Raw genomic sequence first — 115,343 nt, forward strand, 5'->3', positions numbered from 1 at the left:
TATTACACGTATAGTACACACATAAGATGTATGAACCACTTAGTACACACACTTATCATATGGAGTTGGTTGTATGACAGAAGAACAGAAATCAGGCGTCAGCTTTAATATTCGTGAGCCGGTATATATTCAAGTTGTGCGTCATTTCAAGGAACAGATCGCCACAGGGCAAATCGGAGCGGGAGACCAAATTCCTTCACGGCGTGAACTGGCATCAATAATGAAGATTAATGCGAACACGGCGCAGAAGGCATATAAGGAAATGGAGGAACAGCGTTTGATCGTAACAGAAGGAAATTCCCCAAGTCGAATTACACAGGATCAGCAAATACTAAGCTCGATTCGTGCTGAATTAATCGAAAGTGCAGTGGATATATTCATCGGTTCCATTCGGAATATCCAGATTCCAGTTGAAGAACTGGTAGACATCATAAAGACAAAATATACATCAGAGCGATCTCCAGAGGGTGGTGACACAAGATGATCCAAGTGAATCAGATGGTGAAGAATTATGGATTCAAGAAGGTACTAAATGGCGTTAGCTTCACTGCTGCCAAGGGAGAGATCACCTGCCTGATCGGAATCAATGGTGCCGGAAAGTCAACGGTGCTGAAGTCCATCATGGGACTGACACCATACAAAGGTGAAGTCTTAATCGATAATGCATCACTAACACCTGCGATGTATGAGAAAATGACTTTTATTCCAGATTCGTTAACGATGCCCTCCAAAATGCGAATTGCGGATTGCTTCAGCTTTATGGCTGACTTTTATCGGAATTGGAACGCTGAACGTGCAGTGGAATTGCTTAAGTTCTTCCAGCTGAGCTCTAAAGATCGCGTGTCTTCATTGTCGAAGGGGATGGCTGCGAAGTTAAATTTGGTGCTCGGACTTGCCTTGGATTGTGATTACATCCTAATGGACGAACCGTTCTCAGGGATTGATATATTCAGCCGCGAGCAAATTACTGCTGTGTTCACGAGTGAATTGATCGAGGATCGTGGTGTGATTATTACAACTCATGAAATTAACGATATTGAGCATTTAATTGATAAAGCGGTCTTGCTGCAGCATGGGAAGGTAGAACGTGAATTCTACTGTGAAGAAGTTCGCGAGCAGGAAGGTAAGTCCATTACGGACGTAATGAGAGAGGTGTACATGCAATGAGAGCTTTTGTGAAGCTATTGAATTTTGAAATGAACCGATTTGCCAAAATATATTTTGGACTCATGGTGCTGACAGTTGCTATGCAGCTTGCAGCAGTCACCATCGGCGCTAATCGTTGGATGGATTCTGCGAACGAGGCAATGAGAGTGAATCAATGGACCCTTGAGCAATATCACAATGTGACTGGATATATTCAGCTAAACAGTATGATGTACCCTACCTATAATGGACTTCTATATTTCGGACCCATATTTTTGAGCATCACAGTGTTGCTATTATATAGCTGCTTCATCTGGTACCGTGACTGGAGAGGTAAACATACGGTAGTATATCGCCTGCTCACGTTGCCTTCCAATCGGGCGAATTTGTATTTTGCCAAGCTGGTTACGATCTTGCTATTCGCATTTGGACTTGTCGCCCTGCAAATTATCCTTGTTCCACTGGAGCGTTTGATTGCACAGTCGATGCTTCCTGCTGAATTATATCGGAACATCTCGGTATTTGATTATTTGAAGTATTCTACTGTGCTTAAAGCTCTGGTTCCACCTTTCTTTTCTGAGTTTGTACTATACTATGGACTGGGCATTACTGGTTTGATCGTCTTGTTCACAGCGATTCTAATGGAGCGGAGCTACAGACTGAAAGGGATCGGCTTTATCGTACTATACTTAGCGCTTCTAGCTGGATTAGCCTCAATTCCCTATGTTATGGGTTATAGCAGATACGATAGCTACTTCTATCCAGGAGAAATTCTGGGCGCTTGTCTCGGATTAATAGTGATCGTTGCTGGAGGCTCGCTTTGGTATAGCTTGTATCTGTTGCGCAAGAAAATATCGGTATAATCGAAGGGCTATGGAGGTTAAGGAATGAGAAAATATATGGTTACCGCCGTTCTGGTAGTGTTCACATTTATTACAATCGGGACGTATTATGTACAGGCTTCACAAGAGTCACCACCTAATTATAAGCTGACGATGGTTCAAGGGGATGCTTCCCTCGCTGAAGGTATAACTTTATACGGAAATTACATGACTAAGGACAGCGTTTTCGGCATCAGACGAGCTTACATCACTACAAATGGTACAGAATATCCAGATGAAAAGTTAACGATAAGCCGAAGCTTAAACCGGGAACCAGTGAAAACGCAATTGGATGTATGGATAGATCAGCATCGTCAATTTATGCGCGGGAAGAATATCTTAACTGGGTTCTATGAAAATCAGGATATCCTTGCTTATGTGAATTCCACTGTAGATAAGCAGCAATCAAAGGATCCGTTAGCGAAGAAGAATGCTAAGCTCAGTATTTCTGTGCTTAACAAACAGAAGGACAATACGCAGGAAATCAGATCCGATATCCATGTAGATCATGATGTTTCAGATATCTTTGTACAAAATGTACAGCTTCTTGATCAACAGCTTGTTGCATTGGTATTTTTGAGTCACAGTGCCAAAGGTTATGTATCTGAACCGCAGATTATCCGTGTAAATCTAACAACACAGGAGATTACGAATGAACCGCTCATATTACCAGGAGCTACATCTGTAGCAGCAAATGGGGATAATCAATTCGTAAGGCTAGCCAATCAAAACCTGGAACAAACGGATCAATGGATTTTAAGTGTTAGTAAAGATAATCATAAAAAGGCATATCAAGTGGATGTGAAAACAGGACAAGTCTCGCCACTCGCATTCCAAGGACATGAAATGTTATTGAATAATATTATGAACGTCTATGGACAGAAAATTTATTTCCTGCAAAAAGCTGTATCGAGCAAGGAAAATATAGGATTCACTGTTATTTCATACGATCTCGTGAGTAAAGAATATGAGACTATTCTGAAGAATACAAATATAGATTTAAGTAAAAACATTACCTCTCAGTTTAAACAAGACCACCTCTATATTGTGGGTCATAAGAATCTCAAAGGTAATCGTCTATATGTATTCAATTTGACAAGCGGTAACCTTGAATACGAAGGAAAAGTAGTGTCAGCAGAGGCTGCAAATCAGGCTGAAGATGAAGCTAACATGGATTTGAATTTTATTAATTCCGATTAATTGTAGAAATATTCGTAGAATAAAAAAATAGAGCCTGCTTCTTAAGAACAAGAAGCGGGCTATTTGCTATGGATTCAATTGTCTCTATACTACTTAGTGACTCCAGTATTGCCTGGCAATCTCTTGCCCCTGTCTAATCTTCGCCCACTGCTCCGCCTCAACCTCATATCATGTGGATGTACAATATGAATGGCCTGTTCACGATTGGATATGGAACTTATTATCGCCTGAAGTATGATCGGGAGATGTAATTGGCAGCGGTTCCGTCTGCCGCTAGTCCGCTCAAGCCAGTAACGCCTGGGCCACCTGATCCAGAATGCAGTTGATGCCTGTCGGTCCATAACAGCCGATCCAGGTAGCAGCATCTACCGGGTATATAAGCTGCCGCTTGTCTGCACCTAGCATACCCCTCACACTGTGCTCTGTCATCGATATTCCCTCCTGCATCCTCTCATTGCTAAGCAAAAAGTAGTAGTTGGCATGCACAGACGGCAGTCTGTCAACGGAAATATGGTAAGCCGTGTCGGAGGCGGGTTCCGCCACAAATCGCGGAGCAGGCAGACCAAGGTCGCGGTACAGCACAGCGCCTGTGCGGTGAGAAGCCGTATGTACCCGGACGATGGACTCCCGCGGACGGATCAGAGCTACACTCTTACCCGCGAGTACCGGAGCCAGCTCTGCGGACAGCAATGCCGTACGGCGCAGGTAATCAGCAATAATGCGTTCCGCCTCCGCCTGCTTGCCTGTCAGCTCGCCGAATAGGCGCAGAATCGTCTGCCAGCTCTCATTGCGCTTGAACATGATCGTTGGCGCCACCCGGCTTAAGCGTTCATAGTGCGGAGCATGCACCTCAGTGCAGATAATTAGATCCGGGCGCAGCCGTTCTACAGCCAGCAGGTCCGGGTGCTCGTAGGTTCCGAGCATTTCCGTTGTCATTAATCTCTCCCGGAAATACGGAGGGAAATTCAGCGCCCCGCTTCCGAAGCCTACGCTTCCTGCGGGGGATATCCCCAGCGCATGCAAATGGTCAGCATACTGGACGTCAAGCACAGCGATCCGCTGCGGAGCAGCGGTAACTCGATATTCGCCCCCCAGATGGAAGATCACCTGACTCTGTGGTGACCCGTGCGGGGAGGCCAAGCGCTCTGACCGTCCCGAAGGAGCGGAGAGCGCAGTTGGATCTGAAGCGGCAGTACGCCTGTAGAGCTGCGGGGGAACTCCATAATGCTTCTTGAACGCCCTGCTGAAATAATACATGTCGCGGTAGCCTGTCCGCTCAGCGATCTCGCCGATGGAAGCATCCGTATAACGCAGCATCCGCTCTGCGCTCTCCATCCGCAGCCGGATTACGTATTCCATGGGCCCGAGCCGCTTCTCCTGCTTGAACCGCCGCTGGAGCTGCCGCACGCCGCATCCGGCCAGCGCGGCCAGCTCTTTAAGCCCCAGCTCCTGACGATAGTGCCCCTCGATATAGGCGGCAACAACCTCCACCATATCGGGCTCTACCCCGCCCTGACCGCGTTCATGCTCCATAATAAGCTCGTAGAGCATACCTTGCAGCAGCGCATTGGCATGGAAGCGTTCCAGCCCTTCTCCCCGGCTCCATTTGACGGCAATTCTCTCCGCCGCCATATGCAGCTCCGCCGGGGACCCGGAATGGTGAATGAACGAAGTGCGCAGCGGGTGATTGCGCTGCGGGAAGAGGACATGTGCAGCTCCCGCCACAGGAATGGCCTTGTAGCTAATAGCTGTATAATGAATGTTGTCTGATTCCGTACTCAGAGTGTAGGCTGATCCCTTGGCGGCATGACAAGCAAAAGAGGCCTGGACATGGCAGCCTTCACCATTCATCACAAGCCCTCCCTGCCCGCCGATGGCCAGCAGCAGCTGACTTGCCGCCAGTCCCGTTTCGCTAAGCACACCGCCGGGCGGCACAGTACCGCTGCGCACATCAAGCATCTTGACCGCCGTATCACTCCATAGACTTGCCTGTTCTTGTTGCGGCATTTCTCTCATCTCCTGACAACAGTATCCTTTGCTTAACGGATAGACCTGCTGTCATTTTAATTGAGATTCATTCTCATTGTCAATTTTCGGACACTTTCTGCAATATTCCCCGGACATCCGGTAGTAAAAGCAACAGGTAATGCGCTTGCTCTTCGCAACCGGAGCCTCGTCATTCCCCTCGGTGAACCGGGTGAATGGATTGCGTCTTGCGCCGAACAATGCGCCGGGAGCCGTCCGGGTCAGATACACAAAATCCTCTTGCATCCGCAGCCTCTCTTCACCGGATGAGTCTGCTCCAAGGGCATAGAGCGGGGCAATACGCACCATAATATTCTCCCACAGCACGGCCATGGAGACGGGGCCCACGGTGGCAAGCGTCTGCAGCATCGGCGCAAGCCGTGCCGCAAAATTCTCCTCAATAACAGCTTCGCGCCACACGGCCCTATCCTTCTGTGGTGAGGCTGACTGAAGCCCGTCCAGCGCCAGGAATGGGAATGTCGTCTCTTCTGTAGAAGCCGGATGATAGAGGAAGCTTCTGTTCAGCGGGAAGAAGACTTCACGATTATGAACGGTCATGGCGGTCAGTATTGGCGCGATCCACAGATAGCCGATCCGCTTGGCCAGCATGGAAGCCGCAACCTGCAGGTCCGGCGCACCGATATAATCCTTAAGCCAGCTAACATATTCGCGGCATACCGCTTCATCCTGCAGCTCACTCAGAGCGATGGTACGAACGCTGCCCGCAGGCGGCTCCCCCAGCCTCATCCGGTAATCCTCCGCCAGTTCCCTCCAGAGGGCCGACGACAGATATTGGTCCATCTCAGTTAGCTCCAAGCAGCGCTTCCGAGGCCTGATCTACAATAATATTGATCGCAAGGGGACCATAGTACGCAATCCAGAGCGTTGAATTCACATCATAGGCACGGTTATTCTTAACGGCATCAAGGGATTTCCAGATCGGACTGCTGGCCAGAGCCTCTGCCTCTTTGGCGAACAGATCATCCGAGAGCAGGAAATAGTGATCTGCCCCGATGTCAGAGACAGTCTCCATCGATATTTCAACCGAGGTATCATCTTTGATCGCCTGAACGAACGCAGGTGCATTTAATCCGAGATCCTCATACAGAATGCTTCCTGTCCGGTGCTCGGGACCATGCACCCGAATCCCTTCCGGTCTTGGACGAATCAGCGCCACCGTCTCGTCGCCCAGCTTCGCCGACAACTGCTCACGCAGTCCGGTGAGTTTGTCCTCATAGGCCTTCTTCACCACTTCAGCCTCTGCCTGCTTGCCTGTTATTGTACCGATGGTAGCCAGTGTATCCCGCCAATCCTCGTAGAAGTCCAAGACGATAGTAGGCGCAATTTTACTCACACTCTCATAAGCTTCTTCCTGAAAATCGGTCATCAAGATCAGGTCCGGGTTCAACGCCACTATCGCCTCCAGATTGGGCTCATCGCGTGTACCCAGGACCTTCACCCCGTCCATTTGAGCACTCAGATATTCCGGGAACTCGTCCTTTGTTCCGGCAACTACGCTGCCTGTCGGTTTCTCTCCAAGCGCGATCAGCTGATCGGCGAATTTCACGTCAAGCACAGCGATCACCTTCGGCTTCTCCGTAAGCGTATATTCGCCCTTGATATGTTTGAAGGTAACCGGGTAGGCTGCTGTAGCCTGTGCCTCCGGTGTTGCCTGCGTCTGTGCTTCAGGCGATGGAGACGGCTCCGCTGATGCAGACGGCTGTGCGGCTGTACCTGCATTCGTGCCTCCCCCAGAACCGCAAGCTGTAAGTACCAGTACCAGCGCCAGCATCCATACCATGAATAATCCTGATTGTCGGGCGGCGAATTTCTTCCTGCCGGCCCCTTGTTTCTGTGTTGCTCTGTTCACGCTGACTCCCCCTGTTATGTATTATGTGATAATGATTTTCATTATCATAATTGTTACAGCGAGTATAGCCGATCTGTAGCCTCTGTTTCCATGTACTTTTGCGACATTGCAGCCGGATAAATGCGACATGGGTTGCTATTAGGGTGTGTTTCCAGCCGGTTCCATAGTCGGATACAGCAGCAAGCCCGCATCCTGTTGCCAGATGCGGGCTTGCTTTTATGAACAGCTGCTACCTATTAATGAAGTTAAGCCCAGTATTGCTGGGCAATCTTTTGCCCCTGTCTGATCTTCGCCCATTGCTCCGCTTCCGTCAATTCGTTGCCGCCGTCGCAGGACGCGAAGCCGCATTGGTGGGAGAGCAGTAATCTCTCCTTCGGAATGATCGTGGACGCTTCATCCAGCATGCGGAGGACACGGGTCTCATCGTCAAGCGTACTGGTTTTGGAAGACAGCAAGCCAAGTACAATTTCCGTCTCCGGTCTATCCTTGAACACGGCAAGTGCCTCCAGCGAGCCCGCGCGTTCGTCGTCCCACTCCAGGAAGAAGCGGTCGTACTTCAGCTGCTTCAGGAACAGGTTAGCAATCTTCACATAAGAGCCGCCGCCCATATTCCGGGAATCATAATTACCGCGGCAGTTATGGGTCCACATGAGCAGCCCCAGGCTATGTCCGTAATCAATAATGGTGTTGTTAATATCGATGAACTCTGTGGCGAGACTCTGTACTTCCTCGTGGTTGATTTTCTCACCGGTAAATGGCGAATTCGGATTATCGTCCGCGAACAGCTCCCAGAGGCAGTCGTCGAATTGCAGAATCTTACCGCCAGCGGCTGCGAATTCCCCTACGAAATCCTTATACGCCGTCACCAGACCCGCCTTCAGCTCATCACGGTTCTGGTACACTGCACCCTCGCCGCCAAGGTTATCCGACCAGGACAGCTCTCCGAAGATATGGGACGGTGAAGGCACGCACAGCTTCGTCTCCCGGTCTCCCGCATGCTCCTGAAGCTGGCGGTAGGCCTGAAGGAAGTGGTGATTCTTCCCGCCGAGTTCACCTGTGATGCGCAGACCGATGTCTTTTCGCGTCTCGTATTTGGAGGTGCCGTCAATGTCTCTGAAGAAATACCCGTGAGGCGCAATATAGCGCTGAATCCCCTGGAAGCCCCACACGAAGTCCAGATGCCACATCGACTTGGAGTACTCCCCATCCGTCAGAATGCTCAGCCCATTCTCGCTCGCTTGCTCGACTACCGACTGAATCGCCTTCGCCTCACACTGCTCATAGCCCTGGAAATCCTCGTAAAAAGGATACTGGATATCGTCCCGGTGTTCGATTTGCTGCTTATATTCTAATAGCTCCGCCGGACGCAGCAGGCTGCCTACGATCTGAAATCTATCACACATGATTAGCCCTCCTCTAATTCCACTGTTCTGTCTTTGTGTATAAATTCTAGCATGGAGTGCGGCCTTAGGAGTAACACTTATAACTGATACCTGGCTATAGGGAGAAGTTATACGCTCTTTGCGCTGCCGTAATACAATCGTAAGGTTTCGCTTAGAGAATCGTAAGCTCTGCCGCTTATGCTGTTCCATGTAAACCACTAAAAAGATATGGAGCGTGATAAGCATGGGTAACAGCAAAGCAGGCAAACGGTTCATGATGGCGGCAGTATTGGTACTCTCTCTGGCGGTGTCCGGCATCGCCGGCGCAGCGGCAGGCATCAAGACGATGAAGAAAGACGGCATGGAGCTGATGAACCTAAGACAGGCCGCCATGATGTACGGCTACAGCATTGAATGGAACAGCAAGGACCGCTCCGTATCGCTGATGTACATGGACAAGATGATGGATGACGACAAGATGATGGACGACGGCAAGATGATGGACGACGGCAAGATGATGGACGACGGCAAGATGATGGATGATGGCAAGATGATGGACGATAGCAAGATGATGGATGACAGCAAGATGATGGACGACGGCAAGATGATGGACGACAGCAAGATGATGGACGACGGCATGAAGCCGATGGGCAAGATGATCAAGGTTATGATTGGGTCGAAAAAAATGATGGTCGACGGTAAAACGGTCAATCTGAGCATGGCCCCTGCCCTGTACGATGGAAGCACGTATGTAGCGGATACGGTAGTGACCATGTACATGAAGCCTGCCAAGGCCATGAAATAAGACGGGATGAGCGATGCCCTCACCCTGTGATATGATGGAATCAAATGGATTTTTTCGGATATGGGGTGGGTTAGGATGAATGAACGAGTGCTGGTCGCGGATGATGATCCGAATATTACCGATGTCTGCCGCAGGTATCTGGAACGGGAGGGGTATCTGGTCACCACCGCCAAGGACGGCTTGGAAGCGCTAGAGCTATGGCGCAGCCAGTCTCCAAGCCTGATTGTGCTCGACCTCATGATGCCGCATAAGAATGGCTGGGAGGTGTGCAGTGAGATCCGGCAGACCGAAGATCTCCCGATCATTATGCTGACGGCGCGCGGCGAGGAGCAGGACCGGCTGATGGGGCTGACGATGGGAGCGGATGATTATCTGACCAAGCCCTTCAGTCCAAGGGAACTCGTACTGCGGGTGCAGGCGATTCTGCGCAGAATGAGATATGTCCAGGTATCGCCGGTTACCGCCGCTGAGCACACGATCAAGTACGAAGGACTGACCCTCGATGTCGGGAAGCGTACCGTGGAGATCAGCGGGCAGGCGATTGACTTGACGGTGACCGAATTCGAAATGCTCTATCTGCTGGCGAGCCATCCGGGGCAGGTGTTCTCCCGGACGCAGATGCTGAGCAAGATCTGGGATTTCAGCTATGAAGGAGATACGACTACCGTTACGGTGCATATTAGGAGATTACGCGAGAAGATCGAACAGACCCCCTCCGACCCGAAATACATCAAGACGGTCTGGGGAATCGGCTATAAGTTTGCGGGTGATGGCATCTAATGAAACTGCGTACGTATTTATTGTTGTCCAGCTTCACAGGCATTGGCGTATTGCTCATCTGTTTATTTGTCAGCTATTCCAAAATGCTGCTGACCATCGATCAGCTATATTATCTGTCCGGCATCACAGCCGGGATCGGCGTGTTCTCCTTCATCCTCCAGCATCTGCTGACACGGCCGGTAGAGAAGTCCATTGCCCGGATTACGGAGCAGACGGTACGGATTGCCGAGGGGGATTTCCACACCGAAGTCCCCACGATCGGCCCGCACGAGTTCAAGCTCCTGGCCCGGCAATTCAATGAGATGAGCAGTAAGTTAAAAGAGAGCTTCGACCATCTCCACCAGTCCGAGTCCGCCCGGCGGGAGCTGATCGCGAATGTCTCCCACGATCTGCGGACCCCTCTTGCCTCCATTCAGTCATTCGTGGAAGCGCTGGAGGATGATGTGATCAAGGACGAAGAGACCTTCCAGCGGTATCTGAATACGATCCGGCTGGAGACGAAACGGCTGGCCGGGCTGATCCAGGACCTCTTTGAACTATCCAGTCTGGAGGCCAGCGGCGGAACCTTCGACCCGCAGCCCTGTCATGCAGATGAGCTGCTGATCAGCACGCTGGAGAGCTTCTCCTTCCATCTGGCGGAGAAGCGGCTGAAGGTCGAGATTGAACTGCCGGATAAGCTGCCCGCGGCCCTGATGATGCCCACGCAGATTAAGCGGGTACTGTCCAATCTTGTGCAGAATGCGATTCAACATTCTCCTGAAGAAGGCCATATCGTGCTGTCCGCCGCCGAGGAAGGCCCGTTCCTGCGGATTGCCGTAAGCGATGAGGGGCAGGGAATTGAAGCGGCGGAGACCGCACGGATCTTCGAACGGTTCTACCGGATAGATAAATCGCGCAGTAAGAATAGCGGAGGCGCCGGACTGGGTCTTGCCATCGCACAATCCATTGTGGAGCTGCATGGCGGCAAGATTGGTGTAGAGAGCAATAAGGGTTCAGGAAGCTGCTTCTGGTTCACGGTTCCCATCTACACCAGCCGGTAAGCCTTAGCGTTTAGAGAAGCAGTACTCATATAGGTGGTGACAGAGATGGCTGGTGATTTTGTATTCCTGTTCGGCGTCTTCGGCGCAGGGGTATTATCGTTTTTTGCACCCTGTATTCTGCCGCTGCTTCCGGTCTATGTCTCGTATCTGTCCGGAAGCCTGGCGGGCAATGTGAATCAGGGCGGGGTGGACACTGGCTCCTTGCGGTTCCGTTCGGTATTCATGCTGCGGACCCTAATCTTCGTGCTTGGACTGTCTGTGGTCTTCATCACCCTGGGCTTCGGCTCCGGTATTCTTGGCAATGTCATTTCAAGCTCCAGGTTCATTGCCGTCTGCGGAGCGATTGTCATCTTATTCGGAATCTACCAGACCGGACTGATCAAGATCTCCTGGCTGGAACGGGAAAAAAAGCTGTCCAGTCCCCGCGCTGCACGCGGCGGCTATATCGGGGCCTTCCTGCTCGGCCTGACGTTCAGCTTCGGGTGGACGCCGTGCATCGGCCCGGTACTCGCGGGCATTCTCAGTATCGCTGCCGGGGAAGGCTCCCCTGCTTACGGAGGATTCCTGATGCTGCTGTATACGCTGGGTCTGGCGATTCCTTTTCTCGTACTATCCGTCTTCTCGGAGGTTCTGGTGCAGCGGATTCGCCGCTTGTACCGGTTCATGGGAGGGATCAAGATCGCCTCCGGCTGTATGCTGATCGCCATGGGGCTGCTGCTAATGACAGACCAGCTGAATACGATTGTGAGCTGGATTCAATAATGAGAGGAGGAATCAGGCATGAAGAAGACATGGAAATGGATAGGATATATGCTGGTGATTGGCGGCCTGCTGTCGATCCTGGCTGCATGCGGTGCGAAGCCCGATACAGCATCCGGCAAGACGGACTCCCCGGCAGCGATGAACAAGGGGAAGCCTGCACCCGCATTCGCATTAAATGATCTGAAGGGCGACCCTATGAAGCTGGAGGATCTGAAAGGCAAGAACGTGTATGTGAAATACTGGGCCTCCTGGTGCTCCATCTGTCTTGCCGGTCTGGAGGAACTGAATACGCTGGCCGGACAGGAGAAGGATTTCCAGGTGGTATCGATTGTAACTCCGGGCTACAAAGGCGAGAAATCCGCCAAGGAGTTCACGGAATGGTTTAACAAGCAGTCGTATGACAATCTGACCGTGCTGCTCGATGAAGATGGGACATGGGCCAAGGAGTTTCAGGTACGGGCATATCCCAGCTCTTTTTATATCGATGAAGAAGGGTTGCTGGTGAAGTCCCTCCCGGGTCATGCCTCCAACGAGCAGATTCAGGACACCTTCGCGGGAATGAGCTCCGCCTCAGCCGCCACCCCGGTTCCAGCGGTCAAGACCGCAACTATAGCGGACAAGGATCTGCGTGACCTGTATCTGGCGGGCGGCTGCTTCTGGGGCGTTGAGGCGTACATGTCCCGCATTCAGGGAGTTCAGGATGTCACCTCAGGCTATGCCAACGGGAATGGCGAGGATCCTTCTTACGAGGATGTCATTCGCGGGGACCGGGGGTTCGCGGAGACGGTGCATGTGAAGTATGATCCGAAGCAGGTCACCCTGAAGCAGCTCCTGGAGGCTTATTTCAAGGTGGTTGACCCGACCAGCCTGAACAAGCAAGGCAATGACCGGGGCATTCAATACCGGACAGGAATCTACTATTCCTCCCCGGAGGATGCAGCGGTTATCCAGCAGGCCGTAGCCCAGGAGCAGACCAAGTATGACAAGAAGATTGTAACGGAAGTCCTTCCTCTGGAGAACTACTATCTGGCGGAGGAATATCATCAGGACTACTTAGAGAAGAACCCGAACGGGTATTGCCACATTGACTTAAGCATCCTTGATGAGCAAGAGCCGGTTATCGATCCGGCCCAGTACCCGCGCCCTTCCGACGCAGAACTGAAGGAGCGATTAACCGCCGACCAATACGCGGTAGCCGTCAAGAATGACACGGAGCGTGCCTTCAGCAACGAGTACTGGGATAACTATGAGCCTGGCCTGTATGTCGATATCGCCACGGGTCAGCCCCTCTTCTCCAGCAAGGATAAATACGATTCCGGCTGCGGCTGGCCCAGCTTCACGAGGCCCATTGCCCCGCAGGTCGTCACCTATGATACGGATACCAGCTTCGGCATGGAACGCACCGAGGTCCGCAGCCAAGCAGGCGACATTCACCTGGGCCACGTCTTCGACGACGGTCCCGCTGACCGCGGCGGCAAGCGCTACTGCATCAACAGCGCCTCTATCCGCTTCATCCCTCTAGACCAGATGGAGGGGGAGCATTACGGGTATTTGCTCGGGTTGGTGGAGTAGATTAGGTGAAACGTACAGACGAAGAGTGTCTCATAAAAAGATCGCCCTCCATCCGCTCAACAGAGCGGTGTGGAGGGCGATTATTTTTCTTTTATAACATTCCTCTGTTTATTATTGTTGCAATTTGTGGCAACAAGCCTCACGAACACACGGCATCTTGGGATTTAAGTTGCCTCTACCCCCTCAACCCCATCGAAACAGCACCGTTAATGCCCGGTTTGTACACATCCGGCTGAATACCGACCAGCACGGACAATACCGTCTCGTCGCCAAGCTCCACATCGTCAAGCGCAACCTCCAGGGTAGAAGGCCATGGAGAGGTCTGCTTGGCCAGCAGCCTTCCATTGACATAGATTTCGGTATCCCCGCTAAGCGCGTGGAAATACAGATATGGGCTGCTGCTCTTCTCCCGCTCTGTCAGGGCGATGGAGCTGCGGTAAATCACATAGCCGTCCGCTCCCTGGAGCAGCTGCTGCGGCCCGAAGCTGACGTCGACCTTCTCCCAGGAATTCATATCCGTAGGATGAATCTCCACATTCGGGTCCGGACGCTCCGGAGAGAGCTCCTGTGTCAGCAGCCAATTGTTGATATACCGCTCGTGAACGGATAACACATAGGGAGGCTCGTCCACCGCTTCTACCGGGATGACCTGCACCAGAGGCTGCAAGCCTTCCCCCTGAAGCGTCAGTTCAATAGCGGTATGCCCCGCATCGCTGCCAACGCTGCCAACAATCAGCTGGAGACAGCCATTGAACAGGCAGCGCTCCATGAGATGATCCGGCTCGTGGGAGTTGGGATTGCCGTTGCCCGCCCCCAGAATAATGCCGCTGCCGGTCAGCGAGAAGGCTACCCGCTGCCCCGCCGTCTCCACAAACCGCCCTTCGGCGTCGATGGCGTAGACATTGACAACTACCGCGTCCCGCCCGTCGCCAAGCAGGGCCGGCTTGCTCGTCTCCACGCGCAGCGCGCAAGCTGCCCCGGGCGTTATTTTCTCATCCACAGCGACCCGCTTGCCCTGACGATACCCCTCCAGCCTTAGCGTTCCCGGCTCGTAAGGAATTTCCCATTGGCATTGCTCATAGAGTTCGACAGCCTGTCTGTACCGCAGCTCCCCGTTGACATACAGCTCTACTTCATCGCAGTTGGTATGCGTCATGACGGTCACCGGCTGCCCTTCCTTCCCCGGCCAGTTCCAGCCGCCTGTGATATGCGCAACCGGCTCATCCAGCCAGAACGCCTGGTACAGGTAATACGAATCCTTCGGGAATCCGCAGGTATCCAGGATGCCGAAATGGGTGCTGACGCTGGGCCATTCATAAGGCGTCGGCTCGCCGCGGTAATCGAAGCCTGTCCAGACAAAGGTGCCCATCATATAGTCGCGGGTATTAATGGCTTGCCACGACTCTCTTGCGGTGTTGCCCCAATTCGCCCGTTCCCGGTCGAAGCTGTCAAAAAACTGCAGCGCGGTATCGCTGACGTAAGTCCCCCTTGTGGCAAAAGCACTGACCGTCTCGGACCCGATCATCGGCTGACCCGGATGCTTCTCGTGGAAGCGGTCATAGCCGCCATGCATATAATTGAATCCGGCGATATCCATCACATCGACCGTTCCACCGTCTTCCATAACGCCGCCGTTCATGGCCCCCAGAACCGGACGGGTATCGTCCAGACGCAGGATTGCCTGCTTCATCCGCTTGAACATTTTGCGCCCGACCGGTGTACCCTGCAGCGGCTCTTCATTGAACAGGCTGTAGAACACAACAGATGGGTGATTGCGGTCGCGCGTCACCATATTCCCGACCTGGCGCAGCCCTTCCGGCGAGCTGTCGAAATTACGGTTCTCGTCCATCACCAGCATACCGAGACGGTCGCAGGCCTCCAGCAGCTCCGGCGCAGGATTGTGATGGGCGCAGCGGTAAGCGTTACTCCCCATTTCCTTCAGCCGCTGTATCCGGTATTCATGCAGCGAGTCCGGCAACGCAACGCCAACCCCGGCGTGGTCCTGATGGTTGCAGGTGCCTTTGATCTTGAGCGGGCGTTCATTAAGATAGAATCCGGTATTGGGACAGATCCGAATACTGCGGTAACCGTAAGATGTCGTGACCGTGTCCCGCTCTTCTCCGTCCACCAGCAGGGTGGAGTGCAGCTTGTACAGGTGGGGAGCCTCCACATCCCACAGCAGCGGCGAGCTAACAGGCAGCTCCTGCTTCAGAACGGCGGCTTCCCCTGCTTCCACGCGGCCTACGGTCCGTTCCTCCGCCACCACTGCTCCGTCGGCACGCACTACCCGGGACAGGAGTTCAACCTCCGCTGCCGTCTCCCGCTCATTCGTAATCCTCGTCTCCACGTTCGTCAGCCACTGCCCTCCGTCCTGCTTCACCGGATTGACCCAGATGCCGCGATCGGCGATGGACAGCGGATCTTTCTTCGTAAGCCACACATGGCGGTAGATGCCCGCACCTTCATACCACCAGCCCTCGGACACCGAGGCATCCACCTTCACCACCAGCAGATTAGGGCGGTCGCCATAGAAGACGTTGTCCGTTATATCCACCACAAAGCTGGTATAGCCGCAGAAGTTCCGCCCCAGCACGCTGCCGTTCAAATAAATCGTCGCATAGGTGGCGATCCCGTCGAACTCCAGCAGCAGCTGTCTGCCGTTGTCGGACGGCTCCAGCTTGAACTTCTTGCGGTACCAGCCAATGCCGCGCGGCTTGTAGCCGAAGTCCGGCACCCCGCCCTCGCGGTCGAACGGCTGGCGGTAAGACCAGTCATGCGGAAGCCCCACCGTCTCCCACTCATTATCGTTCCATTCAATACTGGCTGCTCCCATAATGCCGCCTGCTTTGGCGTTGCCGTATACCGCTTTGTGGCTGTTTTCCACCGGGATAGCTATATCTCCGTGATGGAACAGCCAATCCTTGTCCATGCTTAACCGTTCTCTCATTTAGGTCAAAACCTTTCTGCGTTGTAATACTTCTATTGTAGAAAAGCGGAACGAAAGACGTTAGTACAAAGGGAGGGAACCAATCGCACAAAATGAACATTAATGCATTTTCGATTGTTCTTTTGGACGGCAGCATTCATAGTAGATCATAAATACCCATACGGCGACCGGCTTCCCGGACCCGTAAAGATCTGCCGCAGAAGGTGACAAAGCCATGATATCCAAACGAAGAAACAGCATTATGGTCAAAATGATAGTGTTCTATACCATTCCCTTTATTCTGCTCTCCGTCCTGCTCGTGTGGAACAGCACCCATACCACGCGCAACATCCAGGACAGCTTCATCACCAATATGTCCCATGCCTTCGACCAATCCTATCGGGATATTGAAGGCCGCATCCAGGTGGCATCAGACCTGACCTCCATGGTCAGCCGGAACAACAAAATGCTCGAATTCATCAATGACCCCTATCTGGGGGATCAATCGGAATTTCTGAAGGAATATCTGGACACCGTCACGCCTATTATCAAATATGCGACCGCCTTCTCGGAGAGTGACGATTATTCCATCCGTGTCTATATGGGGAATGACGCCATCCCGGAGTCGTGGCCTTATTTCTTTCATCTGAGCAACTACTCTTCTCATCCCAAGCTACAGCAATTTGTGCAAAAGGATTCGGAGACCCGGCTGTGGCTGTTGCCGGATGACCGTGAGCTGGGCCCCGCCAGCTTACAAGATGAGCGCAGGAAATATACACTGCTTACCAAGCTGTATTCGCCTGCCCGCGGCATGCTGGGACTGGCCGTGGTCACGCTGGCCGAGGACAGCCTGTTCAGCATCGAGGAGGAGCCCGCCAATCTGTCGAACGCCCAATTCCTCTATGCCGGCGGCCATATCGGTCTGTCTACTGCAGAGCTGGACGAAGCAGAGGAAGCAGCCATCCTGCAGCAGCATATCGGCGATAAGAGAGCTTATTTTATCCAGGGAGAATATTTATATTTGCATCGTAACCTCGATTCCATCGGCCAAAGCCTGGTGTACAAGGTGTCGCTGGAGCAGCTCAATGCCTCTGTCCGCAAAAATGTCTGGAATCAGATCCTGCTGATCGTATTCAGTATTCTGCTGCTGATGATCACTTGTTATTTCATGTTCAAAATGATTTTTCTGCGGCTCAACAAAATTGTGTCGGTCATGCGCCAGGTCATTACCGGCAACAATTCGATCCGCATTCCAGATAACAGGCCGGATGAACTGGGACAACTCGCGCATGATTTCAACGATCTCATCGAGCGCAATAACGAGCTGATCCACCGGGTGGTCATGAAGGAGCGGCTGCGCAAGGAAGCCCAGATCAAGGCGCTGCAATATCAGATCAACCCGCATTTCATATACAACACTCTAGACATCTTCCGGATGCAGCTGATTAAGGCCAGGATCTTCGATACGGCGGACCGGCTGGCGGATTTCGGGCAGATCCTGCGCTACAACCTGAGCGACAATACCCTGCATACGACGCTGAACGAGGAGATCGGCTTAATCCGCAAGTACGTCAGTCTGCAATCGCTGAGCAGCAGCAAGGCAATTAGGCTGGACATTGAGGTCCAGGAATCGTTAAAAACCTTTCCGGTGATCAAGTTCCTGCTCCAGCCGATCGTCGAGAACAGTATTAAATACGGGCAAACCGCCCGGCGGGAGCTGCTGCATATCCAGGTGCGGGCCTACGCCATTCGGCAGCAGGTCATCATCGATATCACCGATAACGGCTGGGGGATGCAGGAAGAACAGATTGCCGGCCTGAATGAACAGTTCCGCGCCCCGCTCCATTACGAGGACCCTGCGGCCGAGCCGCCCCGCCGCTCCATCGGCCTGCACAATATCAACTCCAGACTGCGCCTGTATTACGGCGACGCCTACCCCATTACCATGGAGGGCAAGAGCAATGACTATACGAAGGTTCAGATTAGAATTCCTTATGAATGAGAGGGCACAGGGATGTACAAGCTGTTGATCGTAGATGATGAGAAAATGGTACGCGAGGGCCTTCAGGATATTATCGAATACCTGAAGGTGCCTCATATCGGCCCGCTGCTGACTGCGCGCGATGGCGCGGATGCGCTGGAGGTGATCGCGCGGAAAGAGCCGCCGATCGTGCTGACAGATCTCAACATGCCCGGCATGGGCGGGCTGGAGATGATCCGTACGCTTAAGGGACGGCACCAGCGCCATAAGATCATCGTCATCAGCGGATACGATGATTTCCATCTGGTGAAGGAGAGCTTCAAGCTAGGCGTGCGCGACTATCTGCTGAAGCCCGTCCATTCCGGCGACCTTGCCGAGGTGCTGAACAAGACGGTGCACGAGCTTCAGCAGGAGCAGCAACAGGACCTTGAAGGCCACTCCGAGCAAAAACTAGCCCTGCTGGAGAAAGCCAGCCGGGGCATGAATCAGGTTCTGCACACTGCCCCGGATGACCATGATGCCATCCAGGCCGTACTGGATGAGCTGGGCTGCCGCTTCCCTCATCCTGTCACTGCGGCGGCCATCGTCTCTGTGAGCCAACCGGCTCCGCACGAGCCTTCCACCGGCGGCAATTGGGAGCATCTTCTGCTGGCCGCCGATTGGGAGCAGCCCCAGCTTACGCTGCTCCCCTTCTATAACCGCCATAATGACCTGGTCCTCTGGCTCAACTATAATGATCAGCTGTATGATGCTGGCGGCATACACAAGCTGCTCCAGCCGTTCTTGGCGGATGGCACCGCCGCGGTAGCTGTCGGTGCTGCGGTCTACTGCGCACCCGGCGCGGTTCATCCCGAAGCAGCCGGTGCTACTGAGTCCGGTAGCCGCACGAGCGGCTTGGCCTTTGCCTACCAGAGCGCACTGGACACGCTCCAGTACAAGCTGATCACCTCCCGCCAGAGCCTTATTGTATACGAGGACACACTGAACAAGGAAGACAATCGGATCAAGTCGGAGCATCTGAGAACGCTGGTGGAGCTGATCGATATGGGGCGCCGGGAGCAGGTGCTCCCACTGATCCAGCATTATTTTAACGAAGAGGCCCTGAAGAGCAGCAGCATGAACAGCATTCGCCATAATTACGATATCATTCTGCACACGATCGGCTGGCTGCCCGGCCAGAAGCGCGACCTCTCTACCTTCGAACGAAGCGAGGCCCTGCGGCTGTACCTCAAGTCCTGCATCCTGCACATGATCGAAGCCCGCGAGAGTCTGGTGCACAGCGGTGATGTAGTGGAGATTGCCAAGACCTATGTGCAGGAGCAGCTGCTGAACGGCATCAACATGGCTTTTATCGCTAATTATTGTAATATGAGCTATAACTATTTCAGTAAAATGTTCAAGGACAGCACCGGGGTCAACTTCCAGGATTATGTCACGATGAAGCGGATGGAATACGCCAGGCAGGCCCTCAGCGGACTCAATGTCAAAATCCACACAGTATCCGAGCAGCTCGGCTACAGCAACCCCAAGAACTTCTCCCGCGTCTTCAAAAGCTATTTCGGGGTCAGTCCGAAGGAATTCCAGAAGCAATCCCGGTGAATTCAACCTAAGCGGAGCTTCCTCCGCCCCACTCTGTCTCATGACCGCAGGCTCCCCGCTTCGCTCACGCGAAAGGAGGGGCTTTTTGTCTGTTCAGGATGAATAATGATACCTTTTCATAACCTCCAATCCTGTTATCGCTTTCTTAATCCGCTTACAATTGATGAAGCACAAGAGAAAAGAGGTTGCCAGATGACAGATTCAGAGGCTACGCTCGCGGCGCGCAAATCCCCGGGCACAGGCAGGAACTTCCGGAACAAGGATCAGCTGTCGCTTCAGACCATGATTCTTCCCGGTATTATATTCATTCTCGTCTTTACATTTATTCCGCTCTACGGTGTACTGATTGCCTTCAAGGAATATAACATCGTCACAGGGATCAGAGGCATCTTTACGGCAGAATGGGTCGGCTTGGACAATTTCAAGGAGTTCGTGAACGATATCAACTTCTGGAATATGCTGCGCAATACGCTTGGCATCAATCTATTGGGGCTGCTTATCAACTTCCCCCTGACCATCCTGTTTGCGCTGATGCTCAACGAGCTGACTTCCCAGCATTTCAAAAAGCTGACGCAGACAGTCACTTATCTGCCTCATTTTATCTCCTGGAGCATCTTCGGCGGATTGATTATCAACATTCTGTCGCCGAGCAGCGGTGTCGTTAACTATGTGCTGCTGCAGCTTGGGATCATTTCCGAGCCGATCCATTTCCTTGGGGAACAGGACTACTTCTGGCTGCTTGCCGTGCTGACGAATCTCGTGAAGGAGTTGGGCTGGGGGGCCATTCTCTATCTCGCCGCCATTGCGGGCATCGATCAGGAAATGTATGAAGCGGCCTACATGGACGGGGCCACACGCTTCCAGCGCATCTGGCACATTACACTGCCATCCATTACCGGCACGATTGTCATTTTGCTCGTATTTTCCATCAGTAATATCCTGAATAGCGGCTTCGACCAGTTCTTCGTGCTTCAGAATCCTCTGAATATTGATAGCAGCGAGGTCATTGACACTTATGTCTACAAGGTGGGGCTCAGGGAGTTCCGTATGGAATACGCTACGGCTGTGGGTCTGATGAAGACGGTCATTGCGCTCGTCCTGCTCTATCTTGCCAACCTCACGGCCAAAAAAATAACAAAAAGAGGAATCTTCTAGGGGGGTACGCTCGTGGTTAAGGATCGCTCATGGCGGGAACATCTGTTTAATGCATGCAATGTTCTGATTATGCTCATTCTGATTGTATTTACGCTCTATCCGTTCTGGTATTCCGTGATCGGCTCCTTCAACGAAGGCGCGGACTACGCCAGAGGCGGCGTGTACCTGTTCACCCGGCAGTTCACCTGGGACAACTACAGCGCTTTGTTCAGCGACAGCGCTCTGATCCGGGCCTTCGGGGTTACGGTGGCCCGGACGGTGATCGGTACGTTCACCCATATTGTGTTTACAGCTATGTTCGCTTACGCTTTCTCACGCCGGAACCTCAAATACCGGAAATTCTACTCCATGCTGGGACTCAGCAGTATGTACCTCAGCGGCGGAATGATTCCGTTCTTCATTCTGATCAACTCGCTGGGGCTCTACAATCACTTCCTGGTGTTCATTATTCCGGCCTTGTTCAGCTTCTGGAACGTGATTCTGTTCCGCTCCTATTTCGCCGAGCTGCCGGAAGCGCTGATCGAATCCGCCAAAATCGACGGGGCCGGGGAATACACCATCTTTTTCAAGTTTATTCTACCTTTATCCAAGCCCGTGATCGCCGCGGTCTCGCTCTTCACGGCTGTCGGCCACTGGAATGCTTATTATGACGCCATGATCTATACGTTCGGGGATCATCTGCAGACGGTCCAGCTCTATATCCTGAAATTGGTTCAAAGCACGGAAGCCGCTCTACTGCTGGCTAATATGTCGGGCACCGTCGGCACATCGCACAGTACCGTCACGACAACAACCCTGCAATTGGCCGCCATGGTCGCCGCATCGCTCCCGATTGTGCTGATCTATCCTTTTGTACAGAAGTATTTCATCAAGGGCATGCTCATAGGCTCTGTCAAAGGATAAATCCGCCTTAAGGTGGGATGAACATATAGCTTACGATGATAACTTGGGGGTAAAAAAATGAAGAAAACAGCAACGGCCTTATTATCCATCTGTCTCAGTCTGACACTCGTATTAACCGGCTGCTCCAAAGCGGGCAACGCCAATAACGAAACCACCCCGTCGCCTACAGCGACTGCCGGCAGCGGGGACACAGGCGCAAATATAGCAACATCCTCAGATCCCGGCTGGAAATCCAACACGGCGCCTGCCACCTTGTCCTGGTATGTAGGCGTACCGGGGTACTCCAAGAAATGGGATGCACAGAACAACTATGTAGACAAGCTTATTACCGGGGAGACCGGCGTCAGCGTAGATTATGTACTCGCAGGGAATGATGTGAACTCCGAATTCAACGTGATGATGGCAACCGGCAATCTGCCCGACATTATCACGCTGGACCGCTGGAACAGCAACTCGCTGATCCAGACCTTGATGAGCAGCGGCACGGTGGCTCCCCTTAACAAGCTGATGGAGGAGTATGATCCGTACCTGACCACCATTCTGCCGCCATCCATGGTAGACTGGTACACCCAGCCGGACGGCAATCTCTACTCCATTCCGAACTACTATGTATCTCCGGAGATGCTGGATCAGTATCCCGGGGTGAAGAAGTTCTACAATGAACGCTCCAACGGCCAGATTCTGGTCCGCCAGGACATCATGAATGATCTTGGCATTACCATGGAAGACCTGCAGCAGGAGGATTCCCTGATTGCAGCGCTGAAGAAGGTGAAGGCCGCCGGGGTGAAATATAACGGCATGGATGTCATTCCAGTCTATCTGGACGATAAGGATAAATATATCAACGACTCCCTGAGTGTGCTGAGCGGCTCCTTCGGCGCCGTTAGCGAGACAGAGGATGGCTCTTATTCGGATGTCCGCCGCACCAGCGAATTCAAGAACGTGCTGAAGTTCGTCAACCGGCTGTATTCGGAAGATCTGCTGTCACTGGAGAACTTCACAAGCGACCACAACCAGATTGCGGAGAAAATGACGCAGGGCTCGATCTTCATGAAGATCGGCAGCTACGCCGACTACAAAGACCCGGTCAACAATCTCTACCAAGCCGATAAAGAAGCGAAATATGTAACCGTTGACGCTATTCAGTCCAAGGAAGGCACGCTGCCGCAATACGGCAGATCGCTCAACAAAGGCTGGACCTTAACCTTTATTAACAAAAAGTCCAAGCAGCAGGACCGCGCGATTCAGTTCCTGGAATATCTGTACAGCGAGCATGGCCAGACCGTCAACAGCTTCGGCAAGGAAGGCGAGACCTTCACGGTAACGGCAGACGGCAAATACAAGCTGAACACCGAGATTGAGGAAGCCATCAATAAGGACTGGAACGCCGCCTCCAAGAAATGGGGCTTCGACTCCATCTGGTGGATGGTCAATGAAGTATGGCTGAAGGATGTCAAAGAAGCCGAAAAGACCGAGCAGACGGAATACATGGACAAGCTGTTCTCCGGCACAGCCAAATATATGTTCAGTAATGACGTTATGGATTCCGGCAACCTGTTCGATGCCTATGAGCCCGGCTCCAAGGAAGCCAATGCCGAAGCGAAAATCAATGTCTACTGGGCACAAGTCGTTCCCAAAATCATTTTCGCTAAAAGTGATGCCGAATTCGAATCCGTCTACACCGAAGCCCTCGCCACCCTGGACAAGCTGGGCCTGAAGGATATCGAAGCCGCGAAGAATGCCCGTGTCCAGGAACTCAAAGAAGCCACCGGCACTAAGCTGGTATCGCCGAAGTATACAGGGACTTATCAATAAGGCAACAAATAAAGACGCTGCGGGGAGACATTCCCGGGCGTCTTTTACTTATATCTTAAGTGGTCTACTTATTGCTGCCGATGAGCGAGCTTAACCGCTCCAGCAGATCGCCGCCGCCCGTAACCGAGATGGAACCGATCCGGTCGCATATTTTCTCCAGGAATTCCAGCTCCTTGAGCCGGAACAGCGTCTGATTCTCGTCCATCAGCTTCGCCGTATTCAGCAGGCTGCGTGTTGAAGCTGTCTCTTCCCGGCGGGTAAGCAGGTTCGCCTGCGCCTTCTTCTCGGCGAGCAGGACGGTGTTCAGGATGTCTTTCATTTCCCCCGGCAGAATCACATCCTTCACCCCCGCCCCGACAAAACGTACCCCGAATTCTTCTCCCTTCTCCTGGATACGGGACAGAATGAAGGTGGCAACATCCTCTTTTCGTTTCAGGAGATCGTCCAACTTCAGCGTCCCGACATATTCCCGGAGCAGGAGCTGAAGCTGGATGTGGATCTGCTCGTCAAACCCCTTCATCTCCAGAACGCGGTGCGGACTTACGATGGTGTACTGGCATACGAAGTTCAGACGCAGCGAGACCTTATCTTCAGTCATCATTTCCTGGCCCACCAGATCCATCTGCTGCTGTCTTAGATCGACCGTCTTCGTCAGCACCGAGACCGGTCCCTTCCAGAAATAATACTTACCCGGCGTAAGCTCCCGCTGAAGCGTATGGTCATAGAACAGGAATCCCTGCTCGTAGCTCGCGATTTCGTAGCACTGCACATATGGAGTAAGCTTCGGGATAATCGAGCGGTCGATCCCGACAGGCAGCTCCGGCTGCCGGATATCCGTATGCACGAAGGTGTGCTTCCTCAGGAGGTTCCAATACGCATACACCCCCGGCTTCAGCAGCTGCATGAATTGACCATCCTCATAGTGCAGCACGTTCTCATGATCCTGTACGCGCACCACATCAAGCTCCCGCAGGAGCTCATCATCCTGTAAGAACAGCTGCAAGTCCTTGCCCCCAGCGTTAAAAGGCTTGGCAATATCCAATACCACCACCGTATGCTGCGACCATGAGAAATAACGGTAGGTTCCCGGCAGCAGCCGCTTCACATAACTTCCCTTATGAAAGAGCAGACCGCGCTGGTCCGCTTGAATCGTGATTGGCTTCAACATCATATGTATTACCCCCTTCATGTTTGGCCAATGGATGACAGAATCCCGCTGCAGACCGGGCGGAATCACGTTTGAGACAGGCGGTCTGCCGGGAGGTCCGGGAGGACTGCTTGAGACCTGAGGCTAACCCAACCTTCAGCCAGCCTTCGTTCCCTTCCGTCCTTACCTAGTCCTCCCCTGCTGCCCCACCATCGGTATCCACGGATTGCAAAGCCCTGCCGCAGTTGCGCTAGACTAGCCGCCAGAGATTCTGTCCACTGGTTTCCTTACTCAGATTGTGCTTCAATTGTGGCTCGATGGAAATCGAGTACTGTAACCAACGTCGCTGTGAAGGCGATCGGGGAATCGAACCCCTTATCTGCTCTTACCGCAACGGACCGTACAGGATACCGTAACATACATGCCGGCACTGCGGGATCACCTGAGATCCCCGCCTCGTTACGCCCGCCCTGATAAGAACCGGATGTAGGATGAACGCGCTTGGCGTTTTCTTACAGGGTCTATCATCGCTGATCTGAGCGGTAACGAACATGGCGGAAGTATTACGATGGAAGAATAAATTTCCAGGGAGGATTTTAAGAGGCACAGAAAAAAGCCCAAAGGCAGGTGTTGGCCTGCTTTTGAGCTTGGGTATGGCGATTGCGTTTGTATATTAAAAATTACTACAAAAAAATAGACCGCCCTCACCAAAGGAATCGGTCTATTCTTTGACTGGTTTACCTCTTGAAGCCACCGCCCTTAAAAGTGGATATTGCCCCGAGAGTCGTGTTAGCCGCACGGCTCTCTTTTTTCATTATACTTTCTTCTGCCTATTGTACCACTCTCTTAAAATCTCTCATTAGCCTAAACCCACTCTTCCGGCGGGATCCATAGGTTGGGCCTACGCTGTTCGTATATTCAAATTTTTCCATTCATGGTATAATCGCAGAAGCAATAGAAAGGCTTATATGGGCGGTCGGCTAATCTCCCGGAAAAGCTGATGCTTACGAAGTAGCTTTCTGCGAAAGCTTTTAGGTGAAGCCAATGGAGGTTTATCAAGCATTGTCCCTGATGTTCATGTTCGGCATGTTCATTATCGCGCTGCTAAATTACCTCAAAAAGAAATAGACCGCCCTTCTGAAGGGTAGCGGTCTATTCTTTAACTGTCTTACTCATCTGAAGCCGCCGCCCTTAGAAGCGGCTATTGCTCCGAGAGTCGTGTTCGCTGCACGGCTCTCTTTGTATTCTACGTTTTTTCTGCCTTTACTATACCACAAATCAGTTCATAAAGTAAGAAAATGTATGAAGTTATCTATTGAAATACGCATCGTACTCCTTAAGAGCTTCCGGTGACTGCTTCGCTCTCCATTCCCGCAAGGCCGTCCCGAATCTCCATCAGCAGCTTCCCCAGCATATTGCCGCCCTGCCCGTCCCCGCCGTCTCCCCAATAGGCATCATTCGAGGTATGCTCAACAAGCATGCAAACCCCGGTAGATAGCAAGATGGACTTGATTACAGGATGCTGTTCTACCTTGGCTATGAGTGCTTCCCGCATCACCTCAACCTTGCACTCCTCCCAATCCGGCCGCAGCGGTCGATTCCGCTCCCGACCCATCCTGGCTGCGATCATAGGCGTACTGGCAAGCCGGATCTCCTCTTCATGCTCAGTCCCTGCGAACTTCTGCGCCTGGAAATAATGCTCTGATGTCGCCCACTCTTTGCCTTTTAACAGAATCGGATACTTGGCAAAATTAGAAAAACAGCCATAAGGCTTATCCGTCTCATAGAAACGTATTATACGCGCCTCTGGCTTAGCCGATAACCATTCCTTTCGATGTTCATCGTGGATCTTCTGGATATGTTCCGGGGTGTCCATGGCTGGCCTGGCCTCCTTGTGTATGGAGTGTTCATCATCTTTATGATTTGATCTCACTTGATTAAAGCTCAATCCTCTCCTTAAGAAGCACACTAGACTCCTTCGACTGAGGAAACCATAACGGTTTTGAAAGTGTAATTGCATCATTATCTAATGTACTTAATAGATTGGACACAAAATAATTGAAAGACTGTTCTCGGGTATTATATAATCCAAATTTAGGATTATTATGAGCTGTATTATTCCAATGTAGGCCATATATCTGCCTATTAATACATAAAGACGTTAAAGTTCTCGTCTGCAAAAATTGTAGATCCATCCCATCATAACGCTGTCTTTTATCCCGGTAGAATTCTTGGATTCTCGTAAATAACCGTTGTGCGACAAGTTCTGGTCCAATGCTTCGATAATCCTGATAGCCATATGAGAATATCCCAAAATAAACGTTGTCAGAAGCCCGCTCCATTATTGATTGTACGGTATAGAGATTTTCTAGAGCATCTTTCAACTTCGTCCCCACACTTAAGCTGGTCTTCACTTCTATTACGGCTCTAACATATTGATCTGGAACAATGACAAAGTTAGGCCCATTAAAAAGCAACGGAGAAGCTTGATCATAAATAATAATGTCCAGTTGCTTACTACAGGATTCCCCATCGTTGGAGAGAATAAATCCACTTGAAACTGAATACTTCTGAGGAATAAATCTCTTTATTACATCCTGCAAAATAGCCTCTTTGTGTGTCCCATCAGATATCCAATGAGCATTTCCGATGATATCTCTCACCCGATTTTTTGCAACGTCTAATTCCTTGCTAAAGCTCTGATAATAATTCGGCAGACTTCTCTCAACGGGCATACTTCACCTCTGTCATCAGCATTGTTCTATTCCTCTTTATGCTTACTCTCTTCTTCAAATATTCCTAACCTCCACCACTCTCCCCAAATCCACATACTCCTCATGATCCAGCTGTACCTTCACTCTACCCCTGCGGCGCTTCTCCCGCCATTCCCGCAGCTCGGTCTCCGTATCCAGCCGAAGCTCAGCAAGCTCCAGGGCCCGGTCCAGAATATATTTGCTGGTATGGAGCACTGTATAAATCCCTTGCCCGCCTAGCGCGATAGGGTCGGCCAACCTCTTCCATTCTTCAATGGTGAACCGTACATACAACTCCTCTTCTGTACCCGGCCTGCAAGGAACCTCGGTAATCTCCTTACGCCGCAGCACCTTCCAATCGGCTACCTTGCCTACCCAGTGAATGCCTGTTTTGGCCGAATGGATGAACTTCTTGCGGGATTGGCACATCGCGATGTATTCAATCTGGGTAAGCAGCTTCTGGCTGGCAAGATTCTTAAGCGGCATATGATAAAAAGCGTTCCGCAACGCCACCCCCACCTGCTCCGGCCCCCGCACCGATCCAACCAGCACATTCTTGCCCGCCAGCTTGTCGGCATAATACTCCTTCGTGCCACGCGGGCGTGTGGAGCGTTCGTAGGCCTTCTCTGGGCTGTCACGGATGATCTCCTCCAGGAATTGCTCCACCAGACCGGTGGCATTCGGCAGGAACGGAAAAGCGCCGATGTTGAGCAGCTCAATGCTCCGGTAGAACGGGTGGCTCTTGAACCGCTCCTCGTCCGGATAAGGGAATAACACATACGCCCCGAACATGCTGCGCTCATACTCCCCGGAGCTCTGCTCCTGATACACAATCGCATCCCGGTAGCGGTGCATTGTGTTAATGTCGTCCTCCTCCGGCCCGGGCTGCTTGTACCTTTTCTCATAGGGCGTGCCTGGATAGGCAGGATTCAAGCGGTACTTGGCGTCAAAAACATACTTATACTGCTTCACCTGACCCGCATCCTTCTTCTTCAAGGTGAGCACATTGTCCGGCCGCTGGCTCAGTGTCGGCGTCTGATCCGTGCCCGGAATCGCGTTATAATACAGGATGAATTGCTCGCCGTTCACCGGGTTCTCATAGACCATCTTAGCGCTCTGCGAACGGTCCAGAGTCACAAAGATCCCGCTCCGGTTCACCCGGATGATATTCTGCTTCACCAGCTTATACTTCTGCCCCAGCAGCTGATTCAGCTTCAGGAAGCACCAGTATTCATAGAGCTGCGCGACATCCTTCATGGATAGCCGGAGAAGATCGCTTTGGATCGACAGACCTTTAAGCAGCATGAGATAAAAGCGGTAGACCTCACGATACCCAGGGGCCATCTGCAGCACCAGTGTAACAGACATCTGCTTCATCACACCCGCCTCACGCACAAAATCCATCTGCAGCACCCGGTCAATCTGCTTAAGCATGGAATCCAGCCTTGCCATCAGCAAGGGGTCTGAGGTTCGGCTATTCTCTCTCCAGCGGAGCTTAAGCTCCTTCAGCTTCCCGCGAACCCGTTCCAGCATCCAGCGGACGAAGCGGTTCTCATTCGTATCATAGGCGAGGCGCCTGCGCGTCTCCATTAAATGTGTGGCCGTGTAGCTGCGGTTACCAATCGTCAGGAATCCGTGCTTCGCATCCTCCCTTAACCGTTCAGGGTGCTTGGCGAGCTCGCGGATGTTCTCCCTTCCAGCTTGCTTGACCCGGCCCGCATCCATGAGCCTCCGTTCCTGGAGTAGCGCATAGTGAGGGTTCTTGTTGATCCGTTCAACCGCATCCAGCAGTTGCCTTAAGATGTGCTGGAGGATCGTGAAGAACTCCGTCAGACTCTGATGCGGGGTCTCCCGCAGCCCGGTGAGCTGGTAGGTCCGGCGCAGGAAGTCGAAGGCCAGATTATAGATCTGCGCATTTACTTCATGCAGAATATTCTGGTAATCCAGCTTATAATCCATCTTCGAGGGGAAAATCTCCATCTCCACCCGCAACAGCATCTTCCCCGCTCCGCGAAGCTCCCATTCCGTCAGCCCGACCTCATTCCTGAAGTTCAGCACGCCGGCCAGAATAGAGTCCCCCAGCGGCTTCACCGCCTGCCGGAGCAGCACATTCTCATGATAGAACGTAAGACTCTCCACCTGCTTATGCTGAACCACCAGCTCGTAAGACTGCGTCTCATAAAAGCAAGGAAAAGCCGTCTCCCCCGGCACCCACTCCACCAGCCCATACGTTTCCGGCGAGAACACCTTAATCTGCATCTCACCCAGCCGCTCCGAGCAAGTGATGCCAAGCGTAGCCTCCACCCACTCCTGCTCTGAGGAACGATGCAGCTGCAACGTCTCCACCGTAGGATGATAGGGCTTCCCCAGGAGATACAGCGTGAACAGCTCCGTCTCCACCCGCAGCAATTCTACCGCCTGGTCACGAGAGCCAGTATGAGGTGAATCCATCTTCCTCCAGCCTCCTAAGCATGTACGCCAATTTGCGGGCACTCTGCGGATGCTTCAGCCCAGGCGGAGTTTTCCCGCCAGCCCATGCCAGATAGAGAGGCGACGCATCCTCCATGAGCAATTCCATATTGAACGTTAAGCTCGTCCCATTGCCAATGGCCTCCTTGATCAGGCTCAGCAGAACCCGGCGCACTGAGGAATGACTGCCTTGAATGCGCGGGAGAATCTTTTGCAGCAGCTGCCAGTCGAACGCCTCTTCCTCATCCATCAGGCCATACCGCTCGTTATAGATCATATAAAAGCAAACCGCATCCCGCACCCGGAACCCCACATGAGCATGAATATCCTCCAGCAGCGCGTTGATCTTCACCAGTCTCCCGGTCGTCCGCACCACGAGCTCCTGATAATTATCGTAGGCATCTGCCAGCTTCAGATAATCCGAACGGACGAACAGATGATTCAGCTCCGCAAGTAGAGCGGGAACGTCTGCATCCTGAACCGCCTCTTGCGGATACTGCTGCAGATTGATGTAATTGAACTCCAGGGTGCTGGCGCGGTCGAGGACTTTTTTGCTAAAAGGGTGCGTGGTCTCGTCCATATTCACCGTCCCGATCAGGAACACATTCTCCGGGATGCCCAGGCCGCCGTAGGTCCGCTCATCCTCAGGGTTCCCCAGCGCAGCCGGAGAGATCAGCGCCTGTGTCTGAATTTCCCCCTCCCGCCACTCCTGCGTCTCCAGCACACTTAGCAGATCACTGAAATAATGCTCCACCCGGGCCAAGTTCATCTCATCCAGGCAGATAAAATACGGCTGATGCCGGTTCTCCGGCTGCCGCGCCTCCACGAACACCTGCATCACCGGCCCCGGCTGGAACCTGCCCGACAGATCCTTATACCCCAGCAGATCCGCAGGATCACTCCAATCCGGCCGCACCGGAATCAGCCTGAACCGCCCATTATCCCTTGTCGCCCCCAGCGCCTCTGCAAACAGCTTCACCAGCCTCGTCTTCCCCGTCCCCGAGATCCCCGCCAGAATCACCAGCGGCTTCGCCTTCAGCGACAGGTAGAAGTTCTCGATCAGATGCTCCGGGAAAAAGAAGCCTTGGCGGCGGATGTGTGATTGGATGTGGTGGAGGAAGGTTGAAATACTAGTATCGGATGGCGGTAAAATAGGAATCACCTCACGTAGGCTCTCCATATTGGAAGCAGCCTCTTCTTGATCTAGAATAGCAAACTCAGGCCAGTTCACTTCTGCCGTAAGCGCCTGAAGCACTTGAAGACCTTGTCTTGAGAAGCGGAACAAATATCCTTGATTCACTCCGCCTCCAGTATGGAGTGGCCCTTGGGTGATATTCAATTGCATGATTTGCTGATTGAATTGTTGCAGCGCAATGGGCGGAATCAATTCTACATAAGTAGTGCGAATTAGCCGTCCCTCTTCCTGCCAACCTGTATTCGCCATGGAGCTTGGCTTAGGAGCTTCCACTGCCGCAGCAGTAACCTGACTCACATAACGAATAGCTTTATTCGAGTAATGAAGAACGATATCGCCTTCTTGAACTTCCTTCATCGTCTCCCAGTGATATAGTTTACGCCCTTGAGTATTCAGTAAAGGCGCCCACAGAATCCCCTCTTCCTTCTCCGCCTGAATAGAAGTCCCCTGATTAACCCACCACACACTAGGATTCGGCTGATAGGTAAGGAACTCTAGACGGTATTCAAAAGGAAAACCCGTCGCATAGAAATCTATGTATTCCGCCTGATCTTCAGGGACGACGACTTGGGGTTTCTTCACATCCACATCAGATTGTTGATTTTCTCTTTCTTGCAAGATGTAGGAGTAGGAATGGGAGAAGGTACTAACCAATAAATCCTTCAATGTTTTATTTCCGTTATAACGGAGGTGAAGCACTTCGCGGCCTGTAGACTTTTGATTAATATTAATTAATATTGCTTCATAACTTCGCTCATCATGAACTAACTTAATCGGTTGCCCTTTACCCAGGTTTGGTTGTTGACCTTGATTAGCTTCTAAGAAATCAGGATAAAACTCCACCGGAATATGAGTGCCATCACGGAATATAGAAAAGTCCACTTTTTTACGCCCGATTAAGTTAGGAATCTCTGTATCCTTCCACCAGCTTCGTAGTTGTTTGATCATTTCGGTTAACTCCAGTCATCAGGATTTACAATATGTATGGTAATTCGACAATATGGGAAGGATTCCCTTCCGAAAATAGGCATAAGAAAAGGACTGTCGCATGAACAGCCCAAACATGAGTATGCTTATATTATTATCTATTCTTATTCTGAGAGAACAGAAGGAGCATTAAAGGATTGTGCAAGCTGCATTCCATCCTTTAGTCCCTGAAGATAAAGGCGTTCGTAAATAACGGATTGCTTTACCTGCAGTTTATTTTCCCAATCCTCAAATTTCGGCATACGTGCGATGTCTAAGGAGTCAAACAACGCTTGAAACGCATCACTTTCCTCTTCAAAAGCTTGTCTAGGCTCGGACTCATATTCTATTTGTGCTGTAACCTCATTTAATCGACCCTGAATTGTTTGTATAAACCACACTGGAAAACTCACCACATCTCCCCCTGGACAGAAGTTTAAACGGAAAACCTCTGAGTATCCGTTCCTTTCTTGATACATCTGATTAATAAGTTCATCCACCTTGCGACTCTGAGCCTGAATCGTCTCATTTGTGCTTAACGGAACCCCTTCTTCCAGTAACCTCTGCCCAAGTTCATTCAGCCTGCGCTTCTCCTCCTCATACTTGTGGATAAGATTCTGCATTGCACCCTCACCTTTCTGGCAAAGCTATGGTAGTAGACGATGTATAGAAATTTTAATGCGGTTATCGGTTTATTTTATTTTAATTCGATATCCGCATTAAAACAATACTTACCTCGCATACAATTTGGTTAATATTGTGAGGTGACACGGAAATGAGACATCGCAAAGAGCCCCCAGGTGACAAAAACATCATCGGGAGCCGAGTCGTAGCAATTCGCAAAGCTAAGAAAATGAAGCAGAAGGATTTCCTTGCCCGGTTACAGACTTTTGGATTGGACATCAGTCCAACCAGTTTATCAAGATTGGAAGGCCAGCATAGGCTTGTTCAGGATTATGAGGTGGTGGCAGTTGCGAAGGCTCTGGAGGTTTCTGTTGGTGAGTTGTTGGGAGAAAGTAAGTAAGATTATCAGGTACAGCTCTTGTCACAAGATAAATAAATTAATTAAGAGGTACGTATTTCGTAAGAGGAAGAAAGCCTTAAATTAAAATACCAGCAAAAGCTCCTTTTGTTAAAAACTCATAATGGAAATCAACTTTTTTTTGTTTCGTGCTATGATCCTATACTTCCCTAGCATTCAGGACCTCTACAACGTGTATGATTGAACTACTTTCAAAAAGGGAGTCAATATCCTGTGAACACTCACTGTAAATAACCTCACATACCCTCATCGCTTTAGTCCACCCTAAAACACATCCTTCTTCGAAGATCATAATTGCACATCTCACGTTATCTTTGATAATACCGTTCGATAACAACTACTTTATATAAACCTAAATAACCAGTCACCGATTAATTATCGACGACTGGCAAAATACTAAGGTGTTTGGATCTTCTTCTCTAATCTTATCAGATTGTTCCTTTCTTTCGATATTTTGTTGCAAAGGAAAAAAAGTTCGTCTTCTTGTTTATGCTTTGTAATAGTTTATGAAATCTAACGCTATAGCTTCGGCTAACTTATCAACCTTCTTTTCCGAAGTAGTACTGAAGGTTCTAACTTCCGATATGACTTTAAAGGCTTTATCTAAGCTAGCTCGTCTCTCAAGAAGTTTTATTTGAACAAGGTATTCCACTGACTGTCTATAAGTTGAAGCAACACTTGTATAAAGCTGTTCTGAAGGAAGCAAGTAGGATAACAATGTTAGATCATCAATATTCTCTAAATCTTCATTAATACGTTCCTCAAATCTCTTTCTAAAAGTACCATACGAGCCTATATGCGCTCTAAACCTACCAATAGTACCCCGTCTATCATTTGTTTCCCCTACATAAACAGCTCTATAGGATTTTGATAATATTATATAAATATATGCTCTTTCATGACCGTTGAATATGTTGGAAATCTCAGTAATAATCATGGTTTTATTCTTGCACTAAAGCATGCTATCCTTATTTAATGGTGGAAGTTTATTTTCTTTTGTTCTAACAAAAGATGCCAAGTATTCTGAAACAATCCTTCTATATTCTAATATTGTGCCTTCTGTATCTAATCCCTCAAAGACATTAGATGTCCTAGCCTTAACTTCGGCCAAGGCAAAATTGTAAAGAAGCAAGTCATATATTACTTGTAAATCTGTATTCATACTATTATCCTCGAAAACTACTTTTGAAAAACGATGTTTCTTGTTTATCCGTACACAATGACCTTGTTCCGCGTCAAAATAAGGCTCCCACAACAAATTATCGTCAACTGAGTTCACCCTAAATATTTTCTCAACTTTTGGGTTATTTGTGCCTTTTAGTGTTGTATTTATATCCTCGTCAGATAATTCCTCCTCACTCACCTCTCGACCCTCATTCTCACTTTTCTCCTCAGCAGCTATTTGTTTCATTTTCTTTTTCATATCATTACCAAGTTCTTGTCTTTTTATTTGCTCAGATCTCTCTTCTTCTTCATTTAAAATTGGCTCAGTTGATAAGTCGGGAACCTCATAATCTAGTACAAGCTGGTTAGATGTTTCACTTGGTTCTAATCCTTCTTTTTGTTTCAGTAGCTCATTAGCGTGTTTCCAGGCCTTTTTACTTTTCCGTTTATAATCGTCGCTTAAATCACTAATCGTTTTTTGAGCTTCATCAGATAAAATTATAGACGACTTTTTCACATCAATATTGAATGCATTATCTGCAGAATCGTCAATAATTATCCTTCCTCTAAAAGAGTAATAATCCTGATCAAGTGGAATTATCCCAAACCGTTCCGCCCAAGAAATCAATCTTTTATTTCTATAGACATAAAAACCATAATTATTGGCCTCGATTTTATACTTCTGCCTAATCTTTGAGTCCTCAGGTTTGAAGGCGGGTGGGTAAGGTAATTGAGTAACCTCAATTGTTCCATGGACCCCATAATCAGGGTCTAACAATATTGCCTCTTTTGGTTTCTTAATCCACTTGACATTTAAACCATCCCAAATATCTTCATCCAAATTCCCACCATTTACTGCATCATTTGCCTCCTGAGTAAATAACACATCATAAGGTTCTATCTTAGTAACGAAATCCCCATTCAAAATAGATATTTTCAAACCATTTTCTTTAATAAAGTAATAATATATAACACCTAATTTATATTCCAATTCATCAAGAGTTGCTTTAACACTCGGGTGATTTTCAAGTCTAATATCACTGATTCTTACTATTGTCCCATGGTTGTTACTCAAGTAATTCTGTATTAAATTGATATCTTCATCACTAGGATCGACTTTTAATGAAAAGTACTTCCCACTTGCTTTTATCTCGCTTAATGAAACAATAAATTTCTTGAAATCTTTGTCTCCATTTGATGAAATCACTTCCAAAGTGTTCCCTTGTGAGAAGGCTGCCGATTTTAATCCCAATCCAAATTTAGATAAGGAATTCGAATCATAATTCGTATCCGGCGACCCTAACTTAAGTGCATCCAAAATCTCTTTCTCTGACATCCCTCTTCCATCGTCGATGATGACATATTCTTTAACATTGTTTTTTCTAGCGTCCCGGCTGGCTGGATTAATTTTATTAATTATAATTTGAATATTATTAGACCTTGCCCTAACTGAGTTATCTAATATATCCCCTATTGCAGCAGGGGGAGTGTAACCAATTCTCCCTAAACCAAACAATGTTCTGTAAGGATCCCATTCTAAATCAAATATCTCGTTTGTCATAAAAGTTTCACTCCTAGTTCTTCAGCAATTTGTATCACACTGTCACTTGAAATAAATGGAACCTGGCCGTAGATTAATCCAGCCTCTCCCTGCAATCTTGCTACTAAATGCCCTTGTCCAAGCAATTTCTCCGCACCTTTTTCCCCAAGGGAAATTTCAGAAGTCCCTACACTCTCAACTCTCAGAATTAACCGATTTCCTAAATTATCCCTTAACTGAACTGGCAAAACATTAGCATCGGGACGTTGAGCAGCAAAAATTAAGTGTATCCCTGCAGCGCGCGCCTTCACCCCTAAACGTTGAACAATAGAGGAAACCGCATTCTTATATTCATCAACAAGCATCCATTCAGCAAACTCGTCGTGAATCAAGAATATCAGTGGCAACCTTTGATTATACGAGACCTTAGCATTATAATCTTTAAGGTTATTTACTTTAATCTCCTTAAATTTCTGGTATCTATCATTCATTTCATCTACAAGATCTTCAAGTATCTGTGTAGCTTTATTCTGATCGTCGATAATTCCTTCAACAAGATGTGGAAGTTCTGCAAGATGCATATAATCAACGCCGTATTTAGGATCAATTAAGTAAATATGTGCTAGATCTTTACTATTTGTTACGCAAATATCAAGAATTAAATTTTGTAACAAAACCGATTTACCACTTCCGGTTGCCCCCGCAATGAGTGTGTGTGGAGCATGCTGAGCTCCACCTTCAAACTCTCCCCCCAAATTTAAGTAAAGTAGCTCCCCATCAATTTCCTTAACCCCAATAACAAAACTCATATTCAACCCTGATGTATTGGTTTGAACCTTTCTTACCTTCCAAACATCTGCTAAAGATATGCTTTGCCTTTGAGGACGAGCTAAAGACACAACAATCTCTCCTGGGTAAGCCATAATATTTATTACATTAAGAGCATGTGTAGTAAGAAGGATCGATCTCCGTTTTTCTATATCGTCAACTTTTAATTGATCCGAGCCCTTCAATCTTATAACAACAGCATTAGGTGTAAGTCGATGTCCATTTACTTTCGCCTGCAAGTTATAACTAATTAAAGCCATTCTAAGTTTATTCACTGTCTCACTAACCCAGGATTGATCCTCATTGGTTTCTTCCATGCTTTGAGCATTCTGTAATATCCATTTTTGCAACCCAGCATTCGCCCAAGGAACTTCACCGCCCATTTCTACAATGGGTCTATTTACGTCTGGCTCTAACGATACTGTTTTTTCTTTCTTGCTTAAGGAATAGCTTTCTCCTGTATCTCCTGCAGCTTCATCTTTCTCAAAGTTAATCTGCATTTGTTTGTCATCTGAAGTTTCAAAGACTTTTTTTTCTCCAGTGACAGCCTTATTATTACTAGCAGCAACAAAATTGATTCTAGGAGCTGGTAATTTAGGATCAAATAATTCCCAAGGCTTACTTTCGTCAAGCTGCTCCCTGACTTCAATGATCGAGGTCCCGCGATGATAAGCCAATACTAATTCTCTTACAAGATCTCTAGTAAAAACTTCTTGATAGGAGTTTTTAGCATTTACAATGGGGTTTCTTTCACTATCTAAAACTGTATCAGGTAAGGTAGATACAAATACATGGGAATAACCCTTGATTTCGATAGGAATTTCCCCTGCTCGAATAACCTCACGCAACTCTTCAACAGTAAAGGTAGAATTCGGAGCTAATTCAATACCTTCATTTAGCAGGTCACTTAATCTGGAAAGCCATAAGTCACGGTCAAGTCGCCCCGGATTGCCAAATAGTGCGTTATCCATTCTGTTGACGGTATCCCGCAACTGCTTTGAAGAGTTTTTTCTTGCTTCGGAGACTCCCTTGGCATCGACATACTTTGCTTCAGAAATAAACACTTGAAGAATTGGCTTATCATTAACCAGTTTAGGTACAAGCGCCAATATATCTGCAATTTGCTCTTCTTTTTGTCCAAGCCAACTTGCATAATCATCAAGAAAAAACCAACCTACAGCCTGTTCAGCTCCTATTTCGGGGTGAAGGAGCGTCTTACTTAATACGACACCAATTAATTCACCTGCAAACACACCTCGTTTTGCAGCACGTAGTACGATGTCACCTGATATTGTATTGGCATCCTCAATAAATCGCTCCGTGAGCTGCACTAATTCCTCTTCATTTAACCCTAGGCCTAAAGCATTTAATCTTCTTTTCACAAGTACATTTAATAGGTTCAATTTAGATTTTGAAGATACAACAATGTTTGAGCCATGGGATTTATTGTGCTGGTACTTTATAACCTTCACCCCAAGATTCCTAAGCTGTCTTCGTTCTAATAATTGATCATAATTGACTACCCATTCGCCGAGTTTGTGAGCTTCATCGAAGATTTCCTTCACCTTGTCATTCTGGAACGAAATTTGCCTTGCTGGTAAAAAGAATGTCCCTGGGCTAACATCCTTTCCCTTAACAACTGAATATATTGATGATAAGTAAGACCATCCAACTGAAGGTTGACTTGGACTTGCCAAGTATACCGTAGATTTAAGTTCATCTTTCGCCGTAGATCTTCTTTTTGCCCACCTCGGAGGATAGTGATTAAGTAACTCCGGCATCTGTCTCACTTTCACTTCATCCCATTCAAGATTTGCTTGCCGCGAGATAACATCTTGCAAAAATACGATATCAGCTAACTTCCCCTCTTTTGAGTCTAACGTTGTAGCCTCATGTGCCATTACTTCTACACGGAGACGTGCCATAAAATCACGAGTCACCTCGCTCGCAACAAAGGAGTCGGCGTCACTATCCGTACTCTCTATCATTTTCATATATAACTCGTTTAACTTATTTGTATCACGATGCCTCAATATCACCTGACAGCGAACTTCATCTTCAACCTCATGCATTGCGGCCAGGGAATTTACAATTGTCTCCGGAAGCCTAGTGGAATCAGAGTTGTACAAGACTAAACTTAAATTCGTCCTTTCATGTGGTTGAAGATCCAAGTAGCGTTCAACTAGGTTAAGAAGTTTGTTACTTGCTTCTTTTGGGTCTTCATTCGTCTGCATTTCTTCTTCAGTTCGTACTGGGCTTTCCATTAAGGTGTAATCATTCTTAGTATCTGTAATTGAAAGAAGCACCGGTTCATACCCCTTATAACCTAAGGAAACTTCTGGATAATAGGGGCTCAATATTTCTTCTTTGAGATCCGTAAAGAACAAACGTTGATCACCAAAGTCGACTTGGTCTGATGTTAATACATAATTTAACAAACCAATGACTTGCCTTGCCTTAACCGCCTTTGCCGCCATTCGCATTGGGTGCCATGGGGCTACAATTGTCATTGGTTTATTTTTATCCCCATCCACCCTTATATTCCCGATATCCATAACAGGCTGCATAACATGAATTCGATTCATATCGCCCAAGGCATGCTCTTGTAAGGAGCGTAAGAAGTTATCGTACATCTCACTTTGTTCAATCATTGAATCAGAACAAATACCATCAATTAGCCAATCATTTATAGACTGTTTATACTTTACTGAAAATTGATTCCACGATTCTTTAAGAGCTTCATAATTGCTGTTTGTGAGTCTTGTTTCCTCGAACAACTTCTTCAGGTTATTTAGAATTGTTTTTTGCAAATCAGTTGTTTTTGCATATACACCAACCAGCGAACCCCTATCCTGTCCGAACACTGCTTGAATTGTACCTACATCACTTAAAGATAACCCCTGTAGCTTGCCTTTTTTGCTAACTGGATTTAGGGATACACTAGAATAAGAGAAGGGATGATCGGCAAGTCTCTTTAAATCCTCGTGAAGCTCGAGGCCAATCTCTTGAGGGTTTCCTTGCCATACCAATTTCACTTCATTTTTTTGTTTAGATCCCTGTAAGTCAAGGTAGCTAAGCTCTATGTAGAATACGATTTGAATAGCGGCTCTTGCTGTTGAGGTATTCCTTTTATAGCCTTTCTTCTGTTTAGCCTCTAATAATAATTCATCGTACTTAAACAAATAATACGTTTCCCAATTCACTTGCCAGTTAGTCAACTTTTCAAGCCCTCTGTAAGCATTGCAGAATGCCATACTTACATCTGCATTTAGATCCAGCCAAGACTTTTTACTAACGGTCTTCTGAGTACGAATTTTTAAAGTCTTCTCCCCAATAAAGTTATCGCATTGAGCGAAGAGGCGCTCAATTCCCTCTAATAAACCAACTAAAAAATCTGAACATTCAATCGCCTTTCCATAAACAAATCGATCCCATTCCGCCTTTAGTACTTTTTCTGTGTCTAAGTTATGACGGTGCTTATCGTAAAAATCTTTATCTTCCTCTGTAGCTTCCTTCGCTTTTTTCTTTTTAAAAAGCTCGTTTAGATTATCTAGATAAAGAATTTCAGCATCCGTTAATGTATCTGGAAACTCATCATCGTACAATTGCCGAGTTTTTTCTGCCAAATTCACTTTCATTGGCTTCAATTCGAAAAATAGTAGGTTGACTTTATCCATCTCCCACTCTAGCTCTGACAGATTTTCCGCGGCGACGGACCAGCTCACATTCGATTCAATGAACAATTCCATAATTGGTTGAACAGACGGATCAATTTGACTTTTCACCTTTTCGTAAGATGCCTGGATCTCACTGTTCTCGATGACTTGACGATTTGGATGTTGCTTGTATAGATAACAAGCTCTTTTGTTATATGCATCTGTAAAAAGTTTCTTCCATCTATTAGCATGACCTAAAGCACTCTCTGGGATTGCGTCAAAATAATAAGAATCACGTGGAATGCGAAGTGCAGGTAGCGCCCAGCCAATCGCCCTCACAACAGGAATACCATTCTCAGCAATTATTTCACGCACTTTTACGGTAAATTCACTAAATTCCTCAAGACTGCACTCATTTGCCTCTTGCAAACCTTTCAACGCTTGCTGCCAGTGCCTTTTTTGCTCATCAGTTAGAGGGAGATCGCGACTCGCTACTTGTACCCATATATCAGGGTGACTTTTTAAATCTCCTGCCCCAACCCTTGTTATATCTCTTAATGATTGCCCTTGATCATCGTTCGTATTCGCTAATAAGATAGCGGGCTTATCACATGAAGCATTTCTCCAAAATGTTGTCTTCTCGTCAGTAACCATTTCAGATGGCAAATCGACCGCTTCAACTAATTTTCGCGGGACCTTTATGGCCATAGTCGAAACTAATAGCGTATCTTGGCTTATTGTTTTGCATATAGAAGTGACCTGCTCTCCGGTAAGGCGATCCAATAAGAAACGCGCAATTCCCTCTTCAGATTGGCTATTTTGTAATTCCCGCCGAAGAAATTCGGTCGCTACCTTTCCAATCAACTCTAGTTGGTTCATGGTTATTCCTCCTGAATCCCAAAGGGATTTTCTACATATGCGCATGCATCAGATAGTCTGCGTAGTAACCCCATACTTGCCAATCGTTGCTCAAGTCGTCTTGCATTGTCTGAGAAAGCTTCTAAATCTGCTCTCCCAGCCTCTGTCAATTTAAAAGCCTGCTTATCGCCAATAATAAAACCATATTTTTCGTACAATTTATCTAAGAAGTCTTGGAATTCCATTCTCTTTGGAACAACACAGAGCACCAAAGATTTTAAAAACATATCTTGGGGAGCATAACGTAATCTTCGCGCGCCTCTTCTCGAAGTGAGTCCTATTTCTTTTCCCCAGACACCGTGAAATTTATCGACGTGTTGCTTATGTCTATTGATTGCCGCTGATATAAACTTGTTAATCAAATCCTCTGGCGAATTAGCAGAATCAATCTCATTTTCTTGAGGCCATTCATATCTAGTTTGAAGAACTTTTATTGCTTCCGAAAGATCTGTTACCTTCTCCCATTCTTCAGTTTGTTCAACGTGCCTAATATAAGTTTCGACCGCTCTTCGCGACATATTATTATGTTCTGTGAATGAATCAGAAGACAGCTCCCTAACAATTGTTTTCTTAGGTGATATAATTTCTAACACAAATGTTAATTTCGTTTCATCTTCCAAAACATCCTTAGCCCTATTCAAACTGTAGATAATCATATGTAGTCCCATTATATTAACCAAGTGAGGAAGTGCGTCGTATTTCGGAATATTACTATCCAATAAACTTAACCAATCTCTTGCAAGTTCTTCGTATTCAGGTAGTTCCAAATATGGCAAGTACCCCCCTGGTCTAGCGGTAGAGGAGTTTATAGAATCTTTAGGTTCTAAAGAAGCAACTAATCGGTTAAATTTATTCCTCTTGTTCAAAACACTTTCTTCTAAATATTCAAGTAGTTCAGGTCCCTTCCCACTCCTAGCCAACATTAAATACAAAAGTTCACCTGTCCTACCAAAAAATCTCCGGTCATTTGTGGGGGATTTATTTTCTTTTACATTTAGATCTTCATACAAACAATTAGGACCATATGGGAATATAAACTGGGAACTCCACCGCTTATTATTTTCCCCTTCAATAGTCGTTTCTCTCAAGAATTGAACTACTGAAACGAAGTGTTCAAACTTAGGAAATCGCTTTTCCAAGTATGCAAAATCAGCATTATCGATTCCTGATTGACCCTTATTAATTGCTTCTTGCCACTTTGACCATGCTTCTTTGTCATCATTACTATAAGTACGTGCAATTACTGGAAGTTGAGGATTATTGAAAAGAATGTTACGCAGATATAGTCTTGATTTAGGTAAGTAAACTAGGTTGTTTGGTATCTCTTCAAAAAATGCCCTTCCTGCATCAAGTTCAGCTTGAAGAACGTTTAAAAACTCCATAAAGCAAAGCCACGGTGTTTGTTCATTATATAATCGGTGGCCCCAAATCGCCTCATCAACCCACATATCCGATGGGATTTTAGTGGGGCGCGGAAGTCTTTCATTATTCATCGTAGTTAACCTCCACGATTCTATCGTCAATTAGACCATCTGGATTTAGTCGAATAATTCTAAAGGATAAATCACTGTCATTATCCGAATCTTCTTCATCTATTGTACGGCGTTCCTCTAGTCTTTTTAGAAGCTTACTTTTAAAACCTAGGATATCCTCATAACATTCTCTGGAAAAGCTCCCCGGTAGTGCACCCTCTGCAACCCGAGAAAGAAACTCATAGCGAACCAAATGAAGTGGTAGTTCAACTGCAGCAACAGAAGATGATAATTTCACTTCTATTACGAGCTTACCATTTGCATTCATTCGAATCTGCATGCTTTCTCCGCGTTTTTTCGGTACGGAAATATACTCTTCAAAAATCCTACTCACTTTTGCTTGAGAATGACTTCCAGACGTAGCTAAAATCAATTCATCATTATTTTTTGCTAGTAGACCTGTAAAAATTCTATTTAACCCCTGGGAAATCCTCGATGTTATTTGTGTAGAAACTTTACCTTCCCTAGCTACTCTGTAAACATGAGACAAAAACTCCCCAGCGTATTGGAAGGTTGTAAGATGCCAAAGTTTGAGTGTATTTTCTCTTTCTCTAGGAATTACAAAGAATAATCTTTGCCTTTGTGATCGAAGTGATTCTAGAAATGTCTCACTACTATCCACTACTCCCTCTAAATATTCCCTTTGCTTTGCACGGTAACTCTGATCCGCACCATAGTATTTATCGCTTAACACAAGCTCCTCGTAATACGGACGTAGCTCAGGATCATCTTCACCAAAAATCAAAATATTATCAATTGTATTGCTTGTCTCGTAACCTATCCCGAATTTTCCTAATGCAGTAAATACATCAGTAGATTCGCGGCGTCTTTCAGTGAGATTCTCACCGAATATATTTCGATAAATACTTGCAAGTGATGATTTATTATCTCCAACTATTTTCATAGCATCAGAACACGTCATGAGACGATCCTTAGCCTCAGGATGACCTAGAAGCATATTTGAAGTTAAGAGAAGTAACTGTCTTATAGGAAGGTGTACACCATTTAACTCGCATAATTCTAGAAGATCAGTTACACGTGATAGTAGTAATTGTTTATCCATCTCGCCTTCGAGTCTTTTCCGATTTTCCATTATAGGACATATCGGTCCTGTCTGATTATTTCCCCTCAAAGAACAATCATTACAATTATTCCACCCTGAATGGTTCAGTACGACGTCTACAATTTGAACAAAGAGTTTTGCTGCGCTTATTTGGCTTAAATTATATAATTTTAGGTTAAATCCGTTTTTTTCTTGGATCTCAGCAACTAACAAGTCCTCTACACACTGTTTAACTAATTCTATTTGAGGATTATTATCTAGATGCTTCCAAGCTTCAATCAATTGTCCATCGTTTGCTGCTATTAAGAATACATTGCTATCGTTCGGATTAAGTACTGAGTGAACAAACTGTTTCAAAAAATCTCTTTCCTTATCCTGTAACTCACTCAGATCTTTTATAACATATAATATTTTAGAATTAGGAAGAGATAACTGTTTCACTTTATCATCATTCTGCCAAACTTTTAGAGAACCATTTAATGCTAGCCAGACTTCTCTGCAGTTAAATGTTTTTCCATCTCCTGCAGTTCCTGTTAATATCACCGACTTCGGATTAGGCAACTTATAATTTTGAATAAGTTCCTCTAAGTAAACGGATTCTACAATAATCGGATCGATATTCTTCCGCTTAATAATCCTGTGAATCGCTTCATCATACATATTATCGTTGCGAGGAATTGGTCCGTATTGACGAAGAAAAGCGATCCATTCCGATTGACTAATAGTCATTATGTACTACCACCTTATTTAGTTACATAGTCTTATAATTCTTTTCGACAAAATTACATTGTTTTCCTCCCCAACAACAACATAATTATGCAATTTTTTTATAAAAATAGACAAAATATTAGTTTTGAATAAAACACGAAAAGCCTCCCTTTGACAGGAGGCTCTTCTACAACATTATGAAAAAGAGCAAACACAAGGAATATCCGCATCTGCTTTAAACAAAAACTTCTCAAACCCCTCTCTTTCCATGACTTCGCGAAATTCTTTCATGGTATAGGAACTACCATCTTTTTTAAGAATCGATACATCCTTCTTAAAATCTGCTCTAAAACGTTCCTCCATCTCTTCTTGCTCCCGATATCTTTCTGGCCAAATCGAATATAAAAGGGCATAGTGTTGGAAACCGCCCCGTACACATCTACCAGCACAATTCGCATGAGAAAAACCTTTAATACCATATTTCAGAGCCAACTTGGCATTTTCGTTATTTTCTTTCTCCGCTAATTGTTCTGCAATATTGTACATTCGAGGCAACTCAATTCCCCATTCATCCCGAATGATTCCTTTGGCGTCAAGATCCTCTCTGAATAATTCGATTAGCGGAAAGCGTGTTTCAATAGGCTCTATCGGACGATGCTCGTAAAACTCTTTTAAATTAACTGCACGTTGTTTCTCATGTGGACCGATTCCAAAATAGAGTATTGGCTCTAAGTTCTTTTGATTCCTTAACTCGTCATCCAAAAAGAGAATGGTTTGTCTTACTTTAAGCTCTTCAGAGCACTTAGCCAACCGCGAATTGCCAAGAAATCGCTCGTCATAGAAAACTTCCTCTGGAGTTCTTCCATCGAGTCTTTCTGTTATTTCTAACTCCACATGTCTAGCCACTTCTTCCATAAAACGGTAGTTGTCTTCATCTTCCCATAAGGTGTTAGTGAAAAACAAAATACAATTTTCTTTGCCATATGTTTTTACCATATGATTAGCAACATATGCACTCCCAGCTCCGCCACTGAACATAGCTACATGTACAACCTTTTTTTCTTGGATGTCCATATTATCACTCCGATTTTACTACATAATTTTCAAACAGTTGATAGATAAGATATTCAAGTTCTTGACGAGGTACATTTTTACCAGCACTATTCACAATTCTTTCTAGATTCGAATAGATCGTTGTAGATTTAACAGATAAATCAACCTTATTTATTAGTTTTCTACTATTGTTAAGTTGAAAAGAGACTACATTTAAATTATTTTGTTTTATCTCACTATCTGTTAATATCAATTCCTTTAAATCATGTTTTAGCTGTGTAAAAAATAAATCATGTGTGGTATCAGACCAATCCTCCACTTTAACCCCAACATACTCTTCAGGAAATCGTTCTATCCATGTTTCTTCGTTCTCACAGGAAAGAGAAGTGTCGATTCTCTCTGGCAGCTTATTAATCGAGTAAGATCCTTCAGCTTTCTGGGTCTCAATCCATTTTTTTAAGTCATTAAAGCTACTGACACCCACAACTTGCAATGTCTTACTAGCGAGCTCTTTTTTTAGCAATGCAGTGAAATTCTCCGCATATTTTTTAATTGCTAATAACTGCTCTCTGTTGTGGTAGTATCGGTTCATTAGCTGTGTAACTGATTGTTGAGGATCTACCTCAGACCTTTTAATAAGATCCCTGAAACTTCTAAATTCTTCGTCCACATTTACTGAAGTTTGCGCTATCCTAGGAAGTGACCTTAGCCATTTCAGTAGAGTACCACAAATGAATATGAGTCTAGACTGGTTATTTAATCGCGTTTCTATAAAATCAACAAAGTATCTCTCTATTGTGTTAAAGAATTCAATATAATTATCATTTATGTGTTCATAAGCGTACTGGTAGTTATTTGCGCCTATTTCCATTATAATTTCATACAACTTAGTACCATTAACACCTGGAACAAACATATCATTCCGATACAACATAAACTCATTCCAACGATCCCTAAGTAATGCTACTAGAAGAATAGGGATCAATGGTTTTCTAATCCCAAAAGGTGGAGCTAAAAATAGCTCGACTATATCTTTAAAATCTCCTGTAGGATTATTCTCTAATTCTTCAATCAATTTTGTTCTAAGTGCAAGAAAGGATTCATTTTTTATGTTTGAGTAATCTAAGCTATTGACGTTCTCATCAAGCCTATCATTGTTTTTAAATATAGCCGCAAATAAAGCATAGTCAGGTCCATTTCCCTTAATACCAAAATCCTGATTACGTGGATCCTCAATCATTTTATCAATTATCTGTATTGCTGCATTCCTCTGCACCCCCGAGATCAAGTTCCTATTAAATGAGTCATTCAAAATCACAGGAGTACAATTATACAACTCATAGCACTTATCCGACAGTATCTCTGCTAAATCAAACTCAGAATCAATCGGTACTTTTGTTCCACCAATATACCAATCCTTTTCTTCGTTAAAAGAAGATATTTCTGACAAATATGAGGATATTCTAAATTTAGTTTCATTAAGGAGTATTTCTAGTTCTTCCTTAACACCTTTATCTTCAGAGAGCAAATCCTTGTTTTTTCTTAATAGATCCAATCCACTATAATTATATACTTCAGGTAAAATCACTGATACCGGTTTAGGATGTAAGAAGAATAACTCCCTATCCGATCTTTTGCTTAAATCTCGTAAGATTAAATCTAACGAGAGATACATTTCTTGGTCATTCGCTAAAACATAGTATATTGTTAAATCGTAACCGTTAGCCCTTTGATTCAACTTGCCCTCTATTATGTCTAGTCCGTATACAATTTTCACTGCTGAGAAGCGAGTCATTCCCTTATCATCGTTGTAGCGTTCCGGCAGGTAAAATTTGTTTATTAGGTTATTGTGTAATACCTCAATTTCTCTAGCTGGGTCTATTTTTAACAATTGCTTCTCGCGATCTAGCTTTTCTTGCAAATCAACTGAATTACCTGCAAATAATTCCCAATAATCATTCACGCGATTAAATCGAATAACTTTATGTGTGCTTAATATTTGTAAAATTTCTAATAATTCTTCCTCATTAATTCGCGTAGCAAATTTTAAAAATTCGGTGTTTAATTTCTGTTCGCTTTGCACTGCACATAGATTCCAAAGGGTTATGATTTTCACTAAATTCATTGCCGATTTTTTATTTAAGAACCCCTCAGGAAGACGAGCCACTGCTTTTCTATAGAGAAGAATATGTTCAGAAAAGTCTTCATTACCGATATCATACGAATCAGGAAAGAAAAAATCGAATAACTGATGTACTAAATAATAGTCATTAGTTTTATTAATATGATTTAGTAAGCCACCAGTTTCTTGGCTTTCTAGAAAAGTAAACAATGTTCTTTCATTCTGTCCAAATACTCTAGTCAGATTTGGCAACAGAAAGATTGTTACGGGATGAAGAGGAAACATCCCTCTAACCACAAGTTCATCTCGCTCCGTTTGATTAATACTAGGAAAGAGCGGGTATTTCCTCAACATTTCCCGTGTACTATTGAACACATTAGTGCTTATAATAGGCTTTTGATTAAGGTTCTCTGTTAATATGATTTCAGCAATCCTTAGAAAAGTTACTTGGTCACTTTTCACTAAATATTGACTAAACCTTTTCTCTATGCGCTGAAATTCCTTTGCTGCGTCCTCATTAGAAGAGCTGAAATAGTAACGCAAACTTTTATGAGTAATAAGCAATAAGTGAATCGAACTCGTTCTATTGGCTAGTTCAGCAAGATCTTGAATATCTTGCATCGCTTCATTAAATCTAGTCGTATTCAAGCCTTGTAAAAATCTTGCGAATTCATCGTAAACCACAAATACTCCCAGGTTATTATCTTGAAGAATGGCTGTTAAGTACTCCATTTGTGAAAGAAAGCTATAATCGTAGTCAATATCAAAGTGAGCACCAGCACTAAGAAATGGATAGATAGCCGAAAAATATTTAATCTCAACTTCATTTTGCTTTTTTATCTCTTCAATCCAATCGTCAGGATTTCTCCCATCTTTCTTCAACTGAAGACAAAACTTACGATAAGTATCAGGAAATTGCTGTTCCCACACCTCAACAGATTTTATGATTTTAGTGGATAACCCAGGTAATACGACGTCAATTCCTTTTTCTTTAAGTTTTTTTATTATTCCGGATAAAATAGAATGTCTAAATCTTCCTTCATTACCGCTCAATAAAATCGGTAAATAGGTTTTTGATAATTCACTAACACTTTTGATTTTTGAAGCTATTTGATCATCAACTTGTTCAAACTTCCCTACTAATGTTTCGATATCATAAGGGCTAGCCATTTTTGATACTATACTTCCAATTACATTCGCTAACAGTGATTTACCTGTGCCATATGGACCAACAATAATGTGTGCTCGATTGGCATCAGCAGTAAAACCATTAATTATCCCTTTCATTGCCTCCGCATGGGAAGGTGTGGGAATATAACGTGTTATTAAATCAGCGTTCCCCAAATCGAATTTTATGTTAATACTGGACTTAAAAGCCATATCTAGTAGCTCATCCTTTCAAAAGCTCACTCTTAATAAACTCAATCGACGTAATCAACGGTACTCTTATATAGTCCAAATTATTTGTTCTTACGTACTCAATCGGATACTTTTCGTGATTAGTAAGAATATTTAGCGCTTCAACCACCTTATTCCGAGACAGATTAAATATTTTCCCCCATAGGTTATCACCATTCACAATCTCATCGACACTAATAAGCCGATCCCCAGGGATAGAGTCAAGATCAAGAAGGATGTAATAAAGTGATGCTATCCCAATTGAATTAAGCTCAGGGATTATTTTTTTGATTGTATCAAAGCTCTCCCCTGAACGTTCACTTCTCATCAACTTTAGTTTTGAAAATGGGGAAAACATAGTATCCTCGGGATCATTATCATCAGGCGATTTGGTATAGAATTGAACTAAACAGTCTATATCTCGTTTCAAAGAATTTCCTGATATATCCTTAGCCTCATTTTGGCTAACCCATGTTACAAAGGAACTAAGTAAATCAGGTCTGCTAACAGAAGTTTCTCGATAGCTATTAAAGTACCAATCAAATACTGTTGATTGATCATTTTTATTCTTTACCAAGTGATAGTGAAGAATAGCCAACGATTCATTTTTTTGCAAAAGGCGATCACTATTAAATAGAATTTCTCCTAATTCCGTTAATACATGTATCCGTTGTCCCTCTATTGTTCGTTCCTCAACAACATCAAAAGCAAACAACCAATATTTTAAAGCTTCAAGCATATTTTTCCCAAGCCCAACTGTCTCAAATGCATATTCATTGAAGAAAAACCTATTATTCTGTTTTACTGCCCTTAATCCTTTACTGAACCACTTATCTCTTATATAGAAACTTTGATGTCTAGCATAAGCCATATATGTAGAACTTCCTTTCTGAAAAAAATCATCCCTGGAGAATAGTCTCCAGGGATGATTATACACCAAGATATAAAATATGGATAGTTTTTTAAGGAACCTATGTTCTACTTATTGTGTTTTATAACGTTTTCATGAAATTATATATAGAAAACATTCATTTTCAAATGTCATTAAAACAGCCACACCCACCGATGTCCATTAAATCAAACGATGTTTCCTTATTGTTTAACTCGTCTTTTTCTATTTGCTCCCTAAATTCCTTTAAACTCAAATAGTTTATCTGTTTATCTATTGTTCTTCTTAGGAAAGGAACTCTTTTCCCTATGATTAGAAAAAGTTCTTCTTGCTTGGCTTCATGATAAGCATATCGTTCAGGCATTTGCTTTAATAAATTGTAAAAATGTCCTTGTCCTCCTTTTACACAAAATCCCCCACAATTATTATGTGAAAAACCCATATTATATAAACGTGGCCTATTAACTCCGTATTTTTCAACCCAAATACACATATCCTCCTTAGACAAATATGGCTCATTAATTAGTGGAAACTCAACATGGTACGGTTTCCAATAGTCTCTACACTTTTTTGCGCGATGCTCTTCAGTCCAATCAATTCCAAGATATAAAGTAACTTCATCTGGAGAAAATCTCTTTTCAATCCAATTCCTTGCCGCCTCCCTTTTTAGTATTCTACTACACGGATCATTCCTTGTGTTCCCCATATACCTTACCTCTTCAAAAACTTGCCATATATGCTTACCTACAGATATCCATTCCAAAGCCCCACCGATATATCCCCAACTTTCATTTAAAAATCGGTATAAATCTTGATCCTCGCCCCTATGAGGATGTCCATCATTTTTCTTTTTCGTGTCAGTAAATAGGTTTATGATATCCTCACTTCCGTATTTCTGCATTACCCTCATTCCTGCCGCCCAACTTCCAATCCCACCTGATAAAAAAACTATTCTTTTCATACTTTATCCTCCCTAGCTAAGTTAACTCATTGTTAATTTTCATTATAAGTTAACTATTAGTTAACTTCAATTATTATTTATTAACTTCTTGTTAACTTTGGGGTAAGATATTTCTGAGGTGGGTTTAATGCTAATATCGGAAAGAATAAAAAAGTTAAGAATTCAGAACAACCTTACACAATTACAATTAGGGGATGCCATAGGAGTATCAAAGGTATCCATCTCCGGTTATGAATCCAAAAAGAGGATCCCTGATGTAAATACATTAATTAGGCTTGCAGATTATTTTGAAGTATCTATGGATTTTTTGATTGGAAGAGAAGAAAAAGCGTACATTAGAGAGTTAATAAAAGAAGACCGTTCACCATATATTTTCTTTGGACAGGATAATTTAGAGGAAATAACAGCAGATGAGGCGCAGCGGTTAAAAGAAGAATTAGAAATGTATCGTCTTTACCAGTTAAAACAGAAGAAATAACAAAAGCTCTTTGGAGTACTTTGTGATTTTTCCGTTTCTTGCTAGAAAACCTTTCCAAAATATATTTTGATTTGCTCTTGAACACGTAACCCCCTTATAACAAAATAGAGGACAGAATTGTTGGCTTGGGGTTACCCGCTCCATACATCTGATCCTCCATCTTTTCAAATCAATGATAGTCTTCTATAGAACGCTGCTACCCTCACCCCAACCCCACCAACGCCCCCTGCAAAGTCAACCGCCTCTGCAAGTAAGCCTTCAGATGAGGATCAACACAGTAGATATAGCACCCCTTCGTTCCCCGGGTCATTAGGGTTCGGTAGGTGTTGCGGACAATCTGATCGGCTATGCGGAGGGCTTCGTCCTTGTCTTTTTTGTACAGGGTCTTGAAGCCTGACAGGGACTTATCCGTCTTCGCACGCTTGAAGGGGTCGGTTATGATCCGGTTGTTCTCATAGCGCATATCTTCGCCGATGATTACTCCGACATAATCGAACTCCAGGCCCTGTGATGTGTGGATGCAGCCTACTTGCCCGATAGATTCCGGGTCGATTGCCCAGGTGGTGGTGTTGCTCAGGTTCCAGCTCATGAAGAATTGGTATTGCTCTAATTGAATATCATGAACGCCAGGATTATTCTTGCCATCGCTCTTCCAGTCCCAGCAATAGCCGGCGAGCATTCGGGCCTTGTTGTTGATCTGATTCTTGCTGAAGATTTCGTCCCGCAGCTTATTGGGGTCATCATAGAGCCGGATGTCATACTCGAAGTCGAAGCCGTCTGCATTCGCCGTTTCACGAATTTCGAGCACATCATCCAGCCAAGCCAAATATCCGTCCGAGCCATTGCACCGGAATTGGGACGCCAGCGTTAACTCCGTGATGTCCGCATCCATCTGCTCCGCATAGTGTCTAATCTGCTCCTTGCTGCCTACATCGTGCATAGCAATCTTCTGATATTCATCAATGAAGAATACCGAGAACCGGGAAGCACGGATGATCTCCATCGTCTGGTTGATCCCTTTATTTTTGAACAGGCCGGACTTCTCATTTAAGCGGTGCGCCTCATCGACAATCAGGCAATCGAATTCATTGGGCAATGCCTCATAATACACGCCTGAGCCTTTGAACAGGTTATCGATGACCGCTTTCTTCACGTTTTTCTGGAGCTTCTTCATATACACAGAACGCGGTGCGCTATTCTTGGTTACATATTGGCAGACGAGTTCCCGGGCGGTGAGCTCTACCAGAAGATTAATGCCAAGCACAGACTTACCTGTCCCTGGGCCGCCTTCGACAATCAGGACTTGCTTTTTGCCCGACCGGGCTTGCTTCGCTAATCTTAACGCTTCTTGATAAACAACATCCTGATCATCAATCATAATGAATTCCTGGTTTCCCTGGAGCATACTGAGGAGTGCATCCTGCAGCGATTTGGATGGTTTAATTTTGCCGTGCTCTATAAGGTACAGTGATTTGCTTCTGTCGGTCTTTTTAATGTAGGTCGTGATAAACCCTCTTAGCTTCAGAGCATCTCCCTTGGAGAAAATCGGCGCTTCCTCAATGTATGGGTCGTAGACAGGGTGCAATAAGGGATCATTATCTTTCTGAATATAATTATGTAGATACGCACAAGGATAGAGCTGGACCGCTTCGTTCTGCACGCTCTCATTGTAATCATGAATTAGTCTGGCATAGGACCAAGCCTGCTTCGAAGGATGCTGTGTGCTTGTCTTGGTTCTGTTAAAAAAGGTTCTGACCAGACCATCCGCATCCTCAACCGTCTCCACTTCTGTCCATTGCTTAAGCTCAATGATCACAACGGAGTATTGATCCTGTTCATTCAAGCCTGTAATCATGAAGTCGACTCTTCTTGGTTGCGCTGGAATCCTATATTCAATCGCGATTCCTGCGTCATCTGGAATGTCCGATGTGTTCAGTACTTTATATAGATAGTTCATGGAATTGTTCCATGCGTTGATTTCGCCCATGGCAGCTCTACCGATTTTTTGGACGTACTGGTTATGGATCTTTACCGCAATCGTATCCTCAGTGACATCATCCATAAATTGCTGCTTGGTCGATTCGTAGATAATCATAGAGCTCTCCCCTATTCATTCACTGCTGTGTGCTTTTTTGTGAGCTTCCCTTGGAGCTGGATATGGGGTATTTCTTCGCATTCTTGTCTATCTTCTGAAGGATGGCATCCTTAACATCAATTTGTAGATCATGAGCGAGCGTAAGCGTGTAGATGAGAATATCAGCGATCTCGTCCTGCATGTCGGAGTAATGTTGCTCTATGGCCTGCTGACTGTTCTTCCATTGAAAAAGCTCCAGCAGTTCGCTAGACTCCAGTGTGATCGAGAGCGCCAGATCCTTGGGATCATGGAATTGCTTCCAGTCCCTGTCGTCACGGAATTGAATGATTCTCTTCATTAATTCGTCCATGTGTACCCCCGCCTATTTGATCAAATTCTATTTTCCACAATTTCTCTGTATATATTAATGATAGTTCAATCCTTAATGTAAATCTATGATATTTCTAAAATTACACAGAAAAGGACTCCTATTGGAGCCCGGGTTCATTCTTCAATATGCTTATATCGTTTTGTTCCATCCTCCACACCGTGAACAGGAGCCATACTGTATTGATATATCTTTCCATTTTCTTTACGATAATAATATCTGGAACTTCTATCATCATTAAAAATAACGGTTGTACTCACCAGAGGAGCTTTACCAATTTGAGTATAAATTTCATATATATCATTCAGGTTATACCCTCGTTTTTCTTGCAAGTATATTTCCACTTCGCTCGTTGTTTTGTCTTTGAATATTTTTAATCCGGCGAATCCTAAAGCGCAAGCCATCAGAACAATCACCAGAAGTAGTATTTTTATTTTTTTCATTATACCCCACCTTCTTCCCTCAAAACCCGCAGCACCCGCCCCCTAGCTCTGGAAATATACTGCCGAACATGCTGCGTGGGAATATTCAAAAGCTCCCCGATTTGTTGATCCCGCAGCTCCAGCTTGTATTTGAAGTAGAGCAGATTCCGGTCGCGTTCAGATAGCTGCAGCATTGCTTCCGTAAGTGCTCCTATGGCTTCAGCTTGGATGTAGTTTTCTTCTGTCGCGGCTGCGGGATCAGGGATTTGCTCCGCTACATCGTTCTTCAAGCCGGTATAGACCTTCCTGGAACGGCGGGTGCGCCTTCGGATATGGTCATAACAATAATGCTTAATGGTGTTGACGACATAAGAGGTAACTTTGCAGCCGCTTAAGGAGCGCAATAGAGATGTTTTGGGGATCAGTTTAATAAAAGCTTCCTGAATTAGGTCATCAATGACTTCTTGATCCTTAATAATATTAAATGCTTTCTTTCTCATTAAAGGATAGTGGTTCTCATATAAATTCTTCATGAATGTTCTATCATCATCGGGTTCACAAGCCTTTAGAACGCGAAGTGAAATTTGTAACCCCTCCCCATAAAATCCATATTAATTCCATTTTTAATCAATTATACCCTTTCCTCTTATGATTTGGGCCTGTAAATAATAATCTGGCGCAGAAAAAAAGAACGCCACGGCGTTCTCTTAATCATTCAGTATCACGTAGCTTCTAATGTCTCTCTATCTTCGTTTTCGGGCAAACCATGAACTTGGACTTAACAGGACAATGGTGATCACCACCACCGCCCCAAGCAGCATGATATTCCAGCGGTCAAAGGTCCGGTAGAACAAATCCGGTGAGAGGTACGCTCCATTCTGATACAGTACGTCGTCAATATACCGTGCAAAGGTATGCTTCCCCTGGTCCAGGGTCCAATGTTGCTGACGTACAGCAGCACGAAATGGCTTGTTTGCTCTAATCGCTGAATCCAATACAGCCTCTAAGCTGTCCATTTGCACATAGTAATACTTCTCGCTCAATGCAGGATTTGCATCCTCTGCAGTCTTGAACGGCCGAACATACCGCCAACCCTTCTCATAGGTAGGATAGCTGGTATACCCATACCCTAACTCATAGAATGAAGATCCCTGGGATTTTGGCGGAATGGCCTCAATGATTGTTCCCTTGGGAATTTCTAAGGCAACCGCCGTTGCCCCACCTGGAATCTCAGTATAATACTGCAAGGTCACAGGCGCTTCCATACGATTAGTTAATGAATATTCAGGCTCGCCAGATATGCCGGGAAAATAGGAGCTATAGGCACTCAGATCCATTTGCTCCAGCGGAATGCCTTGTACATAGGGGCTGGCCGTTGCCGCAGCTGAGAAGTCTTTGCGTAACTGGTGATTGTGAACCCACGCAGACCCTGTCCGGTAGACAACAACGCAAATGAGGATAATGACCGTCAACACGGCGCACCACCACAGGAATGGTCTAGAGACTGAGGGAACAGACATGTCATTATCCTCCTTATGGGTACAGTTTACCTAATTCACCTTGACGGTGAAGCCGGCATGCTCCGCATAATAAATCGGGGTGGAATACATAATCTTAGCAGGCCCGCTCGTCGGATTGCTTCTGGCTGTTACAATGCCATGCAGCTTATTCGCACTTCCATCCTTCATATATACCGGTCCTCCGCTGTCTCCCCCGGCAACGGCATCGGTACCGGATGAGTTCTGCATCAGAGACTGATACAGGCCATTCACGTAATAGGTATTAAACAGGCCATCGGAGTAGATCACGTTTATGCTCGCTTGTGTCACAGTCCCCCATGAATATCCGGTTGTTGCTCCGTATTTATAGATCGTGGTTCCCACAGGGACCGACGAATAGGTGCCGGTAATGGACACACTTCCATACACTTTGTTCGTCGCTGTATCGCTTCCGGTTAACTTCACCATCGCAAAATCGCCCAGTGAATCTACGCCAGTCGCACCATTAGTTCTATTCGCACGCTGATAACTCACCTGTCCTGTCCGTGTTCCCGAATACTGAATATAAGGATATCTTGTAGATAAAAAGCCTACCTTCTCATTGCTGTGTCCAGCCGTCAGAATAGCACTACTGCCGCCATAGGTACCGCCAATGCCGACACTTAACCCGGCACCGTTATCTTCATTGGTAATTCGATCCCCGCCCCATAATTGGGCCGTACTCGTATTAGGCGTTCCCGGCTCGATCCGGACAGGCAAGCTCTCCGTTGTCTTCTGGAGGGTCTGGGGCTGCTCGTTCATAAGCTTATTGTAATCCTCTTCGATCACTGAAACGTAGAACTGGTTAGCCTTCCGGTCCACACCGTAGCTACCGATGCTATAATTCTGCTCCTCCAGCTGTGTAACGACTTGATCTAGACTATTCAAATAATTCAGTGAGTATGAAGCGCTTTCAAATATAACATGATCACTATCTTGTGCACGTTTCATATAATCCTCTTTCAATTCTTCAGAAGGATCTACTAACATAATAACCAGTTTGTCTCCGCTGACATATTCTCCTGCATAATCATCAGGATAAATAGGGGTGCCTAGCTCATCTTTATTGAAACTATCCCAGAGATTCTGATAGGCTTGAAGGGCCGGTTCTTGCAATTCCATCGCTTGTATAATGGCCTTCGGTACAGTATGTGTTAAGTCTGCATTTCGGTCAGGATTAGAAGCAGCTACACTCAGCGGAATCATTAGAAATACGAGCATGAGGCATAAAAAATAACGAATGTTCTTTTTCAACAAACTCATCCTCTCTTCATAAGTATCCAGCAGGTCTCACCTAAAGCTCCTATACGTCATCTTTGTCTACAAGTGAAGTCCTATAATTCCTCCCTTCGATATAGAAATAGCGTTAATAGTCGAAATGACTCATGCTGTCTATCAATATAAGACGCATAACTCGACTAAATGTAACACTTTTTTGAATAATTTAACTTTTTAGACATTAGTATCTTTGGAATCCCCCATACCAACACAAATACCCTCTCCGTAAAGAGAGGGCGGCCTTCCTTAACTGCTCTTATCCCATCAACTCATAGAAATACTTCGCTTCCTGAGTCTTATACAGACCATACCAAGCCTCTAATTTTTGTGGAGTCATTACATCCAGGGCTTTCAATACATGCATGGTGAATTCCAGCGGGGCGATGCCGGTTGCTGTGATCAGCTTGCTGTCCGTTACAGCAGGCTGGTTCTGGTAGAACTCTTCGCCGGTATACGCAGGACAGACCATTCGGAGATACTCCAGGTCATTGCTTGTATGCGGGCGTGAATTCAGCAGTCCGGCCTGGGCCAGTCCCATGGTAGCTCCGCAAATGGCTGCCACTACTATATCCTCCTGTATACATCTCTCAGCGAGCCCAAGGATCGGCTTGTGGATGGCTTCGGTCCATGTCTCACCGCCGGGTAGGATCAAGGCATCTCCGCTTACCAAGCTGCACTCATCTACCGTGATGTCAGGCATGATTTTCAGTCCGCCCATGGTAGTGATCAGTGTCTTCTCATTGGCTACGGTAACTATTGTAGATGGAGCTTGTCCCTCCTTGTAACACCTTCCCGAGTTCAGTTCAGCCGTTAGATACCCTATCTCCCAGTCTGCCATGGTGTCTAACACATATAGATATACTGTATGTTTCATGTGTAGCTCCTCTCTCTATGACTATCTCTATAATAAAACAGCTTCACTGACAACCGCTGTCAGTGAAGCTATTTAAGCTGAACATATTTCTTTTCCCTCCTATCAATAAAAAACAGCTATAATCAACAGTTCCATTCCCGCCTATGAACAGCTATGCTATCTTACCTTTATGCATTTATATTGTATTGCCAAGGAGGAACTAGCATTGACTGCGCATAACAATCTGGAAGAGTACCGCGACCCGGTCAACTATGATCTGGAGTTCGGCGGGGAGACACGAAAATATCAGTTCTATTTGGAATGGGCTCAAGCGGCTGCCGGCGAGGTCTTGGAACTGGCTTGCGGAACCGGATTGACGACCCTGCCGCTGGCTCAAGCGGGAATGGCCATGACTGGCGTTGATATTGCTTCCTCTATGCTGGCTTATGCGCGGGTGAAGGCCGGGAACTTGCCTGTAGCGTTTATCAAAGCCGATGCGCGAACCTTCCGCTCCGATAAGAAGTTCGCCATGATCTATTTAACGGGGAATGCGTTTCAGGCTTTTTTGAGCGATGAGGATCAGGCCGCCTTACTCCGTACAGTCTACAATCATCTGGAGCCCGGAGGACGTCTGATCTTCGAGATGCGTAATCCCGCAGGGACTGACCTGTCCGATGAAGGGGAGACGGCTTGGGGGCAATTCACCGATTCAGACGGCAACGTAGTCAAGGTATCGGGCACACAGACCTACGATGCGGAACGTTCCATCATGCACTGGGCAACCTTTCGCGATTGGGGCTATAAGCGGACGGAGTCGAGGATCGACTGCCGGTTTACAACATACGCTGCGCTGACAGAGTTACTGACCCGTAACGGATTTCTTATCGAGCACCAGTATGCGGACTGGGACCGCACACCGTTCACCCCCTCCTCCCCTCTCCTTATCAGCGTATGTAAGAAATCGTAATCTTCAATCTGTTCTTTTTGCCATAATTAAGCTGACGATCTGCTTCATCTCCTCTTGGTTCAGGACGGAATACCAGCGGGTGGTTGTGTTATCCTTGCTAATCTTCGCCAGAAGCAGTTCCGTCCTATCTTCGGAGACATTCAGAATCACTCTGCGTCATTTCCAGGAATGAAGGTCAATCTAGTGATTGTTCCTCATTCCTCTTGATATCATCCTAACATTCATCCCCAAGTATATCATTAGCTGGTTCTGCCCTCCCCTTCGCACACCAAAGACGCCGCAGGCGAATCTGGGCGTCTCGTGTTCCCTCTATTTAGTTCTGTCCTCTTTTCTAGGGAACTTCCATGTTCCTATAGCACCAGCATCATCCTATAGGACTTAAAAGTGCGTACTTCTACATTTCTTATTTACTGTTTACACTAACATCAGCCATTGATTAACGAGGGGGAATGATTAATTTGGGACAAAACTGGAAAATCTTCATACTTGCTGTGGTCTGCTTTATTGTCGGGACATCCGAATACATGATCACGGGCATTTTAGATAAAGTCGCCGCAGATACCGGAGTGACATTATCTCAGGCTGGACAGTTAATGACCGTCTACGCACTAGCCTACGCCATAGGTACCCCGGTCCTAATGGGGGTCACGGCCCGGTTTGACCGTCGAAAGTTGTTGTTGTACTCGCTTGGCTTAATTATCGTGAGTAATGCGCTAATCATGATTTTTCCGGGTTATGGATTTATGCTGCTTGCACGGATAATCATGGCGCTCGGAACTGGCGTATTTGTCGTGACATCGCTTGCCTTAGCCGCTAAGTTAGCTCCTTCGAACAAGAAGGGGAGTGCGATTGCAACGGTGTTAATGGGTGTCACCGCTTCACTTATTTTGGGCGTGCCCATTGGCCGGGTGATTGCCGCCGCGTACGATTGGAGGCTGATTTTCGGCGGTATTAGCCTTCTTGCTATGGTCAGTCTACCCGTCCTGGCAAGCTCAATACCACGGATGGAAGGTGATGAGCCGATCTCCTTTGCCAAACAACTGGCTATGGTGAAAAGACCTCGAATCGCCCTCTCTCTCGCCATTAACTTTTTTATGACGATGGGTTATGGCATTGCCTTCACGTATTTGTCGCCTTATCTGCTGGAAGTTGCCGGAATGAGCGATCGATGGGTAAGCGGAGCCCTGTTCGCATACGGCATCGCCAGTCTGATCGGGTCAAAGGCAGGGGGAAGCGGCACCGATCGATGGGGTGTAGGCAGAACGTTAACTGGAGCAACGTTGTTAAATATGGTGATGCTGATATTGTTATCGGTAGTCTCTGGCACTTCCATATTCCTTGTTTTCTCGGTGCTGGTGCTTTGGTCGCTCTTCTCCTGGGCAGCTTCTCCAAGCCAGCAATATGATCTTCTTACCTTGTCTCCCAAGACATCTGGTGTCATGCTTGCCCTCAACACATCTGTGCTGCAGCTGGCGATAGCGGCGGGGGCTGGACTTGGAGGCATTGTCATTAACTATTTATCGCTGCAAGCCATTATGTGGGTCGCTGCTGCCTCCGTTGCTGTAGCGGCTATGATTTCTGCTGCGTTGTTCGGCAGGATAAGCTATCGGTCGCGCCAAGAGAGTCAAAGAGCAGAAATACTAACATCTACAGCTCCGGAATAAGCTCCGGCTCCCCTTATCAATAAAAAACAAATATAGTCAACAGTTCCATTCCCGCCCATGAACAACTATGATATCGTACCTATTATACTTTGATAAATAAGGGAGCGAGCTGCGATTGGATGCACACTTGAATACCGCAATGGAAGCACTGGAGCACTACCCTATAAGCTGCAAGTCGGTTTATTTCATTGCACAGAGCGGCAATACGATCTACAAAGTCACTGATCTGGACAACAATAGTTACAGCCTCCGGCTGCATATCTCCAAAGGTGACGCCCTTGAGCAAATCTGGAGTAAGCGGGAAGTGCTTCAATCCGAGATGGTCTGGCTAGAAGCGTTAACCTTGGATACCGATGTGACCCTGCCTTCACCTTGTAAGAATATTCGCGGAGAATTCATTACGGACGTGAACCATACCCACTGCACTTTATTACGATGGGTGGAGGGTGAACAGAAGCCTTTCATTCCTTCTATAGAAGATGCCGGGGCCATAGGTGAATTGATCGGCAAGTTACATAAGCAAGCCTCGAACTGGAGCATCCCCGCTGCCTTTGAACGCCCGGCCTTTGATGGCTCCCGGATCTTACAAGCCCTTAATACGCTGAAGGAACGTGCTAATGCCGGACTGTTTGATGCAGGAGATACGGAGCTTCTGCTGCATGCCGGTGAGCGGGTCATTCACATGATGGACTCTATGGAGCGGACAGCCAGCAATTGGGGCATGATTCATGCCGATCTGATTCCAAGTAATTTGGTGTTTGATGGAGAAGAAGTACGGCCCATTGATTTTGGTGCTTGCGGGTTCGGTTATTACTTAGTGGATTTGGGCTGGACGTTCTCCTACATCCATCCTTCATTCAGAGAACAGTTGCTTCAGTCTTATTCCAAGCACCATCCGTTGCCGGATAACTATATTAAAAGGTTAGAGGGCTTCTTCATTGCAGCACAGCTGGAGACGATGAATTTCTGGCTGGGCCTGCCGGACTGGCAGGAATGGCTGCCCGGGCATATCGGTAAATTAGCCAGTAGAGAGATTAAGGCCTACTTAAACAATGAATCGTTCCTCTTCAACGGCGTGCCGTATTGGGAATGAACCTTCACCTGGGCTTGGCACAAACGTAAAAATAAAGACGCTGCGGGAATTCCCGAGCGTCTTTGTCCTTTTTTTATAGAAGGAAGGTGCTCCCTTAGTTCTTCCCCCCATACCCCTTATACGTACCATAGACGGCATTCGCATACTGATCCGCCAGGATCGGGCGGCCGTAGGAATCGGTGGCGCCTGGATACCAGTTGTCGCCCCCGTTGTAATGTAAGAGTCCGTTGTAGATGTTGCCGAATCTTGAGATTTTCTCATCAAGAATCAGTCCGCCTAAGGCTACCTGATCCTGTTCGCTGCTGTGATTATACGTGCGGCCGAATTTGGAGCTGAACTGGGAGGCATACGCGGCACGTGTATTCGGCTCGACCTGCATCAAGCCGTCACCGGCGGATGGACTGCCCGGCAGACCTGCTCCGAAGCTGCTCTCCTTCTTGATCACCGCGCTCAGTAATAGTGCGAAATCTCCGCCTTTTCCGAATTTATTGTCCACATTCATGGCATACGTCCAGATCTGGCTGGGCACCTCGGAGGGGCGGGTGACGCCGGTTGCGGGCGGTGAACCGGTGTAGATTTTGACCGAAGACATCTTATCATTCACACTATCGCCGACCCAGGAGGAGCTTGCTGTATAGGTCCACTTCGTGCCGCCGAAATTATCGTCCGCATACACTTCAACCGTCCAGCCATTCGGTACCTTGAGCGAGGACATCCAGTCATTCGGAATGCCCGCATTGTTCAGCTGGGACAGCACATAATTGCCTGTTCCCAGGGTGACGGCCTTGCCGCCATAGTCCCTATCTGCATAGAAGATGGCTCCGTTCGTGGCCGGGGGTGTGCTGGGCGTGGGTGTCGGTGTCGGTGTCGGTGTTGTGCTGTTCCCGCTCTTCCACAGTGCAGGAACATTCGGCGGCTCCCAGCCAGTCAGGGACGTATGCGCCTGAAGACAGGTATATGTACCTCCGCCATAGGTTACGGTGTCATTCACCGCATAGGCCGTGTTCGGCGACCACGCTCCTCTCGCGGCTGCACTTGCATTTGGTAAGGCGGTGAAGAATACGGAGAGCAGTAATGCGAATGCGGCCAACAGGGATACAGCTCTAGCTGACACTTTGGTATACAATAGCCAAGCCTCCTTAGATCGTTTCCCCTCATAAAATAACCCCACAAAGCCCCAAAACATAACATTACAAAAGGGCCCTCCACGGGGCCATCCATCAGGGTACTATATTTTATTACCGATTTTCTAATTCATTCCAACATTTTTGTATTTTTCGAATCAACCCGAAAAACTTACAATTTTCGACATATTCTTTTCCTTATCTAGCATTCTACACAGGAATTTAGCCTCTTAATGTAAGAAAAGAAAACTTAAATAGTGCAATTTCACACAATTTTCGGCAATGATGCTATCATTAAGGCAATGAGCTTAAGAATGACGAATCTTGTAGATTGGGGTCGGCTTCATCATGAGGGGTATACTAAGGTCCGGTTCTCGTAATATCTGGTTACATATCGCTGTGGTCGTGGTTATCGGGCTGATCGCAAGCTATGCCATCCTGTCTGCAACGCCGGGTGCCCCCAAGCCTCGAAGCAAGGAAGGCCTTCTGGATCTAACGCATACCTCTATCCGTATGAATCCGCTGAAGTTACAGGGAGAATGGGCCTTCTATTGGCACGAGCTGCTCTCACCCGGGGATATACGAAGCCGGATGGCAGGCGGGGAATCAGCTGAGCGGAACCGGTATATCAACATCCCGGGCTCCTGGCTCGGCTACCCGCTGGATGGTCAAGCGCTGAAGGGCGAAGGCTATGCCACCTTCCGGCTGGTGATCCGGCTTAGTGAGCAGGATAGTCAGGAGCGGCTGGCTCTGCGGATGCCTACTATTTTTCATGCGTATAAATTGTGGGTGAATGGAGAGCTGCTAGCTGAAGTCGGTGTGGTGGATCAGGACAAAGAGGGCATGACGCCGCGTCTGGCGACGAAGCTGGTGTTCTTCCAGCCTGAAGGCGACACGGTGGAGCTGGTGATGCAGGTAGCGAACTTCCATCATAAGCGGGGCGGCATCACTAAGAATATTGAGCTGGGTGGCAGTAATGTGTTAACGGTCCGGACCCATCTGAGGATCTCTGCGGATATGTTCATCACTGCCAGCCTGCTGGTGATCGGCGTGTATCATCTGCTGCTGTTCATGCTGCGGCGTAAGGACCGGGCACCGCTATACTTCGGTCTGTTCACTGTGATGTTCGCGATCCGCTCCCTGCTGAACGGCGAGCTTATGCTTACCCAGTGGCTGCCGCATTTTCCGTGGGAATTGCAGTTCAAGCTTGAGTATCTGATTCTATGCCTTGGCGGGTGGATAATCACGATGTATTTTGAGTGCATTTTCCCGGATTACGTGTCGCGGTGGTTCCGCTATGGCTCCCGGATCGTCACCGGCGCACTCTGTCTGGTGGTTGTGGTGACCCCTGCCCTCGTCTATTCCCGGATGCTGCTGCTGATAGGTGTGGTCGTGGTTCTCCATATGGTGTATCTGATGGTGGGGCTGGCTCATGCGGCGGTGCGGCGGATGGAGGGTGCACTGATCTTCATGCTGGTGTCGGTGGTGGCTCTCGCTACGGTGATCAACGATTTCCTGTATTACAACGAATGGTCGCCCATCGGGAACAACTCGCCGTTCGGGCTGCTCATCTTCACGGTCGCCCAGATGCTGCTGCTCTCTTCAAGATTCACGCGGGCGGCAACGAATGAAGAACGGATTGCGCGGGAGCTGCAGGAAGCCAATCTCAAGCTCACCGGGATGAATGCCAATCTGGAGCAGATCGTACTGGAGCGCACCCATGCCTTATCCGCAGCCCACGAGGATCTCCGCCTGTCGTATGAACGGTTACTGCACTCCGAGGAAGGCAGGAAGAAGCTGCTGGCCTACATTACGCATGATCTGCGCATGCCGCTGTCCAGTATGCTGGGTTATGTCGAGGCAGTGATGGATAGGGTCAAGCCGGAGAGCAATGAACAGTATCTGAAATATATCCGCGATAACACGATAAGGATCAACCGCATGATCGGAGAGCTGAGCTTCTTGTCGCATCTGGAGACGGGGCAAGTGGAATACCGGATGGAGCTGGTCCAGGTGACTAAGTTCCTGCGCGGCTTCTATGAACAATATGAGCTGGTAGTGCGGGATGCGGGGCTGGATTTCGATCTGGACATCGGGGATACAGTAGACCTGGGCGCCGGCCTGCCTGTTGCCCGGATTGATTCGCAACGATTAGAGCAGGCACTATTCAATCTGGTGTCAAATGCGATGAAGTTCACTCCTGGCGGCGGGTTGGTGCGTCTTGTTTTCGATGTGGACGAAGTGAACGATACGCGGTGTGTGGTCATCAGCGTACAAGACTCCGGCATGGGTATTCCTCCAGAGCAGCTGGAGCAGATCTTCGACCGCAATTACCGGGTGGACCGGCCGGGGCTGGACATGGGCGTAGAAGGTAGCGGGCTCGGGCTGGCGATATGCAGGGAAATTGTACAAGCGCATGGCGGGAGTGTCCGGGCGGAGAGCGACGGGAAGACGGGGTCGATTTTCCAGGTCATATTGCCATTGATTCAGGAAGCAGGAGAGTGACAATAGAATGGACACATACCGAATTATGATCGTCGACGACGATCCCCATATCTGTGAGATTGTTCAGCTATACTGCCAGCGGGAAGGCTTCGAGTCCTCGTATTGCCACAGCGGAGCCGATGCTATGATGCAGCTTGGGTCATTTAACCCGGACCTTATTGTGCTGGATGTGCTGCTGGCGAATGAGAACGGCATTGACTGGTGCAAGAACGCACGCAATTACACGAATGCCCCGATTGTGTTCCTAAGCAGTCAGGAGGAGGATGAGGTGAAGATCAGCGCCTTATCGTATGGCGGGGATGATTATGTGACCAAGCCGTTCAGTCCGGGCGTACTCATGGCCAAGATCAAGGCTCACCTCCGCAGGGTATCCACGGGCAGAAGGGAACAACTGCTGGAGCTTCCGGGACTAACGCTGGATTTCTATGCACAGTCTGTTCACATGGGCAGCAGAACGATTTTTCTGTCGAAAAAAGAATTCAGCCTGCTCTCCTACATGGCACAGAACGTGAATCAAGTGGTCTCTGTCGATACGCTGTTTCACCTCATCTGGGGGATGAAGAGTCTGGAGGATACGCGGACGGTGGCGGTCCACATCAGTAATCTGCGCAAAAAAATCGAGGAAGACCCTATCCATCCCGAGCGGATCATTACAGTCCGGGGGGCCGGATATATGCTGGTTGCGGGGAAACGCTGAGTACAAGCGGAAACGGATTTGCCGTCCTTTTAAAGGACGGTACTGTTTCAGCGAGAAATAGAAGGCTAATTTATAACGTACAACATATAAATTATATTTTAACAAATCGCTCTAACCGCAGCGGCTATAACAGTCATAATGCCCCGCGCCGCAGATCATAGAAATACTCCACCGCCGGATGCTTCCGCTGCATCTTCCCGGCCATCCCCTCGATCCGCTTCCGCCCGACTCTCCGGTCCATCAGAGCCAGAATATTCAGTACCATATCACTGCTCTCAAGGCTCTCCTCGATAGGAGTAACCAGGAACTTATTCGCCACCACAATGAAATTCGATTTCGTCAGGGCGGCCTGGGCCAACATTAATGCCTTGGCGTGTTCGGTGGTTAAGCGGCTTCGGGCCATGATGATTAGGCGGTCTTCAGGAATGGGCCCCTTGGCTGTCAGTCTGACTGCTTCAATGTCTTCATTGGTGATGGAGATATGGAGCTCCGGGTCATTCTTGACCTCCAGCTCGGACGAATACCAGCGGATGGGGCTAGACTTATCGGTCATGCTGAGAATGTTCTTCTTGTCCACCGTAATATAACAGGTGCCTGATTTATCCGGCGAATAACGGTAAGCGGGCGCACGATACTCTACCCGTCCCTCTAAGGATGGACTGAGGAAGCCCTCCAGTTGTTGCTTGAGTTTGCTCCAGGACATGTAATCCCTCCCTATTGAAAATGGGAAAAGGCCTGTCGGCCTCTTCTTGAAGTTCTATGTTACCATACTTCGCGTCCTTGATGCCCGCCTGTGGAGACTTCGTGATGGATATTATCTGGGGGATTTCATCCAGTGTAACCGACTTAGGGTTGATGATAAGCTGTCCATCTTCCTTATCTTGACGCACATGAATCCCCCCTCAATCCTTATACGGATCGAACTCATCCGCGCCCGCCATACATACGCCCACAGGCTTCAGCACATGCATAACCTCAATGGTCCCGGCGTGCGCGTCCAACACTTCTTGCAGCTTCCGGTAGACAAAAGGACTCTCGTCCGTCCCCGCGCCGCGCAGCACTACGCCGAACTGCCGGACCGCCTCCAGCATTTGCGCTGTCGTAATTTGACCGCCGCTGCGGGTACGGGTTTTATAGTTCATACGGCCCGCAGCCTGGGTCCGGCTCATGATTCGGCCCGCTCCATGAACGGTGCTGTAATAAGCATCCCGGTTCTCCTCGCTGTCCTTCCCCCGGACGATTACGGAGATGTCTCCCATGCTGCCCCCGATGAAGCCCATCTGTCCGGGTGCGGACGGAGTGGCCCCTTTGCGGACGACGATGACTTCCTTGCCGTCATGCGTCTCTTTCCAGGCATAGTTATGATGGTTGTGCACCGCCAGATCCGCTTCCGTTCCCAGAATCGCCAAGACCTGCTGGATGACATAGTCTCTTCCCGCATAAGCATAGCGACCGGCCAGCTTCATCGCTCTGTAATACATATCGCCTAGCTCACTGTTCAGGTCGAGCAGTACAGGCGGCTGATCCATCTTTTCCCCGGGGGCATTCGCCAGGAAGTCTCTGCCTGCTGCCAGGTTAAGGAATCCGCTCGCCGTCTTATGCCCGAACCCTCTGCTGCCGAAATGATTGGCAATCCACACCCGACCCGTTGCCTCTTCTTCAAGTATATCTACGAAGTGGTTGCCGCTGCCGACCGTACCGAGCTGATTCTGCGCCAGGGCCTTCAGCTTATCATGTACTCCGCTGCCCACCGCCTTGAACACCGCCCAATCCGGGTCGTCGAACAGCTCGTGTTCCACCCGCTCGTTATTAACCCGGCCTACACCGAAGGAGATTCTGCGGGCAATCTCATCCATAATCCCTGAGAGCCGCGGCCGCAGCTCCTCTATCTTCAAGCCGGTCCGCACCGCCTTATTCCCGCATCCGATATCGTAACCCACGCCAGACGGAGAGATCTGTCCATCGTATACGACTACACCGCCGATCGGCTGGCTGTAGCCTTTATGATGATCCGCCATCAGCAGCGTCTGCACCATATTTCCTGTCTCCGCACACATCTTGGCTTGCGCCATCGCTCCGGGATCGGGATTCCCCCAGACCCGCACGCCGTCTATCGTTGTATAAGCCATATCTTTTCAACCTCCTATGTTCGGGATCACCCGACGCTTCTGTGTCTATATTCGCTTATATCGGTTCCCAGGTACATGGCGGAAGTATTACGATTGGGTAGATATAACAAAATAGAGGACAGGCTTGTTGGCTCCAGGATTATCCCTTGCCATTCATCCGGTCCTCAGTTCATTTACGCATTCGTATCCCCCTTGCTCTCCCATACGCCAACATTATAGATGAATACGTCCAGGGTAACGCCGTTCAATGATTCTGGAATCCGTCCGGCAGCGTACGTTCTTATAAAATAAGTAATTCTCCATCACGGAAATAATAAATATTCTCCCGTTTAAAACCGTACAATCCATTTCTGTGCTTAATATGCGGCTCAAATGTAAATAGTGATCCTTCACTAAGCTTCATCTTATTCCCGGACTCAAAGTATTTTCTGTGATCTTTATCGAATTCGATGGTATGCCCCAAATTTCCGGAAAAATCAAGATTAATGTAACCAAGTTGTTGGATAACCTCGTTCATATATAAGTAGACTTGTTCAAAAGTCATGCCCGGTCTTACATAATCAATAAATTTGTTATGGAGCTCCTTTTCGGCGTTAATTCCATGTGAAAATTCTAGTGCAGATTCATTATCGGGATGTGCAAGTGCGTCTTCGGCAATTACTTTTCCATCAATCACTATTAGTGTTCGTGCATAGTCTCCCCAATAGGCGTTAATCTCTGGACTAAGATCTATGGTCACGATATCATTTCTGCGGACCAATGTATCCGAAGGCTTATACTCCTTACCCGACTCGGACCTAATTGTTCTCTTTCCAACGTGAACAAATGCCCCTACACCGTGATACCAAAAACTATGAATCCCCTTTTCTCTCATAATCTCTTCGGCTCTATAGACGATTTCCTTTTCTGTGATGCCTTCTTTAATTATCCCCTGTAATTGACTTATAGTAGCTTTTGCGATCGATTGAACGTAAGTATACTGTGACAGATGCTCCACTCTAAAACCTCTCTCCCCTTGACCGCGCGGATCGCGGCTGCTGGCATTCTATTAAGTCTGATTCTCCGCAAACCTAAGGCAAGCCATACGCCTGATGAAAGAGTGATGGCCCCAAAAAGCACCCAAAAAGAGTGCTTTCTTCGGGTTGGACTTGTTAGGATGAATCTGAGGTTCCAGGCAACACGATCACTGTCGGATAACCGATATCCTTGCCATCATGGACTTGATAGCGCAGAGCCTTAATTCCTTTTTCCTGTTCCACTGAGGTCTGCCCGCTTCCATAAGTGAATTTATCTTGCTCTACTTTGGTAATAAGCCATTCTCCGCTGCGTTTCTCCAGGGAATATTGTTTAGTCGTTGCAGTGTACGGCTGATCCTTCAATTCTTTATGTTCGAACGTGTATATGTTGGCTTGATTGGAGCTACTCCCTGCATACACATCCGATATGCGAACCGTTGCACTAAGCTTATCCATTTCCGCTCCACGAAGGAAATGAAGCATACGCTCTTTGAGTATGTCGTACTCCTCTTGCGGCATATTCGCCAGATCATCCCGGGTGTATGTTGCAGCATCATATCCGAATACAATCTCGCCGCTGATCGATGCCCAATATTCTTCACTTACCAGTTCATTTACAGCTTTATGATATTGTCTATATGATTTATGAAGGTTAAGGAGATTATACTCACTCTGTTCAACGATCCTCACCTGCTCCACCATCTGCCGCTTCTCGGAATCGCTTATTGAAGAACCAGAACTACATGCTGCTAATAGGGATATACACAAGACCAGCAACCCGCACATTAAGCTTTTATAGCTCATGCTCCTCCCCCTTACCTGTCGTTTGTCTGAGCCACTGCGCAAACCGCTCTTTCTCCTCAAACTGGGGATAATGCGCAGATTGCTCGAACATAACAAATTCCTTCACCGGTGCCTTCAGTGCTGTTAAGTATTCTTTTGCCGCGTGAACAGAGGTCATATAATCATATTGTCCCATCACAAAATAAACGGGGATGTCCACCTCATCGACAACACTTGTAATATAATTCTTAGCCCCTTCATCCAGCAAAATATCCTGCGACAGGGAAACGCCCTTCAGATAGCGGATCACATCCAGCAGATTGTACTCCGGGTTCAAGAGGAACCCTGCATAATAATCCCGGTTATCGTCTATTAATCTCGCGGCCCCGCCATATTTGCGAACCAAGTCTCTTGGCGTCAGCTGCCCGCCTGCTTCTATGAGAGCCCGAAGCTCTTCTAACCGCGCAACATCCTTGGTATTACCGGCTCGCGTGGCTTGTTCCATGGAGTAATTCCAGCTATCCCGCTCGCTGATTCCCAGATCGCCCATCTGCCCGATTCCGATGTAAGCGGTGAACCGTTCCGGGGACTTGGCAGCCGCTTTAATCCCGATATAGGTGCCAAAAGAATGGCCGATCAGCAGCACCCGCTCCTGTCCGAATTCCTGCTTCACGTAGTCCGTCAATGCCAGCAAATCATCGACAAGCAGGTCCGTGGATAAATTAGAATAATCTTCTCCAAAGTGATACGACTTGCCGCTTCCGCGTTGATCATAGTGCACAATGGTAAAGTTCTGCTCCAGTAAATCCTGATATTTCCGCACATATGGAATTTCCGAACAGCCGGGACCGCCATGCACAAAAATAACTACCGGATTGCGCTGGTCTGCTCCTCTGATCATGACTTCATGTCCTGTGCCGTTAATCTGGATCTGCTCCAACTTACTTACGCTATGTTCCCCTTGAATTCGGGGTGTCCACGTTGGAAACACCAATCCGGCTGCGATCAGCAGGGCAATGATGAGAATAGTTATTCGGGTTATCTTGATGTACTTTTTGGACATGGACTACTCCTTCATCCCTACGCATTCGTGTCCAGCATCGCTGGAATATTGATTTCCTTCACACAGGAAGCCTTGGACAGGTTCATGACGCATTGCACCAGGGATACGATATCCTGAAGCGGAATCTGCGCACCGTTATAGGCAGACAAGACAGGCTCGGCCCCCGCCTCCAGCGGAATCTGGGTAGCAATCTCGCCAGGATTGATGACAGTCACAACGATGCCGTATTTCTTCACATGCTCCCTGACCGCATTGGCAATCCCGCGCAGACCGAACTTGGACGCGGCGAACGTTACCTGGGTGTAATCATTATGATCCAGGCCTGCCGTAGAACCAATCAAGAAGATTTTGGCGTTCTCTGACTTTCTAAGATTCGGCAAAAGCTTCTGGATGCACGTAATCGCCGAAGTCACATTGATGTTAATAATGCTGGCAATCTCAGCCGGATCATCCTGCTCAAAATCATAGTCATCGCTGAACCCCTTGCTCTCCCATACGCCAACATTATAGATGAATACGTCCAGGGTAACGCCGTTCAATGATTCTGCAATCCGCCCCGCAGCATCCGGCTTCGCCAAGTCAGCCTCAATCCAGGTCCGCTGAACCCCATCCTCCAGCTTCATGCTGTCCGGATACGTTCTTGAGACCACCCAGACCTGATCGCCGGGTTCCGGCAGCGCCTTGACGAAGGCCTCTCCCAAGCCCTTGCTTGCTCCGAAAATAATAAAGTTTCTCATACGCCCTCCCTCGAGTCCCCAAGCTCCTCCGCCCCGTCTTGCTCCTTGCCTGCGAATTCATCCAGCAGTGCACGCACCTCACGGGTCGACTTGGTGTTCATTAGATTATTTCTGAGTTCGCTGGCGCCGCGGAAGCCGCGGACGTAGATTTTGAAGAAGCGGGGCAGCGGCTTGAAGGAACGGGGTTCCAGCGCCGAATAGTGATCGTGCAGATCCAGGTGCAGCCTAAGCAGATCCAGAAGCTCCTTGCTGCTATGCTCCCTTGGCTCCTGTTCGAACGCATACGGATTATGAAAAATTCCGCGCCCGATCATAATCCCGTCTACCCCATACTCTGCGGCCAGCTTCAGGCCCGTCTCCCGGTCTGCAATGTCCCCGTTAATCGTCAGCAGGGTGTCCGGCGCGATCTCATCCCGCAGCTTTTTAATCTCAGGAATCAGCTCCCAGTGGGCCGGGGCCTTGCTCATCTCCTCCCGCGTACGCAGATGGATGGACAGATTCACAATGTCCTGCTGCAAAATATGAGTCAACCAGCCCCGCCATTCGTCCACGCTGCTGAATCCGAGCCGGGTCTTGACGCTGACGGGCAGTCCTCCGGCCTTCGCCGCCTGTATGATCTCCGCTGCGGTCTCCGGACGGCAGATCAGGCCACTGCCCTTCCCGTTCTCGGCTACATTCGCTACAGGACAACCCATGTTCAGATCGATGCCCTTGAAGCCTTCTTCAGCCATACTGATGCTCATCTTCCGGAAATACTCCGGCTTGTCCCCCCAGATGTGCGCGACCATCGGCTGTTCATCCTCGGTAAAGGTTAACCGCCCCCGCACCGCCTGCTTTCCCTCCGGGTGAGCATAGCTCTCTGTATTGACGAACTCCGTAAAAAACACATCCGGCCGGCCCGCCGCACTCACCACATGACGAAACACCACATCCGTCACATCCTCCATCGGAGCCAGTATAAAAAAAGGGCGTGGCAATTCACGCCAGAAATTATTTATCATATGAAGTACCTCTCTATGCGTGCCAGGATAATCCTTATCCGGCCGTAATAAAGCTAAATTATATCATAACTCCGGTGGATTGGTAGCTGCCCAGCCAAGGGGCTTCTCCCCTCCCCAGACAAACAACCCCAGAGAATCCTCTGAGGTTGTTTGTGTCTCAATCCGCTATTGAACTCTGCCTAGCCACACCTGCCATAATCTCTTCTGTCCTCCTCTAGCCCTTGGGTTTCAACTGTTTAATCACGGACATCATCAGGATAATCATCCCCGTGCCGAAGCCTGACATCGATAGGGGAGCCAGGACAAACCGCATGATCTCCCCCTGCACCCAGAAGCTTGCCAGCATGACCACCATACAGATCACGGTGAAAATCCCAACCGTCAGCGTCCCGATGAAATCCGTCAGACTATGATTGTCCTCACGCGCAAGGGTGATCCGGTTCTCCTTCAGCAGCGGCAGCTCCAGCAGCTTCGGGATATAGTCCTCCAGCCGCCCCTTCACCTTGCTTAGCTGCTCCTTGACGATCTGCCCCTGATCCATCTGCTCTGCGAAGGACTGGCTCGCTGCGGATAAGGAATACGACTCATCTACAGAGGACAAGGTCCCATCCAGAGTAATAATTGCCCGGAAGGCCCCGGCCACCGTCGGCTTCAAGGACATCCCCAGCTCGGTAATCATCGACATCAGCCGTCTCATCATGACACTGGTAGGATCAGGGGAGAACGAGGCTTCGGATAAAAGTCTGCCGAGGCGCCGCTCGATCATTCGCACATCCAACAGCTCCCCTTCTTCACAGACTCCGGCCAGGCCCTGGGCCATCTGCTTCGTATCCTTCCGGCTGTAGCCCATCAGGAAATTCAACATCCCGACCCGCTCCTCCTCCGTCAGATAACCCACGGAACCGAAGTCAATCAGCGCGACCTTCCCGTCTTGGGTCAGCATCAGATTGCCGGGATGCGGGTCGGCGTGGAAGATGCCGATCATCAGAATCTGCTGCAGGAAGGCGTGCATGATCATTTCGGACACATCGCTGCTCACCTTTCGGGTGAACCGGTGCCCTTCAATATATTCCATGGTCAGAATCTGCTTGGTCGAGTACTCGGCGTAGATCTTCGGCACTTGTATCGGAATATCGTGTTCCTGGAACGCCTGGCGCAGCAAATTGGTATTCAGCGCTTCGATGTCGAAGTCCGTCTCTTCGATCAGATTCGTTTTGAAGCCTTGGGCGAGCTGAATTAAGCCGAGTCTTTGGATTTTGGAGGAGCGCTCGGAGAGCCGGGTCACGAATTGGATTAATAGATCCAGATCCACGCTCATTTTCTGCTTCACATCGGGCCGCAGGATTTTGACAACTACCTTGTCGCCCGTGGACTTCAGCCGTGCCAGATGCACCTGACCGATCGAAGCGGCTGCAATGGGCTCCATTCCGAAGTCTTCATACGTCTCCTCCAGATCGCCGATTCTGCTGTCGATGATCTCCTTCAGCTCCTTCCGGCTGAGCGGCTTAACCTGGTCATGCAGGCTGGAGAACGCTTCGATGTATTGCGCAGGCAGCAGATCCTTCTTGGTCGATAAGACCTGCCCGAACTTCACGAAGACTCCGCCCATGTTATCCAGAATGGCAGCAATCACCTGCGGCAGCTTTGCATGATCCTGCTGGAGCAGATGATTCAGCCCTTTGCGTGAAGCGATCCAGAGCAGACGGATCATACGCCTGAAGCCCCGCACCTTACCCATCACATACCCGAGAGGGTTCCCAGACTGCAGCAGCTTGAAATTGAATACGCTAAGCAGCATGTAGGTATAGCAGGAGATAAATAGAATCAGCAGCGGGTAATAGATGAACATCACCCTGACCATCTCCGCTTCGGAGGGAACCACAGGCTGCTTGAAGTAGGTTGAGGTTAGGATGAGAGTAACAACGGACGTGCTGAACAAGATAGCTACCATCAACTGGAACTGTTCATGCTTGAAGGTCCTGATGCTGCTTATAATGAAATACAGAATGAACGCCACGACAATAATGCTGCTCATATAGAATTGCTCCAGCACTTGCACCAGCATACTGACCGCCACCGCGCTGACAAGCGGCATCACGAGCTTATGCTTCGCATTGAATATATAGGCAAGCGCTACGAACACACCGAAACCTACAAGCATTACTATGAAAAAGAACATCCTCCAGCCCCCTGTATCCGCTTCATTATTCCCAATATAGCATACTAGGCTGAAGATGCGGAAACGGGAAAAAGGCGCAGCCGCCCCGCCGTCAATCCGGGAAGGGTGCCGCGCCTTGCGTCTTGCTGCCGCAGGCCCCGGGCTGTCTGCCCGCCCGCCTCTATTTCTATAAATCTCCTGTTATGGCGTCTGCACCAGCACATTGTCGAAGGAAGCCGCTGCATTATACGCCCGCAGGCCGATGCCTCCGGTAGAGAGGCCCGCGTCCACCAGGCTGAACCGCTGCACCCCGTCCAGATAAGCTGTGATTGTTGTGCCCTCGAATCTCAGTCCGAAGGTGTGCCAAGTGCCGTTGTCTATCGTCTGGCTGACGCTGCGCAGAATCGTATTCTGCCCGTTCACAATCTTAAGCAGTTGAAGCTGCGCGGTCGTCCAGTTATAGCGCAGATAGTACATATTATTGGCATCCTGATAACGCCCCGCCAGTCCCGCCGAGGGTGTAGCGCCGCTGCCAACGCCATCTATACGCATGTCAGCCTTGACGAAATAATTACTCCAGCCGCTGCCGGCATAGGATGCCAGCTGCAAGCCGTTCAGTGCGGTTGCACGGTAGACCGCCTCTGATACGCCAGCCGTCCACGGCCCGCCTGTGGTGCTCCATCCGGCCGCTGCACCGCTGTCGAATGGTTCGGCAAAGGCCGTGTTCCACAGCACAAGCTTGCTAATACGTGTGTTGTTATGTTCCTGCGCTTCGGTAAGCTGGCCGCCAGCGTCTGCAATCACCGTAATGGTATAAGTCCCCGCTGCCGGAGGCTGCCAGCTCTGCGTGCTTCCTGCCGATACAACCGCCTTCTCCCCAGGCTGTAGCGCAGGCAGCGGCACCGTGGCGGCCGCCGTCCCGTTCACATTAAATTGCAGCACCGCTCCGCTGGCGGCAGGAATGGCTGCTGTGCCCAGATTCTGCACCTCCGCCTGCAGCACCACACTGTCTCCCGTTGCCGGGTTATCCGGCGTCCAACCAATCTCGTTCACCACGAGGTCAGGCTGGGCAGGGGTACCGGAGGGACAGGTCGTTGACCACACTGCGTAATTATAGGTGCAGGTCCCGCTTCCCGTCTGAAGGGTCAGCACTCCCTGGCGCTCCTGCTGCATCCACGGGTTATCGAGCAGCGGCCAGTTGGCATAATCATAAGGGACGCCGTCCACACTGCGCGTTCCGCCATAAGTAATCGTCATCACCTTGCCCTCCAGGTTCGTGAAGGTCAGGCTCGGACTTACCGCAGACACGCCAGAGGCATCGACCGGCAGCAGCTTGACCGCATCGGCGAAATCCTGCAGCGCTGCATAGTCCGCTGCAGGAGCCGTCTCAATGATGATGCCGTTCTGCAGCGCCGTATTCTTGAACCAGCGGTAGCGGCCATCGTCCTCGAAGAAGGCATAGGAGCCGGCCGTCATTTTCGCCGCAATATAGACCGGACCGGCATCCATGAAGATCCAGCCGTCCTGCTCCAGCACCCCGTTCAGCGCTGTTGTCGAGACCAGGCCGCGAAGGTACGGGAATGCGTCACTGGATTTCATTTTGATCACGGATACCTGGGTGCCCTTGTACTGTAAGGTCTGCAGATTGCCCGTTGCCCCATCCACCCGGAGCTGTCCCTGCACGTTGGCATTCGAGGTATTCTTGACCGGCTGATTGATGAAGAAAGTGCTGTTCGGCTGGTCCGACACCCACTTCACCTGCCCCTCATGCACCTGATCCCGGTAGAGCGGACCGCCGCCGTAGCCATTGTAGGTGCTGGTCACTCCATACTCCTTGTTGATGTAGGTATAGCGCTTGAAGCCTTCAGCGTTATCGCCGCCCACATCCGAGGTCTCGCGGTGTACATAATCCGCCGTGCGCTCCAGTGCAGCGGCTGTCACGGCCGCCGGGGGACGGTAGCTGGATATCGCCGCAGAGATGGCGAAGATGCCGTCCGGGTACCATTCATTGTTCGATTCCAGGAAGCGCATGAAGGTCGCCGGCTGCTCCCCGCCGAAGTACAGCCAGCCCACAATCAGGCTCTCCGACGGATGCTTAGGCTCGAACTCCGGCGTGGACATGCGGAAGCTGGACGTCACATGATAGCCCTTCAGCCATTCCGGCGCCCACTGGGCCAGCAGCCAGTCATAGGTCAGCTTCGCCTTAATGCGCATCTCATTGTCGGCAGCATGATCGATCAGCGACAGCAGGGCGCTGGTGTAAGTCGGCATATAGGTGGAGGAATCCTGCTCCATAATCCCTTCGCGCGGCACCCGGTCGAAGAACGCCAGCAGCCAGTCCCTCCCTTTATCCGCCCCCACATGATCCGCTACCTCCGGCCACTCCTGCCCGGCTAAATAGCGGGCCACCGAGTGCATCAGATGATGATTCTCCGTTGATCCGCCATCATAAGCCCCGGAGGGATGCCCGCCGATGACCGTCTTCGCCAGCTCCCGCATCTCCGGCGTATACAGATCCTTATACCGCAGATAGCTGTCCATCGCCGAATAGAAATCGAAGATATCGCTGGTCCGCGTAAGCGCCTCCTCTGCCATCTCCAGCCCCCGGCTGAGGTTGCCCAGCTCCAAGCTGGCCTCGGCAATCCAGGTGTGATACTTCGCGTAATTCTTGTACCGGTTATCCACCCCGTTCTGGATCGGTGCCTCCTCCGGGGAATGCGTGTCGAAATACTCCAGCAAGGCCGCAGCCCTCGCTTCAAAGGTCGATGCCGCCGGGTCCGCTGATGCCCTGCCGCTCAGCGGCTGTCCTGCGAACCCCCCTGCGGAAGCGGCGATCACATTCACCGTCAGCAAGCACACGACCCACCTCGACAACACACTCCGCCACCTGTAACGTTTTTCCATCCTGATGCCCTCCTATCCTTAGGTGAAAGCGTTTACGATATCTACCCTATCAGAATTCGCCGCCTCCGCACAGGAACGCATTTGTGTTCTAAGGATACAGTGCTGGGGAATCGGAAGGCTTTCACCCGGAGGAGCGCCCGTCCTTATTCCAGGCCCTTCAGCGATTCGATCATGTTGATCCGGGTCACCTTGCGTCTAAGCAGCAGGTTAGCCATAAGGGTAAGCGCGAACGCAACCACCACCGACATCAGGAGGCTGACAATGCCTAATTGATCCGGGATCTGCTGGTGAGTGCTGGATAACGCTTGTACGACCAGTTCATACACATAGCCGCAGATCGGCAGGGCGGCCATGACGGCCACCGTGGTGATTATTATATTTTCCCGGAAAATAAGCCGGTTGATCTGATTCCTGTAATAGCCTAATACCTTGAGCGTCGCCAGCTCGCGGTTCCTCTCATACATATTGATCGACGAAATCGTGTAGATCGCGCCAAAGGACAGGATCACCGCGCAAACAATAAACATAATAAAGACAAAGCTGTTTTGCTGCAAAATATAACGGCCTTCCTTCTCCAGTCCATCCTTGCCTGAAATAGCTTCCACCTTTGGATTGTTCCCGAACGCGCTCTGAATACCGGTTAGAGCTCCCGGGGAATCAGCTTCCACCAGCAGGGTGGACGGTTTGTACACGACCCCAAAGCTTGCCAAATAGTCTGGCGTGATGTAAAAAGCCGGGCTTGAGTATTGTGTAGAAATGCCGATCACCTTCATCTCTGCCACCTTGTTGTCTAGCTCAGGCGCCGTAAATGCAATGGTTATGGTATCCCCTTCCGCAATGCTATAATGGTCGGCATACGATTTGGGCACCAGTACGCCATGGTCCTCCAGATGCAGGGGATGGTCTTTGTCATCATAGAAATGAATGAGCTTGTTATCCGGTTCCGTGACGATCAGCTCCGCTTTTTCGGACTGCTGGTTCTTTTTCAGTTCAATCGGGAAGGCGGACAACGCATAATGGCTTTTGATGCCCGAAGGAAGAGACTGCCCTGCCAAGACCTCCCCCGCTTTATAATCGACACGAAGGTCATAGGTGTACACCTGCCGGAACTGACCGGCTACCTTTTGCAGGGAGGCTTGGGTGCCAAAGGCGGTGATTAACAGCACTGTACTGACCATCACCCCGACGGAGCTTGCCAGAACCTTAACCTTGTTCAGAAAAATATTCCGCAAAATCAGCTTGTACCTGTACGGCAACCGTCCCCAGAGCCCCGGAATTCTTTCGATGAGTATGGGCCGTATGGATCTGGGCGGCTTAGGGCGCATGGCCCGTGATGCACTTTCCTTCAATAGATTTCTTCCGCTGAAATAACATGCAAACATTCCAAACAGGCTGGAGACGAGCATGGGCGGGAAGATCAATCCTATCGACAGGTCAAATTGTATGCCCGGCAGTGTGAAGGACCTTGCATTCGATACCGCGATAAGGGGCACAAATACAGCCGCAGACAGGATGTACCCCAGAATCGAGCCTGCCACTCCGACCAGCACAGGATAGCCCATATAATGAAGCATGATGCTGCTTCGGCTCACACCGAGTGCCTTCATGATGCCGACCTGATTCCGCTGGGAATCGATTATTCGGGACATGGCCAGGAATAAGATAATCGCTTCGATCAGGAAGAGCACCAGAGGAATGACCTTGCTCATTAACCCGTTATTATGGAGCGTAGCCTTCAGGCGCGAATAGCTGAACGAGCGTTCCTTGCTCTCTTGGCCCAGATACTGCAGTCCTTTGGACTTCTCCTCTATAGACTTACCGATTTGATCCACATCGTAGCCTTCCTTGGCATCCACCAACAGTTCATTATAGACAAAAGCGCCTGCAACCTCAGGGATAGCCGCCTCGTTGACGTAAGCAATACCCTCATGCTTATGATCCTGTGTTTCATTCTTCTTCGCATGCTCCACATTCTCACCTAAGCCGCTGATCCTGTAGGTCAACTCTTGGTCTTGAACGCGGATCGTCACTTGATCTCCGACTCCATAGTCATGCTCTGCCGCATAACGGGAATCCAGTACAATCTCACTTGTCCCGGACGGAAGTCCTCCCTCCAGCATCGCCAGCGTGTTGATTTCATTATTCTCAGGAATAGAATGAATCCTAAGCGTTGAACGGTAGCCGTCAAAAGCCTCCGTGGCATTGAAGGTATACCGCCCCTCCAGCTTATGGATGCCCTCCACTTGGCTGAGCGGCGCGATACTCTCTGGCGGAAGTTGACTGTAATACAGATTCAGATCGCTTAATGTGTGCTCAGCAAAATAAGCCTTCGTATAATCATTCAAATGATTGCTTAAGGTCGCCAGACCCGTATAGAAAAAAGCACCTACCGCGACAATCAGCACGAAAGAGAAAAACTGCCCGAGCGACTGCCTGATATCCCGGAACAACTTGAACAGAAGCTTCATCTCACCACTCAATCCCTTCAGCACTTTGTCTGTGTTCATTCATTGTAATACTTTCAATCCGGCCGCTCTTCACCTTAATAATCTTGTCCGCCATCTGGGCAATCGCCGAATTATGCGTGACAAGCACAACGCATTTGTTCGTCTCCCTGTTCAAGTCCTCCAAAAGCTTCAATACGGCCTTGCCCGTCACATAATCAAGTGCCCCGGTGGGTTCATCACAGAGCAGCAGCAGCGGATTCTTAGCAACGGCTCTGGCAATCGCCACCCGCTGCTGTTCGCCCCCGGATAGCTGGGACGGAAAGTTGCGGTTCCGGCTGCTTAGCCCCACCTTGTGCAGTACCTCCTTGGCATCCAGATGATCCTTGCACACCTCAGCAGCAAATTCGACATTCTCCAGTGCATTCAGGTTGGGGATGAGGTTGTAGAACTGAAACACAAAGCCAACCTTCTCACCACGGTAGCGGGTTAACTTCTTCTCGCTGTACTTCGTGATCTCCTGGCCACCGACAAGAACTTGGCCTGATGTAGCCGTATCCATACCTCCCAGAATGTTAAGAATGGTGCTTTTACCTGCCCCGCTTGCTCCCAGTACTACGACGAACTCCCCTTCGGATATGGAGAAGTCTACACCGTCAAGTGCCCGGATAGTCACCTCCCCTACTTGATACTCCTTGGCTACATTCTTGAACTCAATCAGCTTATTCACTGCTGCTTCCATCTCCTCTGCTTCTCTGAAAGGTCACACAACCACATGAGTGAGGCTGTTATTTCCGGTTTCAGTATGTTAGTATGTTACTCATGTAGCATACTGTAATACATGAAAGTTCAAGCTGTCAATATTAGCCTCCCAGGTTCACCTGGAGCTATGATCCTGTGGATTGACAATTGTTTGTCCATCCCTTATGGTGGTATGTTATATGAGTAACATACTAAGAGGACGAATGGTGAAGCCATGACCATCACTTTTGACGATAATCTACCGATATTCCAGCAAGTCGCCCATATCATTGAGGATGATATTCTGAACGGCACATTTCAGGTGGACGAGCAGATTCTTTCGGTTGCCCAGTTCTCCCAGCTGTTTCAGATTAATCCGGCCACGGTGGTTAAGGGGATTGGCATACTGGTCAATGAAGAGATCCTGTACAAAAAAAGAGGACTCGGCATGTTTGTCGCGGCCGATGCCAAAGAGAAAATTCAGTTGAAACGAAGAGAGCGTTTTACCAAAGAGCTCTTGTCCGAGCTGCTGAACGAAGCCGACAAGCTTGGACTGACCACCGGCGATATCATTGACATGATCACTCAACTGAGAAAGGACTGAAATCCGTGAGTATAGCATTAGCTTGCGGCCGTCTGACCAAATCCTTTGGCTCTGCACCGGCTTTGCGGGCACTCGATTTACAGCTGAAGGAAGGCGTCATTTACGCATTGCTCGGACGAAACGGTGCTGGCAAAACCACTTTGCTGAATACGATTGCGGGCGGAATTGCGGCAGATTCCGGCACGATTGAGGTTGGCGGACAGCGGCTGCGCAGGGGAGAATTACCGAAGGACCTGTGCTATGTGCGCGATCACTACCGGCACTTCGGGGGAGCGAGAGTCATCGAAGCTTTGCAGATTGCCGCAGCTTTTTATCCCAGGTGGGATTGGTCTTATGCCCTTGAGCTCCTTGACCTCTTTCTAATCGATAAGGACCAGAAGATCCGGCAGCTCTCCAGCGGTAACCAGTCGCTGATTCAGAATGTAATCGGACTCGCCAGCCGGGCGCAGTTAACCTTATACGACGAGCCTGTATTAAGCCTTGATGTGTTAATGAGGGAACGGTTCTACAAGGCACTTATGGAGGATTACGCCAATTATCCGCGCACGATTCTGGTGTCCACGCATTTGATCGATGAGATCGCACCGGTCGCAGAGAGGATCATTATTCTTGAGTCAGGCGCCCTCCTTCTTCAGGACGATATGGAGCAGTGCCAGCAGTCGGCTTATCTGATCCGGGGAAATTCGGAGGCTGTAGCTTCTTATACGTCCGGCAAACGGGTGATCTACCGCGAGGACTATGGAAGAGGTACGCTTGCCGCCCTTTACGAGAAGCTGAGTGACACGGATAAACGGTTGGCCCGTGAGCGGAACATATCGATCGAAGCGCTGAGTCTGCAAAAGCTATTCCTGTATTTGATCGAGGGAGGTCTCTAGATTGAGTGCGTTGACCGTTCATTTAAAAGCAACCTACAGACAGCTCAAACTCTATATCTGGCTGGTTCCGATGATTATTGTGCTTGGCCGGACGACAGAACTTATAATTACCTTCCTGACAGACACGATGGGCGCCTCCCGTCTATCGGAGAGCAACATGCTTATTCTTCTATTGCCATTGTTCGCCATCGCTCTGCCGCTAAGCTATTACAAACGGATTGTTCATTTGGGCGCCAGCCGGGTGCAATATTACAGGGGAATACATACCGTTTTTGCCGTCTGGGCGGCAGCCGTCGCCTTAATGAACTCCCTATGGCTCGCCTTACAGGTCCATGTCTTTCACAATTATGATAACGCCACTGATCTGGTCGCCGCCTTTCATTGGAACGACTTTGGCTTTGCCGGCTCCTTTCTGTATCAAACAGCCTTTTACCTGATGGCTATGGCTTTGCTGAGTATGCTGGTCTCGGGATTCTTCACCCCCGCAGGCTGGCTGCTGTCTGTACTGGTAGTTGCGGCCATTCCGGTCGGAACAGCCATCCCGGAGCTCCGGGTTCACGTGGCCTCCTTCTTCCGTACCCTGCTGCTGAACGATTCTCTCTTGCTGGGCACCGGATTCAACCTGCTGCTTTATCTTGTTTTCATAGCTGGCGGGTGGCTGTTTACGCGAAGACGGGTACATTAATTATTGAGCGGGGGCTATTCTATTGACACCTCCAACAGTTCAATGTTAAGCTTCGGCTATAAAATTTGAGGAGGATGGCAGCCGATGATTCCACGTATATGGTAAGCACGCCCAACAAAAGCTGATTTCTCACCAAGTGTGGGCTTTTTTGAGCTGCTGCTATTTACGTTAAGGACATTGGTTGCGATCCGCTACGGCTTATTTCACGATGCCCGGTTTCGCACTGTCCCGTCATGTAATTGTTGCAGACCCAAGTCCACTTACGGATTTGGGTCTGTCTTTATTAGGGAGGGTATACACTTATGAATATTCAATGGAAAAAGACGTTCGCCTTCATCTTCAGCGGACAAATCTTCTCGATACTAACCTCTGCGATGGTTCAGTTCTCCATCATCTGGCATCTGACCGCGACGACGGGGTCGGCCGCCGTGTTAATGCTTGCCGGTCTGGCCGGGTTTCTGCCGCAAGCGCTCTTAGGTCCGTTCATTGGTGTCTGGCTGGACCGGTGGAACCGTAAGCTCACCATGATCGCTGCGGACAGCGCCATTGCACTAACCAGTCTGATTCTGGGTGCTTATTATCTATGGGGCGAGCCCAGCTTATGGATCGTGTATGCCATCCTGCTGATTCGTTCGGCAGCTTCATCCTTCCATGCCCCTTCGTTCCAGGCTGCTATTCCTCTGATTGCGCCGGAAGACCAGCTCACCCGGGTGGCAGGCTGGAACCAGCTCATCTTCTCCGCTTCCAGCGTCCTTGGACCTGCGCTTGGAATAGCGGTATACTCGGCTACTTCACTAGGAACCGTATTGCTCTTAGATGTGGCAGGTGCCTTAATCGCTAATGTCATGCTTCTGTTCGTCCACATTCATCAACCGAAGCCGGAGAGCGTGGAGACACCCTCGTTCCGTAAGGAGTTTAGTCTTGGCTGGCGGGCCTTCCTGTCGCACAAGCCGATTGTCACGATTACGGTTGCCATGGCGGTCTTCAGTGTGGTATTCATGCCGCTGGCGATGCTGTTTCCCTTGATGACGCTCTCCCATTTCGGACGCGGCGGTTACAGTGCCAGCCTGATTGAGGCCGTCTTCGGGATCGGAATGATCCTTGGCGGTGCACTGCTGTCGGTGCTTGCTTCCAGGTGGAAGGACACCACCTACATGAGTGTGAGTCTGATTGTAATCGGGCTCACCTGTGTCCTGAGCGGGGTAGCCGGGCGCGAGGCGTTCCTTGCTTTTACCGTCCTCTCCTTCCTGATGGGTGCCGCTGCCCCCTTGTTCAACGGCCCTTACATGGCGATGATCCAGAAGTCTTATGAGCCTGAGCTCCTGGGGCGCGTACTCTCCTTCGTGACAAGTATCGGACTTTTGTCCTCCCCAATCGGGCTTGCACTGGCGGGACCTGTGGCCGACCGGTTCGGCGTTCCGTTCTGGTTCTTCTGGTCGGGGATCGTTGTGGTCCTGATTGGAGTATTCATATTTATCAGGTTTGCGGGGACTGGTGCAGACAAGCAACCTATTAATGAGTAAATGAAAGCAAATAGACCGTCCTCCCGTAAGTGGGAAGGCGGTCTATTTGCCTTACATCAGCGCTATTCGCCCGAACTGCCGCAGGACTTCACCAAGTTTATCTATCTGCAAAGCGCTTCAATCGTCTAGATCTGAGCCATAAGCCGAATCCGATGAACAGAATCGTTGTAAACACGCCGGTGGTCGGGCTAAACCACAGTTCGCCTGCCGGCGTGAATGTAATGATCCCCGCAACCGATACCAGCAAGGTAGGCACGCCATCCTCCACTGCGTGCATGAGTACGCACGGCCACACCGATTGCGTAAGACGATAGATTTCAACGTACATGATGGACCAAGCAACCATGAGCATACAGCCTATGACGACATAGCCCCATCTCGTGGTTGTCCCGAAGTAAGTATCCGGCAGGAAGACCAGATAATAAGCCGTATGCCACAGCGCCCAGACCAGACCGGATACGAGATAGATCATCCAGTCATTCAGCTTCAGCTCAATCAGCTTCGGAGTCAGATAGCCGCGCCAGGCGAACTCCTCGAAGATGTTCTTAACAAAGCTGCCTGCGAGCGATATCCCAACCAATGACAGAATAGTATGTAGTTCGGCCTCTGAAGTGCTGGCGCTATGGAATAGCAGAGCAAGCCCCACCACAATCGCCATGATTACCGGATAGATGGCAATGGCTGCGCCGTACCACTTCCTATTTTCTCTAAAATTGAACCTTACGCCCATATCCTTCCAATCGCGGTTCACCAGCCGCAGCACGAGCATTGCGATCACCGGAAAAATGAGCCACAAGCCCATTCCCGGTGAATTCCCTTCCGGCTGATCCGGCAGCTTCGTATCCACCCATACCCCAATCCAGCCGCACGCCAGCACAATAACGATGAACACTAGAAGACTGAGCTTTGTTCTGCCTGCTGTCATATGATCATCCCCTCCGGGTTCAAGATTTCTCCGAGCTACGCTTCGCTGTGCTGATGACATCCTCTGCCGCGCTGTTCAATAGCTGAATCATCTGCTCCTCCGTATAATGGTCCGGCAGTAATTCGTTCGCAACCATTACACTCATCCCGACCTGGAACATCTTCATCTTGAGCAAAATCATCCCCAGTTCATCATCGGTTAATCCATTCAGATCCGGGTCCGTTCGCATCATCTGAATGAATCCCTGCGTCTCTGCCTCATTGTACTTCGCCTGATCATTCTTCTTCATCACCAGATCCCGGAACAACACCGGATACTCTCTGGCAAAACGGATGCTGGCCGCCCCGATATCATGGAACGGATGCCCGGAGTTCTGCTCCAGCAGAATCTGTCTGCTCACCGTAAGCGTTCTCTGGAATACCTCCTCCACCAGCTCGCCAGCCTCTTTGAAATTGACATAGATGGGGGCGATAGAGCCTCCCAGCTTCTCGGCCACCTTACGGATGGTCACGGCGTCCACTCCTTCGGTCCTCGCAATCTCGAACGCCGCATCGATGATTTGTTCTTTGGTGAACTTTTTTTTGGGTGCCACGGGCTTCCTCCTGAAATAGAGCATTAAATACATAACTAATGATATGTATCATATGATATATATAAACCATCCCAGGTGTCAACCTAATCTTAACGGCTTGATTCTCCTTTTTAACAATTGTTGTGTTCTGAGCATTTGTTCATATAGAATCAAATTATCAGCTTCTCTCCAGAGAATAATGGAACAAATCAGCGTAACTCACGTAAATTCGGATAAGTTAATTCAAGTGATACCGGCGCAATTTCATCATCACATCATGAAGGAGGCGGCAGCCCGTGGCATTTATCCCGTTAAATTGTCCCAATTGCAGCGGAAGAATTGAATATAAGGAAGGCACCATCCTCAAGTGCCCTTATTGCCAGACTGAGCTTCTGCTCAAGCAAAATAATGTCTACTATGTGGATCAGACCATTAATCATTATCACGGGGCACCCCCTCCCAAGGCCGCGCCGAAGCCACCCGTCTCCGTCTCTATCCCCATTAGGCTGGTGTTGCTTCTGCTGCTGGTGCTGGGCGGGGCCATCGGTACTTATTTCTATTACGGCCTCAGCTCTCCGCAGCAGGCAACCAAGGCTAATCTGTCTGTACGGACGATGCCCGAAAGCGAGGTCCTGCTCACCTTCCTGCGGGAGACCCTGGGTAAAGGCTCTGCCATGCCTACAGAGGAGGAATTGGCCTCACTGCGTTATTTAACTGTGGAGCGTTCGAAGAATGACCAGTGGCAGTTCACTTACAGCTTTTCCGATCCCTTCAGCGATGCACAGGCCGAGAAGCTTACTTATGTGACCCAGGACAAGCGGCTGAATGCCCAGCGGATTGATCAACGGGATTTCGAAGCCTTCAAGGGACTGACGGCACTGAACCTGACGAATACCTACGAGATCAACCAGGCGGACCAGACAACTCTTGCCCATATGCCCGGATTAAAAAGCTATGGCGGCGCCTTCAACGAATCCTTCAGCGCCTTCTCCGGCTACTTCGGCGATAAATCTAAAATTACGGAGCTGTCCACTCAGCTGCGCAGTAATCAGGAAGTGGCCCTGCTGCTGGAATTTCCCAATCTAAGCTCACTATCCATTACCTATGTGGATGAGTCTATAACGGATTTGCATCTGCTTAATAAGCTGCCGCTGAAGTCCCTGTCCCTTACCTTCGTCAATGAACTGGGGTGGTTATCGTCCATGACCGGGCTGTCTTCTCTGGCTATCTATCACAGTGAAACCACAGATCTACAGCCGTTATACGCCTTAACCGGGCTCCAGGAGCTTAAGCTTTCCTATTTATCCAATGTGAAGTCGATCGACTTCCTGCAGAACATGCCTGCACTGCAGACGCTTGATCTCGAAAATGTGAATTTCTCCAGCCTGGAGCGTCTGGCCGGCAAAACCTCTATTACCTCGCTCCGCCTGGCTTCCTTAAGCCAGCTTGGCTCGGTAAAGGCCGTGAATAGCTTGTCCTCGCTGCGGGAATTCACCTTGGACGGTTATTACGAGCAACCAGACAGCCTTACTTTGCCGGGCGTCAAACGGGTGGAAATCCCAGCTTCCTTCCTCTCCGGGCTGAAGGCCCCTGCGGTAACGGATCTGACACTCCGGGGCGGAAGCGGGGAGCTTAATATGGCTGAGCTGAAGAAATTCCCTGAGCTTGGGGAGCTGTCCCTCTGGGGAGTCGATGAAATGGCTGGTCTGGCCGCCCTCGACAAATTGCCACGTCTACAGAAGCTAAGCATCTTCGAATCGTCGCTGTATATGGAGAGCGATGCCTTATTCCGTCTGAAGCAGGTGAACACGCTGGTGTGCTCGGAATGCCGCCTGAATTTCAAGCAGACAGCAGCAACGAATAGTGTGCTTGAGCATCTGACCTTGGACCGGCCATACTTCTCCATGAATAACAACTCCGTTAGTGAGGTTGACCAGGTGATGCCTTACTTCGCGGGCCTGACTGCCCTGCGTTCCTTCACCCTGCAGGACAACAACCTGGCTTCTCTTGCGTTCATGAGCAAGTGGCAGGCCATCGAAGAGCTTCATCTGGAGAACAATGCGATTTCCAATATAGAGCTTCTGAGCAAGCTGCCCAAGCTGCAACAGGTATTCCTGACTGGCAATTCCGTGGCGAACAAGTCCGTGCTTGATGCAGGCGTGCTGGTGTATTAGAGCCGGCTTCCAATAACCAATGGCAGGCAGACACGTATGATCACAAACTGGATTTCGTCTCCAAGCTGGGCGGCGATGTCCTCTCGCTGCTCCAGCCTCAGCCCGGTGAACGCGTGCTGGATATCGGCTGCGGGACAGCCGACCTGACGGCTAAGATTGCAGCCGCTGGAGCGGAGACTGTCGGCATTGATCTGTCGGCCGAGATGATTGCACGCGGCCGTGCCAAGTACCCGCATCTGAATCTGAGCACCCAGAATGCTTACACATACCGGACCTCCGGGACCTTCGATGCGGTGTTCTCCAACGCTGCGCTGCACTGGATGAAGGACGCACACGCAGTTGCCGTGACGGTAGCAAGCGCACTGCGGACCGGCGGACGGTTCGTCGCCGAATTCGGCGGCTACCGCAACGTTGCCGCGCTGGTGAATGCGACCGAGGCCGCACTGTCCGCGCATGGCTATGATCCGCAAGGACGCAATCCATGGTACTTCCCCACCATCGGAGAATATACGGCAGTGCTGGAGGCGCATGGCTTCCTCGTCATATTGGCCCAGCATTTCGAACGGCCGACTCCCTTGCAGGGGGAGAGCGGAATCCGGGATTGGCTCGACATGATGGCCGATGACTTCTTCTACGATGTCAATGCAGAAGACAAGACTGCGATCTATCGCGAAGCGGAAGAGCAGCTGCGCCCGGAGCATTACCGGCAGGGCCAATGGATCGCCGACTACCGGCGGCTGCGGGTCTGTGCGGTGAAGATGGCGGACTAAGAATAGATTGGCGGGAAGCCCAGGTGAATCAAGACCTTGGGTTTCTTTGTATTTTCAAGGCAGGGGAATTAGGAGGATTGGGAATATCTGTTTCTTATAATGCGGCTTCTGGGTAATACATAGAGTTGTGTCTGTCTACATATCAATTGATTACAGAATAGGAGAACAAAGATGGAGAATCAGAACCAGGATACTTATCGCTTTCAGGTCAACCTAAGCGGTATGATCAACATTTTGTCTAACCATTTGTATAGCAGTCCGAAGGTATTCTTAAGAGAGCTGCTCCAGAATGGCATCGACGCGATTACTGCACGCCAGGCCTATTCCCCAGCGGGCTACGAAGGCAAAGTTCATATCGAGGTAAGCGGAACCTCTACCGGGGCGACCTTACTGGTAGAAGATAACGGAATCGGGTTAAACGAGGCAGAGATTCATGAGTTCCTGGCCATGATCGGACAATCCTCCAAGCGGGGCGAAGATTTTCTATCCACCAACACCTCTTTTATCGGGCGGTTCGGCATCGGGCTCTTATCCTGCTTCATGGTGAGTGACGATATCGTTATGGTTACCCAGTCCGCCAAGGGCGGCCCTGCACTGGAATGGCGCGGGAAGCCGGACGGCACCTATACGATCCGCAAGCTCGAAGGGGAGCACGCTCCGGGCACCAAGGTTTTTTTGCGTTGTAAAGAAGGGTCCGAAGCTTACTTCGAGGAGAGCAATCTGCAGGATGGGCTGTTCCATTACGGCGCTCTGCTGCCTTATCCGATCCAGCTGGTGTCGGACCGTAACACCCGCCTGATTAATCCGCTGACCCCGCCGTGGGTCAAAGATCCGCAGCTGGCCCGGAAGCATCGTAACGAGGTGCTGTCCTTCGGTAAGCAGGTGCTGGGAGAGACGTTCCGCGATTTCATCCCCCTGCACACCGCCTCGGGCCGGACGGGAGGCATCGCCTTCATTCTGCCGCACGCGGTGAACCTGAACGCCAAACGCAATCACCGGGTATACCTGAAGCACATGCTGGTCTCCGAAGCTGCCAGCAATATCCTGCCGGACTGGGCCTTCTTCGTGAAATGCCTGATCTGGACCGATGAGCTGCAGCCGACCGCTTCCCGGGAGCATTTCTACGAGAATGCCCAGCTGGAGCAGGTGCGGGAAGAGCTCGGGAACTCCATTCGTCAGGAATTGATGCGGATGGCCGAGTACGACCCGGATCGCCTGCAATCGATCATTTCACTGCACGCCTTATCGATGAAGGCGCTCGCTGTGGAAGATTCATCGTTCTATTCTATCATTCACGAGTGGTTGCCGTTTGAGAGCACTTATGGCAGAAAGACGCTTGGCGAGCTGAAGCAGCAGCCTCCTCTGTACTTCACGGCCACGCTGGACGAATACCGCCAGATTACCCACGTGGCTTCGGCCCAATCCATGCTGGTGGTGAACGGCGGGTATATCTATGATGCCGAGCTGCTGTCCCAGCTTCCGCTCATTGACCCGGATGTGCAGACGGAACGGCTGCTGCCGGAGGAGGTGTCGTTATCCTTCACCGATATCACTCCTCAAGAGCGGCTGGACTACTACGAATCCGTAAGATTAGCAGACAGTGTGCTCCAAAAGTTCCGCTGCCAAGTGCAGCTGCGCCGCTTCAAGCCAGAGGAGATTCCTGTCCTCTACACACTGTCTGAGGAGTCCGCCCAGTGGCGTGTAATGGAAGCAACCAAAGAAGTGAGCACCGATGCCCTGGCCTCCGTACTGGGCAGCTTGGGCGCTTCGCTTAAGGAGACGGCATACGCCACACTCTACTTCAACCTGAATAATCCTGTCATCGGGCGGGCATTTCATCAGGCGAACCAGAAGATGCTGCCCTCCATTGTCGAGATGCTGTACTGCAATGCGCTGATGATGGGACATTATCCGATGAACCGCCAGGAGATCGCGCTGCTGAACCAGGGCATTATTCAATTTATAGATTGGGGATTGACGGCTAATCAAGCCACAGGAGGAGACGAATAGATGAATCTTACCGAGATGGATTTCGACGATTTGATGGAGGAAGCCTATGACCTGCCGGGCGGCAAGGCTAAGCTGGAGCTGCTGGAGCAGGCGGTACGGGTGGCCGATGCCGCAGGAGATATCGACCAGGGCTATGAGGCCCGCAGTGAAATCGTAGAGCTGGGCAGCTTCCACGGGTATCCGATGAAGGCGCTGGTCGCCTTCTCGTGGCAGCTGGGACAGTATGACAAGAACCCGGGCCGGTTCGATGATTACAGTCTGATGTGGTCGTACAAGTGGGTGCTGGACCGCATCACCGCTTTTGCAGATATCAGCCGCACTCAGATTGAGAACCTGCTGGAGGACATGAAGGCCCGCTATGCAGCCGAAGGCTACAGCAGCCGGACCTATCACTATTACCGGGCGAATATCCTCGAAGATTTCGGGGAGCTGGAAGCTTCAGAGGCCGAATGGGCGATTGTCCAGACCATGGACCGGGACGAGATGAGCGATTGTGAGGCTTGTGAGCAGCATGGCCTGGTCGAGTTCCTGGCGAAGCAGGCAGACGACGAAGCAACCGTTAAGGCAGCCGAGCCTATTCTCAAGGGCCGGATGACCTGCGGTGAGGTCCCGCATGTGACCATTACGAAGGTGCTGTTCCCTCTCCTGCGGCTGGGCCGCCAAGCGGAAGCGGATAAGCTTCAGAAGAAAGGCTATAAGCTGGTAAAAGGAAACCGCGACTTCCTGTATCACCAGGCAGAGCATATTGGTTACCTGACCCTGACCGATCCGGTCAAGGCGCTGGAGGTCTTTGAAGAGTATATCGCCTCCTCGCTCGATCATGAGAACCCGGCCGATCAGATGATCTTCAATGCCTACTCCGCCAAAATGTTCCGCCGTCTGGCGGAAGAATCCATCCGCTTCCAGGTCAAGCTTCCAGCCGGGCACCCGTGTGAGCGCCAGTCCGAAGACGTCGCTTCGCTTGCGAAGTACTTCACGCAACTGGCTCTCGCCACAGCGGAGAAGCTGGATAAGCGGAACGGTAACGGTTACTATACTGAGCTGATAGAGAAGCTGTAATCCTGCGTTCTGATGGCTGTCTGAAAGGACAAGCGTAAATAAGAGCAGCTCCCGTAATGGGGGCTGCTCTTTACACATTATAAATACGCATTTACGTCAAAATATATCCAAAATACGGTAATTACAAAACGTTTGATATGTTATACTAATTGAGCAATAGAATAGGCTTAAAAGGGCCGGTCGGCTACCTCTCTCAGAAGGGAGGGATGCCTTGTGACAGTGTTTGAAGCAATCATGCTGATGCTAACCTTTGGTTTGCTAATCGTAGCGCTGCTGTCCGATAAACGCAAATAGACCGCCCTCCTCGCAAAGGTATGCGGTCTATTTGTGTATCCTATTTGCCTGAGGCCTACCGCCCTTAAAAGCGGCTATTGCTCTAGAGAGTCGTGTTGGAGCACGGCTCTCTTAGCATTGTACGCCCGTTCTGCTTTTACTATACCACAGCCGTTAACGCATGTTAACAGTGGTTAACAAATTTTAACACCTTTTCACATAGCGAATCCCTTACTTATTATACAACCTGTAAAGGAATACCGCAGCTTCTGCTTTGGTGGTGTTGCCGGCCGGATTGACCTTGTTACCGCTGCCTTCGATGAGCCCTTCCTTCACCATGGCGGCTACGCTGTTCACCGCATAGGAAGCCACTTTGGACTTGTCGGAGAATCTCTCCAGATCCGCAGCCGTCCCCTGGCTATTCAGCTTCTTCTCCAGCTTCAGGGCTCTCTCGGTCAACACCATCATGTCTTGTCTGGTGATCTTAAGAGCGCTGCCGAAGCTGCCGTTGTCCAGGCCATTCGTAATCCCAAGCGCTTTGGCCATTCCAATCTCATTATAGTAGTAAGCATTCTCCTGTACATCGCTGAAGTTTCCATTTACCTTCGCAGTCAAGCCAAGTGCCCTGACGAGGGAGTACAGGAAATCTGCTCTGGTGATCTCGGTTGACGGATGGAATTCACCGCCCTCAGTCTTGAGAATATCCTTGGATGCAAGGACTTCGACCGCGTTCTTCGCCCATGCTGCCTTTCCGAGATCTGTGAATGTCTTGGATACATAAGCTACTGCGAAATCGCCGAGATGAGTAGTTGTGAAGGTTACCATACCGGTCTTGGAATCATAACGTCCGCTCGGTACGGTTAGAACATTTCCATTTACGTCAATATACCGGATAATAATCAGTTCAGGATTCTTCAATTCATCCGCAGACGGCTGGTAAGGTACGGATACGGTAACAGGTGCACCAGGATTGCTCCAGGCCGTTTCTTTTCCGTCCGTCTTAAGGCTAAGCTGAATGATCGGTCTATCGCCTAGAGCCGCCTTTACTTCCGCCGGGAGCCCCGACTTGTCACCTTTTCCAATCTCCAGCGATACTTCCTTGCCGCTGCTTTCAGGTGTGCCTGTCAACATATTACCGGAAATAACGACCTGACCGAATTCGGTCGAAATGGTCAGTTTGTTATCCTTGGTTCCGCCGGTCAGTGCTGCAGCAGGCAAGCCTACCGAGTATGATTTCACTCCTTGCACGGCAGGGATGTCCAGCGTCACATTTTTCTCGATGAGTTCCTTTGCTTTTGCCAGATCTGCTACCTTAACCATTGCGGTTCCATTGCTCACTGTTGCCTGCATGGTTACTTTCTGTCCTTCTACAACAGGTGCTGCTGGTGCAGGTGTTGCAGATGCAACAGGTGCAGACGTTGAATAGGTTCCACCAGGTGCAGGCGTTGCAGGTGCTGGTGTTGCTGGTTCAGGTGTTGCAGATGGTGTTCCTGGTTCCGGAGTGGACGGAGTCTCCGTCTTGCTGTTGGTTACTTTCAGGGTATACGTCTTGACCCTGCCGTCTGCCCCTGTGACCTCAATCTTTATATCTGTTGTTGTGCCAGGTGTCAGCGCTATAGCTTCGGAAGCTGTACCGCTGGCAACCACCTTATCGTTCACTTTAAGGGTTGACCTGCTGTCTGCCGCTGCTGCTGTCACAGTAATGCTGCCGGCATCCTTCAGGGACACCTCGTATTCTGTGGTTGCTGCGTTGAATACAGGCTCGAGTGTTCCCGCACTTAGTGTCAGGCTGCTGAGGTCTGCATTCACACTATTAGGTGTATAGACTCCAAGATCGCCAAGGTCGATTTTATTATTCTGAATAGTCTGATATTCGCCTGCAAAGTAATCATCCAGATACGAATGTCCCAGAATGAACCGGTCCGGCTTCATAGCACCATAGTAACCGGCATTTGCATTACTCTGACCGTCAAACAGGACATAGCTTCCCTGCCATCCGGAACCGGTTACGCCCCAACTGATGATGTGATCGATATAAGGGGCGAACTTGTTGAACATTTTGTACAGCAGCGCGTACTGATAACCAAGGGCGTCCGACTGTCTGACATTAAGCGCTGCTGGAGCAGTTGCGCCTCCTCCTGGAGCATCGGTCGGCACCTTAAGGTCAAGCTCAGAATAGGTAATACCCGACAGCAGCCCCCGGTCAACGAGAGAGGCATAAAGGGCCATCGCATATTGGTTGTCGCTGGCAAGGGTCTTACCCACCGCGTCATGTCCCTGGATTCCGATGTCTTCGATCAGGGGTCTTCCGTCATACAGCGGATCGGAGCGCCATGCGGTATTTAATTCAAGAACCATGTTATATACGGTTCTAGCTTTACTGCGGGTGGCAACCCCGTAATCGTTGTAGGTCAGCTTCGGAGGATTGTCAACGATGTAACTGTCAATGCTGCCTTTAGTATCGTGTCCATCCAACTTCATGTACTCTGGAAGGTCAGCGTAATTGGCTTTGTAAGCTTCCGCCATCTTGGCGTTGGGGGCCGCGATGTGCGCGTTTTTGAACAGCAGGTATACGTAATGATCGGTGATGTCGCCGCCAATCTCATCATCTGACATGGCAACAAGCCAGTTGGTATGCTTCAGGCTCGTTCTCCAGCTGTTCGGATCCTCAAGGATAAGTTCGCTATGACGGCTCTCGTGAACCTCTTCGTTGAGTACATCCCAGGAATTGAAGGGAATGACGCCACGGGATTCGCTTGAGCCGTACTTAGTATCTGTGGTCAGGAAGTGCCGCATCACATACATCGTATGGTTGAACTGCACTCTTCTCGCCATTTCTTTGTCTACCTTAACCGTGGTTGTAACGCCATTGCCCAGTCCGTAGAAATTGGCAGAGCCGTTATAACCGGAAGGAAGGTTCGCAGGAATCATCTGCGCCATCCAACCAGGGGCCTGGTTATACCATGCCAGAACATGGCCGTGAGACTTGTACTGCCCAGGAGTTCCAGAATCTCTGATCGCCTGATAAGAGTTGGTAGGGAAACTATACTCCGCTAAGCCAGGGGCAGTGGTTGCGCCGTTCAGCGCCTCTCCGTTCACGTTCTTCAGCCATTCCGGGCCACGGGGATGCGTACCCTCGGCCTTCAGATTGTTGCCGTCGACGAAGATCTCATAGTGATTGGCTCTCGTTCCGGTTACGGGCCCGGTACCGATCGCGCCGACCATGAACAGGCCATTCTCCTTATTGTACAGACTCTTTAGAGGCGCTACGACACTCTGGTGTTCCTTATTGACTACGCTCGGAAGCGCAACACCCTTCGGATCAGGTGCGGTAATCTCAATGTTAGAGACTAACAGCATACCGGTTTCTTCAGGACGGGCATTCTCCCCATGAAGCTCAAGAATGAAGTTCGAGGAATTGCCCGTTGAGGCGGTAATACTGTGATGCGCCTTCAACCAGGATTCGCCGTTGTAGCTGCCCACCCAGTCAGGATTCAAGTTGTTGTACTGGTATTCCCTGAGGTAGCTGTCGAGGTTATCGCTGCTATTTCTGACTCTCCATCTCATGAATTTGCCTTGCGCACTCTTCGGATAGTAGACATCGAATTCAATCGTTGAACCCGCTGTGACATTGACGGCCGGGGACAACGGGGATTCCAGACTGATGCCGCCGAAGGTGCTTTTTCCGTTATGGGCGTAATTAATCTGGAGCACTTCCGCTTTCCCTTGGGCATCTGCAAAAGGATACGCGATCGTCTTGAATGTCCCACCGGCAAAGTCGGCCGGGACACGGTTATCCAGCGGAGTTCTTGCCTTCCAGGCATTCGTAGGCGCCGTAACTTTTACAGGAACCTTACCCGGACCCGGATCAAGCCGGAAATAGGGATCGGAGCCGTCTGATTTAATATTTGCAGTAAAAGTGGCTATGGCTTCTTTAAGCGTTGCAATAGCTTCATCGGCCGGAGTGTTCGCATTGCGTGCGATTTCAAGCGCATCATTAAGCGCCTTGAGTTCGTCTACATGCACCCATGGAAAGGCCTGTTCCACATCCGAACCATAGACTGACCCATAGACAGACTGGCTGACCTGGAGCGGGAACTCCGTATTGCCAGTTTTAAGAGCTTCGGCTTGCGCAATGAGGTCGCTCAGTTCAACGGACGGTTCCTCTCCAGCCGCCGCAGCCGGGACGGGAGTATACGTGAAGATGGAGAACAACATGATGAGTACGAGAAGGCGGGAGATGCTGACTACATATTTTCTACTGTTCATCTAAGTTTGACTCCTTTTCTTATGGAGATTCTTACCCTTGGTTACGCCAAGTCTGGCTTGACAGTCAATCCTGCACCTCCCTCTGAACCTAATGGCAGACAATGTTTGAAAACGCATTCACAAAAGCGGATGGTTAGGCTGTAATAGCTCTCATATTAACAACAGGAAGAGAAAGTCTAAATACGGGTAATGCACGATTCATTATAATATATTACGAAAATGGACACACTTCTCAGCTCATCCTGCCAGGAAAAAGAAGATCTGGTGTGGTAATGGAATATCAGCTAAATTCTAATAGACCGCCCCCCTTTGCTATTCCGCCAATACATGTCCGATTTAGTTGTCCTTCCGCTCTAACCTATTTTGGTATTGAGCGAAAAAAACAGCACAAAATATCATGCACTGCTTCCCTTTCCACCTTAAACTATAGAAAAAAAAGGGGGGACAGTATGTTAACCCATTCCGTTCATACACTAGATTTGAAAGGAACAAGCTATGAAATTGGGTATAAGCTAGGCAACATTATTTCAGAAAATACAGCGCTCAAGATTGCTTACACTCGTACACTCGAAGGCTTTGGTCTAAAAGAATATAAAGACGCAGTCAAACTATTCGATGAGTGGTGCCCAGGCATTTCAGAAGAAATGGTTGGCTTTGCCGATGCATTAAAGGTTAATACCGAGCAAATCGCTTACTACGCCATGACGTATCTGCTACCGCGATGCAGTCAGATTGCCTTGCTGCCAAGTATGACAGCACAGAACAAGTCATTGTTAGCTCGCAACTATGAATTCAATCATAAGTTAGAGGATTTTGTGTTAGTCAGAACCTTAGTTACAGGTAAATACACACACATGGGCACAAGTACAATGAGTTTTGGGAGAGACGACGGTTTTAATGAGCATGGACTTGCTGTTACAATGAGTGCTTGCGGCTTTCCTGTTGGGGCTGTGCCCTTTTTGCGTGCACCTAAAGTAAAAGGATTACATTTCTGGGCAGCCATTCGGGCGCTACTGGAAAATTGTAAAAATGTCGAAGAATCACTTTATTATTTGAAAGAGATGCCGATTGCCTGTAATGTCAATTTGATGCTGCTAGATAAAAAAGGGAATGCCGCCTTGTTTGAAACGATGGACGGCATGCATGCAACGAAGCAAATTAGTCCAGCTTCGCAAGAGCAATTCCTCTGGGCTACCAATCATCCAGTTCTTCCACCATTAGTTCGTTATGAGCCTCAGGCTGCCGCTCATTCTTTGCGGCGAGGGGAGTGGATCGCTTCCCAACTGAAAGGAGCAACAGCTATGACGAATGAACATCTTAAGGAGATGCTGTTGTCCAAATACCCGAATGGGCTGTGCAGTCATTATTATGAGGATTACTTTGGTACAACCAAAAGCATGGTGTTCTCCCCCGCAGACGGTATAATAGAACTATGTTGGGGCGGGAGAGCGGAAAATGGCTGGAAGACTTATGATTTAAAGCAAGCTCTACCAGACTCCACAACAAGTATCCAGATTTGTATGGAGATAGCGGACAAAGCTATGTTCGATTATCAACCTTTGAACAGTTGACCGATGGAGGGATTCAAATTGGACTATCGACTGGCGATAGAGCAAGCGATAATCTATATTGAAGACATGCTTGGCGAAGCGATTAAAGTGGAGGATGTTGCTAGGGCAGCAGGGTATTCCTACTATCATTTGAACCGCCAATTCACCACTATATTAGGGGAAAGCATCGGCAGCTATATTAGGATGCGTCGACTGGCCAATGCTGCAAAGGCGTTGCTTTACTCAAACAAAAGAATTATAGATGTTGCGCTAGACAACGGCTTTGAGTCCCCCGAGTCTTTTAGCCGCGCGTTTAAATTCATATATAAGGTCAGCCCGCAGGAATACCGTATCAATCGACTGGACACCTTCATTGCTTCCAAGACTAAACTGCACGCTAATTTATTGGAGCATCTAACTTGTAATGTTACTGTACATCCTACCATTGTAAATCTCCCAGAGACAAAGGTCGCCGGAATACGTGGAGAAACAACGCTCAAGGATAACAAACTATACGAGCTGTGGAAGAAATTCAACAAAATTTCTACTCAAATTCCCAATCGTTCACTTAATGGACGAGGATTTGGCATCTGCGAGGCCTGTCATGAAAACAGCCTGTACTCCATGAGTGATGAGGTGCTATTTACGGAGATCGCTGGCATCGAAGTGGATTCTTTTGAAGGACTTCCTGCAAAATTTGTGCAAAAGGTAATTCCAGAGGGGCGTTACGCCATATTCACTCACACTGGCACACTACGCACGCTTCCCCAAACGTTCCATTATATTTGGGGAACGTGGTTCCTTAACACGAAAGAGGAAATGGACGATCGGGAGGATTTTGAGCTATACGATCAACGATATTTAGGATATGATCATCCTGATTCCAAAATAGACCTGTACATTCCTATCAAATAAAAAACATCCTTTCAGGTTTCAACATGAAACGAACCCAATACATTAGAGATAGCACAGCAGTGAGCAACCAGACAAGTAAACAGATGATGGCTAGTATCGAAAACAAACCAACTTCAAACATAGAACGGCCAAGACTAGTCTGAACGGCTATAAACAAAATAGCAGTCAACCAAGCTATGCTTCCTGTATGCAGGAGCAGGCGCTGTCTGTCTTGTTGTTGATTCGAATGTTCCAGCAGCCAGGCCGGTAACAATAGTGTTTGCAACGAGTGAAGACCAATTCCGTGTAGTACAATAAAATTACCTCCAGCTCCGATAAAACGGCTTTGCAAGATAATCATGATAATTCCTGCCAGATTAGCTATAAATACCGAGAGCAAAGCATAACGAATACCGATGATAAGTACTGGGCGCCGATCACGTATCCTTCTGGAGTGACCGGCAACCCGATGCTTTGCAGCATTGGATTGGGTAACAGCCCCAGCGTCCAGACACATAGGCCGACGGACATCGTTTCGCCGCTAGATAAGGTTAGCGTCCCCTCTTTCTCCTGTAACACCCTGCTCCCATGTAAGATAGTTACTCCGCAAGCGTTAAGTGAACGTTCCAGTTTAACTCCTACCTTAGCCGGGCCTTCCGGAAAAATCCCCTTGTTCGCGTTAAATAGTTTTATCCTCACAGCACCCGGATCAAGTCCCAATTGCTGCGCATCTTCTCGAACGAAATGAGCCAGTTCGGCAGCTGTCTCAATGCCGCTTATGCCCGCTCCCGCAACGCCAATGGTCATTAATCTCTGACGCTCTTTCGCGTTTGTTTCCTTAGCAGCCTTCTTTATATTTGCTCGCCACGCCTCTCGGATTTTCCAAGCAGCGTCTAAACTCGCTAATGCCATACCTCCTTGATCAGGGTCGGGTTGCCGCACGACGCTGCCCAACGCCAAAACGAGGAAATCATAATTTATCGAATTCTTATTTCCTTCAGCATTCTGACAAAGTAGCCTTCTTTCCCCTGATTCGATTTTCGTTACAGTAGCCTGAACGAATTCAACCCCCTCGGGAAATAACCTAGTCAGAGGGATAGTAATCTCTTCATCTCTTACCGCGGGCTTAAAAAGCAATACTTTGCGAAAGTGATAAGGGTTCTTATCGATTCAAATAAGTCGGAGTGTTCGTTTACTTGCTTGACCCTTAAATGTTTTCCGAATTGCTTTAACTGCATTAATGCCCGCATATCCTCCGCCAATGACGATGCATGTCAATTCTTTCAACACAACCACCCCTTATTCTATTTGCATATAAAACGAGATAAGGGATCGTTTTGTGACAACAACGTTATGTTGACGACTGCCGATTATTTGTGCTCGAAAAATTTAGCCGTCACTTGTGGCACGGTCCACCGCTTTGTAGCTTGAGCAATACTGTCACATCTCATCAATTCATTCAGAACCATCAATATTAGGCACTCCACATGTATGGAGTATCCAGTGAGAAGAAGTTATACGGTACTCTCACCACTGTCGTCCAAGTACAACTCGGGCCTTTAAATGTTTTTGTAGTTCTACCCCTCAAATTGAAAACTGCTCATATAGTTCTTAAATCGCTTGCAGCCTCTAACATTAAATAAAATTGATGATGAAAATGCACTTCATTATTATATATTTTTGTAAATAAACCCATACACTTATCTATGATTTCCCCAGTGAACGTTTGGGACATGATGGCTTTATTCGAATAGAACCTTACTGTCTTCCAGTCATTAATAATTTGGTCCAATAACGGGTCAAGCGTATCTTTGGCATTGATATGATCAAGGTTATACTTATAGAGCGTATTTAACCTGTATTTCTCAGAACATTTTCTATAAATAGTACTGCTTAGTGTTTCTATAATCGTTTCATTGGTTAGAATGAGCTTGTAATTTTCTGCCAACAACAATATATTATTCAAACTTTCCGTGATTTCGTTTTGATACCTGAACATATTATCTACAAAACTATTGATGCTGGTGTGTGCTGACTTCTTATGGTTCAAGAGCTCATGATCAGCGGGGGACACTAGTGCATATTCCCAAAAGTAATTTGGCATCTTTACGTGTTCCGGAGTCAGGCAAGACAATTTAAATTCTGAAAATGGCAGAGAATATTGTCTGTATTCTGTAATATCATCAACCGTATAAATTTCCCCGTTCGTAAGATTGAAGCCATAGACAAAAACAGGATGCAGTCCATGTTTTTTGTTATAGTAAAAGTCTCTCCCGCGTTGATAAAATAAATCAATAAAAATGGAAATCGGATGACCCCTAGAAATAGAGTTTATGATCTCATCTTGTAAAGTATCTAATGCAGGAGATGTTCTACGAACAGAGATACCCATTTCCTCAAGTATCTTCTCTTCATCCTCGAGATTCAACACTTCTAACTTGAAATATCCTCTTGTTTGTATTTTTTGTTTATCAAATCTATAAATACTAATGACATTATTCAGAATCGGCAGCTCAGCTTTTTCGAAATAATTGGCAAGCGTTAATAACAAATTGTAGTCGCAACTAAAATAAGGAAAATTATGATGAGGAAACATTTTGATCATGCCGTCGAAGGGTTGAAAGGTATCCAGGGAAACAATTTCATCCATAAAATATTTCTCCTATACTAAAATTATTGTCGCTATTACGGCTATACTACCGCTTAACAAGGTTCATCATACGGTATTGCCGCGTTACAGCCTTCATCTCTTCATATTTCTTCGAGCCGGGCAATGCGATGAAATCATTAATATCTCCAATATTCGTACCCGCGCCTACGTTGCTTGCAATCCCTTGTGTGCCCGTACGCTGCTTTGCATTCTCATCACATGATAGAAGAACATTCGAAGTCACATCCTGATTGCGGATTACAGACAGGCCTGCTTCCTCTAACAGCCTGACGTTCTGCGCTACCTGATCTCCCAGCATCAGCTCCGTATACAGAAATACGCCCCCAACTCTCATTATCCGGTACACCTCTTCGTAGAAGCGTGATCGGTTCGGATAGGCATGCGCGGATTCCATGTTCAATACAACATCGAAGCTCTCGTCTGCAAACGGTATATTCTCCGCATCTCCGACGAGATAGAAAGCTTCAGCCCATCGGGATTTGGCACTGCAATACGCAATATTCGAAGGGCAGATGTCGAGACCGACAATAGACAGAGGCTTGAAATATTTATACAAAGCTGCTATATTCCCTCCCCTGCCGCATCCGATGTCGATTACCTGCCGCTCCCGAATCGCCGTCCTGCCCACTGTCTCAAGCAGCAGCTTGACTGAGTTTCTATTCCATGCATCGTCGGGCTCGATCACCGCATGTTGCTCATTCCCGTGCGGGACGTAACCATAGTTTAAAAAGGTGGCGAATCGGCCTATACCGGACAGCGCAAGGGAGTGCGAAATCTCGCTATAATCCTGAATTTCAGCCTCTTTCCGGTTCCAATCGGAAGGGTGGGCAACCTGCTCACGCCGGTCGAGCATCGATACATAACGGTCATCGATCGTATATACCGCATCGCAGCTGCAGCATTGCAGCAATGCCTCCGACTGGACCAGCACACCCTTGCAGCTGGAGCATACCAACCTTGCATGCAGATGCTGTAGCATGACTATCACCCAGCCGATATGTGCATTTGATTCAACGCGTACACATTATAGTAATTTGGGATATTCAAATCTTCGTAGTAATCAATCGAGACATTGAAGCCGTTGGTTCGGAAGATGTTTTCGAGCCTGCTGATCTGCTCTCCGTCCAGTCCGTGTACCTCCATTACAATTTGCCTGATTTTCCCCCAATCCTCCGGATGGATGCCTTCCAGTACCTCGAACTCACTTTTTTCCACGTCGATTTTGAGCAGATCAATTTGGTTCAGATCGTAATAGCGGATCATTTCGGAGATCGTAGTTAGCTTGCATCGATGGATTTGTTCATTCAGAAGCTTCGGCGACATCAGATGATCGACAAACCGGTTTAGCATGCGCGGGTCGGCGAAGTCATCCCGGTAATGGTTGATTAACCCGTACCGGAGATCCTGATCGTGGTTCTCCCGGTATTTGATCTGGACAGAATCCGTGGACATCGTAGGAAAATAGGCAAACTCCGCTTCCTTGATCTCATTGGAAAGCCCGACGTTAACCGTAGTTACGCGAGGCAGCGAGCTCGTATTCATCTTCAAGAGCTCAAACGTCGGAGGCAGTGGCTCAAAGGCATATACCCTGCAGTTACTCTTGCTGCTGACATATAGGGTGAACATGCCGATATTAGCCCCGACATCCATGACCGTGCCATGATCCGGGAGCGTAATCCCGTGCTTGAAATACATCTCCTTCTGGAAAATCTCGTTGTAGAGGAACTCGGTTTCTCCTTCGTTGTTTTGATAGATTTCGATCCCGTTGTCCAGCCGTTTCTTGGCGATGGCCTCTGTCTGCGGCGAAAAGCTCTTGTGCTCCATCCTGCTCATCCGATTCACCTTCTTAACAATTTGTTTTTTTGCTTATCTCTAACTGCTGGCGCTCTCATAGTGTCTGACGGCCAGCTTCCAGAACAGCCTGACCACTAGAAGCGATATCACAGGAGCTGCAAAAATCCATATCCCAAGGAACAAGTCCAACCGGTCGATCAAATAAACCGACGGCATGTTGGTGATAAACAGGATAGGCACGACATACAGCCCTATTCTCCGCAGCCATTTGGGGTATATGTACATTGGCATATTGTTCAAATCCCAACATTTGTCCAGTATGTCGAAGATCGAACCGGACTTCACCGTCCAGAAGGCGAGAATCTGCGGAAGCAGAAGCACCGAGTAGGTCACGATCGTGCTGCTCAAGATCACGCCGATATATCCGGCCAAGTGGATGAAGCTTGGTTCGATGCCAAGCCGCTGCCAGGCTATTACGATCATCGTGATCCCGGCGATCAGGTTCGGAATCGGAAACGCGAAGTTCACGTGCCGTAATGAAATCATGAACTGCAGCGATAGCGGCTTCGTCATATACAAGTCCAGCGTCCCGTTGCGGATATGGCCGGCGAATCTATAAAAGTTATCCATAAACAGTCCTGTATAGATGGCGATCATAATCGTATAAGTCCCGGTGAAGATCATCATCTGGTCAGGAGAAATTCCATTGATTTCGATTCCGAGCTGGTAAACGAAGACGATATAGATCAGCTTGGTGAACAGAAATACGGTCTCCATGATCAAACCGGAGTAGAAATTCGCTTTGTATTCCATGTAACCGACCAAGCTGTTCTTTGCGAAAATAAAATACATGCGTACATGCTTCCGAATCTCAGACAAGCTGATACTCACAGATCTAACCTCCAACGGCTACATATTTCTTCATCCCGGAATCCCAAGACAACTTGGAAATGATCATAAGCACAATGACCCAAACCGCCTGTAAGAGGAGCCCGGGCACGATTTCATGAATCGTCAAGCTCCCATTGATGATCTTAACCGGGAAGTATACGACATATTGAAACGGTAAATAGCTGGAAATTCTAGCAAACGTATCTCCGAAAATATTAAGCGGAAAGATGGCGCCGCTGAGCAGATAGACGCCTTGGTTGAACGCGATATAAACACCCCAAACCTCAGTAATGATGAACGCAAGTGCACTAATCGAATAAAAAAGCAGAAAGTTGATGAGCAGCCCGAACAGAATGCTGACCAGGAACAAAACGATTTGCCCCACTCTAAGCTGAAACTCCCAAATCTGAGTAAACACGATCATCAGGATGACGAATAAGACAAGGACAACCGCGGTCTGAACCGTTTTCCCGCCGAAAAAATTGCATATCCGATAGCTGAAATAATGAATAGGCTGAGCGATAAATTTGCTCAGTCCACCCGTCTTGATATCATTCGCGATCTCCCCTTCGAAGCCGGCAGAAACCAGCTTGGAGACGACGCCGGACAACACGGAATAAATGATGATCTGCGAATACGAATAGCCGTTAATAATCTCCTGCGGCGAACTGCGAAACACGGCCGTCCAGAGGAAGCATTGGACGAGTATGATGAAGCCGCCGCTGATAATACTCATCAGGAAATCGGTCCGATATTCCATCTCATTCTGAAGCGCAAGGATGTACGTCCTTTTATACTTCTGCAAGGCTTTCATGTCTGACCCCATCTTTCTGATATAAGCTTTCGATGCCTCGCTCGACAGGTATATCTTCAACTGTGAAATCAAGGATCGGGAACCGGTCCAGCATCATCTTGGAGAGTCGCTGAAGGTCATGCTTATCGATCTCCATAACGGCATTCAGGCCGTCATGTTGAGTAATAACGCCATAGTCGCTTAGCGCTTGTCTCGGTACTTCGTCCGTAAATTGCAGCTTGATAATCTTTTTGGCATGGAACAGCTCGTTCACACGCCGGAGATCGCCGTCGTATACGATCTTCCCTTGATTGATGATGATCGTTCGTTTGCACAGATCCTCAATATCCGCCATGTAGTGGCTTGTCAGAATGACCGTTGCCTTCGTCTGCTGGTTATAATACTTCAGGAACTCCCGAATGCGCTTCTGCGAAATCAGATCGAGTCCGATTGTAGGCTCATCCAGGAATATCACCTTGGGCCGGTGGATGAGCGACGCAATAAGCTCCATCTTCATCCGTTCTCCCAGCGAAAGCCTCCGCACCTGAATGTTGAGCAGGTCCTTTACGTCTAGAATCTCCGTAAGCTCATCCAGGACAAGGTTGTAGGGCTTATCCTCGACCTCATAGATGCATTTGTTCAGGTACAACGATTCATTCGCCGGCAGATCCCACCACAACTGCGATTTCTGCCCCATCACGATCGAGAACTGCATCTTGAATTCTTTCTTTCGCTCCCAAGGGACATAGCCTAATACCGTCGCCTGCCCGCTTGTCGGATACAAGATGCCGGACAGCATCTTAAGCGTAGTCGTTTTTCCGGAGCCGTTCGGGCCCAAGAATCCGACCATCTCGCCTTGCTCGATCACAAGCGATATATCGCTAACCGCTTCTTTGATCAGTGATTTGCGCTTCACTAGATTTTTGAGCGATTTTTTGAGGCCCAATTCTTTTTCGTAATACTTGAAGCTTTTGGACAATCCTTCCATCTGGATAATGCTCACTCGCGCACCTCATTTATGTGATTTAGAAGAGTTATACACCGTGCAAATGCAACACACTGCACTTGGAACATGCCGGTGTCAGTCGTTCGTCCATCATTTCCCTTATTCTTCTGTAGGTCATGCTATGCCATAATTCCTGTACAGACGTTTCATGTAATTTGCCGATCTCGAACTCCTTGAAGAATTTGCACGCGATAATTGTTCCATCGGGCGTAATATCCATCCGGTTCGAGAGCGCCAGGCACTTCTTGTTCATCGTGCCTTTACCCTTCACCTCTTTGCCAAGCACGAAATCTTCGATCTGGTCTTGATCCAGATTCGGCTGGTAGCGCAAACGCATTTTCCAGACCCGATGATTCACCCGGTCCAACTCGCTCATGAGAGCAGGAATACGCTCCGGATCGAGCTTATAGTTGAAAGCGTGCCAGCTTCGTTCACCCTTGTGTTCGCTCGCCGGAAGGAAGTGGAACTTCTGGTCGAAGTAATCGTCCATTCCCTGCGAGCATTCATCCGAGATGTACCACGGGAAGCAGACGATGACCAGATCTACGCCGACGCCCTCCAGAAAGTCCAGCAGATCGTACAGCTTGTCGGTCATGCCATCGTTAACAACGGTATGGATCGAAATTTTGCCTCTGAACCGGTTCTCCTTGCGCAGCTCGACAAGCATCCGGATAGCATCTATCGCCTTGTTGAATACTCCTTTGCCGCGAAGCGCATCATTCTCTTCTTCGAATCCGTCAAGCGCTATGAGCAGCTCCAGGTTATCGGATATTCTCTGCAAGGCGTCCAGCTTTCGCTCGATCAGCACCGCATTCGTGCAGATCGTTGTCTCACGAGGATGGGCTTCAAGCAAATCGGCCAACCGGTCGAAATGGCTGTATACAAGCGGCTCACCGCCCCAGATATAGAGTCTCGACTTGGCTGGTTCCGTCTCAAGGATCAGCTTCTCCAGCAGCCCGTAGTCGAGCTGTTCCCGCTGCTGCTCCGGTGTCATGAAGTGATGGTAGCCGGTGTCGTTCCATTGATAGCAATGCTTGCAGCGCAAGTTGCATTGGTTCGTCAGTTTAATCCCGACCGACTCTGGCAACGGTGTCGCGTAACCCGCTATTTTCTCAATGTTCCGCTTGGTTTCCATCGTATTCCTGATAGTACGTTTCAAAATTTGCAAATCCTTAGCGGAATGTTTGATCTCTGATTTCGGATTCATATCAACACACCCTTCTTAAACGTAATAGGTCATTCACATGAATCAGTAGATATAATACCTTGAACAAGCCGTACAAATCGGCAGCATATTTTTTTTCATATACGCGCGATACTCTTTGTACTTGTCACTGCGCCAGATATCCACCAAATTCTCTTCATTTACGTTGCCGAAGGTCAAATCATAGAAGGCATGGCAGGGCGAAACGTCGCCCCTTGCCGTAATCTCAGCATACGTCCATGGAAGAGAGCACTGTCTTCGCTTATCCGCCATCTGATGGAATTGCCCCGAGAAGTAGTTGTGCAAATTCAGTTCATCTGTAGTCTTCGGATAAGTGATCACATGAATACGGTTTTTCAAGCAATACGCTTTAACATTATTGAGCTGTCTCGTCAATTCGGGAATATCGATCTGGCTGAACGAACTGATGTCCTGCCAGACCATCCCCTTGGCATACGGAGCTTCATGCACATCGAATTCCTCTCTAAGAACATCCACATATTGGGCATACTGCTCTTCCGTGGCATAGAGCTGCACTTCCATGCTGATATGGTCCAGCATCGACAAGTCGATATGCTTAAAGAAAAATTCCTCGATGTACATATAGTTCAAGGGCGTAATGATAAAGGATACACCCATCTTCGGAAATTGCTTGCCTTTGCTTTGACGGAGCTCATAGAGCTTCTCGATCCCCTTAATCACTTTCTTGAATACGCCCTTGCCCCTCTGCCTGTCGTTGATTTCCTCAGGGCCGTCGAGTGACACCCAGATCTTATTGGGCGCAGTCTCGACAAGCATCTCGGCATGCTTCTCAAGCAATGTGCCGTTCGTAGGGAAGTCCGCTATGCTCCCATAATGATTGATCATGGCGAGAATGTCGCTCAGCCAAGGGTACATCAGCGGCTCGCCGCCGAAGAAATCGTAATACGGCTTGCCGGGGCTGCACTCCACGATAATCTTTTTGATCAGATCCGGGTCCAGCTGCGATAATGTTTTTTTGCTTTTGTAGGGCCCTTCGAGTCCCCACTCATAGCACATCTTGCATCGTAAATTGCACTCCTCGAGCAGCTGCAAGACGATCCATCTCGGATAGCTTGTCGTATCTCGGGCGACACTCAATTTGTTAACACTCATCGCATAACCCCTTCTGCCATTGAAATCTTACCTCTTCATTAACGCGACTCTCGAACAATAATGATCCACATAATTCGTCCGTTCGCCGGGTCTGTTCTTGATCGCTTGATGCATCTCCTTAAGGACATCTACGGAAAAATCCATCTCCCGCCACTTCTCGTAGCGTATTCCGAACCCAAGCGACTCCCACAATTCCAGATTGCTAAGCTCATGACTGCCGAACGGCTCCAGCAGAATAAGAGGGGTTTCGGATGCAAGCGAGTCGATCAATGTGCCCGCTCCCGGCTTAGCCACGATAGCCATCGCCTCCGAAGCAACGTCAAATAACCAATGATGATCAGCCTCAGCGGGGTATGATTTCGTGTCTTCTCCCGCTATTTCAATGTATGGCGGAAACTCGTGCAAGCCGTTCGCACTCTTCACCCATGCACACCATTCCGGATCGTTCATCCAATACCGGTGATCGGGATCAGGCTTCGCTTCGTTCCAATCATAAGCTACGATATCAAGCCCGTAGTTATGGCCGACAAGCTCTGGAACTTTACTTTGATAAGTGCCCATCCCCCAGCCGCCGCCATGAACAACAAGCCGCCGCTTCCTTGATTCGAAGGGTATTGGCGTACCAGGAAGAACCGGGATTTCGTATCGAATCTCCATCTTATCGGTGTCATAGAGACAAGCATTGTAATAATGCTCGTCATACCGGGGATGATACTTCTTCAGGCTCTTCCAGGACGGGGCCAGTTCTGAATCGACGTAGAGCAGGTCTACATGAATTGCATTCGGCAGCATCTTCTCCCTGTACAAATCCAGAATATAGACCCAGTGCCCGGATAGCGATATGAATTCGTACCGTTCTTCCGCTTTCCACGCCTCCAGCAATAGCTCTACCTGGGCGTAATCCATGCTGCTCCGGATATCCATCGGCATTCGGGCCGAAAAATTGGCAAGTGCGAAATTATTGTGGTACGCCGTCCTGCTGTCTGCAATATGATCCCTTTTGTCTTGCTCCAAATAGCTTTCGAACACGAGCACTTCCGTCGCGATATCCCTCTTCTTGAAACCGTTTGCAGATAATAGGCCGGGAATATAGAACCCCAGACCGAAACCCGAGCATAGAATCGTTACTTTCCGCTTATTCATAAGCTCCCGGACGCCCTTGCGTCTATCGTTCATACAGATGCCGTCTTCTGCAGCTCCGAGATATAATTGCAGAAGGTTGTAACCGACTCCAAAAAATCGAAGTCGAATTGTTCAAAATCGATTTCAATATCGAAACGCTCTTCCACCTTTAATAAGAAAGTAATTAGCTGTAACGAGTCGAGTCCCCCGTCTTCCATGATGCTGGAATGCTCGTTCAAGCGGTTTGCCAGCTGGGCGTCGTCCTTGATTTCGCTTATCATCGCTATGATCTGTTCTTGCATAGGTACCTCCCGTTTAATGGATATATTGACCTTGGTAATACTGGATCGTTCTAGCGAGTGCATCCTGCAAACCGATCGCCGGTTCCCAGTCCATAATCGTCCTTGATACGGTAATATCCGGCTTCCTTCTCCTGGGATCGTCTTCCGGCAGCGGGAGAAACTCGATCTGCGCGTTGGACTTCATGAGCTCCTTCAATACTTGGGCGACTTCAAGGATGGTGACTTCCTGCGGATTCCCCAAATTGACTGGCTGTTCATACGTGGTGCCCAGCAGTCTTATAATCCCTTCCAGCAAATCGTCGATATACTGAAAGCTTCTCGTCTGTCTGCCGTCGCCATAAATCGTAAGGTTGCGCTTGGACATGATTTGATTAATGAAATTGGTAATGACACGTCCGTCATATAAATCCATCTTCGGGCCGAATGTATTGAAGATTCGAATGACCCTTACCGGTATGCCGTATTTCCTGTTCATCCAGTAGGTGATCGCCTCTGCATACCGCTTCGCTTCGTTGTAGCAGCTTCTTGATCCAATCGAATTCACGTTGCCATAGTAGCTCTCCGGCTGAGGGTGAACGGTTGGGTTGCCGTAGATCTCGCTTGTTGAAGCCAAGAAGAAGGCAGCCTGCTTTTCTTTGGCCAGTTGCAGCAGATGCATCGTTCCTTCGCTGTTGACCCTCATCGTTTCGATCGGATAGGACAAATATTTGGGTGGGCTGGCAGGACTTGCGAAATGCATCACCCAATCGACCGGGCCTTCAACTGCGAGCGGATAAATGACGTCATGCTCGATAAACCTGAAATTTGGCGACCGCAAGAGATTGTCCATGTTGACAGGGGACCCGGTCAGAAAATTATCGACACCAATAACGGTATGTCCTTCCCGCAGCAGCCTCTCGGCAAGGTTGGAACCGATGAAGCCTGCGACTCCTGTTAATACAATGAAAATAAAGATCCCCCCATTGCCTAAGGTTGGTGAACGGTGCTTGAGGTGAGTGGATACGTGGTGGTTGTGCTTATTCCATACGCTGTACCGAAACGATTATAATCCCGGCATCACTCCCTCCATAGATATACCTGGCTGACATCCACTGCGCCCTCGATGTTACTGAATGCCTACCTGATTCAGCCATCGTTCAAGGAATATGGATTCTTCATTTTCTATATTCGTAATCAGCGTTTGTAAGCTTTTGGAAATCCTCGTATCCCTTGTCAAATTATATTTCATTGCTACATTCACAAGGATCTTTGCCTTAAGCTCAATGGCTGTGAATTCATCTATATGCTCTTGATTTAATTGATTTAGATGCCGATGATCGTACAAATACTTGAATCTTAGCGTCATTATCTTCTTATGATCATAAAGTAAATGAAAGGGTCTTATATCAAGCATAGCCTTATGTTCCGCTGTCTCTCTCACATAATTAACTAGAGTGGTGTATATTTGCATGCCGAAGTCAAGATGATCCCTGTCGCCCCCATAGTTGAACATCTCCCAATACTCGGGCGTTTTCATAGTGAAATAATTTCTTATAGAATTTATTAGGGTATCTGCACTGAATTTATCCTGATGTTGGCCATTGAATGTATACAGATACACCATTTCTCTAAGATAATCATGATTGGTTGTCAGATGATTAGTGTTGAACGCAAGCTTGAAATCGGCAAATGAGATCTCAGCCTGACTGTACACGCCGTTCTTAAAGAAATCGGAAACATACAATATCTCCCGATCTAAATCATAGCCGTACACAAATATGTCATGATGCAATTGGAGTCTATGATATCGGTCGCTTAAGGGCACATAGAAATAATTGATCATGGTGTGGATATAGTTATTGGCATTAATATTTTCTATAATAAAATGAATAACAGAGTCCCATTTAGTCGTTACAGTATTTCTATGTATCTTCTGAGTCGAAATCCATTTGCAACCATCCGAAGGCCGCAGCTCATACGCCAGAGGGAAATAGAAATCTCCCCAATGATGTTTATAATCTTTGTTAATAAATAATTGAATATAATTGCTGAATATCCATGGGTGCGCGCACTCGTAGTGGGTAAGTATGGACAAGAGATGGGCATGCTGCGTATAGGTTGTAATCATCGGATAACTGACCGGCAATATTTCGCTGCGCAATGTTTGAGTTGTATTCTTCAACATTTCGTTCACCCCTACTCATTTAGCAATAAGCACTTCGTACTTGCCCTGTCCAGTTTTCCTGTTTTTGTTTTTGGAATTTCATCTACAATCCTCCATTGTCTAGGTACCTTATACGAAGACAAATGCAAGTTGCAATGTTGTGTCAGCGCATCTAGATCAACCAGACATTCTTCACAAACTTTCAGAAATGCGATGGGTACTTCGCCTAATAGATCATCGTGCACACCAACAATCATGACTTCCTCCACTTCTTTCAAACCATATAAAAACTCTTCGATTTCTTCCGGATAAATATTGATACCGCCGGATATAATGATATTTTTCTTTCTGCCTGTAATGATGAGACACCCTGATTCATTCCAATATCCCAAGTCTCCTGTCTTTAACCAACCCTCAACAATGGTAACGTTGGTTAACTCCGGGTTCCTGTAATAACCGAGCATCACATTCGGGCCCTTGACCCAAATTTCTCCTGAAGCAGCAGGTCCTATAACCTCATTCTCTTCTTCGTCAACAAGCCGGACAGACACGCCACTGACGGGTGTTCCACAGGACAGGCTTCGGTCTCCCCGTTCCATCATACTCACCCGCGGAGAAGCTTCTGTTAGTCCGTAGGTTTGAATAATGTCCGCTTGGGGAAATACAGTCTGAAGCTGGTCTACTAATTTCGCGGGAATCGGCGCACCGCTTATAACAATAAATTCAATGGAATCAAAGGCACTCCAGTTGGTTGTCTGATGATAATCGGAAATAAAGTGCATCAATTGCGTAGGAACCGCTGAGAATGCCGTGACCGCCTTATCCTGAAACAGTCTAAACGCTGTGCGCGGCAGCAAGGGCAAGCTGATAAGCCTAATTCGGGTTCCAAATAGCATACAAGAAATCAATTGCGTGACAATTGTAGAACTGAAATGAACGGGCATCGTTACAAGAAACGAATCTTGATCCGTATAACCCACCTCTCTTCCATGTGCCAACGCATTCGTTAATACATTCTCATGGGATAACATAACGATTTTAGATTGTCCGGTTGTGCCCGATGTAGGAAGGAGAATAGCACATGAATTGGGATCGGACGGATTCGTGAGCGAGATCGATTCAAACGAAGGCACCGGTTCTTGCGAGAAATCCTGAGCGGTAACCCAATAAATATGGCGATTTAAACGCGCAGGCTGTGCATATTTGCTGATAACCAGCTTGGCGTCACTGGCTTGTAAAATATTTTCAATCTCAGTTAGGGATGCCGAGTAAGGAACCGGTATTAGTACATGACCGCTGAACTGAATGCCAAGCGCCGCAGTAATGAACAAGGGCTCATTATTTGTGTATACCGCTATATGGCTACCGGCCTCAAGCTCAAAGTTCTTTTGGATATATAGAGCAATCAAGTATGCTTCTGTCATCACTTCCGCATAAGTCCACTGCTGCTTTAGATCTTGAAGGATAATTTGATCCTTGCGATCACAAGCCTCCATGAATAAACGCTGAATGATAGTCATCATATCGTTTTCCCGGTCAAATAATTAAGGATTAGTCCAGCCGTGGAGAACTTTTCAAATAATAGATCCTCATCAGGGATCGAGATATTAAACTTCGATTCCATTGAAACAATAAGCTTGATGAAGCCTGCCGAATCGATCCCCAGGTCCAGCAAACGGGTATCGGGATCTTCCGGATACTCGATGTCCAGCTCAGCAAAAACTTCATCTCTCAAGATAGATTCTATTGATTTAGACATCCTGTTTCCTCCGTTAGATAATCTTTAGAAAGGCTGATTAGAGAGGATAGCATACATGGTGATATTCAGTAATGAACAGGTGAAAGTGAGTGTGAAGGAGAATAATCTCAAAACGATGGACAATGTGCATTCGCACGAAAAGAGTTGTTTGCAGAGATGCTGCAATTAATGCTGGAGGCGGAATATGACTCGGTGCAGGAATGAAAAGCAGAAAAAAGCATTTTCCCAAGCGATAAAGCCCTGCTGAAAATGCTCTACTTCAATACGGTGAATGACACCCGTAAATGGATATGTTTAGTATAAATTGCAAATATACCAATTGTCAACAATTTTAAATATGTCCGTTACTGCCCTCTAGAGATCCAATTGACGGGAGGTCGTCCTTTAGCAGAATAAAGAGGTATATCATTTGATATACCCCTTTGTCCATTCTATTTGAACTGGAACCAGGTTAAATTTGCAACTGTGGTTGAATCTGACTTCACAAAAGTAACATATACCGTATGGGTTCCTACCGCTGTCCCGGCAGTAATCGGGATATTCTTGAGGGACCATGACTGCCATCCGCCGGTGCTTTCTGCTGTCCAATAACCCAGCATAGTGCCTGTAGGGCTGTCCAAGTGGAATTCGATTCTTCCGCCGGAGTTAGCAGATGCAACCTTCAGATCAATACTTGTTTTAGCTGTACTGCCAAAGTCTACGTTTTTAAATGCGATATAGTCGCCATTACTTCCTCCGCCAACATCCAGCCCGCCGTCAGTGCTTGACTCATAGGATATAACACCTGAACTAAGGTTATAGCCTTCCGCTTCAAATTTCAATGTGTTGAATTTTGGCTCTGCCGCATAGCTGTTCGTATCTGTTATTTTCAAATCCGCCAAATTATTCACCGCAACTCCACCGACGCGAACATTGTTTAATGTCACTCCGGAGACCGTAGAAGTGTCACTCCAACCCTTCATTATTGAAACTTCGCCCAGAGCGCGTAAATTGATATTATTATAGACCACATTTTTGATCGGACCGGTTTTTGCCGAAA

93 protein-coding genes (1 of these 93 only partly in view) are annotated in these 115,343 nt (G+C 48.3%); 33 read left to right on the plus strand and 60 right to left on the minus strand.

All coding sequences use genetic code 11. The features are described 5' to 3' along the window. The first annotated feature begins 73 nt into the window (after positions 1-73). From MHH78_RS32585 to MHH78_RS32600, 4 genes are read left to right on the plus strand one after another with little or no spacing between them, the layout of a single operon-like run. Positions 74-484 (plus strand): GntR family transcriptional regulator, encoded by a 411-nt coding sequence (locus MHH78_RS32585; RefSeq protein ID WP_341170146.1) that lies wholly within the window; start codon positions 74-76, stop codon positions 482-484. Further along, the gene (locus tag MHH78_RS32590; RefSeq protein WP_341170147.1) at positions 481-1,167 is read left to right on the plus strand and encodes an ABC transporter ATP-binding protein; all 687 of its coding nucleotides are present in this window, start codon (positions 481-483) and stop codon (positions 1,165-1,167) included. Before MHH78_RS32585 ends, MHH78_RS32590 begins: the two co-directional genes overlap by 4 nt. Further along, the gene (locus MHH78_RS32595) at positions 1,164-2,009 is read left to right on the plus strand and encodes a hypothetical protein (protein WP_341170148.1); all 846 of its coding nucleotides are present in this window, start codon (positions 1,164-1,166) and stop codon (positions 2,007-2,009) included. Before MHH78_RS32590 ends, MHH78_RS32595 begins: the two co-directional genes overlap by 4 nt. 24 nt (positions 2,010-2,033) lie before the next feature. Continuing rightward, entirely contained in the window at positions 2,034-3,227 is a 1,194-nt protein-coding gene (locus tag MHH78_RS32600; protein ID WP_341170149.1) for a hypothetical protein, read from the plus strand. Between the two features lie 282 nt (positions 3,228-3,509). Here MHH78_RS32600 and MHH78_RS32605 read toward each other — a convergent pair whose 3' ends face one another. The 4 genes from MHH78_RS32605 to MHH78_RS32620 form a co-directional block, all read right to left on the minus strand. Continuing rightward, positions 3,510-5,234 carry an AraC family transcriptional regulator gene (locus MHH78_RS32605; RefSeq protein WP_341170150.1) on the minus strand — a complete coding sequence of 575 codons (1,725 nt, stop codon included), beginning with the start codon at positions 5,232-5,234 and terminating at the stop codon, positions 3,510-3,512. A gap of 51 nt (positions 5,235-5,285) precedes the next feature. Next, positions 5,286-6,053, minus strand: coding sequence for a (2Fe-2S)-binding protein (locus MHH78_RS32610; RefSeq protein WP_076085468.1), 768 nt, complete (start codon positions 6,051-6,053; stop codon positions 5,286-5,288). A 1-nt stretch (position 6,054) separates the two neighbouring features. Then, complete coding sequence (locus MHH78_RS32615) at positions 6,055-7,122, minus strand: ABC transporter substrate-binding protein (protein WP_341170151.1); 1,068 nt, start codon at positions 7,120-7,122, stop codon at positions 6,055-6,057. A 245-nt stretch (positions 7,123-7,367) separates the two neighbouring features. Beyond that, positions 7,368-8,525: a 5-methyltetrahydropteroyltriglutamate--homocysteine methyltransferase gene (locus MHH78_RS32620; protein ID WP_076085462.1), complete on the minus strand. Its 1,158-nt coding sequence runs from the start codon at positions 8,523-8,525 to the stop codon at positions 7,368-7,370. Between the two features lie 223 nt (positions 8,526-8,748). On the opposite strand from MHH78_RS32620, the gene MHH78_RS32625 reads away from it, so the two are divergent. The 5 genes from MHH78_RS32625 (at position 8,749) to msrAB (ending at position 13,463) form a co-directional block, all read left to right on the plus strand. Next, positions 8,749-9,309, plus strand: a complete 561-nt coding sequence (locus tag MHH78_RS32625; RefSeq protein WP_341170152.1) for a stalk domain-containing protein — start codon at positions 8,749-8,751, stop codon at positions 9,307-9,309. A gap of 75 nt (positions 9,310-9,384) precedes the next feature. Continuing rightward, positions 9,385-10,089 carry a response regulator transcription factor gene (locus MHH78_RS32630; protein WP_076085456.1) on the plus strand — a complete coding sequence of 235 codons (705 nt, stop codon included), beginning with the start codon at positions 9,385-9,387 and terminating at the stop codon, positions 10,087-10,089. Between the two features lie 83 nt (positions 10,090-10,172). Next, positions 10,173-11,129, plus strand: a complete 957-nt coding sequence (locus MHH78_RS32635) for a HAMP domain-containing sensor histidine kinase (RefSeq protein ID WP_445668111.1) — start codon at positions 10,173-10,175, stop codon at positions 11,127-11,129. A gap of 45 nt (positions 11,130-11,174) precedes the next feature. Beyond that, the gene (locus tag MHH78_RS32640; protein ID WP_076085432.1) at positions 11,175-11,891 is read left to right on the plus strand and encodes a cytochrome c biogenesis CcdA family protein; all 717 of its coding nucleotides are present in this window, start codon (positions 11,175-11,177) and stop codon (positions 11,889-11,891) included. 18 nt (positions 11,892-11,909) lie between these two features. Continuing rightward, entirely contained in the window at positions 11,910-13,463 is a 1,554-nt protein-coding gene (gene msrAB, locus MHH78_RS32645) for a bifunctional peptide-methionine (S)-S-oxide reductase MsrA/peptide-methionine (R)-S-oxide reductase MsrB (RefSeq protein WP_341170154.1), read from the plus strand. A gap of 175 nt (positions 13,464-13,638) precedes the next feature. On the opposite strand, the gene galA is transcribed toward msrAB, so the two are convergent. After that, complete coding sequence (gene galA / locus MHH78_RS32650; protein ID WP_341170155.1) at positions 13,639-16,410, minus strand: beta-galactosidase GalA; 2,772 nt, start codon at positions 16,408-16,410, stop codon at positions 13,639-13,641. A gap of 214 nt (positions 16,411-16,624) precedes the next feature. Here galA and MHH78_RS32655 point away from each other — a divergent pair, with 214 nt between their 5' ends. The 5 genes from MHH78_RS32655 (at position 16,625) to MHH78_RS32675 (ending at position 23,842) form a co-directional block, all read left to right on the plus strand. Next, positions 16,625-18,391: a sensor histidine kinase gene (locus MHH78_RS32655; protein ID WP_341170156.1), complete on the plus strand. Its 1,767-nt coding sequence runs from the start codon at positions 16,625-16,627 to the stop codon at positions 18,389-18,391. A gap of 12 nt (positions 18,392-18,403) precedes the next feature. Then, entirely contained in the window at positions 18,404-19,969 is a 1,566-nt protein-coding gene (locus MHH78_RS32660) for a response regulator (RefSeq protein ID WP_341170157.1), read from the plus strand. Positions 19,970-20,161: 192 nt separating this feature from the next. Then, the gene (locus MHH78_RS32665) at positions 20,162-21,124 is read left to right on the plus strand and encodes an ABC transporter permease (protein ID WP_341170158.1); all 963 of its coding nucleotides are present in this window, start codon (positions 20,162-20,164) and stop codon (positions 21,122-21,124) included. Positions 21,125-21,136: 12 nt separating this feature from the next. Then, on the plus strand, positions 21,137-22,027 hold the full coding sequence (locus tag MHH78_RS32670) for a carbohydrate ABC transporter permease (protein WP_339253561.1): 891 nt from the start codon (positions 21,137-21,139) through the stop codon (positions 22,025-22,027). Between the two features lie 57 nt (positions 22,028-22,084). After that, entirely contained in the window at positions 22,085-23,842 is a 1,758-nt protein-coding gene (locus MHH78_RS32675) for a hypothetical protein (RefSeq protein WP_341170159.1), read from the plus strand. A gap of 64 nt (positions 23,843-23,906) precedes the next feature. Here the strand turns inward: MHH78_RS32675 and MHH78_RS32680 are convergent, their stop codons facing one another. Continuing rightward, entirely contained in the window at positions 23,907-25,010 is a 1,104-nt protein-coding gene (locus MHH78_RS32680) for a slipin family protein (protein WP_341170426.1), read from the minus strand. A gap of 1,023 nt (positions 25,011-26,033) precedes the next feature. Between MHH78_RS32680 and MHH78_RS32685 the strand changes: the two genes are divergently transcribed. Further along, positions 26,034-26,117 (plus strand): putative holin-like toxin, encoded by an 84-nt coding sequence (locus MHH78_RS32685; RefSeq protein ID WP_219214875.1) that lies wholly within the window; start codon positions 26,034-26,036, stop codon positions 26,115-26,117. A 208-nt stretch (positions 26,118-26,325) separates the two neighbouring features. Here the strand turns inward: MHH78_RS32685 and MHH78_RS32690 are convergent, their stop codons facing one another. The 5 genes from MHH78_RS32690 to MHH78_RS32710 all read right to left on the minus strand — a co-directional run bounded on the left by MHH78_RS32690 (position 26,326) and on the right by MHH78_RS32710 (position 32,995). Then, a complete protein-coding gene (locus tag MHH78_RS32690; protein ID WP_341170160.1) occupies positions 26,326-26,865 on the minus strand; it encodes an NADAR family protein in 540 nt (179 codons plus the stop codon). A gap of 61 nt (positions 26,866-26,926) precedes the next feature. Further along, the gene (locus tag MHH78_RS32695; RefSeq protein ID WP_341170161.1) at positions 26,927-27,724 is read right to left on the minus strand and encodes a DUF6602 domain-containing protein; all 798 of its coding nucleotides are present in this window, start codon (positions 27,722-27,724) and stop codon (positions 26,927-26,929) included. 54 nt (positions 27,725-27,778) lie between these two features. Next, positions 27,779-30,193 (minus strand): restriction endonuclease-like protein, encoded by a 2,415-nt coding sequence (locus tag MHH78_RS32700; RefSeq protein WP_341170162.1) that lies wholly within the window; start codon positions 30,191-30,193, stop codon positions 27,779-27,781. Further along, complete coding sequence (locus MHH78_RS32705; protein WP_341170163.1) at positions 30,165-31,988, minus strand: McrB family protein; 1,824 nt, start codon at positions 31,986-31,988, stop codon at positions 30,165-30,167. Before MHH78_RS32705 ends, MHH78_RS32700 begins: the two co-directional genes overlap by 29 nt. Positions 31,989-32,497: 509 nt before the next feature. Then, positions 32,498-32,995, minus strand: coding sequence for a hypothetical protein (locus tag MHH78_RS32710; protein ID WP_341170164.1), 498 nt, complete (start codon positions 32,993-32,995; stop codon positions 32,498-32,500). A gap of 152 nt (positions 32,996-33,147) precedes the next feature. On the opposite strand from MHH78_RS32710, the gene MHH78_RS32715 reads away from it, so the two are divergent. Next, positions 33,148-33,396: a helix-turn-helix domain-containing protein gene (locus MHH78_RS32715; RefSeq protein WP_341170165.1), complete on the plus strand. Its 249-nt coding sequence runs from the start codon at positions 33,148-33,150 to the stop codon at positions 33,394-33,396. 505 nt (positions 33,397-33,901) lie between these two features. On the opposite strand, the gene MHH78_RS32720 is transcribed toward MHH78_RS32715, so the two are convergent. The 9 genes from MHH78_RS32720 to MHH78_RS32760 all read right to left on the minus strand — a co-directional run bounded on the left by MHH78_RS32720 (position 33,902) and on the right by MHH78_RS32760 (position 51,246). Beyond that, a complete protein-coding gene (locus MHH78_RS32720; RefSeq protein WP_341170166.1) occupies positions 33,902-34,351 on the minus strand; it encodes a hypothetical protein in 450 nt (149 codons plus the stop codon). Positions 34,352-34,366: 15 nt separating this feature from the next. Continuing rightward, positions 34,367-36,139, minus strand: coding sequence for an ATP-binding protein (locus MHH78_RS32725; protein ID WP_341170167.1), 1,773 nt, complete (start codon positions 36,137-36,139; stop codon positions 34,367-34,369). Then, positions 36,136-41,481 carry an FtsK/SpoIIIE domain-containing protein gene (locus MHH78_RS32730; RefSeq protein WP_341170168.1) on the minus strand — a complete coding sequence of 1,782 codons (5,346 nt, stop codon included), beginning with the start codon at positions 41,479-41,481 and terminating at the stop codon, positions 36,136-36,138. Before MHH78_RS32730 ends, MHH78_RS32725 begins: the two co-directional genes overlap by 4 nt. 2 nt (positions 41,482-41,483) lie before the next feature. Continuing rightward, complete coding sequence (locus MHH78_RS32735; RefSeq protein ID WP_341170169.1) at positions 41,484-43,013, minus strand: hypothetical protein; 1,530 nt, start codon at positions 43,011-43,013, stop codon at positions 41,484-41,486. Continuing rightward, the gene (locus MHH78_RS32740) at positions 43,006-44,844 is read right to left on the minus strand and encodes a hypothetical protein (protein WP_341170170.1); all 1,839 of its coding nucleotides are present in this window, start codon (positions 44,842-44,844) and stop codon (positions 43,006-43,008) included. Before MHH78_RS32740 ends, MHH78_RS32735 begins: the two co-directional genes overlap by 8 nt. Positions 44,845-45,018: 174 nt before the next feature. Then, positions 45,019-45,897 carry a hypothetical protein gene (locus MHH78_RS32745; RefSeq protein ID WP_076158650.1) on the minus strand — a complete coding sequence of 293 codons (879 nt, stop codon included), beginning with the start codon at positions 45,895-45,897 and terminating at the stop codon, positions 45,019-45,021. A 4-nt stretch (positions 45,898-45,901) separates the two neighbouring features. Beyond that, positions 45,902-49,378: a hypothetical protein gene (locus MHH78_RS32750; RefSeq protein ID WP_341170171.1), complete on the minus strand. Its 3,477-nt coding sequence runs from the start codon at positions 49,376-49,378 to the stop codon at positions 45,902-45,904. 10 nt (positions 49,379-49,388) lie between these two features. Further along, positions 49,389-50,267 carry a DUF4007 family protein gene (locus MHH78_RS32755; protein ID WP_341170172.1) on the minus strand — a complete coding sequence of 293 codons (879 nt, stop codon included), beginning with the start codon at positions 50,265-50,267 and terminating at the stop codon, positions 49,389-49,391. A 163-nt stretch (positions 50,268-50,430) separates the two neighbouring features. Continuing rightward, on the minus strand, positions 50,431-51,246 hold the full coding sequence (locus MHH78_RS32760) for a hypothetical protein (RefSeq protein WP_076158642.1): 816 nt from the start codon (positions 51,244-51,246) through the stop codon (positions 50,431-50,433). A gap of 127 nt (positions 51,247-51,373) precedes the next feature. Between MHH78_RS32760 and MHH78_RS32765 the strand changes: the two genes are divergently transcribed. After that, positions 51,374-51,724, plus strand: a complete 351-nt coding sequence (locus MHH78_RS32765) for a helix-turn-helix domain-containing protein (RefSeq protein ID WP_341170173.1) — start codon at positions 51,374-51,376, stop codon at positions 51,722-51,724. Between the two features lie 202 nt (positions 51,725-51,926). Here MHH78_RS32765 and MHH78_RS32770 read toward each other — a convergent pair whose 3' ends face one another. From MHH78_RS32770 to MHH78_RS32800, 7 genes are all read right to left on the minus strand, one after another. After that, positions 51,927-53,819, minus strand: coding sequence for a DUF2075 domain-containing protein (locus MHH78_RS32770; RefSeq protein ID WP_341170174.1), 1,893 nt, complete (start codon positions 53,817-53,819; stop codon positions 51,927-51,929). Positions 53,820-53,838: 19 nt separating this feature from the next. Continuing rightward, positions 53,839-54,168, minus strand: coding sequence for a nucleotide pyrophosphohydrolase (locus MHH78_RS32775; RefSeq protein ID WP_341170175.1), 330 nt, complete (start codon positions 54,166-54,168; stop codon positions 53,839-53,841). Between the two features lie 134 nt (positions 54,169-54,302). Continuing rightward, positions 54,303-54,629 (minus strand): DUF3139 domain-containing protein, encoded by a 327-nt coding sequence (locus MHH78_RS32780; protein WP_340978468.1) that lies wholly within the window; start codon positions 54,627-54,629, stop codon positions 54,303-54,305. After that, positions 54,629-55,141: an RNA polymerase sigma factor gene (locus tag MHH78_RS32785; RefSeq protein ID WP_341170176.1), complete on the minus strand. Its 513-nt coding sequence runs from the start codon at positions 55,139-55,141 to the stop codon at positions 54,629-54,631. Before MHH78_RS32785 ends, MHH78_RS32780 begins: the two co-directional genes overlap by 1 nt. 210 nt (positions 55,142-55,351) lie before the next feature. Continuing rightward, positions 55,352-56,128, minus strand: coding sequence for a hypothetical protein (locus tag MHH78_RS32790; RefSeq protein ID WP_341170177.1), 777 nt, complete (start codon positions 56,126-56,128; stop codon positions 55,352-55,354). A 30-nt stretch (positions 56,129-56,158) separates the two neighbouring features. Further along, a complete protein-coding gene (locus tag MHH78_RS32795) occupies positions 56,159-57,097 on the minus strand; it encodes a trypsin-like serine protease (protein WP_341170178.1) in 939 nt (312 codons plus the stop codon). Between the two features lie 583 nt (positions 57,098-57,680). Continuing rightward, entirely contained in the window at positions 57,681-58,298 is a 618-nt protein-coding gene (locus tag MHH78_RS32800) for a type 1 glutamine amidotransferase family protein (RefSeq protein WP_341170179.1), read from the minus strand. Positions 58,299-58,503: 205 nt separating this feature from the next. Between MHH78_RS32800 and MHH78_RS32805 the strand changes: the two genes are divergently transcribed. Beyond that, positions 58,504-59,244: a class I SAM-dependent methyltransferase gene (locus MHH78_RS32805; RefSeq protein WP_341170180.1), complete on the plus strand. Its 741-nt coding sequence runs from the start codon at positions 58,504-58,506 to the stop codon at positions 59,242-59,244. Positions 59,245-59,247: 3 nt separating this feature from the next. Here MHH78_RS32805 and MHH78_RS32810 read toward each other — a convergent pair whose 3' ends face one another. After that, positions 59,248-59,394 (minus strand): hypothetical protein, encoded by a 147-nt coding sequence (locus MHH78_RS32810; RefSeq protein WP_339253526.1) that lies wholly within the window; start codon positions 59,392-59,394, stop codon positions 59,248-59,250. Between the two features lie 308 nt (positions 59,395-59,702). On the opposite strand from MHH78_RS32810, the gene MHH78_RS32815 reads away from it, so the two are divergent. Continuing rightward, on the plus strand, positions 59,703-60,908 hold the full coding sequence (locus tag MHH78_RS32815) for an MFS transporter (protein WP_445668112.1): 1,206 nt from the start codon (positions 59,703-59,705) through the stop codon (positions 60,906-60,908). Between the two features lie 115 nt (positions 60,909-61,023). Then, the gene (locus MHH78_RS32820; RefSeq protein ID WP_341170182.1) at positions 61,024-62,001 is read left to right on the plus strand and encodes a phosphotransferase enzyme family protein; all 978 of its coding nucleotides are present in this window, start codon (positions 61,024-61,026) and stop codon (positions 61,999-62,001) included. Positions 62,002-62,095: 94 nt separating this feature from the next. Here MHH78_RS32820 and MHH78_RS32825 read toward each other — a convergent pair whose 3' ends face one another. Continuing rightward, the gene (locus MHH78_RS32825; protein ID WP_341170183.1) at positions 62,096-63,127 is read right to left on the minus strand and encodes a carbohydrate-binding protein; all 1,032 of its coding nucleotides are present in this window, start codon (positions 63,125-63,127) and stop codon (positions 62,096-62,098) included. 346 nt (positions 63,128-63,473) lie between these two features. Here MHH78_RS32825 and MHH78_RS32830 point away from each other — a divergent pair, with 346 nt between their 5' ends. After that, entirely contained in the window at positions 63,474-65,630 is a 2,157-nt protein-coding gene (locus MHH78_RS32830; protein WP_341170184.1) for a sensor histidine kinase, read from the plus strand. Positions 65,631-65,637: 7 nt separating this feature from the next. Then, positions 65,638-66,327 (plus strand): response regulator transcription factor, encoded by a 690-nt coding sequence (locus tag MHH78_RS32835; protein ID WP_076080298.1) that lies wholly within the window; start codon positions 65,638-65,640, stop codon positions 66,325-66,327. A 133-nt stretch (positions 66,328-66,460) separates the two neighbouring features. Here MHH78_RS32835 and MHH78_RS32840 read toward each other — a convergent pair whose 3' ends face one another. The 11 genes from MHH78_RS32840 to MHH78_RS32890 form a co-directional block, all read right to left on the minus strand. Then, entirely contained in the window at positions 66,461-67,030 is a 570-nt protein-coding gene (locus MHH78_RS32840; RefSeq protein ID WP_341170185.1) for an SF0329 family protein, read from the minus strand. Between the two features lie 199 nt (positions 67,031-67,229). Further along, positions 67,230-68,456, minus strand: a complete 1,227-nt coding sequence (locus MHH78_RS32845) for an RtcB family protein (RefSeq protein ID WP_341170186.1) — start codon at positions 68,454-68,456, stop codon at positions 67,230-67,232. A gap of 280 nt (positions 68,457-68,736) precedes the next feature. Next, the gene (locus tag MHH78_RS32850) at positions 68,737-69,453 is read right to left on the minus strand and encodes a M24 family metallopeptidase (protein ID WP_341170187.1); all 717 of its coding nucleotides are present in this window, start codon (positions 69,451-69,453) and stop codon (positions 68,737-68,739) included. A gap of 154 nt (positions 69,454-69,607) precedes the next feature. Continuing rightward, on the minus strand, positions 69,608-70,276 hold the full coding sequence (locus MHH78_RS32855; RefSeq protein WP_341170188.1) for a hypothetical protein: 669 nt from the start codon (positions 70,274-70,276) through the stop codon (positions 69,608-69,610). Continuing rightward, positions 70,266-71,318, minus strand: coding sequence for an alpha/beta fold hydrolase (locus MHH78_RS32860; RefSeq protein ID WP_341170189.1), 1,053 nt, complete (start codon positions 71,316-71,318; stop codon positions 70,266-70,268). The genes MHH78_RS32855 and MHH78_RS32860 overlap by 11 nt, the downstream gene beginning before the upstream one ends. Before the next feature lie 17 nt (positions 71,319-71,335). Next, positions 71,336-72,055 carry an SDR family NAD(P)-dependent oxidoreductase gene (locus MHH78_RS32865; protein ID WP_341170190.1) on the minus strand — a complete coding sequence of 240 codons (720 nt, stop codon included), beginning with the start codon at positions 72,053-72,055 and terminating at the stop codon, positions 71,336-71,338. After that, positions 72,052-73,056 (minus strand): tRNA dihydrouridine synthase, encoded by a 1,005-nt coding sequence (locus MHH78_RS32870; protein WP_341170191.1) that lies wholly within the window; start codon positions 73,054-73,056, stop codon positions 72,052-72,054. Before MHH78_RS32870 ends, MHH78_RS32865 begins: the two co-directional genes overlap by 4 nt. A gap of 214 nt (positions 73,057-73,270) precedes the next feature. After that, positions 73,271-75,235 carry an ABC1 kinase family protein gene (locus tag MHH78_RS32875; protein ID WP_341170192.1) on the minus strand — a complete coding sequence of 655 codons (1,965 nt, stop codon included), beginning with the start codon at positions 75,233-75,235 and terminating at the stop codon, positions 73,271-73,273. A 180-nt stretch (positions 75,236-75,415) separates the two neighbouring features. Then, a complete protein-coding gene (locus MHH78_RS32880; RefSeq protein WP_341170193.1) occupies positions 75,416-78,118 on the minus strand; it encodes a CARDB domain-containing protein in 2,703 nt (900 codons plus the stop codon). A 143-nt stretch (positions 78,119-78,261) separates the two neighbouring features. Next, a complete protein-coding gene (locus MHH78_RS32885; RefSeq protein ID WP_341170427.1) occupies positions 78,262-80,586 on the minus strand; it encodes an ABC transporter permease in 2,325 nt (774 codons plus the stop codon). Between the two features lies 1 nt (position 80,587). Continuing rightward, positions 80,588-81,292 (minus strand): ABC transporter ATP-binding protein, encoded by a 705-nt coding sequence (locus MHH78_RS32890; RefSeq protein WP_036730990.1) that lies wholly within the window; start codon positions 81,290-81,292, stop codon positions 80,588-80,590. Positions 81,293-81,538: 246 nt separating this feature from the next. On the opposite strand from MHH78_RS32890, the gene MHH78_RS32895 reads away from it, so the two are divergent. The 4 genes from MHH78_RS32895 to MHH78_RS32910 all read left to right on the plus strand — a co-directional run bounded on the left by MHH78_RS32895 (position 81,539) and on the right by MHH78_RS32910 (position 84,990). Next, positions 81,539-81,907 (plus strand): GntR family transcriptional regulator, encoded by a 369-nt coding sequence (locus MHH78_RS32895; protein WP_341170194.1) that lies wholly within the window; start codon positions 81,539-81,541, stop codon positions 81,905-81,907. Positions 81,908-81,912: 5 nt separating this feature from the next. Next, positions 81,913-82,782 (plus strand): ABC transporter ATP-binding protein, encoded by an 870-nt coding sequence (locus MHH78_RS32900; protein ID WP_341170195.1) that lies wholly within the window; start codon positions 81,913-81,915, stop codon positions 82,780-82,782. A gap of 1 nt (position 82,783) precedes the next feature. Beyond that, a complete protein-coding gene (locus MHH78_RS32905; RefSeq protein ID WP_341170196.1) occupies positions 82,784-83,467 on the plus strand; it encodes a hypothetical protein in 684 nt (227 codons plus the stop codon). Positions 83,468-83,769: 302 nt separating this feature from the next. Further along, on the plus strand, positions 83,770-84,990 hold the full coding sequence (locus MHH78_RS32910) for an MFS transporter (RefSeq protein ID WP_341170197.1): 1,221 nt from the start codon (positions 83,770-83,772) through the stop codon (positions 84,988-84,990). 97 nt (positions 84,991-85,087) lie between these two features. Here MHH78_RS32910 and MHH78_RS32915 read toward each other — a convergent pair whose 3' ends face one another. Both MHH78_RS32915 and MHH78_RS32920 read right to left on the minus strand, forming a co-directional pair. Continuing rightward, positions 85,088-85,915, minus strand: a complete 828-nt coding sequence (locus tag MHH78_RS32915; protein ID WP_341170198.1) for a CPBP family glutamic-type intramembrane protease — start codon at positions 85,913-85,915, stop codon at positions 85,088-85,090. Positions 85,916-85,934: 19 nt separating this feature from the next. Next, positions 85,935-86,507 carry a TetR/AcrR family transcriptional regulator gene (locus MHH78_RS32920; protein WP_076080261.1) on the minus strand — a complete coding sequence of 191 codons (573 nt, stop codon included), beginning with the start codon at positions 86,505-86,507 and terminating at the stop codon, positions 85,935-85,937. Between the two features lie 275 nt (positions 86,508-86,782). Between MHH78_RS32920 and MHH78_RS32925 the strand changes: the two genes are divergently transcribed. The 5 genes from MHH78_RS32925 to MHH78_RS34005 all read left to right on the plus strand — a co-directional run bounded on the left by MHH78_RS32925 (position 86,783) and on the right by MHH78_RS34005 (position 92,793). Next, positions 86,783-88,660, plus strand: coding sequence for a leucine-rich repeat domain-containing protein (locus tag MHH78_RS32925; RefSeq protein ID WP_341170199.1), 1,878 nt, complete (start codon positions 86,783-86,785; stop codon positions 88,658-88,660). 47 nt (positions 88,661-88,707) lie between these two features. Beyond that, a complete protein-coding gene (locus tag MHH78_RS32930; RefSeq protein ID WP_445668113.1) occupies positions 88,708-89,430 on the plus strand; it encodes a class I SAM-dependent methyltransferase in 723 nt (240 codons plus the stop codon). 171 nt (positions 89,431-89,601) lie between these two features. After that, a complete protein-coding gene (locus MHH78_RS32935) occupies positions 89,602-91,440 on the plus strand; it encodes an HSP90 family protein (RefSeq protein ID WP_341170200.1) in 1,839 nt (612 codons plus the stop codon). Continuing rightward, positions 91,441-92,499, plus strand: coding sequence for a hypothetical protein (locus MHH78_RS32940; protein ID WP_341170201.1), 1,059 nt, complete (start codon positions 91,441-91,443; stop codon positions 92,497-92,499). A gap of 219 nt (positions 92,500-92,718) precedes the next feature. Further along, the gene (locus tag MHH78_RS34005) at positions 92,719-92,793 is read left to right on the plus strand and encodes a putative holin-like toxin (RefSeq protein WP_372238080.1); all 75 of its coding nucleotides are present in this window, start codon (positions 92,719-92,721) and stop codon (positions 92,791-92,793) included. A gap of 210 nt (positions 92,794-93,003) precedes the next feature. On the opposite strand, the gene MHH78_RS32945 is transcribed toward MHH78_RS34005, so the two are convergent. Further along, complete coding sequence (locus MHH78_RS32945) at positions 93,004-97,041, minus strand: S-layer homology domain-containing protein (protein WP_341170202.1); 4,038 nt, start codon at positions 97,039-97,041, stop codon at positions 93,004-93,006. Positions 97,042-97,490: 449 nt separating this feature from the next. On the opposite strand from MHH78_RS32945, the gene MHH78_RS32950 reads away from it, so the two are divergent. Together MHH78_RS32950 and MHH78_RS32955 are read left to right on the plus strand one after the other, a co-directional pair. After that, entirely contained in the window at positions 97,491-98,612 is a 1,122-nt protein-coding gene (locus MHH78_RS32950) for a C45 family autoproteolytic acyltransferase/hydolase (protein ID WP_076080251.1), read from the plus strand. 18 nt (positions 98,613-98,630) lie between these two features. Then, positions 98,631-99,506, plus strand: coding sequence for an AraC family transcriptional regulator (locus MHH78_RS32955; protein WP_076080249.1), 876 nt, complete (start codon positions 98,631-98,633; stop codon positions 99,504-99,506). On the opposite strand, the gene MHH78_RS32960 is transcribed toward MHH78_RS32955, so the two are convergent. The 17 genes from MHH78_RS32960 to MHH78_RS33040 form a co-directional block, all read right to left on the minus strand. Beyond that, the gene (locus MHH78_RS32960; RefSeq protein ID WP_076080247.1) at positions 99,499-99,846 is read right to left on the minus strand and encodes a hypothetical protein; all 348 of its coding nucleotides are present in this window, start codon (positions 99,844-99,846) and stop codon (positions 99,499-99,501) included. The two genes, MHH78_RS32955 and MHH78_RS32960, sit on opposite strands and share 8 nt — an antisense overlap. A 20-nt stretch (positions 99,847-99,866) precedes the next feature. Continuing rightward, positions 99,867-100,622 (minus strand): NAD(P)/FAD-dependent oxidoreductase, encoded by a 756-nt coding sequence (locus tag MHH78_RS32965; protein ID WP_341170203.1) that lies wholly within the window; start codon positions 100,620-100,622, stop codon positions 99,867-99,869. A 463-nt stretch (positions 100,623-101,085) separates the two neighbouring features. Further along, entirely contained in the window at positions 101,086-102,135 is a 1,050-nt protein-coding gene (locus MHH78_RS32970) for a hypothetical protein (protein WP_341170204.1), read from the minus strand. A gap of 46 nt (positions 102,136-102,181) precedes the next feature. Beyond that, complete coding sequence (locus MHH78_RS32975) at positions 102,182-103,135, minus strand: class I SAM-dependent methyltransferase (protein WP_341170205.1); 954 nt, start codon at positions 103,133-103,135, stop codon at positions 102,182-102,184. A 5-nt stretch (positions 103,136-103,140) separates the two neighbouring features. After that, positions 103,141-103,989 carry an FkbM family methyltransferase gene (locus tag MHH78_RS32980; protein WP_341170206.1) on the minus strand — a complete coding sequence of 283 codons (849 nt, stop codon included), beginning with the start codon at positions 103,987-103,989 and terminating at the stop codon, positions 103,141-103,143. 39 nt (positions 103,990-104,028) lie between these two features. Then, positions 104,029-104,841: an ABC transporter permease gene (locus MHH78_RS32985; RefSeq protein WP_341170207.1), complete on the minus strand. Its 813-nt coding sequence runs from the start codon at positions 104,839-104,841 to the stop codon at positions 104,029-104,031. Between the two features lie 4 nt (positions 104,842-104,845). Continuing rightward, the gene (locus MHH78_RS32990) at positions 104,846-105,655 is read right to left on the minus strand and encodes an ABC transporter permease (protein WP_076080235.1); all 810 of its coding nucleotides are present in this window, start codon (positions 105,653-105,655) and stop codon (positions 104,846-104,848) included. After that, positions 105,633-106,637, minus strand: coding sequence for an ATP-binding cassette domain-containing protein (locus MHH78_RS32995; protein WP_143803772.1), 1,005 nt, complete (start codon positions 106,635-106,637; stop codon positions 105,633-105,635). Before MHH78_RS32995 ends, MHH78_RS32990 begins: the two co-directional genes overlap by 23 nt. A 31-nt stretch (positions 106,638-106,668) precedes the next feature. Beyond that, entirely contained in the window at positions 106,669-107,799 is a 1,131-nt protein-coding gene (locus MHH78_RS33000; protein ID WP_341170208.1) for a radical SAM/SPASM domain-containing protein, read from the minus strand. Between the two features lie 90 nt (positions 107,800-107,889). After that, positions 107,890-108,978, minus strand: a complete 1,089-nt coding sequence (locus tag MHH78_RS33005) for a radical SAM protein (protein ID WP_341170209.1) — start codon at positions 108,976-108,978, stop codon at positions 107,890-107,892. Between the two features lie 27 nt (positions 108,979-109,005). Further along, positions 109,006-110,154, minus strand: coding sequence for a UDP-glucuronosyltransferase (locus MHH78_RS33010; protein ID WP_341170210.1), 1,149 nt, complete (start codon positions 110,152-110,154; stop codon positions 109,006-109,008). Further along, entirely contained in the window at positions 110,151-110,402 is a 252-nt protein-coding gene (locus MHH78_RS33015) for an acyl carrier protein (protein WP_036730883.1), read from the minus strand. Before MHH78_RS33015 ends, MHH78_RS33010 begins: the two co-directional genes overlap by 4 nt. Positions 110,403-110,415: 13 nt before the next feature. Continuing rightward, positions 110,416-111,357, minus strand: a complete 942-nt coding sequence (locus tag MHH78_RS33020) for an NAD-dependent epimerase/dehydratase family protein (protein WP_341170429.1) — start codon at positions 111,355-111,357, stop codon at positions 110,416-110,418. A 150-nt stretch (positions 111,358-111,507) separates the two neighbouring features. After that, entirely contained in the window at positions 111,508-112,566 is a 1,059-nt protein-coding gene (locus MHH78_RS33025; RefSeq protein WP_341170211.1) for a hypothetical protein, read from the minus strand. 11 nt (positions 112,567-112,577) lie between these two features. Next, positions 112,578-114,068: a class I adenylate-forming enzyme family protein gene (locus MHH78_RS33030; RefSeq protein ID WP_341170212.1), complete on the minus strand. Its 1,491-nt coding sequence runs from the start codon at positions 114,066-114,068 to the stop codon at positions 112,578-112,580. Beyond that, positions 114,065-114,304, minus strand: coding sequence for an acyl carrier protein (locus MHH78_RS33035; RefSeq protein WP_341170213.1), 240 nt, complete (start codon positions 114,302-114,304; stop codon positions 114,065-114,067). Before MHH78_RS33035 ends, MHH78_RS33030 begins: the two co-directional genes overlap by 4 nt. Positions 114,305-114,735: 431 nt before the next feature. Next, on the minus strand, positions 114,736-115,343 hold the 3' portion of the coding sequence (locus MHH78_RS33040) for a carbohydrate-binding protein (RefSeq protein ID WP_341170214.1). The gene runs 1,354 nt beyond the window's last position; only the last 608 of its 1,962 coding nucleotides appear in the window; the start codon falls outside the window, past its right edge — the gene reads right to left on this strand; its stop codon occupies positions 114,736-114,738.

The organism is Paenibacillus sp. FSL H3-0333 (assembly GCF_038002805.1).
GTDB lineage: Bacteria > Bacillota > Bacilli > Paenibacillales > Paenibacillaceae > Paenibacillus_AQ > Paenibacillus_AQ silagei.

Bases quoted from the DNA above. Each gene is read 5' to 3' on its own strand.
- MHH78_RS32585 (WP_341170146.1), top strand. From the start codon at position 74: ATGACAGAAGAACAGAAATCAGGCGTCAGCTTTAATATTCGTGAGCCG.
- MHH78_RS32845 (WP_341170186.1), bottom strand. From the start codon at position 68,456: ATGGCTTATACAACGATAGACGGCGTGCGGGTCTGGGGGAATCCCGAT.
- MHH78_RS32795 (WP_341170178.1), bottom strand. From the start codon at position 57,097: ATGAAACGTGCACAAGATAGTGATCATGTTATATTTGAAAGCGCTTCA.
- MHH78_RS32960 (WP_076080247.1), bottom strand. From the start codon at position 99,846: ATGATTATCTTGCAAAGCCGTTTTATCGGAGCTGGAGGTAATTTTATT.
- MHH78_RS32885 (WP_341170427.1), bottom strand. From the start codon at position 80,586: ATGAAGCTTCTGTTCAAGTTGTTCCGGGATATCAGGCAGTCGCTCGGG.
- MHH78_RS32945 (WP_341170202.1), bottom strand. From the start codon at position 97,041: ATGAACAGTAGAAAATATGTAGTCAGCATCTCCCGCCTTCTCGTACTC.
- MHH78_RS33035 (WP_341170213.1), bottom strand. From the start codon at position 114,304: ATGTCTAAATCAATAGAATCTATCTTGAGAGATGAAGTTTTTGCTGAG.
- MHH78_RS32680 (WP_341170426.1), bottom strand. From the start codon at position 25,010: ATGTTGAAGCCAATCACGATTCAAGCGGACCAGCGCGGTCTGCTCTTT.
- MHH78_RS32970 (WP_341170204.1), bottom strand. From the start codon at position 102,135: ATGGATGAAATTGTTTCCCTGGATACCTTTCAACCCTTCGACGGCATG.
- MHH78_RS32975 (WP_341170205.1), bottom strand. From the start codon at position 103,135: ATGCTACAGCATCTGCATGCAAGGTTGGTATGCTCCAGCTGCAAGGGT.
- MHH78_RS32880 (WP_341170193.1), bottom strand. From the start codon at position 78,118: ATGGAAAAACGTTACAGGTGGCGGAGTGTGTTGTCGAGGTGGGTCGTG.
- MHH78_RS32715 (WP_341170165.1), top strand. From the start codon at position 33,148: ATGAGACATCGCAAAGAGCCCCCAGGTGACAAAAACATCATCGGGAGC.
- MHH78_RS33025 (WP_341170211.1), bottom strand. From the start codon at position 112,566: ATGTTGAAGAATACAACTCAAACATTGCGCAGCGAAATATTGCCGGTC.
- MHH78_RS32665 (WP_341170158.1), top strand. From the start codon at position 20,162: ATGACAGATTCAGAGGCTACGCTCGCGGCGCGCAAATCCCCGGGCACA.
- MHH78_RS33030 (WP_341170212.1), bottom strand. From the start codon at position 114,068: ATGATGACTATCATTCAGCGTTTATTCATGGAGGCTTGTGATCGCAAG.
- MHH78_RS32640 (WP_076085432.1), top strand. From the start codon at position 11,175: ATGGCTGGTGATTTTGTATTCCTGTTCGGCGTCTTCGGCGCAGGGGTA.
- MHH78_RS32835 (WP_076080298.1), top strand. From the start codon at position 65,638: ATGGACACATACCGAATTATGATCGTCGACGACGATCCCCATATCTGT.
- MHH78_RS32875 (WP_341170192.1), bottom strand. From the start codon at position 75,235: ATGTTCTTTTTCATAGTAATGCTTGTAGGTTTCGGTGTGTTCGTAGCG.
- MHH78_RS32950 (WP_076080251.1), top strand. From the start codon at position 97,491: ATGTTAACCCATTCCGTTCATACACTAGATTTGAAAGGAACAAGCTAT.
- MHH78_RS32755 (WP_341170172.1), bottom strand. From the start codon at position 50,267: ATGGCTTATGCTAGACATCAAAGTTTCTATATAAGAGATAAGTGGTTC.
- galA (WP_341170155.1), bottom strand. From the start codon at position 16,410: ATGAGAGAACGGTTAAGCATGGACAAGGATTGGCTGTTCCATCACGGA.
- MHH78_RS32830 (WP_341170184.1), top strand. From the start codon at position 63,474: ATGAGGGGTATACTAAGGTCCGGTTCTCGTAATATCTGGTTACATATC.
- msrAB (WP_341170154.1), top strand. From the start codon at position 11,910: ATGAAGAAGACATGGAAATGGATAGGATATATGCTGGTGATTGGCGGC.
- MHH78_RS32610 (WP_076085468.1), bottom strand. From the start codon at position 6,053: ATGGACCAATATCTGTCGTCGGCCCTCTGGAGGGAACTGGCGGAGGAT.
- MHH78_RS32990 (WP_076080235.1), bottom strand. From the start codon at position 105,655: ATGAAAGCCTTGCAGAAGTATAAAAGGACGTACATCCTTGCGCTTCAG.
- MHH78_RS32915 (WP_341170198.1), bottom strand. From the start codon at position 85,915: ATGACAGCAGGCAGAACAAAGCTCAGTCTTCTAGTGTTCATCGTTATT.
- MHH78_RS32800 (WP_341170179.1), bottom strand. From the start codon at position 58,298: ATGAAACATACAGTATATCTATATGTGTTAGACACCATGGCAGACTGG.
- MHH78_RS32735 (WP_341170169.1), bottom strand. From the start codon at position 43,013: ATGAATAATGAAAGACTTCCGCGCCCCACTAAAATCCCATCGGATATG.
- MHH78_RS32625 (WP_341170152.1), top strand. From the start codon at position 8,749: ATGGGTAACAGCAAAGCAGGCAAACGGTTCATGATGGCGGCAGTATTG.
- MHH78_RS32685 (WP_219214875.1), top strand. From the start codon at position 26,034: ATGGAGGTTTATCAAGCATTGTCCCTGATGTTCATGTTCGGCATGTTC.
- MHH78_RS32775 (WP_341170175.1), bottom strand. From the start codon at position 54,168: ATGGACGAATTAATGAAGAGAATCATTCAATTCCGTGACGACAGGGAC.
- MHH78_RS32700 (WP_341170162.1), bottom strand. From the start codon at position 30,193: ATGGATTCACCTCATACTGGCTCTCGTGACCAGGCGGTAGAATTGCTG.
- MHH78_RS32690 (WP_341170160.1), bottom strand. From the start codon at position 26,865: ATGGACACCCCGGAACATATCCAGAAGATCCACGATGAACATCGAAAG.
- MHH78_RS32910 (WP_341170197.1), top strand. From the start codon at position 83,770: ATGAATATTCAATGGAAAAAGACGTTCGCCTTCATCTTCAGCGGACAA.
- MHH78_RS32635 (WP_445668111.1), top strand. From the start codon at position 10,173: ATGCTGCTGACCATCGATCAGCTATATTATCTGTCCGGCATCACAGCC.
- MHH78_RS32660 (WP_341170157.1), top strand. From the start codon at position 18,404: ATGTACAAGCTGTTGATCGTAGATGATGAGAAAATGGTACGCGAGGGC.
- MHH78_RS32840 (WP_341170185.1), bottom strand. From the start codon at position 67,030: ATGTCCTGGAGCAAACTCAAGCAACAACTGGAGGGCTTCCTCAGTCCA.
- MHH78_RS32740 (WP_341170170.1), bottom strand. From the start codon at position 44,844: ATGACTATTAGTCAATCGGAATGGATCGCTTTTCTTCGTCAATACGGA.
- MHH78_RS32590 (WP_341170147.1), top strand. From the start codon at position 481: ATGATCCAAGTGAATCAGATGGTGAAGAATTATGGATTCAAGAAGGTA.
- MHH78_RS32785 (WP_341170176.1), bottom strand. From the start codon at position 55,141: ATGAAGAATTTATATGAGAACCACTATCCTTTAATGAGAAAGAAAGCA.
- MHH78_RS32595 (WP_341170148.1), top strand. From the start codon at position 1,164: ATGAGAGCTTTTGTGAAGCTATTGAATTTTGAAATGAACCGATTTGCC.
- MHH78_RS32760 (WP_076158642.1), bottom strand. From the start codon at position 51,246: ATGAAAAGAATAGTTTTTTTATCAGGTGGGATTGGAAGTTGGGCGGCA.
- MHH78_RS32870 (WP_341170191.1), bottom strand. From the start codon at position 73,056: ATGATAAATAATTTCTGGCGTGAATTGCCACGCCCTTTTTTTATACTG.
- MHH78_RS32935 (WP_341170200.1), top strand. From the start codon at position 89,602: ATGGAGAATCAGAACCAGGATACTTATCGCTTTCAGGTCAACCTAAGC.
- MHH78_RS32860 (WP_341170189.1), bottom strand. From the start codon at position 71,318: ATGTCCAAAAAGTACATCAAGATAACCCGAATAACTATTCTCATCATT.
- MHH78_RS32655 (WP_341170156.1), top strand. From the start codon at position 16,625: ATGATATCCAAACGAAGAAACAGCATTATGGTCAAAATGATAGTGTTC.
- MHH78_RS32855 (WP_341170188.1), bottom strand. From the start codon at position 70,276: ATGAGCTATAAAAGCTTAATGTGCGGGTTGCTGGTCTTGTGTATATCC.
- MHH78_RS33015 (WP_036730883.1), bottom strand. From the start codon at position 110,402: ATGCAAGAACAGATCATAGCGATGATAAGCGAAATCAAGGACGACGCC.
- MHH78_RS32630 (WP_076085456.1), top strand. From the start codon at position 9,385: ATGAATGAACGAGTGCTGGTCGCGGATGATGATCCGAATATTACCGAT.
- MHH78_RS32980 (WP_341170206.1), bottom strand. From the start codon at position 103,989: ATGAGCAGGATGGAGCACAAGAGCTTTTCGCCGCAGACAGAGGCCATC.
- MHH78_RS32725 (WP_341170167.1), bottom strand. From the start codon at position 36,139: ATGACAAACGAGATATTTGATTTAGAATGGGATCCTTACAGAACATTG.
- MHH78_RS33010 (WP_341170210.1), bottom strand. From the start codon at position 110,154: ATGAACGATAGACGCAAGGGCGTCCGGGAGCTTATGAATAAGCGGAAA.
- MHH78_RS32710 (WP_341170164.1), bottom strand. From the start codon at position 32,995: ATGCAGAATCTTATCCACAAGTATGAGGAGGAGAAGCGCAGGCTGAAT.
- MHH78_RS32865 (WP_341170190.1), bottom strand. From the start codon at position 72,055: ATGAGAAACTTTATTATTTTCGGAGCAAGCAAGGGCTTGGGAGAGGCC.
- MHH78_RS32780 (WP_340978468.1), bottom strand. From the start codon at position 54,629: ATGAAAAAAATAAAAATACTACTTCTGGTGATTGTTCTGATGGCTTGC.
- MHH78_RS32620 (WP_076085462.1), bottom strand. From the start codon at position 8,525: ATGTGTGATAGATTTCAGATCGTAGGCAGCCTGCTGCGTCCGGCGGAG.
- MHH78_RS32750 (WP_341170171.1), bottom strand. From the start codon at position 49,378: ATGGCTTTTAAGTCCAGTATTAACATAAAATTCGATTTGGGGAACGCT.
- MHH78_RS32895 (WP_341170194.1), top strand. From the start codon at position 81,539: ATGACCATCACTTTTGACGATAATCTACCGATATTCCAGCAAGTCGCC.
- MHH78_RS32790 (WP_341170177.1), bottom strand. From the start codon at position 56,128: ATGTCTGTTCCCTCAGTCTCTAGACCATTCCTGTGGTGGTGCGCCGTG.
- MHH78_RS32745 (WP_076158650.1), bottom strand. From the start codon at position 45,897: ATGGACATCCAAGAAAAAAAGGTTGTACATGTAGCTATGTTCAGTGGC.
- MHH78_RS33005 (WP_341170209.1), bottom strand. From the start codon at position 108,978: ATGAGTGTTAACAAATTGAGTGTCGCCCGAGATACGACAAGCTATCCG.
- MHH78_RS32675 (WP_341170159.1), top strand. From the start codon at position 22,085: ATGAAGAAAACAGCAACGGCCTTATTATCCATCTGTCTCAGTCTGACA.
- MHH78_RS32720 (WP_341170166.1), bottom strand. From the start codon at position 34,351: ATGATTATTACTGAGATTTCCAACATATTCAACGGTCATGAAAGAGCA.
- MHH78_RS32730 (WP_341170168.1), bottom strand. From the start codon at position 41,481: ATGAACCAACTAGAGTTGATTGGAAAGGTAGCGACCGAATTTCTTCGG.
- MHH78_RS32695 (WP_341170161.1), bottom strand. From the start codon at position 27,724: ATGCCCGTTGAGAGAAGTCTGCCGAATTATTATCAGAGCTTTAGCAAG.
- MHH78_RS32600 (WP_341170149.1), top strand. From the start codon at position 2,034: ATGAGAAAATATATGGTTACCGCCGTTCTGGTAGTGTTCACATTTATT.
- MHH78_RS32770 (WP_341170174.1), bottom strand. From the start codon at position 53,819: ATGATTATCTACGAATCGACCAAGCAGCAATTTATGGATGATGTCACT.
- MHH78_RS32765 (WP_341170173.1), top strand. From the start codon at position 51,374: ATGCTAATATCGGAAAGAATAAAAAAGTTAAGAATTCAGAACAACCTT.
- MHH78_RS32605 (WP_341170150.1), bottom strand. From the start codon at position 5,234: ATGCCGCAACAAGAACAGGCAAGTCTATGGAGTGATACGGCGGTCAAG.
- MHH78_RS32940 (WP_341170201.1), top strand. From the start codon at position 91,441: ATGAATCTTACCGAGATGGATTTCGACGATTTGATGGAGGAAGCCTAT.